Origin of the sequence: Micromonospora sp. NPDC093243 (assembly GCF_044753725.1) — a bacterium.
Classification (GTDB): Bacteria; Actinomycetota; Actinomycetes; order Mycobacteriales; family Micromonosporaceae; genus Micromonospora.
The window spans coordinates 113,105-198,293 of the sequence record NZ_JBIVNT010000011.1 but is presented as its reverse complement, the minus strand read 5'-3'; the positions used below and the strand labels follow the sequence as shown (position 1 = coordinate 198,293).

Annotated in this window: 78 protein-coding genes and 2 pseudogenes (1 of these 80 only partly in view); 40 read left to right on the top strand and 40 right to left on the bottom strand. The window is 70.2% G+C overall.

Features of this window, described 5'->3' with window-relative positions; all coding sequences use genetic code 11:
* Nucleotides 1–278 (top strand): transposase (locus ACIP9D_RS30550; RefSeq protein WP_350874233.1); only part of this gene is annotated, 278 nt, incomplete at its 5' end.
* Between the two features lie 126 nt (nt 279–404).
* Here ACIP9D_RS30550 and ACIP9D_RS30545 read toward each other — a convergent pair.
* From ACIP9D_RS30545 to ACIP9D_RS30520, 6 genes and pseudogenes are all read right to left on the bottom strand, one after another.
* On the bottom strand, nt 405–734 hold the full coding sequence (locus tag ACIP9D_RS30545) for a hypothetical protein (protein ID WP_350874234.1): 330 nt from the start codon (nt 732–734) through the stop codon (nt 405–407).
* A gap of 262 nt (nt 735–996) precedes the next feature.
* Nucleotides 997–1,629 (bottom strand): hypothetical protein, encoded by a 633-nt coding sequence (locus tag ACIP9D_RS30540; protein ID WP_350874235.1) that lies wholly within the window; start codon nt 1,627–1,629, stop codon nt 997–999.
* A gap of 157 nt (nt 1,630–1,786) precedes the next feature.
* Nucleotides 1,787–2,341 carry a CbrC family protein gene (locus ACIP9D_RS30535; protein WP_350874236.1) on the bottom strand — a complete coding sequence of 185 codons (555 nt, stop codon included), beginning with the start codon at nt 2,339–2,341 and terminating at the stop codon, nt 1,787–1,789.
* A gap of 666 nt (nt 2,342–3,007) precedes the next feature.
* The gene (locus ACIP9D_RS30530; protein ID WP_350874237.1) at nt 3,008–3,292 is read right to left on the bottom strand and encodes a DUF3027 domain-containing protein; all 285 of its coding nucleotides are present in this window, start codon (nt 3,290–3,292) and stop codon (nt 3,008–3,010) included.
* 14 nt (nt 3,293–3,306) lie between these two features.
* Nucleotides 3,307–5,146 (bottom strand): annotated as a pseudogene (locus ACIP9D_RS30525) (IS481 family transposase).
* A 661-nt stretch (nt 5,147–5,807) separates the two neighbouring features.
* Nucleotides 5,808–6,155 (bottom strand): pentapeptide repeat-containing protein, encoded by a 348-nt coding sequence (locus ACIP9D_RS30520; protein ID WP_350874238.1) that lies wholly within the window; start codon nt 6,153–6,155, stop codon nt 5,808–5,810.
* Nucleotides 6,156–6,927: 772 nt separating this feature from the next.
* Between ACIP9D_RS30520 and ACIP9D_RS30515 the strand changes: the two genes are divergently transcribed.
* Nucleotides 6,928–7,488 carry a hypothetical protein gene (locus tag ACIP9D_RS30515; RefSeq protein ID WP_350874239.1) on the top strand — a complete coding sequence of 187 codons (561 nt, stop codon included), beginning with the start codon at nt 6,928–6,930 and terminating at the stop codon, nt 7,486–7,488.
* A 209-nt stretch (nt 7,489–7,697) separates the two neighbouring features.
* Here ACIP9D_RS30515 and ACIP9D_RS30510 read toward each other — a convergent pair whose 3' ends face one another.
* The 12 genes from ACIP9D_RS30510 to ACIP9D_RS30455 form a co-directional block, all read right to left on the bottom strand.
* Nucleotides 7,698–7,958: a hypothetical protein gene (locus ACIP9D_RS30510; RefSeq protein WP_350874240.1), complete on the bottom strand. Its 261-nt coding sequence runs from the start codon at nt 7,956–7,958 to the stop codon at nt 7,698–7,700.
* 1,000 nt (nt 7,959–8,958) lie between these two features.
* Nucleotides 8,959–9,633, bottom strand: coding sequence for a hypothetical protein (locus ACIP9D_RS30505; protein ID WP_350874241.1), 675 nt, complete (start codon nt 9,631–9,633; stop codon nt 8,959–8,961).
* Between the two features lie 1,312 nt (nt 9,634–10,945).
* Entirely contained in the window at nt 10,946–11,383 is a 438-nt protein-coding gene (locus tag ACIP9D_RS30500; protein WP_350874242.1) for a transposase, read from the bottom strand.
* A 250-nt stretch (nt 11,384–11,633) separates the two neighbouring features.
* The gene (gene pobA, locus ACIP9D_RS30495; protein WP_350874243.1) at nt 11,634–12,803 is read right to left on the bottom strand and encodes a 4-hydroxybenzoate 3-monooxygenase; all 1,170 of its coding nucleotides are present in this window, start codon (nt 12,801–12,803) and stop codon (nt 11,634–11,636) included.
* A gap of 117 nt (nt 12,804–12,920) precedes the next feature.
* Nucleotides 12,921–14,063, bottom strand: coding sequence for an MFS transporter (locus ACIP9D_RS30490; RefSeq protein WP_350874244.1), 1,143 nt, complete (start codon nt 14,061–14,063; stop codon nt 12,921–12,923).
* 50 nt (nt 14,064–14,113) lie between these two features.
* Nucleotides 14,114–14,944 (bottom strand): IclR family transcriptional regulator, encoded by an 831-nt coding sequence (locus tag ACIP9D_RS30485; RefSeq protein WP_350874245.1) that lies wholly within the window; start codon nt 14,942–14,944, stop codon nt 14,114–14,116.
* A 15-nt stretch (nt 14,945–14,959) separates the two neighbouring features.
* Nucleotides 14,960–16,420: a benzaldehyde dehydrogenase gene (locus ACIP9D_RS30480; protein ID WP_350874246.1), complete on the bottom strand. Its 1,461-nt coding sequence runs from the start codon at nt 16,418–16,420 to the stop codon at nt 14,960–14,962.
* 42 nt (nt 16,421–16,462) lie between these two features.
* Entirely contained in the window at nt 16,463–18,061 is a 1,599-nt protein-coding gene (locus ACIP9D_RS30475) for a thiamine pyrophosphate-dependent enzyme (protein ID WP_350874247.1), read from the bottom strand.
* Entirely contained in the window at nt 18,058–18,897 is an 840-nt protein-coding gene (locus tag ACIP9D_RS30470) for an ABC transporter ATP-binding protein (protein WP_350874248.1), read from the bottom strand. The genes ACIP9D_RS30475 and ACIP9D_RS30470 overlap by 4 nt, the downstream gene beginning before the upstream one ends.
* Nucleotides 18,894–19,688 (bottom strand): ABC transporter permease, encoded by a 795-nt coding sequence (locus tag ACIP9D_RS30465; RefSeq protein ID WP_350874249.1) that lies wholly within the window; start codon nt 19,686–19,688, stop codon nt 18,894–18,896. The genes ACIP9D_RS30470 and ACIP9D_RS30465 overlap by 4 nt, the downstream gene beginning before the upstream one ends.
* Nucleotides 19,685–20,515 carry an ABC transporter permease subunit gene (locus ACIP9D_RS30460; RefSeq protein WP_350874250.1) on the bottom strand — a complete coding sequence of 277 codons (831 nt, stop codon included), beginning with the start codon at nt 20,513–20,515 and terminating at the stop codon, nt 19,685–19,687. Before ACIP9D_RS30460 ends, ACIP9D_RS30465 begins: the two co-directional genes overlap by 4 nt.
* The gene (locus ACIP9D_RS30455; RefSeq protein WP_350874251.1) at nt 20,512–21,477 is read right to left on the bottom strand and encodes an ABC transporter substrate-binding protein; all 966 of its coding nucleotides are present in this window, start codon (nt 21,475–21,477) and stop codon (nt 20,512–20,514) included. The genes ACIP9D_RS30460 and ACIP9D_RS30455 overlap by 4 nt, the downstream gene beginning before the upstream one ends.
* A gap of 311 nt (nt 21,478–21,788) precedes the next feature.
* Between ACIP9D_RS30455 and ACIP9D_RS30450 the strand changes: the two genes are divergently transcribed.
* The 12 genes from ACIP9D_RS30450 (at nt 21,789) to ACIP9D_RS30395 (ending at nt 32,557) form a co-directional block, all read left to right on the top strand.
* Nucleotides 21,789–22,607 carry a CoA-transferase gene (locus tag ACIP9D_RS30450; RefSeq protein ID WP_350874252.1) on the top strand — a complete coding sequence of 273 codons (819 nt, stop codon included), beginning with the start codon at nt 21,789–21,791 and terminating at the stop codon, nt 22,605–22,607.
* A complete protein-coding gene (locus ACIP9D_RS30445) occupies nt 22,604–23,368 on the top strand; it encodes a CoA-transferase (RefSeq protein WP_350874253.1) in 765 nt (254 codons plus the stop codon). Before ACIP9D_RS30450 ends, ACIP9D_RS30445 begins: the two co-directional genes overlap by 4 nt.
* The gene (locus tag ACIP9D_RS30440) at nt 23,365–24,546 is read left to right on the top strand and encodes an acetyl-CoA C-acyltransferase (protein ID WP_350874254.1); all 1,182 of its coding nucleotides are present in this window, start codon (nt 23,365–23,367) and stop codon (nt 24,544–24,546) included. The genes ACIP9D_RS30445 and ACIP9D_RS30440 overlap by 4 nt, the downstream gene beginning before the upstream one ends.
* Nucleotides 24,547–24,557: 11 nt before the next feature.
* On the top strand, nt 24,558–25,310 hold the full coding sequence (gene pcaH, locus ACIP9D_RS30435; RefSeq protein WP_350874255.1) for a protocatechuate 3,4-dioxygenase subunit beta: 753 nt from the start codon (nt 24,558–24,560) through the stop codon (nt 25,308–25,310).
* Nucleotides 25,303–25,875: a protocatechuate 3,4-dioxygenase subunit alpha gene (pcaG, locus tag ACIP9D_RS30430; protein ID WP_350874256.1), complete on the top strand. Its 573-nt coding sequence runs from the start codon at nt 25,303–25,305 to the stop codon at nt 25,873–25,875. Before pcaH ends, pcaG begins: the two co-directional genes overlap by 8 nt.
* Nucleotides 25,850–27,190, top strand: a complete 1,341-nt coding sequence (pcaB, locus tag ACIP9D_RS30425) for a 3-carboxy-cis,cis-muconate cycloisomerase (protein WP_350874257.1) — start codon at nt 25,850–25,852, stop codon at nt 27,188–27,190. The genes pcaG and pcaB overlap by 26 nt, the downstream gene beginning before the upstream one ends.
* On the top strand, nt 27,187–27,963 hold the full coding sequence (pcaD, locus tag ACIP9D_RS30420) for a 3-oxoadipate enol-lactonase (RefSeq protein ID WP_350874258.1): 777 nt from the start codon (nt 27,187–27,189) through the stop codon (nt 27,961–27,963). Before pcaB ends, pcaD begins: the two co-directional genes overlap by 4 nt.
* Entirely contained in the window at nt 27,960–28,340 is a 381-nt protein-coding gene (gene pcaC / locus ACIP9D_RS30415) for a 4-carboxymuconolactone decarboxylase (protein WP_350874259.1), read from the top strand. The genes pcaD and pcaC overlap by 4 nt, the downstream gene beginning before the upstream one ends.
* Nucleotides 28,337–29,122 (top strand): IclR family transcriptional regulator C-terminal domain-containing protein, encoded by a 786-nt coding sequence (locus ACIP9D_RS30410; protein WP_350874260.1) that lies wholly within the window; start codon nt 28,337–28,339, stop codon nt 29,120–29,122. The genes pcaC and ACIP9D_RS30410 overlap by 4 nt, the downstream gene beginning before the upstream one ends.
* Nucleotides 29,123–29,306: 184 nt before the next feature.
* Entirely contained in the window at nt 29,307–30,854 is a 1,548-nt protein-coding gene (locus tag ACIP9D_RS30405; RefSeq protein ID WP_350874261.1) for a tannase/feruloyl esterase family alpha/beta hydrolase, read from the top strand.
* 402 nt (nt 30,855–31,256) lie between these two features.
* Nucleotides 31,257–31,742, top strand: coding sequence for a DUF417 family protein (locus tag ACIP9D_RS30400; protein WP_350874262.1), 486 nt, complete (start codon nt 31,257–31,259; stop codon nt 31,740–31,742).
* A gap of 110 nt (nt 31,743–31,852) precedes the next feature.
* Nucleotides 31,853–32,557 carry a DUF4396 domain-containing protein gene (locus tag ACIP9D_RS30395; RefSeq protein WP_350874263.1) on the top strand — a complete coding sequence of 235 codons (705 nt, stop codon included), beginning with the start codon at nt 31,853–31,855 and terminating at the stop codon, nt 32,555–32,557.
* 271 nt (nt 32,558–32,828) lie between these two features.
* Here ACIP9D_RS30395 and ACIP9D_RS30390 read toward each other — a convergent pair whose 3' ends face one another.
* A complete protein-coding gene (locus ACIP9D_RS30390) occupies nt 32,829–33,257 on the bottom strand; it encodes a carboxymuconolactone decarboxylase family protein (RefSeq protein WP_350874264.1) in 429 nt (142 codons plus the stop codon).
* A gap of 130 nt (nt 33,258–33,387) precedes the next feature.
* On the opposite strand from ACIP9D_RS30390, the gene ACIP9D_RS30385 reads away from it, so the two are divergent.
* On the top strand, nt 33,388–33,645 hold the full coding sequence (locus ACIP9D_RS30385) for a hypothetical protein (protein WP_350874265.1): 258 nt from the start codon (nt 33,388–33,390) through the stop codon (nt 33,643–33,645).
* A 199-nt stretch (nt 33,646–33,844) separates the two neighbouring features.
* On the opposite strand, the gene ACIP9D_RS30380 is transcribed toward ACIP9D_RS30385, so the two are convergent.
* Nucleotides 33,845–33,958 (bottom strand): hypothetical protein, encoded by a 114-nt coding sequence (locus ACIP9D_RS30380; RefSeq protein WP_400451348.1) that lies wholly within the window; start codon nt 33,956–33,958, stop codon nt 33,845–33,847.
* A gap of 316 nt (nt 33,959–34,274) precedes the next feature.
* Nucleotides 34,275–35,456: a beta-propeller fold lactonase family protein gene (locus tag ACIP9D_RS30375; protein ID WP_350874266.1), complete on the bottom strand. Its 1,182-nt coding sequence runs from the start codon at nt 35,454–35,456 to the stop codon at nt 34,275–34,277.
* Nucleotides 35,457–35,747: 291 nt separating this feature from the next.
* Here ACIP9D_RS30375 and ACIP9D_RS30370 point away from each other — a divergent pair.
* A pseudogene (locus ACIP9D_RS30370) lies at nt 35,748–36,297 on the top strand (D-alanyl-D-alanine carboxypeptidase family protein); the annotation flags it as partial.
* 353 nt (nt 36,298–36,650) lie between these two features.
* On the opposite strand, the gene ACIP9D_RS30365 reads toward ACIP9D_RS30370, so the two are convergent.
* From ACIP9D_RS30365 to ACIP9D_RS30355, 3 genes are all read right to left on the bottom strand, one after another.
* Nucleotides 36,651–37,319, bottom strand: a complete 669-nt coding sequence (locus ACIP9D_RS30365; protein WP_350874270.1) for an ABATE domain-containing protein — start codon at nt 37,317–37,319, stop codon at nt 36,651–36,653.
* Nucleotides 37,320–37,726: 407 nt separating this feature from the next.
* On the bottom strand, nt 37,727–39,160 hold the full coding sequence (locus ACIP9D_RS30360) for an NAD(P)/FAD-dependent oxidoreductase (RefSeq protein WP_350874271.1): 1,434 nt from the start codon (nt 39,158–39,160) through the stop codon (nt 37,727–37,729).
* 543 nt (nt 39,161–39,703) lie between these two features.
* Nucleotides 39,704–40,222 (bottom strand): carboxymuconolactone decarboxylase family protein, encoded by a 519-nt coding sequence (locus ACIP9D_RS30355; RefSeq protein ID WP_350874272.1) that lies wholly within the window; start codon nt 40,220–40,222, stop codon nt 39,704–39,706.
* 352 nt (nt 40,223–40,574) lie between these two features.
* On the opposite strand from ACIP9D_RS30355, the gene ACIP9D_RS30350 reads away from it, so the two are divergent.
* A complete protein-coding gene (locus tag ACIP9D_RS30350; RefSeq protein WP_350874273.1) occupies nt 40,575–41,120 on the top strand; it encodes a GNAT family N-acetyltransferase in 546 nt (181 codons plus the stop codon).
* A gap of 294 nt (nt 41,121–41,414) precedes the next feature.
* On the opposite strand, the gene ACIP9D_RS30345 is transcribed toward ACIP9D_RS30350, so the two are convergent.
* The gene (locus ACIP9D_RS30345) at nt 41,415–42,188 is read right to left on the bottom strand and encodes a phosphotransferase (protein ID WP_350874274.1); all 774 of its coding nucleotides are present in this window, start codon (nt 42,186–42,188) and stop codon (nt 41,415–41,417) included.
* A 96-nt stretch (nt 42,189–42,284) separates the two neighbouring features.
* Here ACIP9D_RS30345 and ACIP9D_RS30340 point away from each other — a divergent pair, with 96 nt between their 5' ends.
* The 7 genes from ACIP9D_RS30340 to ACIP9D_RS30310 all read left to right on the top strand — a co-directional run bounded on the left by ACIP9D_RS30340 (nt 42,285) and on the right by ACIP9D_RS30310 (nt 54,564).
* Entirely contained in the window at nt 42,285–42,677 is a 393-nt protein-coding gene (locus ACIP9D_RS30340; RefSeq protein WP_350874275.1) for a nuclear transport factor 2 family protein, read from the top strand.
* A gap of 205 nt (nt 42,678–42,882) precedes the next feature.
* Nucleotides 42,883–44,385, top strand: a complete 1,503-nt coding sequence (locus tag ACIP9D_RS30335) for a sugar ABC transporter ATP-binding protein (protein ID WP_350874276.1) — start codon at nt 42,883–42,885, stop codon at nt 44,383–44,385.
* A complete protein-coding gene (locus ACIP9D_RS30330) occupies nt 44,382–45,407 on the top strand; it encodes an ABC transporter permease (RefSeq protein WP_350874277.1) in 1,026 nt (341 codons plus the stop codon). The genes ACIP9D_RS30335 and ACIP9D_RS30330 overlap by 4 nt, the downstream gene beginning before the upstream one ends.
* A complete protein-coding gene (locus ACIP9D_RS30325; protein WP_350874278.1) occupies nt 45,404–46,405 on the top strand; it encodes an ABC transporter permease subunit in 1,002 nt (333 codons plus the stop codon). The genes ACIP9D_RS30330 and ACIP9D_RS30325 overlap by 4 nt, the downstream gene beginning before the upstream one ends.
* Nucleotides 46,406–46,437: 32 nt before the next feature.
* Nucleotides 46,438–47,613 (top strand): substrate-binding domain-containing protein, encoded by a 1,176-nt coding sequence (locus ACIP9D_RS30320; protein WP_350874279.1) that lies wholly within the window; start codon nt 46,438–46,440, stop codon nt 47,611–47,613.
* The gene (locus ACIP9D_RS30315) at nt 47,610–48,461 is read left to right on the top strand and encodes a sugar phosphate isomerase/epimerase family protein (protein ID WP_350874280.1); all 852 of its coding nucleotides are present in this window, start codon (nt 47,610–47,612) and stop codon (nt 48,459–48,461) included. The genes ACIP9D_RS30320 and ACIP9D_RS30315 overlap by 4 nt, the downstream gene beginning before the upstream one ends.
* A gap of 136 nt (nt 48,462–48,597) precedes the next feature.
* A complete protein-coding gene (locus tag ACIP9D_RS30310) occupies nt 48,598–54,564 on the top strand; it encodes a ThuA domain-containing protein (protein ID WP_400451335.1) in 5,967 nt (1,988 codons plus the stop codon).
* A 241-nt stretch (nt 54,565–54,805) separates the two neighbouring features.
* Here ACIP9D_RS30310 and ACIP9D_RS30305 read toward each other — a convergent pair whose 3' ends face one another.
* The 4 genes from ACIP9D_RS30305 to ACIP9D_RS30290 form a co-directional block, all read right to left on the bottom strand.
* Nucleotides 54,806–55,270: a heme-degrading domain-containing protein gene (locus ACIP9D_RS30305; RefSeq protein ID WP_350874282.1), complete on the bottom strand. Its 465-nt coding sequence runs from the start codon at nt 55,268–55,270 to the stop codon at nt 54,806–54,808.
* Between the two features lie 78 nt (nt 55,271–55,348).
* On the bottom strand, nt 55,349–56,644 hold the full coding sequence (locus ACIP9D_RS30300) for a vanadium-dependent haloperoxidase (protein WP_350874283.1): 1,296 nt from the start codon (nt 56,642–56,644) through the stop codon (nt 55,349–55,351).
* Between the two features lie 107 nt (nt 56,645–56,751).
* A complete protein-coding gene (locus tag ACIP9D_RS30295; protein WP_350874284.1) occupies nt 56,752–57,120 on the bottom strand; it encodes a hypothetical protein in 369 nt (122 codons plus the stop codon).
* A 196-nt stretch (nt 57,121–57,316) separates the two neighbouring features.
* Entirely contained in the window at nt 57,317–58,837 is a 1,521-nt protein-coding gene (locus ACIP9D_RS30290; RefSeq protein WP_350874285.1) for a phosphatase PAP2 family protein, read from the bottom strand.
* Between the two features lie 666 nt (nt 58,838–59,503).
* Between ACIP9D_RS30290 and ACIP9D_RS30285 the strand changes: the two genes are divergently transcribed.
* The gene (locus ACIP9D_RS30285) at nt 59,504–60,772 is read left to right on the top strand and encodes a beta-propeller fold lactonase family protein (RefSeq protein ID WP_350874286.1); all 1,269 of its coding nucleotides are present in this window, start codon (nt 59,504–59,506) and stop codon (nt 60,770–60,772) included.
* A gap of 65 nt (nt 60,773–60,837) precedes the next feature.
* Here the strand turns inward: ACIP9D_RS30285 and ACIP9D_RS30280 are convergent, their stop codons facing one another.
* Nucleotides 60,838–61,419, bottom strand: a complete 582-nt coding sequence (locus ACIP9D_RS30280; protein ID WP_350874287.1) for a dihydrofolate reductase family protein — start codon at nt 61,417–61,419, stop codon at nt 60,838–60,840.
* Between the two features lie 66 nt (nt 61,420–61,485).
* A complete protein-coding gene (locus tag ACIP9D_RS30275; RefSeq protein WP_350874288.1) occupies nt 61,486–62,325 on the bottom strand; it encodes a helix-turn-helix domain-containing protein in 840 nt (279 codons plus the stop codon).
* 229 nt (nt 62,326–62,554) lie between these two features.
* Between ACIP9D_RS30275 and ACIP9D_RS30270 the strand changes: the two genes are divergently transcribed.
* From ACIP9D_RS30270 to ACIP9D_RS30235, 8 genes are all read left to right on the top strand, one after another.
* On the top strand, nt 62,555–62,857 hold the full coding sequence (locus ACIP9D_RS30270) for an urease subunit gamma (protein ID WP_350874289.1): 303 nt from the start codon (nt 62,555–62,557) through the stop codon (nt 62,855–62,857).
* A 41-nt stretch (nt 62,858–62,898) separates the two neighbouring features.
* Nucleotides 62,899–63,354, top strand: a complete 456-nt coding sequence (gene ureB / locus ACIP9D_RS30265) for an urease subunit beta (protein ID WP_350874290.1) — start codon at nt 62,899–62,901, stop codon at nt 63,352–63,354.
* Nucleotides 63,355–63,400: 46 nt separating this feature from the next.
* The gene (locus tag ACIP9D_RS30260; protein ID WP_350874291.1) at nt 63,401–65,119 is read left to right on the top strand and encodes an urease subunit alpha; all 1,719 of its coding nucleotides are present in this window, start codon (nt 63,401–63,403) and stop codon (nt 65,117–65,119) included.
* 105 nt (nt 65,120–65,224) lie between these two features.
* Nucleotides 65,225–65,791, top strand: a complete 567-nt coding sequence (gene ureE / locus ACIP9D_RS30255; protein ID WP_350874292.1) for an urease accessory protein UreE — start codon at nt 65,225–65,227, stop codon at nt 65,789–65,791.
* Nucleotides 65,788–66,489, top strand: coding sequence for an urease accessory UreF family protein (locus tag ACIP9D_RS30250; RefSeq protein WP_350874293.1), 702 nt, complete (start codon nt 65,788–65,790; stop codon nt 66,487–66,489). Before ureE ends, ACIP9D_RS30250 begins: the two co-directional genes overlap by 4 nt.
* 4 nt (nt 66,490–66,493) lie before the next feature.
* Nucleotides 66,494–67,189 carry an urease accessory protein UreG gene (gene ureG / locus ACIP9D_RS30245; RefSeq protein WP_400451331.1) on the top strand — a complete coding sequence of 232 codons (696 nt, stop codon included), beginning with the start codon at nt 66,494–66,496 and terminating at the stop codon, nt 67,187–67,189.
* Nucleotides 67,186–68,100: an urease accessory protein UreD gene (locus ACIP9D_RS30240; protein WP_350874294.1), complete on the top strand. Its 915-nt coding sequence runs from the start codon at nt 67,186–67,188 to the stop codon at nt 68,098–68,100. Before ureG ends, ACIP9D_RS30240 begins: the two co-directional genes overlap by 4 nt.
* Nucleotides 68,101–68,324: 224 nt before the next feature.
* The gene (locus ACIP9D_RS30235; RefSeq protein ID WP_350874295.1) at nt 68,325–69,425 is read left to right on the top strand and encodes an ionic transporter y4hA; all 1,101 of its coding nucleotides are present in this window, start codon (nt 68,325–68,327) and stop codon (nt 69,423–69,425) included.
* A gap of 82 nt (nt 69,426–69,507) precedes the next feature.
* Here the strand turns inward: ACIP9D_RS30235 and ACIP9D_RS30230 are convergent, their stop codons facing one another.
* The 3 genes from ACIP9D_RS30230 to ACIP9D_RS30220 all read right to left on the bottom strand — a co-directional run bounded on the left by ACIP9D_RS30230 (nt 69,508) and on the right by ACIP9D_RS30220 (nt 72,053).
* Nucleotides 69,508–70,752 (bottom strand): DUF6596 domain-containing protein, encoded by a 1,245-nt coding sequence (locus tag ACIP9D_RS30230; protein WP_350874296.1) that lies wholly within the window; start codon nt 70,750–70,752, stop codon nt 69,508–69,510.
* 3 nt (nt 70,753–70,755) lie between these two features.
* On the bottom strand, nt 70,756–71,148 hold the full coding sequence (locus ACIP9D_RS30225; RefSeq protein ID WP_350874505.1) for a YciI family protein: 393 nt from the start codon (nt 71,146–71,148) through the stop codon (nt 70,756–70,758).
* A gap of 95 nt (nt 71,149–71,243) precedes the next feature.
* Nucleotides 71,244–72,053 (bottom strand): class I SAM-dependent methyltransferase, encoded by an 810-nt coding sequence (locus ACIP9D_RS30220; RefSeq protein WP_350874297.1) that lies wholly within the window; start codon nt 72,051–72,053, stop codon nt 71,244–71,246.
* A gap of 49 nt (nt 72,054–72,102) precedes the next feature.
* Between ACIP9D_RS30220 and ACIP9D_RS30215 the strand changes: the two genes are divergently transcribed.
* The 3 genes from ACIP9D_RS30215 (at nt 72,103) to ACIP9D_RS30205 (ending at nt 73,983) form a co-directional block, all read left to right on the top strand.
* Entirely contained in the window at nt 72,103–72,309 is a 207-nt protein-coding gene (locus ACIP9D_RS30215) for a hypothetical protein (protein ID WP_350874298.1), read from the top strand.
* A gap of 154 nt (nt 72,310–72,463) precedes the next feature.
* Nucleotides 72,464–73,207, top strand: coding sequence for a neutral zinc metallopeptidase (locus ACIP9D_RS30210; RefSeq protein WP_350874299.1), 744 nt, complete (start codon nt 72,464–72,466; stop codon nt 73,205–73,207).
* Between the two features lie 122 nt (nt 73,208–73,329).
* Nucleotides 73,330–73,983, top strand: a complete 654-nt coding sequence (locus ACIP9D_RS30205) for an HAD family phosphatase (RefSeq protein WP_350874506.1) — start codon at nt 73,330–73,332, stop codon at nt 73,981–73,983.
* A 49-nt stretch (nt 73,984–74,032) separates the two neighbouring features.
* Here the strand turns inward: ACIP9D_RS30205 and ACIP9D_RS30200 are convergent, their stop codons facing one another.
* From ACIP9D_RS30200 to ACIP9D_RS30180, 5 genes are all read right to left on the bottom strand, one after another.
* Entirely contained in the window at nt 74,033–76,588 is a 2,556-nt protein-coding gene (locus tag ACIP9D_RS30200; RefSeq protein WP_350874300.1) for an FtsX-like permease family protein, read from the bottom strand.
* Nucleotides 76,588–77,355, bottom strand: coding sequence for an ABC transporter ATP-binding protein (locus ACIP9D_RS30195; protein WP_350874301.1), 768 nt, complete (start codon nt 77,353–77,355; stop codon nt 76,588–76,590). Before ACIP9D_RS30195 ends, ACIP9D_RS30200 begins: the two co-directional genes overlap by 1 nt.
* A 354-nt stretch (nt 77,356–77,709) precedes the next feature.
* A complete protein-coding gene (locus tag ACIP9D_RS30190) occupies nt 77,710–78,390 on the bottom strand; it encodes a response regulator transcription factor (protein ID WP_350874302.1) in 681 nt (226 codons plus the stop codon).
* Between the two features lie 25 nt (nt 78,391–78,415).
* Entirely contained in the window at nt 78,416–79,609 is a 1,194-nt protein-coding gene (locus ACIP9D_RS30185; RefSeq protein WP_350874303.1) for a sensor histidine kinase, read from the bottom strand.
* A 76-nt stretch (nt 79,610–79,685) separates the two neighbouring features.
* Complete coding sequence (locus ACIP9D_RS30180; protein ID WP_350874304.1) at nt 79,686–80,600, bottom strand: RecB family exonuclease; 915 nt, start codon at nt 80,598–80,600, stop codon at nt 79,686–79,688.
* Nucleotides 80,601–80,749: 149 nt separating this feature from the next.
* Here ACIP9D_RS30180 and ACIP9D_RS30175 point away from each other — a divergent pair, with 149 nt between their 5' ends.
* The 3 genes from ACIP9D_RS30175 to ACIP9D_RS30165 all read left to right on the top strand — a co-directional run bounded on the left by ACIP9D_RS30175 (nt 80,750) and on the right by ACIP9D_RS30165 (nt 83,508).
* Entirely contained in the window at nt 80,750–81,841 is a 1,092-nt protein-coding gene (locus ACIP9D_RS30175) for a M50 family metallopeptidase (RefSeq protein WP_400451346.1), read from the top strand.
* Nucleotides 81,838–82,851: a tRNA (adenine-N1)-methyltransferase gene (locus tag ACIP9D_RS30170; RefSeq protein ID WP_350874305.1), complete on the top strand. Its 1,014-nt coding sequence runs from the start codon at nt 81,838–81,840 to the stop codon at nt 82,849–82,851. The genes ACIP9D_RS30175 and ACIP9D_RS30170 overlap by 4 nt, the downstream gene beginning before the upstream one ends.
* Nucleotides 82,852–82,935: 84 nt before the next feature.
* Nucleotides 82,936–83,508: a hypothetical protein gene (locus tag ACIP9D_RS30165; RefSeq protein ID WP_350874306.1), complete on the top strand. Its 573-nt coding sequence runs from the start codon at nt 82,936–82,938 to the stop codon at nt 83,506–83,508.
* Between the two features lie 66 nt (nt 83,509–83,574).
* Here the strand turns inward: ACIP9D_RS30165 and ACIP9D_RS30160 are convergent, their stop codons facing one another.
* A complete protein-coding gene (locus ACIP9D_RS30160; protein ID WP_350874508.1) occupies nt 83,575–83,871 on the bottom strand; it encodes a ferredoxin in 297 nt (98 codons plus the stop codon).
* 178 nt (nt 83,872–84,049) lie between these two features.
* Between ACIP9D_RS30160 and arc the strand changes: the two genes are divergently transcribed.
* Nucleotides 84,050–85,189, top strand: the 5' portion of a protein-coding gene (gene arc / locus ACIP9D_RS30155; protein WP_350874307.1) for a proteasome ATPase. Its footprint extends 642 nt past the window's final position; only the first 1,140 of its 1,782 coding nucleotides appear in the window; its start codon is at nt 84,050–84,052; its stop codon lies beyond the right edge, outside the window.

The following is an 85,189-nucleotide window of genomic DNA, read 5'->3' as shown; positions in this document are numbered from 1 at the left end:
GACGACCCCGCAGACTTTTCGCTGACCGAGGCTACGACTACGACAAGTACCGCCGCATCCTCCGCCGCCGCGGCATCACCCCGAGGATCGCCCGCCGCGGCGTCGCCCACGGCTCCGGACTCGGCAAGACCCGCTGGGTAGTCGAGCGGGCCTTCGCCTGGCTCCACCAGTTCAAGCGGCTCCGCATCCGCTACGAGATACGCGCCGACCTCCACCATGGTCTGCTTCAACTCGCATGCAGCATCATCTGCCTGCGACGACTCAGAACCTCATTCTGAAACGATCAGTAAGACGGCGCGGGTAGAGGCCGTAAGCCACCGGCCCTGGGGCCTCTTTGTCACGTTGGCCCTGACCGCTCCGCGGCTTGCGGGTCGGCGGGATGGCAGCAGGCAGGGCTGCGACGGTCAGTCGAAGATTTGGATCCCTAGGACGAACACCGCGAATGATGTTCCGAGCAGGGCGGCCACGCCGATGACGATCAGCGCTGTCCCGACCAGATCATTGATCCGGCTGACCGGGGCGGGTAGCCGGTCCTTGAAGCAGTTGAGGATGTGATTCGGCACGGACACGAGCAGGAAGAGCGCGATGGCAACGGTCAGGCCAGCGTTGCTTTCGAACCTGCCTGCGGCGGCACCGCAGAGGTAGACCACTCCGACGATATTGGCGACGAGGCCGGCCAGGACGCCACGGGCGAGTGTTGCCCTGGTGGAGAAGTGCGGTCGCGTGTCGGTCACTGGCACAGGATGACCGATGCGAGCCAGGTCCCGCCATGCCGAGGTGGAGCGGGCGTGCGATCGGGCTACCCGCTCGGGCTCAAGGCAATCGATCGTGACACAGGACGAGACGTTTGGAAGTTCCTGATCCTGGCAGAGTTCCGGTCGGCGATTTGTCTGCCATTTATCTGCCGCCGAACCTGCGGCCCGGTCCTGATGGCGTGCGATGAGACTCGATGCTCGGTCCTGCCGGTGAGCGGCTCTCGCCGCCGCACCGGGATCGTCAGGACGGCGGCTTCGGATAGTGCGCAAGGTATCCGGCGAGGCGTGGCGGTAGCGGTCCGGCATCTGGATCGTGCAGGTGCCGCCAAATCCGGTTTTCTACCCAGAACCGGTAGGCGAACTCCTCGAACGAGGACGCGCATCGGTAGATCACTCCGAAGTCCTCGTCGTCGTCGTGGTAATCGAGGTCCAAGCCGTACGCGTGCACGACGAACGCCGGCTCCCCGCGGCGTAGGTACAGGTACCAGGTGACGCAGTCCTGTTGGTCGGACATGAAGCGGACGAGGAACGCGCCGGGCTCGACGGGGCTGAACGTTGGCAGCGGACGAAGCCTGGTCCAGCATCCGGTCACGGACACGGTGTCCAGCTCGGCTGCCCAGCCGTTCCAGGAGTAGAAGCCAAGGAAGTCGTCGGGCAGTGCCACACCGACGGCGGTGAGGCTCATCTCAAGGCGAGTCAGCAGGCCCATGTTGCCGGCGTCGCGCTGTCCTCGATCGCCCAGCCATCGGAAGCCGCCGAGAGCATCAAGCACGGACGGCACGCTGTCGAGCGGGTACCGCTCGTAGGTGTATCGACATGGGCGATATACCCCGAGATCCGTGGCGCACCACGAAGACGGCAAGTTGACCACCATGAGGGCACCCTAAAGATCATGAAGTCCCACGCCTACCCAGCCCCGGCTACCCGGTGTCGACGTCGGCATCTGCACATGCCCGGCATGCGCGGCCCGGGCCCCGGGCCGCGGTCGTTCGCTGCCTTCCTGCGGGGCCTTGACGTGGTTGGGCGTGTGGTTAGCCGATATCCCAGGAGGCGAGGTAGGCGCCGCAGTGCAAGCATCGAAATAGGTACGCCGTTGGCTCGCCGGTGCGGTCCAGTGAATGCAGGAGCAGGTCGGTGTCTTGAGGCGACCAGCCGAGCTGTCGGCAGTTCTCGCGGACCATGTCAAGGGCGTCTGCGTGGGCCTCCAGATCGCTGTAGCCGGCGGGTCCGAGGAACGCGGCGCCGTCGCCGCAGTGGTACAGCCACGATGGTTGCTGCCATCCGTGGAAGCCCGGTGTCCGCTGCGTGACCTTCTCGACTACGTCGAACGGTACGTCGTCGGGTACGTCGACGGCGTCGCTGAACTGGGCGTTCATGCCTGCGTCGAGCGCGGCGGTTGCGAGAGTCGCGGCTGCTTGACCGGAGTGGATGCATTGCAGGCACAGGCTGCCAGGCTGCTTGCCGTAGACGGGTCCCTCGTAGCGCACGTGGCGTTGATGCCCACAGACGCCGCACACGTGGTCGGTGCGCACGGCCGAGCCTGTCGCCACAGGGTCGGGGTGGTAGCGGAACACCGGCTCGGTCACGATGCCAATCATGCCAGCTCTTGATCATCGCCTCATGCCTGTCATGAGCCGCACTTCGGTGCTTGGTAATCATGAACGCCCACGAGATACCCGTTGTTTTAGCTCAGGTGGCGGCCATGCAAGTCGATCCCTGGCAACCGTGTGCCGCCACGCCGCTCGCGGCCGATCGTATGAGCCTTGAGGGTCAACCGCAGACGGTTTCCTACTGCCAATCGGCCGGCCGGGAGCAAATTGGGAACGCGTGGGCTAAGGGTCCTACGCAGCGTCCGACGGAGCCGTTGCTACTGGACCTGCCTGGCAAGCGTTGAGTTTGGCGGACGACCTGCGGGTCGAGCACGACCGCGGCCGAGGGCAGCAAGCGCCGTGTGGCGCCCGGTTCGGGGGAGCAGGTTGGGAGCAGCAGCGTGCCCTGAACGGCTCTGAACAGCCCTCAACGGCACGGAACAGCGCTCAACTGCACCCACCCCTGCCTGCAGGATGATCTACGACAACATCCGACGGAGTGTCGCAGGTCCCGATACCGATGTCTCACGCCCGTCCTGAGAGCGGACAGCGATGCGCCTAGATCGCCTCACCAGCATGTCGAGTCTCAGGACGTGCGTGACAGATCAGTCTCGACGTGGGTGACACGTCCGGCTAGACAATCTTCAGTTTGCTTGCGTTGGGTTATCCGAAGGAGCCGTCGTCGCGGTTGGCGAAGGCGGCGCATCCGTCGTGTTCGAAGCGGACCCGTCCGTCGAAGGGCGAGGCGGGGTTCGTGCAGGCACCGTAGTCGTGGCCGAGTTCGCCGTCGAGGGGGATCCAGAATCGACATCCGCCGCATTGCTCGTCGTACCAGGCTTCTGGGTAGGCCGGGTCGACGGTGTCGCGGTTGCGTTGTTTGATCCACCGCTGGTGGCAGTGGTTGTTGTGGTCCGCGTCGTTGCCGGTCCACGGTTTGCCCTGTGCCATGGGATCAGGGTGCGTCACGAGAGCCGATCGGAGGAGGGATTTTCTGGCGGGTAGGACGTCGAGGCGGCGTGCCCTTGCCGGGGCGGCTCCGGCTTGCGGACCTTGAATCGTGCGATGGGCTTGGTGGTGGTGCGGGGCACTTCGGTGAGGAGCTGGTCGCCGTTGTGGACGCGGAAGGTGGTGTCGGCGGCTTCGACGGTGAGGGTTGTTCCGGCGTGGGCGATGCCGACGTGGATGCGTTGCCCGGCGACGACCAGAGATCCTCGGCAGCTGACACGGCGTTCGACCCGGACCGGCTCGGGTGCCGGGGTGGGTGGTGGTCCGGCGGGGCGGGCGTCGCGGATACGGGCCTGTTCGGCCGGGGTGAGTGGGTTGGGCAGGCTGCGCAGCAGGACACCGTCGGCGGTGATCTGCATGAGGCCGCGGTCGAGTCGGACGGTGACACGCCTGCCGGCGAAGTGGTAGCCGACGGGGTGTTGCCGGCCGGCGAGGCCGATCAGGCCGGTGGCGTTGACGAGCCGTTCGACCTCGATCGGGGCACCGACCTGGACGGGCCCTGTGGTGATCGGTGGTGGCCCGGCGGGTTGGCCGTCGTCGTCGAGGAGCTGCCGCAGGTGGGCAGGGGTGAGCCGGGACGGCACGGTTTTGAGTCGGACACCGTCGATGAGCAGGTGGATGACGGTGGTGTCGGCCCAGAGGGTGACCGGGAGTCCGGCGCGGGTGGGGCTGAGCCAGAACTGTTGCCCGCAGACGGTGAGGTTGCCCGAGGCGGGAACGATCCGGGTGACCTCCACGGCCAGGCCGACACCTTCGCCGGTTGTCACTGGTGCGGCTGCAACGGTGGCCGACCCGGTGGGCGCCGGGGGGCATCGGCAGCGGCTTTCGGGGCGCGGGGATCGTGGTGGCCAGCGTCCGGGGCAGCCGCAGAGGCAGCTGCTCGTCGGCTGGTGGGGCGGTGAACCGGTCGGCGGGGAATGCCATGTTCAGGGACTGATGCGGCCGTTGGGGGTTGTATTCGTCCCGGAACGCGTCGATGGCGGCTTGGGCCTCTTCCGGGCTGGCCCAGACCTCGACCTCGTCGAGGAGTTCGCGTTGCAGGGTCTGGTGGAACCGTTCGACCTTGCCGGTAGTGGTCGGGGTGCGGGGTTTGGTGCTGCGGGCCACGATGCCGTTGTCGCGGCAGATGCGTTCGAACATCACCTCGGCCGGGCGGGGCTGGTTGAACCGGCCGGTGAACTGCTTACCGTTGTCCGTCAGGACCTCCTCGGGGATCCCGAACCGCTGCAAAGCCTCGGCGAAGGCCAGACACACGGCCCGGCCGGTGGCCCGGCTGACTACGGCAGCGATGACGCAGAACCGGGAGTGGTCATCCACGCCGGTGACGACCTTCGCCTCACCACCGTCAGCGAGCCGGATGCCGCCGACGACGTCCAGCTGCCACAGCTCCATCGGCCGGGTACGTTCCCACCGCTTGTAGTCCTCCCGAGGACGGCGGCGAGGCGTCGGGTTGACCAGGCCGTGTCGGATCAGCACCCGATGCACGGTGATCCGCGACGGGATCGGTCCAGGGCAGTCCCGGCGGCCGAGCTCGAAGACCAGACGACGGGCACCCCAGCGAGGATGGTTCCGGCGCAGCTCACAGATCAGCGCCTCCACCTCCGGCCGGGTCTGCCCAGGCGAGAAACGTGGCCGGCTGGACCGATCCGCCAGACCTTCCAGCCCCTCGTCGGCATACCAGGCCAACCAGCGATGCACCGCCTGACGGGAGACACCGAACCGTTCGGCGACATCGGTGACCGTGGACCCGGCCAGCACCTCTTGAACGGCGCGGTACCGCTGTTCCATCACGCACATCTCCACCAACACTCGGCGGAGTTTCACCCAGGTCCTGATACCGATGTGTCACGCAGGTCCCGAGACCGGACAATCGCCTCACCAGCATCCCCGTTCAAGTCTCTGTACGTCTTCTAGGGGCGGCCCTGAAACGGCCGCGCGCGCCGCCGCCTGGGCGCGCGCCAGTGCGGTGGCGCGAGTAGGGGCTGCCGCCGATCGAAGGGCAGTGGGAGCAAATTGGGAACACCGAGTTGGCTGTTTCGGGCCGGCGCTGGCCCGAGCCGGTCCTGGGTGCGCCTGCTGTCGGTGGCGGATGAGCTGCGGACGAGCGCGGCGTCGATTGACCGGCAGCAGCCCGGGTGTCGGCGTCGGCTCGGGGGAGCAGACTGGGAGCAACCGGGTGCCCTGAACGGGCTCCGAACGGCATCCAACCGCACCGAACAGCACTCAACTGCACCCACCGAATCGGGGCCATCGTGGACGGTAGGGAAGGCCGTGCTGGGCCGCTCAGCGGATTCGGGGAACCGGCATGCTGGCCGGTGCGATCGAGAGCCGATGGGACGTGGCCCGCATCAGCGGCAGGAAGGCCGCTCGGCATCTCCGAAGTCGAGTCCAGCTATCCGGCAGGAAGGCCGCGCTGGCGTGCTCGACGAGCGCCAGACTAGCACCGGGTGCCGACACGTCAACCCGACGTAACCCCGGAGTCTGAGAGGCCGTGCGGCCACCCAATGACGCGCTCGGCGGTGACGCCTCGAAGGTCGGCCCCGTTCCATCGAGCCCCGGTAACGTCCGTGCGTCCGTACGCCGGATCGTGCGTCATGACGTAGCTGAACCGTGCGTAGGACAGATCCGTGTCACGCAGGTCGGCATCCCGCAGATCGCAGCCAGCGAAGCTGACACCGCGGAGGGAGGCACCCCGGAGGTCGACGCCACGGAAGTCACACAACTTGAACGAGTGCCCGTCAAGGGTGCGATGTCGAAGATCGCGACCCGCGAACGATTTCCTCGTCGCGCCGGGCAGGATGCTCATCCGCGAACCGTAGCGTGGTCGCCCGTTGCCGAACCACCGGCTTTCTACGCACTCACTTGCGAGGCATTCACCGGCGCAGGACAGCCGCTCGTTAGCGTGTGTGGGAGGACTTTCTGTACGTCTATCAAGGCGGCCCGCAACGGGCCGCACGCGCCGCCGCCTGGGCGCGCGTCGGCCGCTGCCGCTGGCGCTCTGCGGCCGTCACGCCTACGCCCGTCGGCTGGCGCGGAAGGGGGGAAGCCCGGAGGGCCGCCGAAGACGAAAGGACCATTGCCGGTGGTGTGTGGGCCGGCAGCCGGCCGGGCCGCGCGGCCAAGACCCGCGCGGCGCAGGGGACCGCACGCCGGCCGCGTCGGCGAGTTGACGGCGGTCGCGGGGTTGCGGTTAGGGCGCCTCCGGCGGGGGCTCTCCGGCTCCGAGATGGCCGGGTGCTCCGCCGGCGGGTCACGGTCCGTGGGTGGTTGCGGTAGGCCATCCCGCCCGCCATCGACCCGGGCAAGCCGAGCAGACCACCGGCCGACCCGCCAGCATCCGAATCTGCGTCAAGGTCCGCTTGACGTGGCGGGCCGGGCGGCGGCCCGCTCCCCACGAGGGCGGGTCGACGGCAGACGAGATTGGGAGTGTGCTAGCTGGAGGTCAGCACCAGGAACGGGACAGCGATGAGCACAAGGACCGCGTATCGTCTCGACTCCACCCACGGAAGGAAGAGCGGCACATGCACGATCGCGGCCCAGTTATTCCAAGGTCAGTTGCGGCTCCGCTCGGCGCGGCGGTGTTCCTCACTGCACTTCTCTTGGCGGGCTGCTCACGACCAGCCGAATCGTCGGCTCAGCCCCCGGGGCAGCCGAAGCAGTCTCCTGCCCTGTCAACCCGCTTTGAGGCGCCCGAGCAGCTGGCTGGTCTTCCACGATCTCCCGATGCCTTCACCTACGAGCAAGCCAAACACGCCGCGAACCTCATCAAACAGTATGTGAGTCAACCGACCAGCACGTTCGGTGAGGTCTACACGAGTGAAACGTCCCTCACCGATTCGATCTCGATCAGCGCAGTGGCAGGAACGGTGGCCAACCCCACGGAAGCGCTGGACCGGCTTTACGCGACAACGCGTGATATTCAGGATGTACGTCCAGCAGAGCCTGGGCCGCTGGGTGGCGAGGCCCGCTGCGGCAGGAGCGACGAAGCCATGGCATATACGGTCACGATCTGCGGCTGGGCTGACAGCGGCAGTATCGGAATGCTGACCATCAAGTCTCTCGAAAAGAGGGATCGCCGGGACGAGTTCGGGATGCTCCGCGCGCAGGTGCAGCAGGCAACCACCGCCGATCCCTCATAGCGCCAGATCGCAAAAGCGGCATTGCTGTCTTCCCGCTGCCATGCCCGACCCACGTGAGCCGTCCCGCCAGGGTACCGACGGTGCAGATCAAGGAGCTTCCGGGCTCAGCGAAAGTCCACCCAGAGCCGATATGCCTGAAGCCCAGTCGATTGAGCAGCTGGGGGTCGGAACGGGGGTCGATGCAGCCCGATCCCGGACGCCGGCCGGGGCTACCGGTCCCACCGATCGTCGTAGGGCAGGGCGAGCAACCGTACGTCGTCGTGCAACTCGGCCGGCGCGTCGTGCTCCCGCACCGCGGCCGGCGCGTAACGCAGCACCCACAACGACAGCGCGAGGCACCAGGCGTCCTCGTCGTGCCAGCTGTCCCAGGGGAGCCTGTCCATCCGCAGGTCGTACATCCACTCCTCCACCGCTGCGACCAGCCGCCGCCGCGGCAACGGGACGGCCAGCAGCTCGGTCCAGGTGGACAACCAGGGGGTGAGCTTCGCGGTGACTCGACGACGAGCGCCAGGGCCTGGTGGGCGGGCACCTTCGCGTCGGGCTCGACGAGGAGGCACTTGACCCCAGCGGCATCCGAAGCGGTCACCTGTCGCCGCTCCCACACTGCGAGCGCCGTCCGACATCTCGGGCCGCCGAAATCCGCCGCGGCACCGCTGCCATGCGTTGACGAGGGTCGTTCAGGCCGACCTCCAGGGGCGGGCTGTTAACTGGGACGCTGATCCCACGGGCACGCCCCGACCACGCGCCTCTGGTTGGAGACCTCTCGGCGAACCCGGAGAGGTCCCACCGCAACTAGACTTGCGCGAGCCTTAGAGTTGCGCTGAGCGTCATCGACGGTGGGGCAATGGGTCGTGTCGTCCCGCCGAATTGAACTCCCACGCCGCTGGGGATGCCTGAATGATCACTCGCGCCTGAAGCCGGCTCGTGGTCCGGCGGGGGCCGCACCATAGTGACACTTATGGAGCCATCTCTTTGAATAACCATCATTGTGGTTATGGCGGTCTTGGTACCAGCGAGGGCTTGGACGGCGCCGGCTGAGGCGCCATCGCAGAGCTCGGGATGTACCCGCACCCGCGCCGGCTACGAATCGTCGAGGCTGCGGTGTGGTCCGTCGTTGTCCGTGCGAATCCATGACAGACCAGACGCGTCGGTGAAGCAACGGTCCCGGAGTTGCCGACGTTTCCGTCATCTGAGGTATCGATCCTACGGGCACAGCTTTGACCAGCCCCTTCGGCGCGGAGACCTCTTCGGAGCATCCGAAAGCGCGGCGGGGGTGAGGGCGAGCGTCGCGCTAGCGGCGACAGATCTCGCCGCGGAGTCGGGCGCGGCCGGTTGGCTCTGCGTGCGCTGAAGGTCAGAGTTCGCCCGGCGGCCGACGAGCAGGAGACCCCCCGCATCCGCCCGCCGTGATACGTCCCTTTGCGGCCCGTTGGCCGCGACGGTGAGGGCACTCCGGTCAGGTCGGGTGGATCAGCGCCGCGCGAAGTGGGTTGTTGGGTTGTTGTGGGGTAGGACGAGTGGACGCTGAAGGGGTGAGCGAGTGTTGCGGCTGGATCGGCCGGTCCGGGACGGCGACCGCCGCCACATTGCGTGTGTGGTGGTGTGGCTGCGAATGCGGATGGCGTCACGGTGGGTGTAGCCGTGCCGCTGGAAGAGGTCGCGGTCGGCGTCGTTGAAGACCTCCGCGTACGTGGGCAGGTTGAGCGTGTCCATCCAGCGCTGCGCTCCGGTGAGGACGGCCGCGGCGCGGTTCGAGTTCGCCGGGCCCGGCGCGGCGAGTAGTGCCAGGTGGTTGTGCGCCTCGGCGGGCCGCCGTGTGGTAAGGGCTTGGTCGAACGTGCGGAATCTGTTCCGGTGCCTGCCGCATGCGAGCGCGAGCCGGTCGGCGTACTCGGCGGGGGGCGGGATCGGTCGGTAGCGGTGGAACCAGACGGTCGCGGCCGTGCCGTCCGGGAGCAGGAACGCGTCGCCGAAGAGCAGCGCGTGTTCGGTCCAGATCCGGGCGACGGCGGCGAGGACGACCCGCCGGCGTCGCTCGTCGGGGACAAGCCAGGCGCCGAGGGCGGTGGGAGAGAGGGCTTCGGTGACGAGATCGGCGATCCGGCCGATGTCGCACCACCGGGCCCGGACGACGGGCATGCTCATGGATAACTCCTAGTCACCATCGTGATCGGGTATGTCGGGAGAGGGTGCCGGAGTCGTCGCGGGACCGCCGCGCGCCGGCGCGGGCCACCAAAGGGCCGTCAGGGATACGGGTACGCAGAGACCGCCGGTGCCGTGCGGACGGCACGCAACGGCGCGCCGGTCAGGCGGGCCGGGTGCCCGGGCGGGGCGAGTGGGACGGGAGAGCGTCGCGGCCGGTCGAGTGGCAGCGGCTCCCTGGCAGGCTGGGCGGCGTCCATATCGAAGTGGGGGCGTCGGAAGAGTCCCCGTGGACGGTGCCGGAGTGGCCGGATCCGCTGGTGCCAGGGGCTGGCATGGCTGGCCTGGATTGCGCGTCGGGCCGGGACGGGTGTGGGCCGTCGGAACGGACGAGGCGTGGAGAGGACGACAGCTGTGTCGTCGAATGCCGGGCCGTCGACGTGCTGTTGAGGGCAGGGCCCGAAACGGGTCCGGCGCGTTCGCCGACCGATCCGGTGCAGCAGCCGGGATCGGCGCCGCTCACGAGGTTGTCGACCGTGCCGGTCGGCGTCGGCGTCGGTGGTGGTAGGGCCGTCGGTGGCGGTGTTGCCTGGGGGCCGGTGGACGGGTCCAGGAGGTCCGTCACCGGGTCTAGGGCCTCGAGCACGGGACTCAGCGGATCGAGCAGCGGCTCCAGCTCTCGCCAAACGGGGGAAAGGATCGGGGCGAGCGGCTGGGTCGCCGGGTTGAGGTCGTTGGCCAGTGGGGCGAGCACACTGGCCAGCACCGGGTCGGTAACCGGCCGTAGCACCTCGCTCGTGGGGGTGAGCACCCCGGCCCGGACCGGCTCGGTGACCGGGCGGAGAACGTCCGCCACCGGTACCAGCGCCTTCCCACGGCGCGGCGGGATGGCCGGACGGCTCGCGCCGTCGGCGGGCTTCGGCGTGCCGACCTGGATAGGGCCGGCGGGCGGTGGGCTGACCTGATTCGCCGGCCGGGTCTCAGGCCGGGCTGGTGGACGGATCGGTGCCGGGTCGACTCCGCTCGGCGGGATCCCCCGGGCCGTCTCGTCGGCGGTCCCTTCCGGTGCCGGCGGTGGTGTCGCCGTGCCGAGGATCGGGCGGAGCGCGCCCGTGAGAAGGTCGACTGCGGTGCCCACCGGCGCGGCCGGTGGAGGCTCAGCGGCGTAGGCGGCTGCGGTGGTGCCGCTCTCATGAGCGCCCCAGGCCGCGACGATCCCGCCGACCAGGAGCCCGAGACGCAGCGCGAACCGTGTCACCCGCCCGGCCCGTCGAGTCATCCCGGCACCCCTCCGACCCTCGACCATCGCCGACGATCAACGTCCGCACTCTACCGAATGCAGTCGGTCGATCACAGCCTGCCGCAGCTTCGACACGCGGCGCCTGCCATGCGCTGGGGTAGTTGCCAGCCGCGTGCGGGCCAGGGCCTCGCGAGCGGCGCGTTCGGCGTCGATCGGGTCGGACTTCGCCCCGGCGCGGCGGGCCGGGCGCAGCGGGCGGCCCAGTTCGACGACCAGTTCACCGGCGTCGGCCAGGTGCCGGGCCAGCCCGGCGCCGTAGCCACCGGAGCCTTCCAGCACCCAGGCCCGCAAACCCGAATGCTGCTCGGCCAGCGCTACCAGTTGCGCGTAGCCGTCCGGGTCGGTGCTCACCCTGACCTTGGCCAGCACACCACAGGTGCGGGTATCCAGTAGCGCGGCGGAGTGGGTGTCGACGCCGATGACGACCTCCACCAGATCTGCCAGCATGGACATGCGTTCTCTCCTCACCGTGGGGGACGCAAGGGTCCGGTCCGGTGCGGAGATGGCAGGACTGTGATGAGACACGCCAGCTGCTACTGGCGGTCAAGCTCCTGATCAGGCCAACGTCTCCCGCCGGACCGGCACCGGCAGCAGCGGGCGGACAGGTCCCGGCAAAGGCACGAAGCCAGTCAGAGCAAGGGTCACGCCCGCCACCACCAGCTGTCAGCTCACTACTGCTGAACCGACCCCGCCATCCTCACAGTCAGACCAGGGGTAGACCCACGTAGTTCTCGGCCAGGCTCGTGGCGTACGCCCGGGAGCTGGCCACATACCGCAGCGTCGCGGTCTGCAGCTTCGCCTCGTACGGGTCGTCGGTGTCCAAGCGGTGCAGCATCGAGGTCATCCACCAGGAGAAGTGCTGCGCCCGCCACACCCGGCGCAGCGCGGTCGTCGAGTAGCTCTCCAGCAGGTCCGTCCGCCCGTCGCCGTACCAGGCCGCGAATGCCTCGCCGAGCAGCGCCACGTCGGCCAGGGCGAGGTTCATGCCCTTGGCGCCGGTCGGCGGCACGATGTGCACGGCGTCCCCGGCCAGGTAGAGGCGCTGCCACTGCATTGGCTCGACCACGAAGCTGCGCATCGGCGTGATCGACTTCTCCACGATCGGTCCCTCGTTGAGCGACCAGCCCGGCACCGTCTGCAGCCGGGCCCGCAACTCCGTCCAGATCCGCTCGTCGGGCCAGTCGGCGATGTCATCGTCCGGCGCGACCTGCAGGTACAGCCGGGAGATCTCCGGCGACCGCAGGCTGTAGAGCGCGAACCCGCGTTCGTGGTTGGCGTAGATCAGCTCGTCCACCGCCGGGGGAGCCGCAGCCAGCACGCCGAGCCAGGCGAACGGATACGTCCGCTCGTAGGTGCGCAGCACGCCGTCGGGCACCGCGCCCCGGCTGACCCCGTGGAAGCCGTCGCAGCCGGCCACGAAGTCACAGTGCAACTCGATGTCGCGGCCGTCCTGACGCAGGTGAATCGTCGGCGACGAGTCGAGGTTCTCCAGGCGTACCGCCTCGGTCTCGAAGAGGATCGAACCGCCGGCGGCGAGGCGGGCGGCGATGAGGTCCTTGACCACCTCCTGCTGCCCGTAGACCGTGATCGCCCGCCCGGTCAGCTCGGTCATCGGCACCCGGTACGACTCCCCGTCGTATCGCAGCTCGATGCCCTCGTGCCGCATGCCCTCGCGCTGCAGCCGCTCGCCGAGCCCGACGCGGCGCATCAGGTCCACCGAGCCCTGCTCGAGCACCCCGGCCCGGACCCGCTGCTCGACGTACGCCCGGCTGCGGCTCTCGACCACCACCGACTCGATGCCCTGCAGGTGCAGCAGGTGCGACAGCATGAGACCGGCCGGCCCCGCTCCGACGATGCCGACCTGGGTACGCATCCGTGCCTCCTCACCTCGACCGCGGCAGACGCCGCGACCCTGTTCCGGGTAGGGCACCAGACTGCCCGCAGCCGCGCCGGTTCGCCCTACCGGGTTTCCATCCAGCGGAAGATCCGGTCAGACCGATCGGTCGCGTCCGGCCCACAGGGCCGCCACGGCCATCGCCAGCGCCGCGACGCAGAGCGCGCCGAGTGGCAGGGACCAGTCCCCGGACCGGTCGCGCAGCAGGCCGAGGAGCAGCGGGCCGGTCGAGCCCACCAGGTAGCCGACCGACTGAACCGTCCCGGACAAGTCGCGGGCGCTCTGCGGGGTGCCGGCCCGCAGCACCAGAAGCGCCAGTGCCAGTCCGATCCCTGCCCCCTGCGCCAGCCCGGTCACCGTCGCCCAGAGCAGGTACAGCGACGGCGCCACCAGCAGCCCGAACAGTCCCACCACCCAGGCCGCTGCCACCAGCACACCGAACACGCGCTGGTCGCGTAGCCGCGACGCCACGACGGGTGCGGCAATCGCGGTGGCGATGCCGAGCAGGTTGAACAGCCCGAGGGCCCACCCGGCGCCTGCCGCGGACACCCCGCTGTCCCGCACCATCGTGGGCAGCCAGGCGAGCAGTGCGTAATAGGTCAATGACTGCATGCCCATGAATGCGGCCAGTGCCCAGGTGACCGGGGAGCGGAGCACCGAGGCGCCACCGACCGCCATCTTCGGGGCGACGTGCCGGCGACGCAGCTGCGGCAACCACACCACGGCAGCGACTGCGGCCAGTCCGCCCACCAGCAGCGCGGCGCCGCGCCAGCCGAGCCCGGTGTGTGACAACGGCGCCGCCACTGCGGCCGCGACGGCGGCCCCGCCGGTCAGCGCCGCCGTTGTCGACGCGGTCACCGCTCCCTGGCGGCGGCGAAAGTCCTGCTTGACCACACTTGGCACCAGCACGTTGCCGACCGTGATCCCGGCACCGATCACCACCGTGCCGGCGACCACTGCCCAGAGCCCCGGCAGCACGCGCAGCGCGCTGCCGGCGACGATGCCCAGCATCCCCAACAGCAGGGACCACTGCACGCCGATTCGCCGGCCCAGCAGCGCCGCGAAGGGGGAGAGCAGCCCGAAGCAGAGCACCGGCAGCGTGGTCAGCAGTCCGGCCGCGCCGCTGCCCAGCTGCAGGTCGGTCCGGACGTCGGGCAGCAGCGGCGCGAGCACCGCGATGGCCGCGCGCAGGTTGAGCGCCAGCAGCAGCACGCCGATCAACGTGAGCGGACCGGCCATGCTCGCCCGCTCGGTCCGCGTACCGGCTCGTGCTCGCTCGTCTGCCACCCTCATGCGCTCGCGCGACCGTTCGGCCGCCGTCGCACCGCGATGCCGTGCTGCAACGTCGGGTACGGGTCATCGGCGGTGTCGGCAAGCCGGCCAGCCACCCGCTCGGCCGCCGCCCGCAGGGCCGGCGCCAACCGCTCCGGAGCCGCGCCGAGGCTGTGCCCGACGACGCCGATCGACGCGACCGCCGTGCCGTCCACGTCGAGTACCGGAACGGCCACCGAACAGGAGCCGAGGGTCATCTCCTCACTGGTGCGTGCCCAGCCCCGGGCCCGAACGACGGCCAGCTCCCCAGCCAGCCGACCGGGCTCGGTGACCGTGTACGGCGTGCAGCGGGTCAGCGGCCGGCGCAGGTGCGCCGCGACGAAGTCGGGTGGGGCGAAGGCGAGCAACGCCTTGCCCACCCCGGTGGCGTGCAGCGGCAATCGGCCCCCGACCCGCGAGATGATCGGCACCGCGCGATGCCCGGTCACCTTCTCCACATAGAGCGCCTCGTCGCCGTCGCGGACCGCCAGGTGCACGTTCTCTCGTACTGCCGTGTGCAGGTCCTGCAGGAACGGCAGCGCGACTTCCCGTAGCCGGGTGTGCAGTGGCGAGAGCAGCCCGGCCTCCCAGAGCCGCACGCCGATCCGGTACGCGCCGTCCGGATCGCGGGTCAACGCGCGCCAGGCGACCAGCTCGCCGACCAGGCGGTGCGCTGTGGCGAGGGGCAGCCCGGCCCGGCGGGCGAGGTCGCTGAGGGTCAGCGCCGGATGGGCTACGTCGAACGCGCCGAGGATGGCGAGCACCCGGGCCGTCACCGACGTGCCCGGGGCCCGTATTCCGCCCGCCACGGTGGTCTCCCTCGGTCAGAACGGGTATCGGGCGATGTCGCCCTGCACGGTCAGCCACTGGGTCTCGGTGAACGCCTCCACGTTCGCCGCCGCACCGCCGAAGCGGGAGCCGGTGCCGGAGGCGCCCACCCCGCCGAACGGAGCGATGGCTTCGTCACCGACGGTCTGGTCGTTGATGTGCACGATGCCGCTCGGGATGCGATCGGCCAGCGCCATCGCCCTCATCACGTCGCGACCGAGGATGCCGAGGGACAGGCCGTACTCGGTGCTCCGGGCCAGTGTCACCGCTTCCTCCGGGTCAGCGAAGGTGATGACCGGGGCGACTGGTCCGAAGACCTCCTGCTCGTATGCCGGGGTGGTGGACGTGACGTCTGCGAGCACCGTCGGGCGGTAGAACAGGCCGTCGTAGCTGCCGCCGGCGGCCAGTCGCGCGCCCGCCTCGACACTGGCCGTCACCAGATTGTGGATCTTGTCGCGCTGCCGTTCGTCGATGATCGGGCCGAGCGCCACCTGTTCCTTGGCCGGATCGCCGACCGGAAGGCGGTCGGCCTTCTCGGCGAGCGCGGCGACGTACCGGTCGGCCAGGCTCTCGTGGACCAGGTGCCGGCCGGTGGTCATGCAGATCTGCCCCTGGTGCAGGAACGAGCCCCAGGCGCCGGCGGAGACGGCGAGGTCCAGGTCCGCGTCAGGGAGCACGATGAGTGCGGAATTGCCGCCGAGTTCCAGATGCGCGCGCTTGAGGTGCCGGGCGGCGGCCTCGCCGACCTTGCGCCCGGCGGCGGTCGAGCCAGTGAAGCTGACCACCCGGACATGCGGGTCGGCGACCAGCGCCTCCCCGGTCTCCACCCCACCGGGCAGGACATGCAGCAGCCCTTCGGGGAGGCCCGCCTCCGCGAAGATCCGGGCAATGGCGAGCCCGCCGGCGACCGCCGTGCGCAGGTCCGGCTTCAGCACCACCGCGTTGCCCAGGGCCAGTGCCGGCGCGACGGAGCGGATCGCCAGGATGAGTGGGAAGTTGAACGGGGCGATGACGCCGACCACGCCGACCGGGAGCCGGCGGGCGAGGCTGAGCCGGGGCTGCGCGCTGGGGATGATCTCGCCCAGCGGGCGGGAGGCGAGCGCGGCCGCCTCGTAGCACTCCTGCGCCGCGGTGTCGGTCTCGACGCCGGCCTTGGGCGGGATCGACCCGGCCTCGCGTACCAGCCAGTCGCTGACCTCGGCGGAGTGCTGCTCCCACAGTTGTCCGGCTCGGCGCAGCACCGCTGCCCGTTCCAGATAACTGCTGGCGGCCCACGCGAGTTGGGCCTCGGCCGCTCGGGCGCAGGCGCGGGCCACGTCGTGGGCGTTCGCGACGCCGACGGCACCGATCTCCTCGCCGGTGGCGGGGGAGCGCACCTTCGCCGTTCCTCCGGTGGGCTCCCGCCAGCCGTCGCTGTAGAGCGTGCCGTGCCAGATGCCGCTGTCGAGCAGGGCCATGGTGGTCTCCTCGAGGGGTGGGGACGGCGCGTGCGCCGATCGTCAGGGTTCGAACTGGGCGTCGACGTGGACCGGCACGTCGAGCAGGAGCGGGTCGGTACGCTCGGCGAGCGTCGGGACCACCTCGTCAAGAACGGTCAGGAGTTCCGCGTAGTCGCTCACTCGCCGGGCGGGGCAGCCCAGGGCCTGCGCGAGGCCGGACACCGAGACATCCTCGAAGGCGGGCCAGGGCGCCTTGCCACCGACCTTGTCTGCGAGCCGGTCCATGACGGCGTACCGGCCGTTGGCGAGGACGACGAACAGCACGCCGCAGCCGTAGCGGGCGGCGCTCCACAGCCCCTGGATGCCGTAGAGCGAGGAGCCGTCGCCGAGCACTGCGACGACCGGCCGGGTCGGGTCGCCCATCCGCAGCCCGGCTGCTGCGGGCAGCGCGAACCCGAGGCCGCCCATGGCCGCGCTGACGAAGCCGCGCGGCTGTCGGGCGGGCAGCAACCGGTGCAGGTCCGGGCGCGACGACGGCGTCTCCTCGACCAGTACGACGTCCCGGGGTAGCCGCTCGGCGAGCGCGGCGAAGACGTGCGCGGCCCGCATGGGCTCTCCCACCGCCGGCGGTGCGACCGCCTCGGTACGTGGCGTCGGCGGCGTTACCGTCCGGGCAGTCAACTGCTCGGCGACCGTGGCGCACAGTGCCGCCGGGTCGGCGAGCACGGCCAGCTCGGCCCGGCTGTGGTGCACCTCGTCGGGATCGGTGGAGACCACCGCGACGGTGAGGTCGTCCGGAACCAGCGGACCCGGCTCGTACGGGTACTGCCGGAACGCGCCGGTGCCGACGACGAGGGCCATGTCGTGCGCGGCGAGCACCGCGCGCAGCCGGGACCGGCCGGCCGGCAGGTGTCCCGCGAAGTGCGGATGATCCTGCGGAAAGCCGGCGCGGGCGCCGAATGCCTCCTGCCACACGGGCGCGCCGAGCCGCTCCACCAGTGAGATGAGCGCGTCCCAGGTGCCGCGGTCGTCGGCGCCGGCGCCGACGACCACCACCGGCTTCGCCGCTGCGTTCAGCAGTCGGGCCAGCTCCCGTGCGGCGGGGCCCGCCGCCGGTTCGGCGCGCAGCACACTCGTCGGCGCGGCCAGCCCGAGCGCCGGGTCCACCTGGGCCGACCAGTCGTCCATCGGTACGACGACGACGGCCGGGCCGCGGTGCTGCCTGGCCTCGTGCCATGCGCGCCGGATCGCAGCAGGCACGTCCTGGGCGAGCACCGGTTGGTTGACCCAGACCGGGTACGGCCCGGCCAGCCCCTCCAACCGGCCGGCGAGGAACGGCTCCAGTGCCAGGTGTCGGCGGTCCTGCTGGCCGACGACCACCACCAGGGGCGCGCGGTTGACCCGGGCGGTGGCCAGCGCGCCGACCGCGTTGCCGAGGCCCGCGGTGGTGTGCAGGTTGACGAACGCGGGCTGGCCGGTGGCAATGGCGTGTCCGGTGGCCATGCCGACCACGGACCCCTCGTGCAGGGCCAGGACGAATTCCAGGTCGTCGGGCAGGTCCGCGAGGAATGCAACCTCGGTCGAGCCGGGGTTGGCGAAGATGCGGCGCATTCCGTACCGGCGCAGTACGTCAAGGGTCGCCTCGCGTACCGTCGTCATGCGTGATCCGCTCCGGCCCGGTGCTTCTTGGCCCGCTGGATCTGCGCGAACACCTGCGCCCGCAGTTCGGCGAAGCGGGTTGAGGAACGGGTGGTGAGCTGGTCGCGTTCGTCGGGCAGGTCGACGGCGATGTCGTCGAGCACGACGGTGGGCGAGGCGGAGAGCACCAGCACCCGCTGGCCCAGGTAGACCGCCTCGTCGATGTCGTGGGTGACGAAGAGCGTGGTCACTCCGAGCCGGTGCCACAGGGACCGGACCAGGTCCTCCAGGTCCGCGCGGGTCTGCGCGTCGACGGCGGCGAACGGCTCGTCCATCAGCAGGATGTGCGGTTCGTACGCGATCGCCCGGGCGATGGCGACCCGTTGCTGCATACCGCCGGAGAGTTGCCAAGGGTAGGCGGACTGAACGTCGCTGAGGCCGACCGCCTCCAGCGCCTGGTGCACCAGCTCGGCCCGGCGCGCCTTGGGCAGTTTCTTCTGCTTCAGCGGCAGCTCCACGTTCTTCCGCACAGTCATCCAGGGAAAGAGGCTGCGGCCGTATTCCTGGAAGACCACTGCCATGCCCGGCGGGGGGCCGTCGACCGCGGCGCCCTCCAGCACCACCTCACCATCGGTCGGCGCGAGCAGGCCGGCGATGCATTTGAGCAGGGTGGTCTTGCCGGCGCCGGACGGGCCGACCACGCAGACGAGTTCTCCCCGGGCGACGGCGAACGTCAGGTCGCGGACGGCCTCGACGGACCGGCCATGGCCCTCGTACACCTTGCGTACGGCGCGGACGTCGAGCAGTACCTCGGTGCGGGTGTCGGTCTGGTTCTGGGTCTGGGTCATGATGCTCATCGACTCCCACCTCGTTGCGCCTGGCGCAGGCCGAAATACCAGTTGAGGGCGCGCCGCTCGAACAGCCGCATCAGCGTGGCGAGCAGGAAACCGAGCAGGCCGAGCAGCAGGATGCCGGTCCACATCTCAGTCACTGCGAACGTCCGCTGGAACTGGATGATGCTGAACCCGAGCCCGTTGCTGGCGGCGAACATCTCGCTGATGACCATGAGGATGATTCCGATCGAGAGGCCCTGCCGCAGCCCGGCCACGATCTGTGGGCTGGCCGAGCGAATGACCAGGTGCCAGAGCCGGGCCGGGCCCCGCAGGCCGTAGCATCGCGCGGTTTCCACCAGCACTTCGTCGACGGCGCGGACTCCTTCGACGGTGTTGAGCAGGATCGGCCAGACGCAGCCGGAGACGATCACCAGCACCTTCATCGTGTCCCCGATGCCGGCGACGAGCATCAGCACCGGCACCAGCACCGGTGGCGGGATCGCGCGGAGGAACTCGAGCACCGGTTCGCAGAACGCCCGCAGCCGGCGGGACGAGCCGATCGCGACACCGAGTGCCACGCCCATCACCACGGCCAGCAGGAAGCCGGCGAAGAGACGTAGCAGGCTCGGCAGCACGTCGACGCTCAGCCGGTCGGAGCGTAGCCACACGTCGTCGACGGCGGCGAGGATCTCCGACAGCGGCGGTAGGTAGTAGCTCTCGCTGTCGGCGGTGAGCACCCACCAGAGGATGAGCAGGATCAACGGCAATGCGAGCGCCGCCAGGATCGCGCGGGTGCCGCGGCGGGCGAACCTCATGCCGCCACCTCCCGGCGTAGCGACGGGTGCCAGGACAACAGCCACCGTTCCAGCCTTCGGGCCAGGAGGTTGACCGCTACGCCGAGCAGGCCGGTAACGATGACCAGCGCGTACATCCGGGCGACCGCGCCGCCGGACTGCGCCACGCCGATCTCGTTACCCAGGCCCGGCGCCCCGATGATGAGCTCCGCGGTGATGGCGAGGATCAGCGCCACGGCGGCGGCGAGTCGGACCCCGGTGAGGACGTACGGCAGCGCGGTCGGCCAGGTCACGTGGCGGATCCGCGCCCAACGGTTCAGTCCGAAGGTGCGCGCGGTCTCCTGCGCGACCGGGTCGACGTCCTGCACGCCGTAGAGCACCTGGACCAGCACCTGCCAGAACGCGGCGTAGACGACCAGCAGGAGCACGGAACGCAGCTCGGTGCCGAAGACCAGGACGGCGAGCGGGATGAGTGCCACGGAGGGGATGGGCCGGAGGAACTCGATCGTCGAGGCGGTGAACTCCCGCAGCACGGGGATCGTGCCGATCACGAAGCCGGCGGCGATGCCGGCGGCGACGGCGATGACGAGGCCGAGGAACCAACCCTGGACGGTGTCGGTGATCGCGGTCCAGAACCCGGCCTCGCCGGTGAGCTCCGCCAGCGCGACGCCGATGCGGCTCAGCGGTGGCAGGTAGTCCGGCGAAATGAGGCCGGTGCGCGGGATCACCTCCAGCAGCGCGAGGAAGGTGGCGAAACCCAGCACGCCCAGCAGCGTGGTGCTGCGGGCCGCCCGGCTCGCCGCGCCGGCCCGGGAGGCCCGGGCCGGCGCCGTGAGGGTGGACGTCACGGGAGCAGCTCCGCGATGTCGACCTTCTCCTTGATCAGTCCGTCGGCGAGCATCAGATCGGCCAGTGTCTGGACGGACTCCCGGTTGATCTGACCGGACCAGGCCGGCAGCGTCATCTTCGCGGCGACGGCCGGATCGATTTTCGCGTAGGTCGGCAGCACCGCCCGCGCCTCGTCCGGATGCTGCTGCGCGTACGCCAGCGACTTCTCGATGGCCGTGGTGAAGCGCTTGGTCACGTCGGCCTTCTGCTGGGCCGTCTTCTGGCTTGTGAAGTACGCGGCGATGGTCAGGTTCGGGGCGGTGTCGACGAAGTTCGAGGCGATCACCTTGGCGCCCTGGTCCTGAGCGACGGTGAAGAAGGGCTCGACGATCCATGCGGCGTCGACCCGCTTGGCGTTGACCGCGGCGGGCATGTCCGGGAAGGGCAGCTCGACGAACTTCACGGTGGACGGGTCGCCGCCGGCCTTGCGGATCGAGGCACGCACGGTGGTGTCGCCGATGTTCTTCAGGTTGTTGACGGCGACCGTCTTACCGGCGAGTTGGTCGGCGCCGGCGATCGGGCTGTCCTTGGGAACCACGATCCCGCCGAAGTCCTTACCCTGCTGGCCGGTCGACGAGTTCCCCTCGGCGATGGCCTTGAGTGGCAGGTTCTGGGATCGGGCGACGATGAGCGAGACCAGGTTGCCGAAGGCGAAGTCGAACTCTCCGCTGACCACTCCCGGTACCGCGGCCGCGCCGCCGGTCGTGTTGACGACCTCGACGTCGAGGCCCTGCTCGCTGAAGAAGCCCTTCTGAATGCCGAGATGCAGGGGAGCCACGTCGACGATGGGGATGGCACCGACCTTGATCTTGGTCGTGCCGCCCGCCTGCCCGCCGGGTTCGTCGGCGTCGGAGGAGCCACAGGCGGTGGTGACTGTGAGCAGTGCTGCGGCGGTTATGGCGCTGATGACTAGACGGCGCATGCAGGTACTCCCGCGTCCGGTGGTCCCGGGAGGGGACCGGGGGTGTGGTGGGCCTCCATGCCGGAGAAGCCCCCGGGTGTCGCAGCTTGTTCGCTTACCGAACGGCTGTTCTCATATAGAACGTTGGCACGTGGCCTGGCTCACGTCAACGGGTCGCCGCAACATTTCTGCAACGCGCCGGACGCCAGGGCGCCGCCGTCCGTTGCGCGTTGACGGATGCCATCGCCGGGCATTACGTTCGAGATAAGTACGGCAGTCCGCATAGCGAACAGCGCGCGGTCCATTGTGATTCGCGGAAGGCGGGGAGGCTCATGGCGAAGCTCGTCTCGCTGGCCGATGGCGTGGCGGACCTGGTCCGCGACGGCGATGTGGTGGCCCTGGAAGGGTTCACCCACCTCATCCCGTTCGCCGCCGGGCACGAGATCATCCGTCAGGGACGGCGGGACCTGACCCTCGTCCGCATGACACCGGACATCATCTATGACCAGCTCATCGGGGCTGGCTGCGCGCGCCGCCTGGTCTTCTCCTGGGGCGGCAACCCGGGCGTGGGTTCACTGCACCGCTTCCGTGACGCAGTGCAGAACGCCTGGCCGGGACCGCTGGAGCTGGAGGAACACAGCCACGCCGGCATGGCGAACCGGTACGTGGCCGGAGCGTCCGGGCTGCCGTTCGCCGTGCTACGCGGCTACACCGGCACCGACCTGCCCCGGCACACCACCAACATCCGCACCATCGCCTGCCCGTTCACCGGCGAGGTGCTCACCGCCGTGCCCGCCCTGCGACCCGACGTGACCGTGGTGCACGCGCAGCGCGCAGACCGGGCTGGCAACGTGCAGATGTGGGGCATCACCGGCGTGCAGAAGGAGGCCGTGCTCGCCGCGCACCGGTCACTGGTCACCGTCGAGGAGGTCGTCGACGAACTGGTCCCGGTACCCGGCCAGGTGGTCCTGCCCGGCTGGGCGGTCACGGCGGTGGCCGAAGTGCCCGGCGGCGCGCACCCCTCCTACGCCCAGGGCTACTCCGTGCGGGACAACGACTTCTACGTGGCCTGGGACGCGATCAGCCGGCACCGCGACACTTTCCAGGACTGGTTGCGGCGGCAGGTGCTGACGTCGGAGGCGATGGTATGACCGACCAGTACACCGCCGACGAGATGATGACGGTGGCCGCCGCCCGGCAGTTGCGCGACGGCGCCGCCTGCTTCGTCGGGATCGGACTACCCAGCACCGCCGCCAATCTGGCCCGGGCCACCCACGCGCCGAACCTCGTGCTCATCTACGAGTCGGGCTGTCTCGGCGCGAAGCCCGACCGTCTCCCGCTCTCGATCGGGGACGGGGTCCTCGCCGACACGGCAGACGCCGTGGTCTCCGTGCCCGAGGTGTTCAACTACTGGCTGCAACCCGGCCGGATCGACGTCGGGTTCCTCGGCGCCGCGCAACTCGACCGATACGGCAACATCAACACCACGGTCATCGGCGGCGACTACGCCGACCCGACGGTGCGGCTGCCCGGCGCGGGCGGCGCACCGGAAATCGCCGCCTCCTGCGGAGAGGTCGTGGTCATCGTCCGGCAGAACCTGCGCACGTTCACCGAACGGGTCGACTTCGTCACCTCCGTCGGCTATGGCACCGGGCCCGGCGACCGGCGGCGGCTCGGCCTGCGCGGCGGCGGCCCACGTATGGTCATCACCGACCTCGGCATCCTGGAACCGCACCCGGACACCTGCGCGCTGACCCTCACCCGCCTGCACCCCGGCGTCACGGTCGAGCAGGCCCGGGCGGCCACCGGCTGGGATCTCGCCGTCGCCGACCACCCCACCACGAACGAGCCGCCCACGACGGACGAACTCGCCGTGCTCCGCGCCCTGGAAGCGACGAAGGGAACCCGATGAACCGGGAGGTGTACATCCTCGACGCGGTTCGCACCCCGATCGGGCGCTACGGCGGTGGCCTGGCCGGCGTCCGCCCCGACGATCTCGCGGCCCACGTGGTCCGGGAGATCGTCCGGCGCAGCCCGGGGCTCGACCCGGCCGGTATCGACGACGTGCTGCTTGGCGACGCCAACGGCGCCGGGGAAGACAACCGGAACGTGGCCCGGATGGCCGTCCTGCTCGCCGGCTTGCCCCCGTCGGTGCCGGGCGCCACGGTCAATCGGCTCTGCGGTTCCGGTCTCGAGGCGGTGATCGGCGCTTCGCGCGCGATCGCCCTCGGTGACGCCTCGATCTGCCTCGCCGGCGGCGTCGAGTCGATGAGCCGCGCGCCCTGGGTGCTCGGCAAGCCCGAGCAGGGATATCCACGCGGGCACGAGACGCTGTACTCGACCACCCTGGGCTGGCGTCTGGTCAACCCCCGAATGCCGCAGGAGTGGACGGTTGCGCTCGGCGAGGGCGCCGAGATCCTCGCCGACCGCTACAAGATCACTCGGGAGGACCAGGACGCCTTCGCGCTGCGCAGCCACCAGCTGGCCGCCCGGGCCTGGGACCGCGGCGGGTACACCGACGAAGTCAGCCCGCTGCCCGACACCGAGATCGACCGGGACGAAAGCATCCGACCCACCACCAGCGCTGAGGCACTGGCCGGCCTCAAGCCGGTCTTTCGTCCTGACGGCACGGTGACCGCCGGCAACGCCTCACCGCTCAACGACGGCGCGAGCGCACTGCTGCTCGCCGACCGGGCCGGCGCCGACGCCGTCGGCCGGGAGCCGCTGGCCCGGATCGTGTCTCGGGCGGCCACCGCGGTCGAGCCGCACCTGTTCGGCATCGGCCCTGTGGCCGCCGCCGAGGAGGCGCTGCGCCGGGCCGGCCTCGGCTGGGCGGACCTCGACGTGGTCGAGCTCAACGAGGCGTATGCCGCGCAGTCCCTCGCCTGCCTGGCGGAGTGGCCCGACCTCGACCCGGCCATCGTCAACCCCCAGGGCGGCGCCATCGCCCTCGGGCACCCGCTCGGCTCGTCCGGGTCCCGGATCCTCGGCTCGCTCGCCTGGCAGTTGCACCGCCGCGGCGGCGGACGAGGACTGGCAGCCATTTGTATCGGCGTCGGCCAGGGGCTGGCCGTCGTGCTGGAAGCCTGACAGGAGAGGACATGACCCAGGAGACCGTGCGCCCCACCGATGGCGGGCTGACGCTCCCGCAGTACCGGCGCGACGACGTCGACGCGCACCCGCCGCTGCTCAGCCCGGGGTACGGCTCGACGGTGCTGCGCGCCCCACAACGGCCGTTGACCTACCTGCCCCAGCGGCTGACCGAGGTCACCGGGCCGTTGCTCGGGGAGGGGCGGGTCGGCGAGCTCGACCATGACCTCACCCGCCAGCACGGCGCGGAGCCGCAGGGGCAGCGGATCATCGTGCACGGCCGGGTGCTGGACGGCGACGGCCGGCCGGTGCCGCACACCCTGGTGGAGATCTGGCAGGCGAACGCCGCGGGCCGCTACCGCCACGTGATCGACACCTGGCCGGCTCCGCTCGACCCCCACTTCGAGGGGGTGGGGCGGGCGCTCACCGACGAGCACGGCCGCTACCGCTTCATCACCATCCAGCCCGGCGCCTACCCCTGGAAGAACCACGACAACGCGTGGCGACCGGCGCACATCCACTTCTCCCTCTTCGGTCGCGCCTTCACCCAACGGCTGGTCACGCAGATGTACTTTCCTGGCGACCCGCTCTTCTTCCAGGATCCGATCTTCAACTCGGTCCGCGACCCGAAGGCCCGCGAACGCATGGTCGCCCGGTACGACCACGCCGTCACCGCGCCGTCCTGGGCGTTGGCCTACGAGTTCGACATCGTGCTGCGGGGCCGGGAGAGCACTCCCTTCGAGGACGGGGACGACGATGAGTGAGCGACTCGGCGTGACGCCGGCCCAGACCGTCGGACCGTACCTGCACATCGGCTTGCGCTGGCCCGACGGCTCGTACGTGGTGCCCGAGGGCACGCCCGGGGCGTTCTGGATCCGAGGTCGGATCGTGGACGGGACCGGCGCCCCCGTGGTCGACGCTCTGGTGGAGAGCTGGCAGGCCGACCCGGAGGGTCGGTTCGACCACCCGGACGACCCCCGCGGCGCCCGACCCTCCAGCGTCCCCGGCTTCCGCGGCTTCGGGCGCAGTGAAACCGACGCGGCGGGGGAGTACGCGCTGCTCACCGTCCGGCCGGGGGCGCTGCCCGCCCCGAACGGCGAGACCGAGGCGCCCCACCTCACCCTTTCCGTCTTCGCGCGGGGCCTGCTGCATCGCGTCGTGACCCGCCTGTACTTCCCCGACGAACCCGCTGCGAACGCCGCGGACCCGGTGCTGTGCAGCGTTGATGCGGACCGCAGGGACACCCTGGTTGCCGGTCCGACGTCGGACGGCTTCCGCTTCGACATCCGCTTGCAGGGAGAGCATGAAACCGTCTTCTTCGCCGTCTGACCGGCTGCTCGGCGGGCTCTCCGGCGCCGCGGACGTCGACACTGAACTCGGCGACACCTCGCTGCTGCAGGCGATGCTCGACGTGGAGGCCGCGTTGGCCCGAGCCGAAGCGGAATGCGGCCTGCTACCCGCCGCGGCGGCGGAGGCTATCGCGGAGCAGTGCCGCGCCGAGCGGTACGACCCGGCGGCGCTCGGTCGGGCGGCCGACGCCGCCGGCAATCCCGTGGTGCCGTTGGTACGCGAGCTGACCGCCGCCGTCCCCGAGTCCGCCCGAGCCTGGGTGCACCACGGGGCCACCAGCCAGGACGTGCTCGACACCGCCCTGGTCCTGGTGGCGGTGCGGGCCATCACACCACTGCTGCGCCACCTCGACGGCGCGGCCGACGCCGCGGCCGGTCTGGCCGACACCCACCGGGACACCGTGCAGCTCGCCCGTACCCTCGGCCAGCAGGCCGCGCCCACCACCTTCGGGCTCGCCGCCGCGGGCTGGCTGCTCGGCCTCGCGCAGGCGCGGACCGGGCTGAAGCAGGCCAGCGACACGCTTCCCGCGCAGCTCGGCGGCGCGGTCGGCACGCTCGCCGCGCTCGGCCCGACCGGCCCGACGGTGGCCGAGCGGTTCGCGACGCACCTGGGCCTGGTGGCGCCACCACTGCCCTGGCACACCCGGCGTCAGCCGCTGCTCAACCTGGCTGCGGCGCTCGGCGGTCTGATCGCGGCCACCGGCACCATCGCCGTCGACGTCGGGCTGCTCGCCCAGACGGAGGTCGCCGAGGTCGCCGAGGGCGGCACCGGGCGTGGTGGCTCGTCGGCCATGCCACACAAGCGCAACCCGGTCGACTCGATCCTGGTCACCGCCGCTGCGCGGCGCGCCCCGGGCCTGATCGCCACCCTGTTCACCGCGGCCGTGCAGGAGCACCAGCGCGCCACCGGCGGTTGGCACGCCGAGTGGGAGCCCCTTCTCGACCTGCTGCACCTCGCCGGCGGGGCGGCCGCGCGCACCGCCCGGATGCTGGCCGGGCTGCAGGTCCACCCGGACCGGATGCGGGCCAACCTGGACGCCGCCGGAGGTCTGATCCTCGCCGAGGCCGTCGCCGCCCGGCTGGCCCCGGCCCTCGGCCGCGGCGCCGCACACGACCTGGTCACCCGCGCCACCGCTAGGCAGGATTTCCGCGCGGCGCTGCTCGCCGACCCCGCAGTGCGCGCACACCTCAGCGAGCAGGACGTGGACGAGGCGCTCGACCCGCGCGGCTGGCTCGGCTCGGCCGACCACTTCGTCGACCAGGCTTTGGCGACGCACCGCGGGTCGACGACGTGACCTCCCGGCTGCACGCCACCGTGGACGGCCCGCCACACGCCCCGGTGCTCATGCTCGGCAGCTCTCTCGGCACCACGGCGGCCATGTGGCAGCCACAGGTCGCGGCGCTCGCCGAACGGTTCCGCGTCGTCCGGTACGACCATCTCGGGCACGGCCGCTCGGCGGTGCCACCCGGGCCGTACACGATCGAGCAGCTCGGTCGGGAGCTGCTGGCGCTGATGGACGATCTCCGTGTGTCGCGTGCGCACCATGCCGGGCTATCCCTCGGCGGCATGGTCGCGATGTGGATCGCCGCCCGCGCACCCGAGCGGGTCGACCGGCTGGCGCTGCTCTGCACGTCCGCGTCGCTCGGCCCGGTCGAGGCGTGGCAGAACCGGGCGGTGACCGTACGGACGGCCGGCATGGAGGCGATCGCCGACGCTGTGGTGGCCCGCTGGTTCACCCCGGCCCTCGCTGCCGCCCGCCCCGAGGTGGTCGCCGCGCATCGGGCCACGCTGACGGCCACGCCCGCGACCGGCTACGCCGCCTGCTGCGAGGCGATCGCCGCCATGGACCTGCGCGGCGACCTGCCCACGGTCCAGGCCCCAACGCTGGTCGTCGCCGGGGCGGACGATCCCGCGACGCCGGTCCGGCACGCCCGCGGAATCGTCGAGCGGATCCCCGGCTCGCGGCTCGCGGTACTGAACCAGGCCGCGCACCTGGCCAACGTCGAGCAGCCCGCGCAGGTGTCTCGGCTGCTGTCGGAACACTTCGAGCAGGTGGTGAGCGGATGAACGACCACGAGCGCCGGGACGCCGGCATGACGGTCCGGCGGGAGGTGCTCGGCGACGAGCACGTCGACCGGGCGGTCGCCGGCACCGACGGTTTCACCTCAGACTTCCAGGACCTCATCACCCGCTACGCCTGGGGGGAGATCTGGACCCGGCCCGGCCTGGACCGGCGGACCCGCAGCTGCATCACCCTCGCCATCCTCGCCACCCTGCACCACGACGAGGAATTGGCGATGCACGTCCGGGCGGCACTGCGTAACGGTCTGACTCCGGAGGAGGTCGGTGAGGTCCTGCTCCAGGTCGGCATCTACGCTGGCGTACCGGCGGCAAACCGGGCATTCAAGGTGGCCCAACAGACCCTGCGGCAGGAGGCCCAGTGACCGAGGAGGCGACGCGGACCCCTGAGTTCGTCCAGTCGCTCGAACGCGGGCTCGCCGTCATCCGCGCCTTCGACGTCGAGCACCCGCAACTCACACTCAGCGAGGTGGCCCGACTGACTGGTCTGACCAGGGCCGCCGCACGTCGGTTCCTGCTCACCCTGGTGGAGTTGGGCTATGTGCACACCGACGGCCGGCTCTTCTCGCTGCGGCCGCGGATCCTCGAACTCGGCTATGCGTACCTGTCCAGCCTGAGCCTGCCGGAGGTCGCCCAGCCGCACATGGAGGCGCTGGTCGCGCAGGTTCACGAGTCCTGTTCGGTGTCGGTGCTCGATGGCGACGAGGTCGTCTACGTCGCCCGCGTCCCGACCAAGCGGATCATGACGGTGGGGATCAGCGTCGGCACCAGGTTCCCCGCGTACGCCACGTCGATGGGACGGGTGCTGCTCGCTGCCCAACCGGCACACTGGCTGGACGACTACCTCGCCACCGCGGAACTGCGACCACTGACGCGGCGTACCGTCACCGACCCGACGAAACTGCGCGCCCTGCTGGTGAAGATCGCCGCCCAGGGGTACGCGATCGTCGACCAGGAGCTGGAAGAAGGGCTGCGGTCGCTGGCCGCGCCGATTCGTGGCGAGCACGGGGCGGTGGTCGCGGCGGTGAACGTCTCCGCCCACGCCAGCCGTGGGTCGTCCGAGGTGATCCGCCGAGAGCTGCTGCCGCCGCTACTGGCGGCCGCGCAGCGCATCGAGGAGGACCTGCGAGCCGGCCTCACCCGTTGACGGGCGCGCCCGGCTCGATGTCAGCCGGTCTCAGCGGCATCGAGTCTCCGTCCGCTTGATGGGACCGCCCGATCCGCCGACGTCGCGGTGCGGGATCCAGGCTCTTCCATCTGCCGGAAGCACTTCATTGCCCTGGTCTCCGGTGGGGGCGACGGTATCCCCACCTCCACCGGAAGGACGGATGATGAGACCCAGACGCAGTTACCTCAGCGGATTGGCCCTGCTCACCAGCGCCGCGCTGGTCCTGTCGGTCGGCCCCGGCGCCAGCGCTGCGGGCCCGAACCGCCCGGCTCGCAGCTGCGCGAGTCTGGCATCGGTGAACCTTCCCCACACCACGGTCCTCACTGCCACCTCGGTCCCGGCGACCGCGTCGATCCCGGCGCACTGCGCAGTGCAGCTGACCGTCACCAACCCACCGGCCAACGACCAGGTCAGGATCGGGGTGTGGCTGCCGACCGAGAACTGGAACGGCCGGTTCCAGGGCACCGGTGGCGGCGGCTTCTCCGGCGGCTCGCCGACCGCGACCCCCGCTGCCGCGCTGCGGGACGGCTACGCCGCTGCGGCGACGGACGCCGGGCACACCGGCGGCAGCGGCAGCTTCGCGCTCAACCCCGACGGCACGCTCAACTGGCAGCTCATCGCCGACTTCGGCTACCTCGGCATCCACGAGATGACCGTGACGGGCAAGGCCCTGGTCAAGGCCTTCTATGGCGGCTCCTCGTTCTACAGCTACTTCAATGGCTGCTCCACCGGCGGTCGCCAGGCGTTGATGGAGGCTCAGCGGTACCCGAGCGACTACGACGGGATCGCCGCCGCCTCCCCAGCGGTCAACTGGACCAAGTTCCACCCCGCGCAGTTCTGGGGACAGCTGCAGATGATGCTCTCCGGCAACGTCGTCGCACCCTGCAAGCTGGCGCGGGCAACTGAAGCCGCGATCACTGCCTGCGACCCGGGCGACGGGGTCACCGACGGGATCATCGGCGACTGGGAGGGCTGTCGGTTCGACGCCCGCAAACTGGTCGGCACCACGACCGACTGCGGCACCTTCACCGCCGCCGACGCCGACCTGGTCAACAAGATCTGGGAAGGGCCACGCGACGCAGACGGCAAGTTCCTCTGGTACGGCCTGGAGCGCGGCGCCAACCTGCAGAGCTTGAACAACAGCGCGAACGGGACCCAGCTTCCCTTCGGCGTCGGCTTGGAGTGGTTCCGGTATTTCCTGCTGCAGAATCCGGGCTGGGACTGGCGGACCATGACGTACGACCAGTACCTGCTGCTTTTCCAGCAGTCGGTGCTCCAGTACCAGGCCGTGATCGCCACCGACGACCCGGACCTGTCCGCATTCCGCGACGCCGGCGGCAAGGTGGCTTTCTGGCACGGCACCGCCGATCCGCTGATCTTCTTCCGCGGCACGGTCGACTACTACCAGCGGCTAGAGGCGGCGATGGGCGGCGCCAAGCAGACGCAGAAGTTCGCCCGCTTCTTCGTGGCACCCGGCGTCGGGCACTGCGGCGGTGGCCAGGGTGCGGCGCCCACCAACCTCCTGGACGCGGTCGTGAACTGGGTCGAGCGGGGCAAGGCTCCGAATCAGCTGACCGGGCAGCGGAACGACTCGGCCGGCAACCCGGCGCTGAGCCGCCCCGTCTGCCAGTACCCGCTGGTGGCCAGATACAAGGGCCACGGCAGCACCAGCGAGGCGAAGAACTTCACCTGCGCCAGCGACTACCGCTGACCAGCCGTGCGGTGGCTCCGGCAGACGGATAGCGGAGCCACCGCACGGTGCGGGGTGCGCTCGCCGAACCTGAGCGGCCCGCAAACGAATGGCCTCAAGATGGCGGGCTCGCCATGGGCACGCCGGGACTGGTCACGCCTGATGTAGACGGCCCGGCATTGGGAGGAATCATCCGACAATGCCCGGAAAGGGCTGAACGTCGGCAGAGTCGGCGACGGATCATCGCCGAGATGGCAGGCGGGCACGGACCGGCAGGGACGAAGCGCCCTGAGCTTGTCAACGAGGAGTCGCCAGCGGCGACCCAGGTCGATCACAACTTCGCGCCCTCGGTGCGTGTGGCTGGTCCTAGCGGGTAATGGTCCCCAGCACGCCGACCGTCGGCACAGCGCCTAGGAGTGAGCGATGGGCACACGGCACGCCTCCGCCGATGACCTCGCCTCCGTAGGCTTCTCGGTCCTGCGCTGCGCGCTGGCGACGAACATCTTGTGGATCGGTGCGCTCAAGTTCAAGCAGTACGAGGTCGAGAACGACGAGCCGCTGGTCACCTCGAGTCCGCTGCTCTCGCGGCTCCGCGCGAAGCTGGGCGCACGAATGCTCAACCGACTCATCGGGGTCACGGAGATCACCCTGGGCTCCCTGATTGCCGCGAAGCCGCTTACGCCCAGAGCATCGGCGATCGGTAGCTTCGGCGCGATCGGGATGTTCCTCACCACGTTCAGCTTCCTGGCAACGACGCCCGAGGCTCGGCAGGAAGGGCAGGGGATATTGAGCCTTTCTCAGCTAGGACAATTCCTGTTGAAAGACACAGTGCTTCTCGGTGCCGCTCTCCTGACTGCTGTCGAGTCGCTGCGCGCGGCCCGCCCTGCTGACCGCCCGCGGACGTTGTGACTCAGGAGGCCCGGGCCCTGCTCGACTGGGCTTCGCGCTTTCTGCCGACGCGAAGGTAGGCCCTTGGGCTGACCCGAAGCAGGGAGTCTTCGTCATTCTCTGTAAAGGAGATGGTTCTGCAACCAACATGGCTCGTGGTGCTCTCGTGGGCTGTGCTCTTTGTGGGCTTCGCCAGCACCGTCGTCATCGTTGTCGATCACTTTGTTTTTCGATATCGCCAGCCGGTCAAGGTCATGGAGATTGTCTGGCCCGCAACCGCCCTCTACTTTGGCCCGGCAGCCGTTTTGGCCTACCGGCGGTGGGGTAGACCCCAGTCTCCCCGGTGGCTGAAGCGGCACCGCATCCCGCCCAGACGGCCGCGACATGCTGCCACGATAATCGAAACCTTACATTGTGCGACGCACTGCGTTCTGGGTGCCATCATTGCTACTCTTCTCGTCTTCGGCTTTGGCCTCGAAATATCTGCCAAGAGATTGTGGCCGGAATTAATAGGCGACTATGTGGCCGCGGTGGTGATCGGCATCGCATTCCGCTACTTCACCGAGGCTGACACGGGTGTTCGAAGAGCGTGGACTGCAACGCGGAGATTCCTAAGGGGGGACCTGCTGAGCGTATCCGTCTTCGAGTTCGCCCTGTTAGGTTGGCTGGCGCTAATGGAGTTTATGGTTTTCCACGAGACCCTGCAGCCTAGTAGTCCGGTGTTCTGGCTTATTGTCCAGGTCGGGTTGATCATCGGCTTCTTTGCCGCCTGGCCGCCAACCCTGTGGCTGATCCGCCGCGGCGCCAAAGCGGAACTGCTGGGCACGCCGCAGTAGGTGGTGTTGCTCCGACGCCCGTGGCGTGGGCAGGGTTAGCAGCGAGTGAGGCTGGGGACTGTACAGCGCTCATCCGCTGCGCCGCGATCGCCGGCATGACCCGCCGTCTCACCCGCGGCAATCGGGACGCCGTCAAGCCGCCGCACCCCGCCCGGACCTGATCAAACCCATCTGAAACACGTTCTGAGCGCCTGAACGACGAGTTCGAGGTTGCCAGCAGGCAGACCGGACGGCTGCCAGCCTGCTCCGGTGACAGGGGCCGGGTATCAACTCACACGGGAGGCGCCGTCGTGGGCATGGCACCCTCGGCGAGCTTGAGTCGCGTCCAGATGTTCATGTTGATCACAACGGCGACGATCTCCAGGATCTCATCCTCCGTGAAGTGCATGGCCATCCTGTCGTGTGCCTCTTGGACCCGGTTGTTGACGGTGGCGTCGGCGGCTCGGGTCAACGCCTCGGCGTAGGCCAGCGCGGCTCGCTCCTGCTCGGTGAACAAATGCGTCTCCCACCACGCGGTGAGGGTCTCGACCTTGGACGGCGGGATGTCGGCGGTGCGGGCAGCGGCGTGGTGCACCAGAAGGCAGTAGCTGCAGTTGTTGATTTGTGCGACGCGTAACCGCAGAAGCTGGGCCAGGGCCTGTTCCACCTGGAGCGTGGCGGTATGGCCGAAAGCTGCGGCCCCGGCGTTTGCCAGAGCCATGAGTTGCTCGTTTGACGTCGCGTTCAGTCGGACGTTCTGGATCCTGGTATCCAAGAGATGACCTCCTGTAGGTCACAACGACAACACCAGTGGTGGGGACGTCCATCGGTGGACAGGCAGGGTCCGGGCCGTGCTCAAGAAACCGTTCGATGCGCTGCTCGACCCATTCGACGAACATCCCTCGCGCGACGGGACTGAGGTCAGGACGGATGATCGCGTTGACGACGGCCCTGCCGGAGTCGTCGGAATGCATGAGCAGGAGTCCCTGCATGTCAGGTTCGTCGTAGCGATTCAAGCCTGTCGCGTCGTCGAGGAACAGTCCGCGGGCGTTCAGCCGTTGCTCGGCCTCGTGGGCCATGGGCTAATTCTGTACGACCTTCGTGTCTGAGGGCGAGTCGCCACGGCGGTGCGCCGCCAAGCAACTTGTACCGAGCTGGAGCGCGAGACCGTGCAACCGGACACCGGCCGCCACGTCCGGGTCTACGCGATGGACCTGTAGACAGATCCCCGCAGCCAGGACCGACGCCGCCGACGCGAAGGGCTCGGACGAGGTCCTGCTGCGCCTGAGGCGCGTCGACCAGCGTGCGCTACTCGTCCTCGGTGGCCGGCTGGCCGTGGGCGGCGAGCCAGCTCCGGCCCGCCTTGACATCGGTCAGCTCGTCGCGGGATGTCCCCCCGACGACGGATGTGGTGTTGAGCAGATCGAGCAGCGAGCCCTCGTCCGCGACGCTCCCGCGCCCGCTGGGGACGAACCCTCATGGCCCGCTTTTCGCTCGACCCGAGGGTCGCCTCAACCACGAGACCCTGACGTGGGTGACCTACCGGCCCGAATCGCTGGAGACACCAACGCCTGGCATTGCACTTGTCTGCTGTGCGAGGAACGGAACTGATCATCAACTTCTGACGGGCGCCCATCGCGAAGTGAGTGGTCCTTCAAGCCGACACCAATCTCGCGTGATTTGCAGGCACTGCTGGCCCCGGTCGCGTCAGCGACCGGGGCCAGCGGTGGAGTTGGGGTCAGGAGGCAGCGATGCCTTCCATCCCGATGCCGTTTTCGAATTTCGGCAGTCCCTTCACTTCGGTGACAAGGTGCAGGGAGCCGTCCTTGCCGACTTCGTAGCCCTGCACGTTGCCGGCGGCGGCGTTCTGGACGTAGAGGAAGCCATCGCTGGTCGTCATGTCGATCGAGCCGCCGCCGGTGTCGGCGGCGACGGCCTTGACGAGGACGAGCTTGCCGTCGTGGTCGACCTTGTAGGAGCTGACGGTGGAGCTACCGGCGTTGGCGACGAAGAAGAAGTCGCCGACGCGCTGGATCCAGCACGGTGCCTGCTGACCGTTGGGCACCGACGGTCCGATCTGGTCGAGTTCGCCGTCGGACTCCAGTGCGAACCGGCTGAGCTCGTTGCTGCCGGACTCGGTGACCAGCAGCGTGTCCTCGGTGTCGAAGGTGAACCCGAACGGGGTGTTGCCCGCGTCGCTGATCACCGGGTGCCGGGACAGCTCACCGCCGCGGCCGATCTCGTAGCTGAACATCACGTTGGCGGCCTTGGTGCTCACCAGCACGAAGTCGCCCTCCGGGTCGATCTCGACCTGGGCGGGGGCCGTCCCGAAGGCGGGCGGGTTGCCGTTGTGCAGCCCGAGGGACCGGTGGGCGCCCTCGATCGGCGACAACCGGTCCTTGTGCAGGCGGAAGCCCTGCACGGAGCCTTCGCCGCCGGCGTTGAGCACGTAGACCAGGTTGCCCCGGACCGCGACGCTGACCGGCAGCAGGCCGTGCGACCAGACGACCTGGAGCCGGTGGAGCTTGGTGCCGTCGGCCCGGAACAACGTCAGGGTGTTGCTGCCGGCGTTGACCGCGAACAGTAGCCCGTCGTGGAAGATCAGCGATCCTTGCGACGCCAGCGCGTCGACCGGTGCGCCGATGGTGAATCCGCCGAGGCCTCCCGTCTCAAATTCGCCTGCGGGGGAGAGGCGGCCGTCGTCGTCGCGGTCGTAGACCTTGATCGTGTTGCCCTCCGCCTTGTTCGTCTGGACGAACACCGCACCGTCGTCGCCGTCCTCGTGGTGCTCTCCGTGACCACCACGGTCGTCGTGCCGGTACTCCGGTCCTCCGCCGTCGGCGAGAGCGAGCCCCGGGAGCGCCCCGACTCCGGTCAGTCCGGCGAGGAGCACAGCAGTGGCGAGCGTTTTGCGCTTCATGATCTACCTTTCGGTCGCCGCAGACGCGAACGGGAAGAACTTTCCCGTTTGCAGGCTATGGTCACCGACGGTCATATTCGGCCCGCTTACCCGAAAGGAGGATATTGCGAAGGTTTGCATTGTTTCCTCCCACACACGCTCGACATGTGCGTCTCGCCCACCGGTCGAAGTCGCCTGGGTGGGGCGGGACTCGGTCCGCCGCCGCCGTTGGCGCCGGCCTTCGCAATCGGCGCACTGGGCTCACCCATGCAGCCCTGATCGGCCCGGCCTCCTCGACTCCGCCCGTCTGGCCTGTGGCTGGGCCTTTCTCCTGAAAACGGGCAACGACGCGGCCAACGTGCTGGCCTGCGTCGGTGGCGGTAAGAAGGCCCGGCACGGCGGCGTCGACGCGATGAACGACGAGGCGCGTCGGCTGCAGGCAAACCAGACCCACGCCGCGACGCCCTCTGGTCTGGACGGCCCGGCTCAATACGCCAGCGTGTACGACCTCGCGCTGATCGCACGCACCACCTTCGCCCGAGAAGACTTCCGGCGATATGCAGACGAGGGTGGCTGAGGTGCCGGCGCAGGCGGAGAGACCGGCCATCGAGCTCATCAACGACAACATGATGCTGGACCGCACCCAGGCATGCTGGGCGGAAAGACCGGCTTCACCAATCTGCCTCGCCAAACGTTCGTCGGAGTGGCCGAGCGCGACGGCCGCCGGCTCGCGGTGACGCTGCTCGGAGCGGAGACAGCCCCTTTGGGCAGCCTGGGCGAGGCGATCGCCCCGCTCGACTGGGGCATCGCTCTTCCGCGCGACACATCCGTGGGCCGCCTGGTTGAGCCAGGAGGCGCGAAGTCTTCGTTGGCGCTGATGGCCGGCATAGGGGAGGACGCGATCATCCTGCTGATGGCCCTGATTGTGGCAAGTCCCAGACGGCGGGCGTGTAGGTATGTCCCGCAAGACAGTCAGACGAAGGTAACGGGCGGTTTTGGAAAGGGGAGACCTGCGTTGACCACCCTTGGCGCGTCACGCCGCTCGGGTCAGCCGCCCGTCTCGACCGCGAGCCGACGGGCGTGGGGATGATGCTGAACGGGCGCCGTTCATGAAGCCAGCCGGCATCGCGCCGCGATCACCGCGCAGCCCAGGAGATCGTGAGGGTCTCACCAGGGCGCACAGCGACCTGCGGGGTGGAGACGAGATTTTCGCCGTTATCTGTCGGGTTGGTTCTGGTGGTGGCGTAGGTAGTGGCGTGCCGCCCGCACCCGGTTGCCGCAAACGGGGGAGCACCACTCGCGGCGCGGCTGGTCCTGAAGGAAGAACAGCACGCAGTTGGGCGCATAGCAAGCTCGCAGTTTGTCGCGATCGGGGCCGGTGAGCAGCGCGATGGCCTCGTGCGCGATCGACGCGAGCAGGCGCTGCGTGACGCGCGCTGATCCGACCGGAGCGAGTTCCAGGTTACCGTCGCGTCGGGCGAGCTGGGACCAGTTCGGCGCCTGAGCGGCGGCTTGGTTGACAATTGTTACCGCGTCGTTGAGTTCGGCGTCGGTCGATTCGGCATATGGCCGGGTGTCACCGGTGAGGTCGGCCGCGAGCCGCCGCAGCGCGTCGCGCAACGCCCGGAACCGTTCTAGGTCCGCGGCGTCGGGTGCGATCGCTTCCTCCGGCTGCTCGACGGCGGTGAGCCAGGTGGCCAGCTCGCCGGGCGTGGTCAGCCCGTCGTGGCGGCGGGTACGCACGGCCCAGACGGTGTTCATGAGCCGGATCGGCACTGGCTCGCGCGGCAGCAGCAGATTAGGGACGGCCTGCGGCCCTGGGTTGGGCGCGGCGGGGAGCGACTGTGCCGTCGCGGAGTCCATCGCAGTTGATCGACTTGCCATGCATCTAACGATAGCTCGGTGGTGAAGCGTTAGAAACTTCCGGCACACGCCTCTCTTGGTGACCGAAGATCGCCGCACTGCGCAGGGTACGCCGGATTTGCTCAGCTTAAGCAGGATTGATCGCGGCCATCTCAAGTCTCTCGAGCTACTGACACCGGTTCATGCCATTATCTAGTGGCTGCACCGACTTGCCGTCATTGGATAATCGCCCACCGGGTGCCCGTCCGCGGTCGGTCGTGACAATGTGGACGTGACGGCTTCAGCGAGGCGGCCCGGCTGCGCCGATGCGCAGCCGGGCCTACACGCCATGCGTGTGGTGGAGAAATGCCTCCCCGCGCGGCCTCGCCGCGCGATCGATCTGCCCGAAGACCTAGCCTAGGTTGACGTTGCCGTCGGCGCGGTTCGCCTCAGCCCCGATACGCTTCGAGTAGCCGTAGCCACACCTCACTGATCGTGGGGAACGTCGGGACCGCGTGCCACAACCGGTCGATCGTCACCTGGCCGGCGACCGCGATCGTCGCCGAGTGCAGCAGTTCGGCGATGCCCGGTCCGACGAACGTTGCCCCGAGCAGGTACTCGCCGTCCAGGTCGACGATGATCCGGGCCCGACCCTCGTATCCGTCTGCCCAGAACAACGCTCCCGGCACCCGGGCCATATCGACGTCCACTACCCGGATCCGGCGGCCGCTGCGTTCGGCCTGCTCCGCCGTCATTCCGACAGTGCCCACCTCCGGATCTGTGAAGATGACCTGCGGAATGGCGTGCTGGTCGGCGGTGGTTCGATGCGGGCCCCACGCGGTGCCGTCCAGAGGGCGGCCGGCGGCGCGGGAGGCGATCACGTTGCCGACGATGCGCGCCTGGTACTTGCCCTGATGAGTGAGTAGAGCCCGGTGGTTGACGTCGCCGACCGCGTACAGCCATTCACCCTCGACACCACGTACCGTGCAGGAATCGTCCACGTCCAGCCACATTCCCGGCAGTAGGCCGACCGTCTGCAGTCCGATGTCATCGGTCAGTGGCTGCCGGCCGATCGCGAACAGGATCTCGTCGGTAATCAGCTCGGAGTCACCGTCCATGTGTACGGTCACGGGGCCATCCGCGTCCGGTCGGCGCAGCTCCGTCACCGACACGCCGGTACGCACAGTGATCCCGGCTTCCCTGAGTCCCTTCTCCACCCTCGACCCGACGAACGGCTCCAACCGGGGCAGGAGCGACGGGGTCCGGCTGAGCAATGTGACTTCGGCGCCCAATCCCTGCCAGGCTGCGGCCATCTCCACTCCGACCGCGCCCCCGCCGGCCACAGTGAGGCGACGCGGCACGCTGTGGCTGTCGGTAGCCCGTCGGTTCGTCCACGGCCGCGCCTCGGCGATGCCGGGAATATCCGGCAATGCCGCGCGGCTGCCGGTGCCCAGCACGACAGCCTGCCGCGCGGTTACCATCACGACCCGGTTGTCCGGCGTCTCCACCGCCACCCTACGCGGACCGTCGAGCCGTCCCTGCCCGCGAATCAGGTCAGCACCAATGCTGGCGACCCACTCTGCCTGAGAGCTGTCGTTCCAACCAGTCGTGTACTTCTCCCGCCGCGCGAACACGCCGGCCGGGTCCAGTTGCCCGGTCACCGCCTGCTTGGCACCGTCCACCCGTCGGGCGTCGGCGAGTGCGGCGACCGGCCGCAGCATCGCCTTGCTGGGAATGCATCCCCAGTACGAGCATTCACCCCCGACCAGTTCTCGTTCCACCACGGCGACCGTGAGGCCCGCCGCCCGGGTTCGGTCGGCGACTGTCTGGCCGACCGGCCCCGCGCCCAGCACCACCACGTCGTACTCATTCTGTTCCGGCATTGTCTGCCCTTTCCCTGACCTTTATTCGCTACTGGGAGCTACGGCTCCCTCCCGAGCGCGGAATTTCGAAATCCGGTCGGGATGATTGGAGGATCCGCAGGCTCCGTGATTGCGCTGGCCTCTAGGCGCGGGAATGTTTTCGCGGTCGAGGCTGGGGAAGTTCCGTACCAATCGGCCGGTCAATGTGATGACCGGACTGGACCGCTCCAACACTCTTGAGCAGTGCTTCGATTGCGTCGGGCCGTGTCGCTGCGGGATGCGGCCCGTGGCGGGCGGGTGGGGAGTCGACCAGCCTAGAACTCCAGGAAGGACGGCGTGTAGTTCGCTCCAACCAGCTCCCGAAGCTAGCTGCCTGGGGCCCCTGGTGGTCGGTAGGTCGTGGTCGCCCGTCACTCGCCCAGGCGTTTGCTCGCAGGACCGCGAGAGAATTTGTTCGCGCCGCCCTGTGGCCACACTCCGGCAAGCCGCGCTCGTTAGTGACCGGCCTGCAGTTGGAACCGGCGCGTCACATAGCGCAGAGCGGAGCCAGGCTGGCGGTCGGGGTCACGGCGTGACGAGCGGGAAGTCGACGTCCGTGTCGTTGGTGTTGTTGAAGAAGTTGGTGTAGACGCTGAGCGCGACGTTGGCGACGACCTCGGCGATCTCCTTGTCGGTGAGGCCGGCCGCACGGGCGGCCGAGACGTCCTCCTCCGTGGCGCCCCGCTTCTCGTTGACCGCCAGGGCGAACGTGACGGCGGCGTTGGTCCTGGCGTCGGACGAGCTGCCCTTGCGGGCCTGCGCGATCTCGTCGGCGCTCAGGTGCAGGCGGTGCTCCGCGCCGTAGCTGTGCGCCGAGAGGCAGTACTCACACCTGTTGGACTGGGCGATCGCCAGCGCGATGACCTCGCGGGTCTTCGCGTTCAGCGTGGAGCGCAGCGTACGGGACAGGTCGAGGTAGCCCCGGAGGACGGCGGGGCTGCTCGCCATCGCCTTGGTCATGTTCGGCTTGCCGCCCATCTGCTTCTGGACGTCGGCGAACAGTTCGGGGTTGGTGTCGGGGTCAACGAGCGGCAGACGGCTCATGGCAGGTTCCCTCCGGCTTCGCAACGGGTTCTTGTTGCTGACGCAGGCAACTTTAGGGTGCAATCCTAACGTATGCAACCCCGATGTTGCGTTAGAAAGCCGGGCAATCAGCCCGATTCCACTCAGTAAATAGACATGTCCGTTCGTGTTCGGGCTTTCCCTTGCCGTCTGGTTGGACATGTTTTGAAAGTGTCCGAGGGCGTAACCGCGGCCTCCGGTTGGCAGCGTTCGCCGCCGACGCAACGGACGCCTCAACCGTCTATCCCATGGGTGGGTCCACGTTGAGCGGGAAGGTCAGGTGCCAGGGTTGTAGGTTCTGCGCTGCCTGGGCGCACCGGTACCGTGACCGTTCATGCGTATTCGATTCGGCGATCAGCAGGACATGGTTGCGATCGCTCGCGTCCACTTGGCGACGCGGCAAGCTACCTACCGAGGGTTGCTACCCGACGAGGTGTTGGACGCCATGACACCAGAATCGTTGACGGCCCGGTGGCATGAGTACCTGCCCCAGGCACCCGAGCCGAACACTCTGCTGGTGGCCGACGTCGACGGCGCTCCACAAGGATTTGCCTTTCTGCAGAAGGCTGGCCAGCGGGGCGAGGTCTTCGCCATCCACGTGCACCCGCAGGCGCAGGGCCATGGCGTCGGGCGGTGCCTGATGGAGCAAGGCCTCGCTGTGCTGCGTTCCTGGGGATGCGATCGGGCCCTGCTGTGGGTACTCGCCGACAACCATGGCGCACAGCGCTTCTACCGGAAGCTTGGGTGGACGCCCATCCCCGAGGGCTCCCGTGTCGAGGACATCGACGGTGCCCTGGTCGCGGAAGTCTCCTACGAGTTGCCGCTCACGCAGGCGATGCCTGACGGTCGCTTGGCCAGCCTGCCTCAGCCGCCTTCCTAAACCGTGTGCGCCCGGTGCCGCCTGGGGCACGTCTCAGGTGCGGCACCGACTGACCAAGATCATGCCCACTTCCGGGCTGCCTGAGGGAAACCCGCAATGCCAACCACTGACCATCAATACCGGGCGTAAGAGCAGCTTACGAAACAAACAGTCCGCCTTGATCGACTACGCCTCGGCGCTGATCAATATCACGCCAAGTGTTCATCGCGGGTGCTCTGACCTGCATCGGGTCGTCCTGGATGTCCCGCTCAGTGCGGCAGGACGGGCACTCGTGGCCGTCGGGCTCGTGCGGGCTCACAGCCGAGCTTTCAGCACATCGACCTCGCAGCCCGGCGCGGACGGGTCGAAGCCGTGCTCGACCAGCCAGCGGATCGCCAGCAGGCTTCGCAACGACCACCACGCGCGGATCACGTCGAGGTCGACGTCGGTGCCGTAGCCGGCGACCACGTCGTCAAGGTGCTCCTCGTGTCCGAGCGTCAAGCTGGCGAGGTCGTACAGGGCATCGCCCTGGGCGGCCTCGGACCAGTCGATCACGCCGGTGATCTTGTCGTCGTCGACGAACACGTGAGTGATCTGCAGGTCGCCGTGCATGAACACCGGTTTCCATGGCCGCAGCGCAGCCTCGGCAACCTGGCGGTTGCGGGTGACCAGGTCGGAGGGAAGGACGCCGTTCGTGACGAGCAATTCGCATTCGCCGTCGAGGCGCGTTGCCAACTCGTCGAGGCTCCGGCCGGGCCAGGGCGGCAGGGGCGCGTCGTGCAGCCTCCGTGCGGCGGCACCCGCCGCGGCCCACGCCGCCGGCGACGCGCTCGACGGCTCGCCGAGACGGCCCAGTGCCGTCCCTGGGAGGGCGGCGAGCGCGAGCACGGGTGGCTTTCGCCACAGGACCTCCGGAGTCGGGATCGGTGCCATGGCCATCGCCTCGACCTCGACGTCGGTGCGCGTCTGATCAGCGTCGATCTTGAGGAACACGTCGCCGACGCGCAGGGTCGCACGTTCGTTATGGGCGACGACGACCTCGACTTCTTCCACGCCGGCCATTTTCGCGAGGATGACGACCGACGTCACGCGCTTATCGCGTGCGGCGGCAGGTCGACGAGTGTGCGACTCGGGGCCGCCGATTCCGGCCGCCGGGCCGCCCGCCGAATGGCAGGGTGGATGTCCATGGACAGGAAGCAGGTCGCCGGTTGGATCGCCACCTACGAGCAGGCGTGGCGGACGCCGGGCACGAGCGGGCTGGTCACGCTCTTCACCGAGGATGCGAGCTACCAACAGGGGCCGTACTGGACGCCCGCGGTCGGCCTGCCGGCCATCGCCCGGATGTGGGAAGCGCAGCGCAAGGGCCCCGACGAGGTGTTCGAGATGACCCGGGAGATCGTCGCGGTCGACGGCGACACCGCGGTGGCGCGCCTGGAGGTCCGCTACGGCGACCCGGTCGACCAGGAGTACCGCGACCTGTGGGTCATGCGGTTCGCCGAGGACGGACGTTGCCGCTCGTTCGAGGAGTGGCCGTTCTGGCCGGGACAGCAGCCGGCCAACCCGCCGGACGGATCGTGACCCGTCGAACTGGTCACGGTCGCGGAGTCGGCGGTCATTCCCTCATTCGGCCGCGAATCGGGATGATACGTCGGCCGACGCGAGGACTTTCGGCGCCGGCCGTCTAACTATCCGCGATAGCGCCCTGACTTTTCGTTGACCCGGGCATAAGTCGTCGTTACGGTCGACGCATGTCTATGGCCGATCCGGTAACGGCGTCGCCGACATGACGTCCGACGTGACGACCAGCGTCCGGCTGACCGGGATCAGCAAGTCCTTCCTCGGGGTGCCGGTGCTGCACGGGGTGGACCTGGAACTGCGCGGCGGCGAGGTGCACGCCGTGATGGGTGAGAACGGCGCGGGCAAGTCCACTCTGCTCAAGGTGCTGGCCGGGGTGCACCGGCCGGACGGCGGCAGCATCGAGGTCGACGGCGCCGAGGTGTCCTTCGCCGGCCCCAGCGACGCGCAGCGGGCCGGCATCGCGATCATCCACCAGGAGTTCACCCTGCTGCCGCACCGCAGCGTCGCCGAGAACGTCTACCTCGGTCGCGAGCCCGTACGCCGGATGCAGGTCGATCGGCGGCGCATGGTGGCCGACACCCGCGAGCTGCTGGACTGGCTCGGCGAGGACGGGATCGACCCGACCGACGCGGTGTCGTCGCTGTCGGTCGCCCAGCGTCAGGTCGTCGAGATCGTCAAGGCGCTGTCGACCAACGCGCGGGTGCTGGGCATGGACGAGCCGACCGCCGCGCTCGCCGACCACGAGGTCGAGCTGCTTTACGACCTGGTGCGCCGGCTGCGCGAGCGGGGCATCGCGATCCTCTACGTCTCACACCGCATGCGCGAGGTGTTCGACCTCGCCGACCGGATCACCGTGCTCAAGGACGGGCGCCTCGTCACCTGCGCCCCGACCCGGGAGCTGACCCCGGCCGACCTCGTCCGCCACATGGTGGGTCGCGACCTGGGCGAGTACTACCCGGACCGAGGGGACCCCGACGACCTCGGGCCCGTGCGTCTCGCGCTGCGCGGCGCCGGCAACGACCGCGTCCGCAATCTCGACCTCGAGGTACGCGCCGGAGAGATCGTCGGGCTGGCCGGGCTGCAGGGGTCGGGCCGCTCGGCGCTCGCGCGCGCCGTGTTCGGTGTCGAGCCGTTCACCAGAGGCGGGTTGGAGGTGGACGGGAAGGCGCAGCGGGTGACCCGGCCCCGCGCCGCCGTACGCCTCGGGATCGCGCTGGTCACCGAGGACCGCAAGGGCGACGGATTGGCGCTTCGCCAGTCCGTACGCGACAACACGTTGCTGGTGCGCCGCGCCGCGCTGCGCGGCGCGCGTTCCCGCGCCCGCTCCGACGTGCCCGCGCTGCTCGACCTGGTGACCGTGGTGGCCCGCGGCGAACACCAGGAGGTGCGCTTCCTCTCCGGCGGCAACCAGCAGAAGGTCGTCCTCGCCAAGTGGCTGGCGGTCGAGCCGAGGGTGCTGATCGTCGACGAGCCGACGCGCGGCATCGACGTCGGCGCGAAGCGGGCCGTGCACGAGCTGCTCCGTGACCTCGCGAAGCGCGGCGTGGCGGTGCTGATGATCTCCTCGGAGCTTCCCGAGTTGATCGGGATGAGCGACCGGATCCTCGTCATGCACAACGGCGCGCTCGCCGGTGAGCTGCCCGCCGGCGCGAGCGAGGGGGCCGTGATGGCGCTCGCCACCGGGCACCGGGCCGGTGAGGCGGCATGAGCGTCCTTCAGCGGGACACCTCCCCAGCCGGGCAACTGGTCACCCGGCCCGTGCTGCGCCAGCGGCTCACCCCGGTCGTCGTCGTCTACCTCGCGCTCGTCGCCCTGCTCGTCGTCGGCAGCGTCCTCGTCGGGCTGCGCGGCGAGGTCCTGCTCGACCAGGCCGGCATCCTCAACATCCTCACCCGGTCCACCGCGCTCGGGCTGGTCGCGATCGGCCAGACGATGGTGATCCTCACCGGGTCGCTCGACCTTTCCGTCGCGTACCTGATCGGCCTGACGTCGCTGCTCGCGGCGGAGACCATGGCCGGGCAGAACGGCATGGTCCTACCCGGCGTGCTGCTCGCGCTCGCGGTGGCCGCCGGCGTCGGGCTGGTCAACGGGCTGGTCATCACCGTCCTCAAGGCCAACGCGTTCATCACGACGCTCGGCGTGGCGCTGATCCTGCGCGGCTATCTCGAGAACAACTACACCGGCCCGGCCGGCGACGTACCGCGCGGCTTCCAGCACCTCGGCTACGACCGGATCGGCCCGGTGCCGGTCGCGGCGCTGCTCATGCTGGCCGTCGCCGCGCTCGCCTGGTGGTACCTGTCGCGGACCCGCCCCGGCTACCACATCTACGCCGCCGGCGGCGACCTCGAGGTGGCCCGGCTCTCCGGGGTGCCGACCCGTCGGGTCGTCGTCACCGCGCACGTGCTGTGCTCGCTCGCCGCCGGCCTCACCGGCATCTACCTCGCCAGCCGGCTCGGCTCGGGAGCCCCGTACGTCGGCACCGACGCCGGGTACGACCTGGAGTCGATCGCCGCCGTCGTGCTCGGCGGGACGTTGCTCGCCGGCGGCCGGGGCGGCGTCGTCGGCACCATCGGTGGTGTCCTCATCCTCGCCACCCTGGACACGATCTTCGACGACCTCGCGGTCGACCCGTTCTTCAAGGACGTGGTGCGCGGTGTCGTCTTGGTGGCCGCGGTCGCGCTCTACGCCCGCCGGATGATGGCCGACCGCGCCCGGGGGAGGCTGACGTGAGCTGGCGTCCCCGCCTGGCCGAGGGCACCGCGCCCGTGCTCGTCGTCCTGCTCCTGCTGCTCATCGGCCTCGCGATCGCCGGCCCGGCCTACGACGAGCCGTCCGGCTACCTGGCGCTGCTCAAGCGCGCGGCGCCGCTGATGATCCTCGCCATCGGGCAGTACTTCGTCATCGTCTCCGGCGGGTTCGACCTGTCCGTCGGCGCCCTGGTCACCGCCGGGGTGGTCATCGCGGCCCGGCTGATCGACGGCAACGACTCCGCGACCACCTGGGTGATCCTGCTCGTACTCGGGTTCGGCCTGCTGGTCGGCCTGGTCAACGGGCTGATCACGACGAAGCTCCTGGTGCCCTCGTTCATCGTCACGCTCGGCATGCTGCTGGTGCTCGACGGCGCGACCTTCCTGTGGACCGACGGCGCGCCGCGCGGCGCGCTGTCGGCCGGGTTCCGGCGGTTCGGGCGCGGCGACCTGGACGTCCCCGTGCTCGGCGAGGTCCCGTGGTCGGTGCTCATCCTGCTGGCGATCCTGGTCGCCGCGGCCCTGTTCATGCGCAGCGGCACCGGCCGGGCGCTCGTCGCGGTCGGCGACAACGAGGCCACCGTGCGGCTCTCCGGCGGCCAGGTAAACGGGCTCCGGCTGCTCGCGTTCGTCCTCTCCGGGCTGCTCGCCGCGGTCGCCGCGATCCTGCTCGGCGGGTTCGCCGGCGTCTCGGCGCAGGTCGGCAACGGCCTGGAGTTCCGGGCGATCACCGCCGTCGTGCTGGGCGGCGTGCTCCTCGGCGGCGGGCGCGGGTCGGTGGTCGCGGCCGCCGCCGGCGCACTGTCCCTGGAGGCGCTGTTCACGCTGCTGAACCTGCTCGGCGTGAGCGGCGCCCTCGAGTCGGCCGTGCAGGGCCTGATCATCATCGCCGCCGTCGCCTACGCCTCGCTCGGCGGTGGTCTGCGGCAACGGCTGCGGTGGCGGCCGAAGCGCAACACCGTGCACCCCGCTCCCTCCTGACGTCCCCACGGCTGGCAAAGGAGATCGGAAATATGACCAAGAGATGGCCCCTGGTGGCCGTGGCGGCTGCCCTCGCACTCGCCGGATGCTCGAGCGACCTGCCCGACGACACGGCCCCCGGCGGCGGGTCGTCCGGCTCTGACACCCGTAAGTCGGAGTTCTTCGACCAGGCCGAGTACGACCGCCAGCTCGCGTTCCGCAACGCCACGCCCCAGGGCCCGGACGGCAAACCGTGGGAGCAGATGCTCGAACCGGAGATGGTCGACACCGCGAAGTTCGCCAAGCCCGGCGGGAAGTACACCCTGTGCTTCTCCAATGCGGCGGTGGACAACCCGTGGCGGCAGGTGGGATTCAAGACCATGCAGCAGGAGGTGAAGCTGCACCCGGAGATCACCGACTTCGTCGTGCTGGACGCGGAAGCCAAGGACGACAAGCAGATCAGCGACCTCCAGTCGCTGACCGGCCGGAACTGCTCCGCGATCATCATCTCGCCGAACACCACCGCCACGCTGACGCCGGCCGTCGAGCAGGCGTGCGCGAGCGGCGTACCGGTGATCGTGTTCGACCGGGGCGTCAACACCAGCTGCCCGGTCACCTTCATCCACCCCATCGGCGGCTTCGCCTTCGGCGCGAACGGCGCGGAGTTCCTCAAGGAGAAGGTCAAGCCGGGCGGCAAGGTCCTCGCCCTGCGCATCCTGCCCGGCGTGGACGTGCTCGAGCAGCGGTGGGCGGCCGCCAACGAGATCTTCGCCGGCAGCGAGCTGGACGTGGTCGGCGTGGAGTTCACCGACGGCGACGCGGCCAAGACCAAGAGCATCGTGGCCGACTACATCCAGCGCGAGGGTGAGATCAACGGCGTGTGGATGGATGCCGGCGCGACCGCCGTCGCCGCGGTCGAGGCGTTCCAGGACGCCGGTGTCGACGTGCCCGCCGTCGTCGGCGAGGACCAGCAGGACTTCCTGCGGCTGTGGGTCGACGAGGGTCTGACCGCCGTCGCGCCGACCTATCCCACCTACCAGTGGCGTACTCCCGTCATCGCCGCGCTGAAGATCCTCAAGGGCGAGCAGGTGCCGAAGGAGTGGGTGCTGCCGCAGCCGCGGATCACCAGCGACAACGTCCGGGAGTACGTCAAGCAGGACATGCCGCCACTGCACTACGCGATGTGTGGCTGCGAGGGCATGCCGGGCTACCCGGGGCCGTGGAAGTGAGCGGACATCCGCTCGGGGTCAACACGTGGGTGTGGACCTCACCGCTTACCGACGCGACCCTGGCCGCGCTCGCGGCCAGGGTCGTGGGGTGGGGCTTCGACGTGCTCGAACTCCCGGTGGAGAACCCGGGCGACTGGGACCCGAAGCGGGCCGCGGGGGTGCTCGCCGACCATGGCCTCGGCGCCACCGTGTGCCTCGTGATGCCACCCGGCCGGGAACTCGTCGGGGCGGACGAGGCCACGATCCGGTCCACGCGGGACTACCTGTTCCAGGTGGTGGACGCCGCCGCGACGGTCGGCTCGGCGGTGATCGCCGGGCCGGCGTACGCCTCGGTCGGCCGCACCTGGCGGCTGTCACCGGGCGAGCGGACCGCGGCGTACGCGCAGCTGCAGGAGAGCCTCGCCCCCGTCGTGGACCACGCGGGCGCGGCCGGGGTCACCGTGGCCGTCGAGCCGCTCAACCGCTACGAGACGAGCCTGCTCAACACCGTCGGGCAGACCCTCGAGGCGATCGGCGACCTGCCGCACTGCGGGGTCGCGCTCGACCTCTACCACCAGAACATCGAGGAGACCGACGTCCCGGCGGCGATCCGCGCGGCCGCCGGCCGGGTGGCCCACGTCCAGGTCTGCGGCAACGACCGCGGCACGCCCGGCGTCGACCACCTGGACTGGCCGGCCATCCTCGCCGCGATCGACGAGGCGGGCTACACCGGCCCGCTGTGCATCGAGTCGTTCACCGCGGAGAACGCCACGATCGCCACCGCCGCCTCCATTTGGCGGCCGCTGGCCGAGAGCCAGGACGCGATCGCCGTCGACGGCCTGAAGTTCCTGCGGGCGGTGATGCCGTAGGCCCACCGCCAGCTGCACCCGGTCCGGCGGCGCCGGCACGCCGCACGGTCACGACAGCATCAGTTCCTCGCGTCCCAGGGAGGTACACCACCCCATGAACGTGACCTGGCGTCCCCGGTGGGGACGGTTACTCGCGATGCCGGTCGCCGTCGCCGTCGCACTCGCACTGTCCATGATCGGCACGCCGCCGGCGGCCGCGCACCCGGGCGCGCACGGCGACGCCCACGTGCTGATCTTCACCAAGACCACCCAATTCCGGCACGCCGAGGCGATCACTCAGGGCGTCCCGGTGCTGCAGGCCGCCTTCACCGAAGCCGGGATCACCTCCGAGCACACCGAGGACTCGGCGATCTTCAACGACGAGGACCTCGCGCACTTCGACGCCCTGGTGATGTTCCAGGCCTCCGGCGACCCGTGGACCGCCCAGGAGAAGGCGGCGATGGAGCGCTACATGCAGGCCGGCCACGGCATCGTCGCCATCCACAACGCGACCGACATGCGCGGGAACTACGCGTGGTGGGACAGCATGATCGGCACGCTGATGCCCGGTCACGCCGCCACCGGCAGCAGCCCCGGCCTTCCGGGCACCGTGCGGGTCGAGGATCAGACCCACCCGTCGACCAGCCACCTGCCGCAACGGTGGGATCGGGCCGACGAGTGGTACAACTACGCGCTCAACGTCCGCGGTGACGCGCACGTGCTCGCCACGATGGACGAGACGACGTACGACCCGGGCGGCAACGCCATGGGCTACGACCACCCGATCTCGTGGTGCAAGCCGTACGACGGCGGGCGTGCCTGGATGACCGGCATGGGCCACTTCGGCGCGCACTACACCGGTGAGACGCGGCTGGTGCAGCACATCGTCGGCGGCGTGAAGTGGGCGGCCGGGATAGCCGAGGGCGACTGCGGCGCGACCACATGGGACAAGTTCGAGCGCGTGCCGCTGGATCAGAACACCAGCGCGCCGTACGCGATGGACGTCGCGCCGGACGGCCGGGTGTTCTACACCGAGCTGGTCCGCGGCGAGATCCGGGTGTACGACCCGCGCAACCAGACCACGTCGACCGCGATCACCATCCCGGTCTACTCCGGCGGTGAGGACGGCCTGCTGGGCATCGCGCTCGACCCGCACTTCGCGGACAACGGCCATCTCTACCTCTACTACTCGCCGGCGAGCAGCGACGACACGAACCCGGACAACTTCGTCAACCGGCTGTCCCGGCTGACCGTCGGCGCCGGTTCGCAGATCGACCGGGCCAGCGAGAAGGTGCTGCTGGAGGTGCCCGCGCGGCGGCTGCCCGACGAGCCGGGGCACACCGGCGGCGGGCTGGACTTCGGCCTGGACGGCAACCTCTACCTCGGCGTGGGCGACGACGTGAACCCGCACTCCGAGCCGTCCGGCGGCTACGCGCCACTGTCGGAACGCGACAACACCTTCCACGACGCGCGGGCGACCTCGGCCAACACCAACGACCTGCGCGGCAAGGTCCTGCGGATCCACCCGGAGGCGGACGGCACCTACTCCGTTCCCGAGGGCAACCTGTTCCCGGCGGGCACCGCGAAGACCCGCCCGGAGATCTACGCGATGGGCTTCCGCAACCCGTTCCGCTTCGCCATCGACCCGCGCTCGGGTGCGCTGGCCGTGGCCGACTACTCGCCGGACAACGGCAACGACAACCCCGACCGCGGCCCGGCGGGCATCGCCGAGTGGAACCTCATCACCGAGCCCGGCTTCTACGGCTGGCCGCTGTGCATGGGCGACAACGAGCCGTTCCGGGACGTCGACTACCGGACCAACCCGGTGACCGTCGGCGGGTACTTCGACTGCGCCAACCCGGTCAACGACTCGATCCGCAACACCGGCCTCACCCAGCTGCCGCCGGCCAAACCGGCGAAGATGTGGTACGGCTACAAGCGCTCCTCGGTGCCGTCGGTCATCCCGCAGGGCGGCGGGCTCGCGCCGATGGGCGGGCCGTTCTACCAGTACGACCCGGACCTGAAGTCGGACACGAAGTTCCCGGCGTACTACGACGGCAAGCCGTTCTTCTACGAGTGGTCGCGCAACAAGATGTACTCGATCATCACCGACGGCGACGGGGGCGTGGAGAAGGTCAACCCGTTCCTGCCGGAGGAGCAGTTCCTCGCGCCGATCGACTCGAAGTTCGGCCCGGAGGGCTCCCTGTACGTGCTCGACTGGGGTGGCGGCTTCGGCCGGGACAACCCGAACTCGGGCCTGTACCGCATCGACTACATCTCCGGCTCCCGCTCCCCGGAGGCGAAGGCCACCGCCACCCCGGACTCCGGGCCCGCGCCGCTCGAGGTGCGGTTCGACGGCGCGCCGTCGTCGGACCCGGAGGGGGAGCAGCTGACCTACGCGTGGGACTTCGACGGCAACGGCACGGTCGACTCGACCGACCGGGCGCCGACCCACACGTACGCCGACAACGGCGTCTACGACGCCCGGCTCACGGTGGCCGACCCGCACGGCAGGACCGGAACCACGACCGTGCCCATCACCGTCGGCAACACCCGGCCGGAGGTACGTTTCGAGCTGCCGCCCAACGGCGGGTTCTTCGACTTCGGTGACGAGATCAGCTGGAACCTGTCGGTCACCGACGCCGAGGACACCCAGATCGACGACGCCGACGTGGTGATCCAACCGGCGCTCGGCCACGACGAGCACGCCCACCCGGCCGATCCGCTGCACGGGCGCACCGGCACGGTGGCCACCTCGCTGGGCGGCGGGCACAGCGACGACATGAACGTCTTCTACGCCCTCGACGGCCGCTACACCGACTCCGGCGGCGCCGGCGGGATCCCCCCGCTCACCGGGTCGGACACCACCCTGCTGTTCCCGAAGCAGCGGGAGGCGGAGTTCTTCGACGCCTCGCAGGGTGTCACCGTGGCGCCGTCGCGCGACGTGGAGGGCCACGCCGACGCCATCACCGGCCAGAACGGCGCCTGGGCGTCGTACGACCCGGTGAACCTGCGCGGCGTGGACAAGCTGGTCCTGCGGGTCAGCGCGGCCGGTGCGGGCAGCGTCGAGCTACGCCGCGGCGCGCCCGACGGCGCGCTGCTGGGCACCGCGCAGGTGCCGGCGACGCCCGCCGGCCGCTACGTGGACGTACCGGTCGACGTCACCGACCCGGGGGAGACGTTCACCCTGTACGCGGTCTTCCCCGGCGCGGGGGAGCGGCGGCTGAACTTCATCGAGGCCGACGGCAAGGGCGTCTCGCCGACGAGCAAGCCGAAGGTCGCGGTGACCGCCCCGAGGCCGGACGACGACCTGGAGCCCGGCGCGATCCAGGTCACCGCCGACGCGAGCGACGCCGAGAACACGGTCACCAAGGTCGAGTTCTTCGTCGACGACACCTCGATCGGCACCGACACCACGGCGCCGTACGAGGTGACGTGGAACGCCACGACCCAGAAGCGCTACCAGCTGACCGCGGTCGCCACCAACGACAAGGGCGCCAGCACCACCTCCCGCATCGTCGAGGTGGAGGTCGGCGACCTGTACGGCGACTGGCAGACCTTCAGCAACACCGACGCCACGTTCGAGCGGCCGGACACCGACACCTGGGTGATCAACTCCGGCGGCGCGAACATGTGGCAGGGCACCGACCAGTACGGCTCGGTCTACCTGCCGGCCGCCGCGGGCAACGAGTGGACGGCCACCGTCAAGATCGAGCGGCAGGGCAACTCCAACCCCTCTGCCAAGGCCGGGCTGATCGTCCGCAACGACGTCACCCAACCGGCCAGCTCGCCCGGCTACGCGGCGATGACGATCCGGGCCGGCCTCGGATTCGAGTGGTTGCGCGACACCGACGGCAACGGGCAGCTCGATGCCAGCACCGGCGCCAGCACGACGAGCTACCCGGCGTGGGCGCGGATCGTGCGCGACGGCAACCAGTACCACGGCTACTGGAGCAAGGACGGGGTGACCTTCACCCGGGTCGGTGATCCGGTCACGCTGACCGGCGCGGCGAGCCCGCAGGACATCGGACTCGCGGTGACCGCGCACAGCACCTCGGCCACCAGCGAGGTGGAGTTCTCCGGGTTCAGTCTGGTGGACGAGGCCATCCACCCCGAGCCGGAACCCGAGCCCGAGCCCGCACCGGGCTGCGTGGTGAAGGGCTCGGACACCTTCGACGGCACCGCGCTCAACACCACCCGCTGGACGGTGGCGCGCAACGCGCCGGACCGGCCGGTGCGGGTGGCGGACGGCGTGCTGGCGCTGCCTGTCACCAACGGTGACATCAACGAGGCCGCGTCCGGCCCGATCAGCTACGTCGGCCAGCCGGTGCGGACCGGGGCGTGGACAGTCGAGACGAAGGTGTCGATCCCGCACAGCCGAGAGTGGCAGCATGCCGGCCTGCTGATGCACGGCACGGACAACGACTACGTGAAGCTGGCGTTCACCCGCAGCTCGTCCGGCGGGCGGCTGCTCGAGTTCCAGACGGAGGCGGCGGGCACCAGGACCTGGCACGCCAACCTGGCGGTACCCGCCGACTTCCCGTCGGCCGTCCACCTACGGCTGGTGAGCGACGGAACGAAGTTGACCGCCGCGTACTCGACCGACGGCCAGACCTGGACGGCGTTGGCCGGTGAGGCGACGGTGATCCCGCGCGCCACCATCGGCCCGATGGCCGCCGGCGACACGGCGGCCGGCGAGGTCGACGCGGTGTTCGACCACTTCACCGTCACCCCGGACTCGACCGACGACGGGGTACGCGCGCCGAGCGACGAGTTCGGCGGCGACGCGCTCGACGGCTGCCGGTGGGACCAGGTGGTGCGCTACGACTCGACGAAGGTCGCGGTGGCCGACGGTCAGCTGCGGATCGAGACGCAGCCGGGCGACATCAACGGCGACAACTCCGCCTCGCCGCGCAACTTCTTGCTCCAGGACCTGCCGGACGGGGACTGGACGATCCAGACCCGGCTGACGCCGTCGATGCTGCACCGCTGGCAGCTCGCCGGGTTCCTGGTGTACGCCGACGACGACAACTACGTGAAGTTCGACGTGCTGGCGACGAATACCAGCGGCTCACCTGTCGACCTGCGCGCCGAGCTGGTCTCCGAGCGCGACGGGCAGTTCGGCAACGGCGGCAACCGGTCGATCGACGTCGCGGAGGCGACCGAGAGCGGCTGGTACGACCTGCGGCTGAAGCGGACCGGGAACACCTACTCGGCCGAGATCAGCGACGGCGGGGTCAACTGGACCTCGCTCGGTGACCCGGTGACCAACGACGCCGCGATGACGTCGTTCGGTCTGATGGCGCTGGGCCCGGAGCAGGTGTCGCCGGTGACGGTGGCGTTCGACTACTTCCGGCTGGTCGACACGACGCCGCCGTCGGTGTCGGTGGCGGTCGACCCGGCGGCGCCCAACGGCGCGAACGGCTGGTACGTCTCGCCGGTCACCGTGTCGGCGAGCGCGACGGACGACAGCAGCGGACCGCTCCGGATCTCCTACGCGGTCGGTGACGGCGAGTGGGTGGACTACCGGCAGCCGGTGGCGGTGACCGAGAACGGCAAGCGCGAGCTGCGGTTCCGGGCGGTCGACGAGGCGGGCAACGTCTCGCCGCTGTCGGTCGTGTCGGTGCAGGTCGACTCGGCGGCGCCGGTGGTGTCGTTCGGCGGTGTGAAGGACGGCGGCACCTACCAGTTGGGCGCGCAGTTGCCGGTCACGGCGTCGGCGCAGGACGCGGCGTCGGGCGTCGCGTCCGTGCAGGTGCGCCTGGACGGCGAGCCAGTCACGGGGGCGGTCGCGCCGACCGCGGGCACCCACCGGGTGACCGCGGTGGCGACCGACAAGGCCGGCAACGTGGTGGAGGCGACGGCGTCGTTCGAGGTGGTGGCGACGTTCGCGCACACCGGGGCGCTCCTCGAACGCTACCGCGCGCAGGGGCTGGTCCTGCCGCACCGCGCGGCAGCGCTCAAGGGCCAGCTTCAGGTGGCCGAGCGAATGGCGAAGGCCGGGCGCAAGGCACAGGCCGAGGCAGCGCTCGACCGGTTCGCGTCGTTCGCCGCGACCGTCGCCGACGAGCGGGCGCGCACCCAGTTGCTGGCGGCCGGCGCTTACCTGAAGGCCCACCTGTGAGGTGATGACGTCGAGCCGGTGCCGGCCGGCTCGCGACCGGTGCCGGAGCACGCCTTGCGCGCTCCGGCACCGTGTCGTGGACGACCCCACGGGTGGCGGGCAGCCCGGCTTGATCCACTCGAGGTCACTGAAGTCGCGGTGTCCGCCGCCGGCGACACCCCGACTTTATGGAAGCCGAGTCGATCGCGGCTGGTGCGGGCGCGTCTGATCGTCCTTCGCGTACGCGCTCAGACGGAGCTCTCTACTCGGGGTTCTTGGAATTCAGGAGGAGCCCGAGCGCCTCGACGACGAGGCGGTGGTCGTCGAGTTGGGGCAGGCCCGAGACGGTGACGGTGCCGACCGGGCCGGTGCCCCGGAGGATGATCGGGAAGCAGCCGCCGTGCGCGGCGTACAGGGCCGGCTCGAGGTGGGACTGCTCCTCGAAGGTGGTGCCGCGGTCACGGTAGGACTGGCCGACGAGGTAGGAGCTGTGTCCGAACCGGCGGACGACGCGGATCTTGCGTTCGATCCAGTCGTCGTTGTCGGCGGTGGTGCCGGGCAGCGCGTAGTGGAAGACCTGCTGGTCGCCGAGGCGGATGTCGACGGTGACGGAATGGCCCCGCTCCCTGGCCAGCCTGACCAGACGATCTCCCAGGTCCCAGGCGTCGTTGTGGTCGAAGCGGTCGAACTGGAGGCGTTCTTCCTGCTCCTGAAGTTCTGGCGTCACGGTGTACCGCTCCCTTGCTCGATCGTCGCAACGATCTAAGCAGAGCAGAGAACCCGGCGCGGCCGCACGGTGTACGGACTACCTCAGCGGGCGGAAATGGTGCCGCACCGCATAGCGGAAGACCGCCTCACCGAGCTCCGCGCCGTCGACGTCGGCGCTGCGGAAGTGGACACCGCCCCAGACACGCGCGCCGATGAGCTCGTCGAGCGCCTCGGAGAAGCTGTCGAAGTGCCGGGTCGTCCCAGAGTCCGCGCTGGATCCGCTGAAGGACACGTCGTCCCTGCCGAAGAAGTGCCGGTAGAGCGACATTCGCGCGCCGGTCCCGCACGCGTGGCCGGACGGGTACTCGGGGAAGGGTGGCGTGACGAGCAACGGTGTCCAGTCCGGGTCCGCCGCCGTCCGGGGGTTGCCGTCCGTGTCGGCCTGCTGGATGGCGGTGACCGGACGCCAGTAGCGCCACTGCTCCTTCTGGCTGAAGCAGGCAACCCCCGAGTCGGCCACGATGAGGTCGGTCATCGCGAAGAAGCGCGCGGTCTGCAGCGCGTCCAATCGCTGGGTGGTGGCGAGCTGACGCTTGATCTCCCAGGAGGCTGACTGCCGGTCGTGCCACCAGAGCGCGGCCTCGGTCTGGTCCTGGGTGCGCACCGTGCTGGACGCCGAGCCGACCTCCTTGGCCTCGGCAACCTCCCGGGCGTACTCCTTGCTGGTCAGCGGCGGCGGGCCGGGCGCGCGGAACAGTGACGCGCGGGGGAGCAGGAACGGACGCATGTGCCCCGTCCAGGCCCCCTGGGACAGGAACAGCGGCGGTGTGGGACGCCACTGGCCGGGCTCGGTGCCGACCGTCCACTGCTGGTCGCCGAACGCGCCGTCGTCCTGTCGCGCGGCCACCATCGCGGTCGCTGCCCGGGCACCGACCCGGACGCCGCCCTGCTTCGGCGGACCGTCGGGGATCGCGCCGAGCGCCTCGTCGTACTCCGCCCGGAGCCGTTCCTGCTGGTTGGGAAAGAGGGCGGCGAGCACACCGTGGGCGGCGGTGGCGACGGCCGCGTCCACCGATTCTGTGCCCCGGGCCGCCGGCGCGACCAGGTACGGCTGGTAAGGCTTACCCGCGATCGCGTTCACCGCGTCGTAGACCGCGCCGTTCACCATCGCGAAGCTACGCACCTGCTCGTTCGGCTGCTGCGCCGCGACGTCCCAGATCGCCGTCTGCGCGTTGAGGTCCCAGCTCACCACCGGATTGGTGGCGCCGGGGGCGGAAGACCCGGCCGAGGCGGTCGCCGCCGGAGCGGTGGCCGCGAGCAGCGCGCCGAGCGCGACGGACGTGGGGAGGGCGCGGGACCAGAATCTCCGGCGCGCCGGACGGCGGCTCGACATGGGTTCCCCCGGTGTTGATCTGCGGTCGGTGTGGCCGGCAACAGGCAACCGTCGACGGCGGACTGCACAGCAAAATCAATCGACGATGATGAACCTAGCACGAAGCTCTACTGTGGGCTGTCCCGCTCGCCAGGCTGCGGGCCCATCGCCCACGATCCGCGCCGGACGAGGCGATCAAGGTGGTCGAGCAGCTTCACCTCGCTGCGGGCCAGCCGCTCCCGATCCCGGACCGGCAGATCGGCAAGCAGATCCGGGAGCGGTTCGTTCCGCGGCACGAAGACCATGGCCCCGCAGTACTCGCGGCAGTTCGAGCACCAGGTCAAGCCGACGCAGCGCTCGTAGGAACTTTCGGAGTGCGGGTAGAGGCGGTACCTGTAGGAGTAGATCTCACCGGCACACACGGCGGCGTCCGTGTCACCGACCGAGTGAATCGTGCTGACTTTCGACCACGCCCACCCGGCAGATCTGCGCCCCATGACCCTGATCCTCCATGGCCGCCAGCCACGCTCTTCGCCTGGACTCCGGGGAGACGTTCGCCGTTCTCCCGCCTGGAGGCGGTTTTTTGCCAGGGCTGGAAAGGCTAGCCGCCCGACGAGCGGCGCGTACCCCGGCGGGTCGTACGACACGCCGGGGTACGCGTTCAGCGCGAACTGCTAGGAGCCTCGGCGGCCGTCACGGCCACGGGTACACCACGAGCGTCCACGACGACGCGGAGTCCTGCCGGCAGGAGTAGGCGCTGTAGATCCGCTGGGCGTAGACCCAGTCGTCGCCGACCTCGTCGCAGCCGGTCGCGGAGGGGTAGCTGCCGCCGTTGAGGACCTTCTGCAGCATCTTGCTGGTCACGTAGTCGGCGACCTTGTTGCCGGTGGATACGCCGTAGTCGGCGTCCCACTGATAGTGCACGCCGAGGTAGATGCGGCTGCGGGCGTTCTCGATCGCGGCCGCGCTGAAGCTGGTGAAGGTGCGGGTGACGCCGACGGCGTGCGGGTCTTCGGTGGTGGCGGTGAACGAGATGTTGTCGGTGCCGAAGTAGCGTTCCATCGTCCTGGCCCAGGCGGCGCCGAAGGTGGCGTGACCGGAGACGTACGCGGGGAACGGTGGGCTGAAATTGACGCCGTTGCGGTCCGCGGAGAGCGGCCGCCACGCGGTGTCGGCGGTGGTCTGGGCGTTGCCGTCGGTGCCGGCGAGTTGGATGGCGGACTCCGGGCGCCACAGGTCGATGTTGGTCAGGTACTTGGCGTCCCAGGAGGCGATACCGGCGTCGGCCATGGCGCCGGCGACGAGGGCGAACAGGCGCAGGTTGGCCATCTGGTCCAGGCCGCGCTGGGCTGACACGATCCGGGTGTGGGCGTACAACTGGCCCGGCGGCTTGTAGGTGCCGTCGAGGTCGTTGGCCCAGAACCAGGCGATCTGGGTCTGGGTGGCGGTGCGGGTGGAGCCGGTGGCCCGGCCGAGGCTCTTGACCTCGTTGACCTGGCTCGCGTAGGCGGAACTGCTCAGCAGCGCCGGCATCGTCGAGTAGCCGCCGGGCAGCCGTGGGCGGAGGCTGTTGAGTTTGTACGCCTCGGAGGCGCGGGAGAACATGGTCACGTTGCCCCAGTTCGGCGTGGCGGCGTTGCCGGAACCGGTCGGACGCCAGTAACCGGGGCTGGTGCTGGGCGTGTACGCCGCGTTGTTCGCCGAACCGTCACTCTGCCGGTAGCTGAGCATGTTGGTGCCGGCCTTGACGCCGATGCTGCGTCCCTGCTGTTGGGCGGCGTCGGCCGGGATGCCGTCCTGGGCGGCGGCAAGATCCGCCGTGAAGCTGATCGACGGATAGAGTCCAGCCAGAACGGTATGTGCGGCGTAGTCGATGGCCGTCTCGACATCGGGATTGGCCCAACCGCCACTGATGCTGTTGTCGCCCGTGTAGTCGATCGCCAAACAGTCGAACGCGTTGTAGCTGCCCGACTTGTAGCAGTTGATGGTATTGACGGCGTTGTACATCGCGAGATGCATCATCGCGCCGGAGCGGGCCAGCGGGCCGGGCGCGCCGCCGGCCGACCGGTAGGTCTTGAGGAGCACGTCGTTCCAGTGCAGGACGTGATCGCCGATCGGCGCTGCCTGGGCCGGGTTGGCGGTGGTCGCCACGCCGATCGGCGTGAGCAGCAGGACGAGCGCCGTGATTAGCGCGCGTTTCAGGGATTTTCGCACGACTTTCCCGCTCCCTCGTTTTTCTGATGGATGCCGTACCGGACGCGAGTCTTTAAGCCGGAAGCGACGGGCAGGCGACGGGGAGATCACGGAAGAGCATCGAAAAATAGGAAAGCGTCAATGTGTATTGAGGTCGGATTTCCTGCAGTTTTACACGACTGTCGTCGATTGGCGCCGGCAGTGGGCACATGATCCATTCACCTGGCGGGGTTGGTGCCAGGCCGCGCTGCTCCGCGCCCGACTGACCGACACTCCCCGACAGACTCTGAGACCAGGAAGCTCTCCATGCACTTCGCCGCAGTGCCCTGCCAGCTCAACCCGCGGCCACAGGCGTTGTCACCAACCCCGCAGGCCGCTCGTCGGGAATCGTGGTAACGGCCACAAGGCGTAGCCCCGTTATGTAGTTTCGGCTTGGGCCGGTCGTGGCAGCGCTGGGACTTGGGCCCAACAGATGTGCCGGCGCTTCCAGCAGCAGAGGGTGGCCAGCGAGGAACGAGCCTCAGGCGTCGGACAGACGCGCGCGTCAAGCCGGCTCGGACGTCGCACGGCAGGTTTGCTGCCGGCACAGTGGCGCTGTATCGATATGCCGCCATTCCGGGAGGCCGCGGCTAGCCGAGCATCGGCGGAGCGCTGATTGTCAACGGAGCGGGATGCGGAGGCGTCGACATGGGGAGCAAGAACGAGGTGGTGGCCGAGGCGGCGCAGGGCGTCCGGCATGGCGGGCACCTCTACCTGCAGACGAACGAGACGCGCAACGCCATCATCCACTACCGGCGCTCCGCGGACGGCATGATCACCGAGGTGGAGCGCGTCCCCACCGGCGGCGCAGGTTCCGGGACCTTCAAGCCGATCAGCGGACAGGAGAGCGCACCGAACGCGTTCGAGGGCGCCGGCAGTGTCATCCTCACGCCGAATCGGCGATTCCTGTTCGCCACGAACGGCGGCGACAACACCGTGTCCAGCTTCAGTGTGGGTGGCGACGGCCGGCTCACGCTGGTGGACGTCATCTCGACCGGAAACCCGGTCACCGGTAGGAGCGGCACGGCCAAGTCCCTGGCGTACGCGCCGTCGATCGGCACACTCTTCGTGCTGCACTCGTTCGGGCCGGACCACGTCCGCCTGGTGTCGATCGACAGTGCCGGGAAACTCAGCCTGCGGCTGGACCGCTACACGGCGAACACGCCGGACAAGCCGAACCGGGTCGCCACCATGGCCACGCTCTCGCCGGACCAGCGGTTCCTCTTCGTCGGCACCACGTTCGACCAGCCACCCACCGCGAACCCGGACGGGTCGGCGATCCTCTGGGTCCCCGGGCCGGACGGCCAGCTGAAGTCGATCGCGTCGAACGAACCCGATCCCGACGGCCTGATCGTCTTCCCTGTCCTTCCGAATGGTGAGCTCGGCGAGCCCTCGTTGTACGACGCGAACGGCGGATCCCCCTTCTACATCGCCTTCCTGCACCACCGGCCGGACACCTTCGTCATCGGGCAGGCCGTGGGCGACGGCATCGTGATGGGCACCATCGCCGGCGACGGCCGGGTCGACATCGGCCGGCTCGTGCAGATCGACACGAGCGCCGGCAAGCCCTCCGAACTCTGCTGGCTGTCCGTCTCGCCCGACGACCGGTGGGTGTTCGCGACGAACTTCGGCTACAGCGGCATTAGCAGCTTCCGCGTCGACGGGCCCGAGCCGGTGCTGGCCCAGGATCCCGCCTGCCCGCGGGTCCCGGGCGACGGCACCTTCCGAGCCCTCAACGGCACCGTCAGCAGCGGTCCGAGCGACAACTGGCTGACCCCGGACGGGGCCTACCTGTACCAGATCTACGGCAACGCCTCGAAGCTCGTGGGATATGCCGTCCAGCCGGACGGTTCGCTCCACGAGGTGACCAGCGCACCGATCCCGTACAACAGCCCGCAGGGCCTGGCCGGCGTTTGATGGCTCTTCACAGTTGAGGTTGACACCGTTCGCAGTGGACCTTTTCGCGTACCCGCTCAGATCGGTCAACGGCGCACCCGATAGCGCAGGTGAAGCACCCGGTTGCCCTGAATCACCACCTCAGGATCCTCCAACAGGTGCTGGGCGTGGACCGACCCGAAGTAGCGCTTGCCGGACCCGAACACCACGGGTACGACGTCCATGCGCACCTCGTCGACCAGGCCCGCGGCAAGCACCTGGCCACCGACGTCGCCAGCGGCGACCTCGACCACGCGGTCACCCGCAAGCTCCTGCGCCTTGGCCACGGCTGCTTCGACGCCGTCGACGAAGTGAAACGGCGCCGCGGGGTCCCAGCCCTCGGGCTCCGGCCGGTGCGTCACGACGACCACGTGGTCGATCCCGCCCGGAGGCTTCCCGTCCCAGCCGTCCGTCAGGTCGAAGACGTGGCGGCCGACGACTGTCACCCCGATCTGGTCCCAGTACGGCCGGGTGTAGTCGTAGGACGTCTGCGACACCTTCAGCTCGCCGCTCTCGTCCAACGGGACGTCACCGCTGGACAACCATTCGAACAGCGGTCCGGGCTGGTCATTCTCGTCCGCGACGAAGCCGTCCACCGACACCGAGCTGTACATGACCACCTTGCCCACGGGGCTCTCCTCTGCTGCGGGGTGCCCCCAAATTAGCGTGCCGTGAGCTGTCGCTCTTGTACGAAATCAATCGGCCGGCAGCGGCCAGCCGTCCAGCGCGTGGCCGGGATGTTCGCGCAGGAACCGCCGCCGGACTTCGACGTACCGGGTCGGCGTGAGCCCGGTGAACGCCCGGAACTCGTGGCTGAAATGGGCCTGGTCGAAATAGCCTGCGCCACCGGCGAGGTCGCTCCAGTCGATCGGCCCGGCGGGGTCGATCGCGAACACGGTGGCGGCGAAGCGGTAGGTGCGGGCCAGCCGCTTCGGCGTGACGCCGATGAGCTCCTTGAACCGCTGTGCCAGATGAGTGCTGCTGACACCGGCTGCCACCCTCAGGTCGCCGATCACCACCGCCCCGCTGGTCGCCGCGATGACGCTGCTCGCATGGCGGACCAGCCCCAGGCCGGTGGTCTCGCACAGCCGTCGCATCAGCTCCTCCTCGAGCAGCGTCAGCATCTCGTGCGGTCCATCCGCCGTGGCCAGCCGGTCCCGCAGCTCAGCAATGCCGGGCCGGCCCCAAACCTGCTCTACCGTCACCGGCCGGTCACACAGCTCGGCCGCGGGCATCGGCAGGAACGGCGCCAGCCCCCACGGCTTGAAGTGCACGCCGACTGACCGGGTCTCCGGCGGATAGCCGAACTCGAAGGCGCGGGTGGGCATGGTGACCACGCAGCCGTCGGCGTACTCGGCCGTCTCGATGTCGGTGCCGGCGCGGATGCGGAACGGCGCCCCGAGGTTGACGATGAGCAGCGCCGCCGGACTTGCCGGCAGCGTCAGCAGGGCGTACGGCGGCGCACCCTGCAGGTAGTAGAGGTCGTCGATCAGCCCGTCCAGCGGCGGTCGCGGCAATCTGGACACGTACTCCACGCCCACAGCATCGCAGACGCCATCAGCGTCACCGAAGACACTTTGCATTGTGAAGGGACCGTTTGATCCGCACTGCGGCGGCTCACGCGGTTGGCCGGGCGGCCGTCGCGACCAAAGTCGTTTATCCCATTCATCCCTTCAGAGTCGATTAGAACGCCTATGGTGGTCTCGGACGCCCCGGCGCGTCTGTTCTTCTCGCGGAGCATGGGTCGACACAGGGGACGAGACATTGCATCTCACGCCGAAGGAGCTGGAGAAGCTGACCATCCTCTCCCTGGCCCAGATCGCCACGGCACGCAGGGACCGCGGAATCAAGCTCAACTACCCCGAGGCGGTCGCCGTGGTAGCTGCGGCGGCACTCGAAGGGGCACGGGAGGGCAAGGCGCTGGAAGAGGTGATGCATGACGCCAGTCATGCCCTCACTCGCGCCGATGTGATGGACGGCGTGGCCGACATGGTGCCGATGGTTCAGGTCGAGGCCGTGTTCACCGACGGCAGCCGACTGGTGACGGTGCACGCCCCGATCCAGTAGCCACAGCCCAGTGGGGCGGCGAGAGAGATGCGAGGCAGTGAATGGGTAAGGACTACAGCCGACACCCCGGGCCCACCGCCAAGCACCGGTGGCCCATCGGCGGGTACGTCCTGCGCGAGGAGCCGCTGGAGCTGAACGTGGGCCGGCCGACCATTCGGATCCAGGTGGTCAACACCGGGGATCGTCCGATCCAGGTCGGCTCGCATTTTCATTTCTTCGAGACGAACCGGAGCCTGGAGTTCGACCGGGAGGCGACCTTCGGTTGGCGGTTGGACATCCCGGCGGCCACCTCCGTTCGGTTCGAGCCGGGCGACCGCAAGACGGTCCAGCTCGTGCCTTATGCGGGCCGGCAGCGGGTGCACGGGTTCAACGGCCTGGTCAACGGGTGGACCGGCACCGGCCCTACCCCGGGCTATCAGCCGGACCGATCGGAGGCCTTCCAACGGGCGCGGAGCCGGGGATTTCGGTCCACCTCCCGCGAAGACACCGCGACCTAGACAGAGCCGGACCAGGGGCCGCGGACCGTGGCCTGGGAGCAGAGTGATGAGTCAGATATCTCGGCAGGAGTACGCCGGACTGTACGGGCCGACCACCGGCGACAAGATTCGGCTGGGTGACACGGAGCTCTACGTCGAGATCGAGCGCGATCTTCGGACGCTCGGCGACGAGGCGCTGTACGGGGGCGGGAAGACGCTGCGCGACGGCATGGGTTCCAGCGCCGAGTTCACCAGCTCAAACGGCGTCGTCGACCTGGTCATCACCAACGTGACCGTCCTGGACGCGCGGCTCGGCGTGGTGAAGGCCGACGTGGGGATCAAGGACGGTCGAATCGCTGGCGTCGGCAAGGCCGGCAACCCGGACACGATGGAAGGGGTCACGCCGGAGCTGGTGGTCGGGCCGGGCAGCGACGCGATCTCGGGCGAGCATCTCATCCTGACCGCCGGTGGCATCGACTCGCACGTGCACCTGGTCGCGCCGCAGCAGGCCTACGCGGCGTTGAGCAACGGCATCACCACCATCTGGGGCGGCGGGACCGGTCCGAGTGACAGTTCGAACGGAGTGAACTGCACACCGGGGCCGTGGAACCTGCATGCGATGATGCGCGCCTTCGAGGGCATCCCCATCAACATCGGGCTGATCGCCAAGGGCAACAGTTCTGGTCTCGGGCCGTTGGAGGAGCAGGCGGTAGCCGGAGCGGCCGGGTTCAAGCTGCACGAGGACTGGGGTGCGACGCCACAGGCGATCCGGTCGGTGCTGACCGCGGCGGAGCGGTTCGACGTCCAGGTGGCCGTGCACACCGACACGCTCAACGAAAGCGGGTACATCGAGGACAGCGTCGCCGCGTTCGAGGGTCGGACGATCCACACGTACCACACCGAGGGCTCCGGTGGCGGCCACGCACCGGACATCATCAAGGTGGCCGGCGAGATCAACTGCCTGCCGAGCTCCACCACGCCGACTAATCCGTCTGGTGTCAACAGCCAGGCGGAGCTGTTCGACATGATCATGGTCGCCCACAACCTGAGCCCCAAGGTCCCCTCGGACGTGGCGTTCGTGGAAAGTCGAGTCCGGGCGGAAACGATCGCGGCTGAGGATGTCCTACACGATCTTGGCGTCATCTCGATGATGTCCAGCGACTCCCAGGCGATGGGTCGCATCGGCGAGAACTGGCTGCGGATCATGCAGTTGGCCAGCGTGATGAAGGTCGCGCGGGGCAAGCTACCCGAGGACGCGCCGGACAACGACAACTTCCGGGTGCTGCGGTACATCGCGAAGATCACCATCAATCCCGCGATCACCCAGGGAATTTCCCACGTGCTTGGCTCGGTGGAACCGGGCAAGATCGCCGACCTGGTGCTGTGGGAGCCGGCCTTCTTCGGCGCGAAACCCAAGATGGTGATCAAGAACGGGATGATCCTCTGGTCGATCATGGGTGACCCGAACGCGTCCGTGCCCACGCCGCAACCGGTGCTCTATCGGCCGATGTTCGGCGCCTACGGCGCGGCCCTGAGCCAGAGCTGCGTGACCTTCATGTCGCAGGCCGGCTACGAGTCCGGTGTCGCGGAGAAACTGGGCCTGCGCCGGCGAGTTCTCCCGGTACGCGGGACGCGGGGTTTGACCAAGCGCCACATGGTGCGCAACGACGTTCTGCCGCACATCGAGGTCAATCCGGAGACCTTCGCGGTGACCGTCGACGGCGTGCATGCCACCGTGCCGCCGGCGCGGAACCTGCCCCTGACCCAGTTGTACTTCTTCAGCTGACGGGCGCTCACCCCCTGCGTCCGTCCCCGGACCGCGTCCGCTGCTCGACCCCGCGTCGGCACCACCATCCGCTACACCATCTAGTTCGGAGCGAAGGACGACGAGATGCTTGTCGAATCGGTACTGGGTAACGCGAACGAGCCCGCGTGGGAGAGTCGGCTCGGCGCCGCACGGGTGGACCGCCTGCTGCTCGATCAGTGGGAGGCGCAGAAGAACCGGCTGCGCAAGCACACTGCGGACGGGATCGAGGTAGCGCTGTCGCTAGGTCGGGGAAACCGGCTGCGTGACGGCGACATCCTGTTCTGGGACGAGAGCACGCCGGCCGCCATCGTGGCGCACGTTCAGTTGGGCGAGGTAATGGTCATCGACCTGAGCCGGCTGGAGAAGGAGCCCGCGGAGCTGGGCCTGCGCTCGGCCGTCGAGCTGGGCCACGCCATCGGCAACCAGCACTGGCCGGCGGTGGTGAAGGGAACCCGGATGTACGTCCCGCTCACCGTGGACCGCAAGGTGATGGACTCGGTGATGCGCACCCATGACCTCAGCGGGATTTCGCACAGCTTCGTTCCCGGCACCGAGGTGATCGCGTACCTCGCTCCGCATGAGTCCCGCCGCCTGTTCGGCGGCGCCGACTCGACGCCGCACTCACATCTGCCCGAACCCATCGACAGATGACTGCGCCCGAACCGGCGATCCCGGCGACCCTGCGGATTCTCCAGTTCGGCGACTTGACGTTTCCGGTAGGTGCCTTCGCCTTCTCCGGCGGGCTGGAGATGGCAGTGCAGACAGGTGTCGTGCGGAACGCGGCCGAGCTGGCCGAGTTCGTCCAGACCGTTACCCATCTGGCGGCCACCGGGGACGGCGTAGCGCTACTGCAGGGGCACCGGGGTGCTCTGGCCGGGGATCTGGACCTTGTCCGCCGCGCGGACGAGGCCGTCCACCTCCGCAAGCTTCCCGAGGAAGCCCGGACGATGAGCCTGCGCATGGGGCGCAAGCTGGCCGAGGCGGCCGCGCAGATCGTCGGTGACACGGTGCTCGACAAGCGGTTCCGCGACGCCGAGGCCGACGGAGTCCCGGTCACCTACCCGGTCGCAGTCGGCGCGCTTTTCGCCAGCCTCGGGCTCAGCGAGCAGGATGCCTTCGCCGTTCACCAATACGGCGTCGCGGCCACGGTGCTGAGTGCCGCCCTGCGGCTGATGCGGGTCGACCATCTGGAAACCCAGGCGATCCTCTACCAGGTCAACGCGACGGCGGCCGAGGAGTACCAGGCAGTGGCGGGCGCACGTCTCGACGACATGGCGGCCTTCGCGCCGGTGATGGACGTGTTGGCCGCGGCTCACGTCGACGCGCACATCCGCATGTTCATGAATTGACAACTTGGTTCTGGGAGTGGCTATGAAGACAGTCAGTCGGATCGGCGTCGGAGGTCCAGTCGGCAGCGGCAAGACGGCGATCATCGAGGCGGTCGTGCCCCGTCTGGTGGAGAGCGGCCTGCGGGTGCTCGTGGTCACCAACGACGTGGTGACCACGGAGGATGCCGCGCACGTACGGAGAGCGCTGACCGGCGTGCTCGTGGCGGAACGGATCATCGGGGTGGAGACCGGTGCCTGCCCGCACACGGCGGTGCGGGAGGACCCCAGCATGAACCTCGCCGCAGTGGAGGACATGGAGACTCGGTTTCCCGACAGCGACCTTGTGCTCATCGAGAGTGGCGGAGACAACCTGACCCTCACCTTCAGCCCGGCGCTGGTGGACTATTTCATCTACGTGATCGACGTGGCCGCCGGCGACAAGATCCCCCGCAAGAACGGCCCGGGCATCTCGCAGTCGGATATCCTGGTGATCAACAAAATCGACCTGGCGCCGTACGTCGAAGCGGACCTCGACGTGATGGCCGCGGACGCAACCCGGATGCGTGGCGACAAGCCCTTCGTCTTCACCAACTGCAAGACAGGCGAGGGTATCGACGAACTCATCTCGCTTATCCGCTACCACGCGCTGTTCGACCTACCGGCCGAAGCGGGTCAGCCGCCCGCCGGCCGACAGTCGCGGACACGACCGGTGCCGGCATGATCTCCCTGGACGACGCACCGGAGCTAGCGCCGTACCTCGACGAGCCGGCTCAGCTCCCCGGCGGTGCGCCGGGGAAGGTCGGCCTGCTGCGGCTGAGGTTCGAGCAGCGCGGCGAGCGGACGGTGCTAGCCGATCTGTTCCGCCAGGCACCGCTCCTGGTGCAGCGGGCACTTCACTGGGATCCTGCGATGCCCGAGATGGCCTGCGTGTTCATCATCTCCACCTCGGGCGGGATGCTCCAGGGTGACCGGTACCGGATCGACGTTTCGCTCGGCGAGGGCGCGCGGGCCCACCTCACCACGCAGGCGGCGAACAAGATCCAGGAGATGGACGCGAACCATGCCAGCCAGCTCCAGCGGATCACCCTCGCGGACGATGCCTACCTGGAGTACCTTCCGGAGCCGACCATTCCCTACCGGCACAGCCGGTTCGTCACCCACACCTCCATCACGCTGCCGGAGTCCGGAACGGTGCTGTACTCCGAGATCCTGCTGCCGGGACGCAAGCACCACCGCGACGGAGAGCTCTTCCAGTACGACCTTTTCTCCTGCGCCGTCCGGGCCGCCCGTCCCGCTGGGCCCGACCTGTTCGTGGAGAAGTACGTCGTCGACCCCGCGCGGTTCGGCGTGGACCGGCGGGGCGTGCTCGGCGATTTCCACGTCTTCGGCAACGCCCTGCTGCTCACCGCTCCTGAGCCGACCTGTCGAGTCGCCGATCGGATGCCGCCCATCTGGGACGACGAGCTTCCGCTCGTCGCCGGGGTCAGCCGGCTGCCGAACAACGCGGGACTGTCCTACAAGGTGCTTGGGCGTGAAACGGAGCCGGTCCGCGCGCGGATCCAGGAGTTCTGTGCTGTCGCCCGCGCGGAAACCGTCGGCCGGGCCACTCCTTCGGCCTTCACGTGGCGATGATGCCAAAGGGCGGCCTGCCCGCCGGCCCGGCATCCGCCCTCAGGCTCAGGAACGCGACGAGACCCGCCCCGCCCACGATGTTGCCGAAGGCCGACCAGGCCAGCGCGCCGAGCCAGTCCCGACAGCCGAAGGGCGCGCTCCGCCGGCCCGACCGTCACGATCGGTACTGAATTGATTGCCGCCGGCAGTGGGCACATGATCCATTCGCCTGGCAGGGTTGGTGCATGGCCGCGCTGCTCCGCTCCCGACTGACCGACTGGACTGTCTCCGTACCCGTGCTCGCCGTGCTGGTGCTGCTCGGAACCTGGGGCCGGGATCTGGCCGGGCCTCTCGTCGTGTTGGTCGCGGTGCTGCTGGGTGGCGCGGTGCTGGCGGCCGTGCACCACGCCGAGGTGGTCGCCCACCGGGTGGGGGAGCCGTACGGCTCGCTGGTGCTCGCCGTCGCGGTCACCGTCATCGAGGTCGCGCTGATCGTCACGCTCATGATCAGCGGGCCGGAGAAGACCCAGTCGCTGGCCCGGGACACCGTCTTCGCCGCCATCATGATCACCTGCAACGGCATCCTCGGCCTGTCCCTGCTGCTCGGGGCGTTGCGCCGGCGGGTCGCGCTGTTCAACCCGGAGGGCACCGGCGGGGCGCTGGCCACCGTGGTCACCCTGGCCACCCTCAGCCTGGTCATCCCGACCTTCACCACCAGCCGGCCTGGCCCGGAGTTCAGCCCGGCCCAGCTGACCTTCGCCGCCATCGCGTCGCTGGCCCTCTACGGGCTCTTCGTGCTGGTGCAGACCGGCCGGCACCGCGACTACTTCCTGCCGGTCGACAGCGCGGGTCAGGTGGTCGACGAGGAGGCGCATGCCAAACCGCCGTCGACCCGCGACGCGCTGATCAGCCTCGGACTGCTGCTCGTGGCGTTGGTCGCGGTGGTCGGCGATGCCAAGACCGTCTCCCCGACCATCGAGGCGGGGGTGGCCGCGGCGAACCTGCCCCACGCCTTCGTGGGCGTGATCATCGCCCTGCTGGTACTGCTGCCGGAGACCCTGGCCGCCGCTCGCGCCGCCCGCCGCGACCGGGTGCAGATCAGCCTGAACCTCGCACTCGGCTCGGCGATGGCCAGCATCGGCCTGACCATTCCGGCTATCGCGATCGCTTCGATCTGGTTGGAGGGGCCGCTGCTGCTCGGCCTCGGCGGCACCCAGCTCGCGCTGCTCACGCTCACCGCGGTGACCGGCGTGCTGACCGTGGTGCCCGGCCGGGCGACCCTGTTGCAGGGCGGCGTGCACCTGGTCCTGCTGGCCGCCTTCGTCTTCCTGGCCGCCAGCCCCTGACATCCACCCGGCAGGAGCGCCGACCTGCGCCAGGTCGGGCCGGCGAGCAGGCGACCTACCAGGCCTCCTCCCGGCCCGGCGCTCAGTCGGCGTCGCTCAGCCGGTCGGCGCGGGCGCGCAGGTAGCGCTGCTGCGCCAGATTCGTCGACCTGGCGGCCGCCGCGCGGTAGGCGTCCCGGGCGCCGGACCGGTCGCCGACCAGCTCCAACAGGTGCGCCCGGGCGGCGGGCAGCCGTGGGTCATCGGCGAGTCGACCGTCGGCGCGGAGCCGGTCGAGCAGCTCCAGTCCGGCCGGCGCGCCGCGGCTCATGGCCACCGCGACGGCATGGTTGAGCGCCACCACCGGGTTGTCGGAGAACCCGAGCAGCACCTCGTAGAGGGCGGTGATCTGCGCCCAGTCGGTCGCCTCGGCGCTCCGCGCCTCGTCGTGCACGGCGGCGATGGCCGCCTGCACCTGGTACGGCCCGACCGGCCCGCGGGGCAGCGCGGCGCTGACCAGCGCCACGCCCTCGGCGATCTGGTCGGCCTTCCATCGGCGGCGGTCCTGCTCGGCCATCGGAACCAGTTCGCCGTGTGGCCCGATCCGGGCCGGCGCGCGGGCGTCGGTGAGCAGCATGAGCGCCAGCAGCCCGGCGACCTCCGGATCGTCCGGCAGCAGCCGGTGCAGCAGCCGGGCCAGCCGGATCGCCTCGGCCGAGAGATCCGCGCGGAGCAGACCGGGCCCGGACGTGCGGGCGTACCCCTCATTGAAGATCAGGTAGAGCACGTGCAGCACGGCGGCGAGGCGGGCCGGCCGCTCCGCCCCGGTGGGCATCCGGAACGGCAGGCCGCTGTCCCGGATCCGCTGCTTGCCACGGGTGATCCGCCGGGTCATCGTCGCCTCCGGCACCAGGAACGCCCGGGCCACCTCGGCGGTGCTCAACCCGCCCACCGCACGCAGGGTGAGCGCGATCTGGGAGGCCGGGGAGAGCGCCGGATGGCAGCACAGGAAGAGCAGGATGAGGCTGTCGTCGCCGTCGGTCGGCGGTTCGTCGGCGGGCGACGCCACCCGGTCCCCGGGCAGCACCCACCGGTGGACGGTATCCTCCCGGCGGGCCCGCGCCTGCTCACGGCGGAGCAGGTCGGTCAGCCGGCGCGCGGCGACGGCGATCAACCAGGCCCGGGGATTCTCCGGTACGCCGTCGCGCGGCCAGCCGGTCGCCGCGGCGATCAACGCCTCCTGGGTGGCGTCCTCGGCGGTGTCGAAGTGCCCGTAGCGGCGGACCAGCGCGCCGAGGACCTGCGGCGCCAGCCGGCGCAGCAGCTCCTCGACGCGTTCGCCGGTCACCGGTCAGCCAGCCAGGTCCTCGAATCCGTCGAGCACCGGACGCACGTCGACGTACCCGCCGGCCGCGTCCGGGTCGACGAACCCAGCGGCGATCTCGGTGGCCCGGTCGAAGCTGGCGCACTCGACGATCGTGTAGCCGGCGAGCACCTCGTGCGTCTCCGGGTACGGCCCGTCGGTGACCACCGGCACGCCGCCGGTGAGCTGCACCCGCCGGGCGTGCGCGGGGGCGCTCAGCCCACGCGCGTCGACAAGCTCGCCGGACTCGGCCAGCGCCTGGTGCACCTTCTCCATGTGCGCGTGCATCGCCGCGACCTGCTCGGCGGTCATCGGCGGCTTGTCGGTGGGCAGCCCGGACAGCACGTCGTAGTCCTGCTGCGAGCCGTACAGCATGATCATGTACTTCACGTTGCGCTCCTTCCGTCGGCGTCGGCGCGGCGCCGCTCACCGGGGACGTCGAGGCTGGCCCCCGGTTCCGGACATCCGACCGTGCGTCAACCCACCCGTCCCGTGCCGAGCAGCGCGGCCGTGGGCAGCCCGAGCAGCCCGTCCCGGCCCAGGTGGGCGGCGGTGAGCCGGTCGTACTGTTCGCGGACCCGCCGGCGCAGCGGCGCCGGCGCGTCGCTGAGCAGCAGCCCGAGCTGGCCGATGCCGTTCGCCGGCCCGGCCCACCAGTCCTCCCGGTCCGCGCGGTGTACCCAGGACAGCGTCTCGCAGCGCACGTCCGTCAGCCCCGCGCCACGCAGCAACCCGGTCACTCCCGCCGGGGTCCGGTCGAAGTTCCGCTCGGCGGCCACGCGGGGCAGGTCGGGGCGCGGTGGACCGCCGGCCGCGTCGTAGACCTGCCCCCAGAGCCGTTGCAGCGGCGGCTGCGGATGCGGCCAGACGGTGAACGCCACGAGCCCGCCCGGGCGTACCACCCGGCGCAGCTGCCGCACGGCGGCGGCCGGGTCGCCGACGTGGTTGAGCACGAAGTTCGCCACGGCTGCGTCGAAGGTGTTCGCGGGGAAGGGCAGGTGCGGCAGCGCGGCCCGGACGAAGCGGGCACCGGAGGCGGAGCGCCGTGCCGAGGCGATCATGCTCTCCTCGGCGTCGACCGCGGTCACCGCCGCGCCCCGTCCGGCGGCGAGCCCCGCGACGGTGCCCGGCCCGGTGCCGACATCCAGCAGCCGGGTGCCGGCCCGCGCCCCGGCCGCGTCCAGCAGCGCGTCCGCCGGGTGGGCGCAGAGCCGCCCGAAACTGCGGGCGTACGCCTCGGCGCGGCCGACCCAGCGGTGGCGCTCGTGATCATCGAAGCTGGTCATGGACGGCGAGCGTAGCGGCCGACGTGCTCGGCCCGGTTACCGTCGAGGCATGACACCGTGGGTGGTATTCGGCACCATCGCACTGATCGCACTGATCATGGCCGGTTGTTTCGGCTACGTCGCCTGGCGGGATCGTCGCCGGCTCAGCTCTCCGGACGACGACGCGGCAGCCCGGGACGCCCAGCACCGGCACGAGGCCGGCGAGCACGCGTCCCGGGAGGGGACCTGGCTGCGTAACATCCGCGACCACTACTGAGACCCGAGCCGCGGTGCGACCCCGCCCGTCGGGTGGGTCGACCATGTCGTCGCCCTGTTGAACCGGCCGGGTTCCCCGGCCGTAGAGCACTCCGCATGCTGGACTGAGCGTCGGGGTACTGGCTGCGGCAGACACGGACGCCGGGGAGGCCACTGTGGGGACACGCCCAACACGTTATTCGCGCGGCCTGCTGGCCGGCTTCCTGGTCGCGCTGGTCGCCTCGGCCGGCTGCTTCGTCGGCGGTGTGTCCGACCCGCAGGGCCAGGAGCCGGGCGCTGAGCCCCCGGCGGCGTCGTCGGACCCGTCGGCCACCCGGGCCGACGGCACCACCAGCGTCGAGGAGTTCACCCAGGACGTCGCCGACGCGCAGGCGGTCGCCGAACGCTACTGGACGGCCCAGTTCCGGGCCTCGGGGGAGCGGTTCCAGCCGATCCGGCGGATCACCGCCTACCAGCGGGAGGGGCAGGTTTCCTGCGGCGGGCAACCGCTGCCGCGCAACAACGCCGTCTACTGCTCGCAGGGCGACTTCATCGCCTACGACGTGAACTGGTCGGTCGCCGCGTTCCGGCAGATCGGTGACGCGTTCGTCTTCTACCTGCTCGGCCACGAGTACGCGCACGGCGTCCAGGTGCGCCTGGGTATCCGCTACGACTTCACCATCCAGCAGGAGTTGCAGGCCGACTGCATGGCCGGCGCCTACCTCGGCGACTCGGTGCGCGCGAAGGCCCTCACCCTGGCCGAGGGCGACCTGGAGGAGTTCCGGGAGGGGCTGGCCGCGGTCGGCGACGACCCCGACCAGCCGTGGTTCGCCGAGGGTTCGCACGGCACGGCCGAGCAGCGGACGGACTCCTTCTTCCGCGGCTACGAGCAGTCCCTGAAGGCCTGCGGCCTGAGCTGAGCGGGTTGGTGTTCGTCACCTCGGCCGATGCCGGCCGGACCTGCTGAACCGGGCCCTGAGAGGATCCGGGCATGTCGGTCACCACGCTTGAGGAAACGCTGAGCAGCCCGCGCCCCGCCGCCGTGCTCTTCGACATGGACGGCACCCTGGTCGACAGCGAGAAGCTGTGGGACGTCGCGCTGCAGGAGCTGGCCGAGGTGTACGGCGGAACGCTCTCCGAGGCCGCGCGCCGGGCGATCATCGGCACCAGCATGGCCGCGTCGATGCGGATCGTGCACGACGACCTCGGTCAGCCCGAGCGGGATCCGGAGGCCAGCGCCGCGTGGATCAACGCGCGGATCCTGGAGCTGTTCCGCACCGGGCTGCGGTGGCGTCCCGGCGCGCTGGCGCTGCTGACGGCGGTCCGCGCGGCCGGCATCCCGACCGCCCTGGTCACCTCCAGCGGCCGGCCGCTGGTCGAGGTGGCCCTGGACACCCTCGGCCGGGACAGCTTCGACGCGGTGGTCTGCGGCGACGAGGTCGACGCGGCCAAGCCGCATCCCGAGCCTTACCTGACCGCCGCCCGGTTGCTGGACGTGCCGATCGAGCGGTGCGTGGCGATCGAGGACTCGGCCACCGGTGTGGCGAGCGCGCTGGCCGCCGGCGCGGCCGTGCTGGCCGTACCCGCCGAGGTGCCGCTGCCGGCCACCGAGGGCGTACACCAGTTGGCGAGCCTGACCGGCGTGGACCTGGAGCTGCTCGCCGCGCTGCTGGGCCAGCGACCCGCCCGGCGCTGACGCGACGAGGGGCCCCCGCCGACCGGCGGGGGCCCCTCGTCGTGGTGGGTCAGTCGTGGGCGATGGCGCCCAGGACGTTGATCCGGGCGGCCCGGATCGCGGGGAGGACCGCCGCGACCACGCCGACGATCGCGGCGAGGCCGAGGAAGATCCCCATCTGCGACCAGGGCAGGATCAGGTCGGTGATCCCCTCGTCCTTGAGCGCCTCGACCACCGCGGCGCCGAGACCGGTGCCCACGGCGACGCCGAGCAGCGCGCCGAACACCGAGATCACCACCGCCTCGACGGTGATCATGCGCATGGTCTGCGCCCGGCGCAGCCCGATCGCCCGCAGCAGGCCCAGCTCCCGGGTGCGCTCCAGCACCGACAGCGCCAGGGTGTTCACGATGCCCAGCACCGCGATCACGATGGCCAGCGCCAGCAGGATCTGGATCATCGTCAGCAGCCCGTCGAGCTGACCGGCCTGCTGCTCGATGAACGCGTCCCGGTCGGCCACCGACACCTCGGGGGAGTCCGCGAGCAGCGACTCCACCTGCGGCTGCACGGTCGAGACCGAGGTGCCCGGGGCCAACTGCACGAAGCCCTGGATCGGCTGCGGAACGGTGAACTCCCGGGCCGCGTCGGCCGGCAGCGTCACCGGGTTCAGCAGCTGGGAGCTTTCGTAGATGCCGGTGACGGTGTACGTGCGCGGCTCACCCCGCTGCGCCTGCACGGTCACCGTGGAGCCGACCGACAGGTTGCGCGACGTCGCGGTGTCGGAGCTGACCAGCAGCTGCCCCGGCGCCAGGCGGCTGATGTCTCCCGCGCTGGCCTTCGCGGCGAAGATCTGCTGCAGCGCGGCCGGGTCGCTGCTCGCGCCCGCCCAGGTGCTCTCACCGTTGATCTTCACCATGTCGCCGTACTCGCCGTCGACCAGCTGGACCCCGGGGATCGCCGCCGCCTTCTCCAGCACCGACGGGTCGAAGCTCGGCGGACGCGGCCCGCCCTGCACCCCGGCGATGACCAGCTCGGCCTTGATGTTGTCCTGCGCCAGCGCGCTGATGCTGCCCTTCGCCGAATCCAGGATCACCGTCACGCCGGTGACCAGCGCGATGCCGACCATCAGCGCCGCGGCGGTGATCGCGGTGCGGCGCGGGTTGCGCCCGGAGTTGAGCCGGCCCAGCTTGCCCGGCACCGACCAGGCGAAGATCGCGCCGAGCAGGCTCACCACCGGCCGGCTGATCAGCGGAGTCAGCAGCGCCACCCCGATGAAGGCGAAGAGCACCCCACCGAGGATGGTGGGCAGGGTCTGCCCGCCGGCGTTGCCGCTGAGCCCGAGGAAGAGCAGCACCGCGCCGATCGCGGTGACCAGCCCGCCGGCGACCGTGACCTTCGTCAGCGGCCGGTCCGGGGTGGCCACGTCCTGCATCGCCGCGATCGGCGGGATCCGGGACGCCCGCAGCGCGGGCAGCAGCGCCGCCACCACGGTGATCACCGTGCCGACGCTGAACGCGCCGATCACCGCGGCGGCCGGCACGCCGAGCCCGGCCAGGGTGAGCCCGCCGGCCAGGTTGCCGAAGACCCACGCCAACAGCGCGCCGATGCCGATGCCGGCGGCCAGGCCGAGCACCGAGGCGATGAGGCCGACGGCGATCGCCTCCAGCACCACCGAGCCGATGACCTGGCGCCGGCTCGCGCCGATGGCCCGCATCAGCGCCAGCTCCCGGGTGCGCTGCGCCACGATGATCGAGAAGGTGTTGAGGATCAGGAACGTCCCCACCAGCAGCGCGACCGCGGCGAAGCCGAGCAGGATCCGGTTGAAGAACTGCAGGCCCTCCTTCAGGCCGGCGGCCTGGTCGGCGGCGACCTGCTCACCGGTCTTGACGTCGAAATCCGCGCCGAGGGCGCCGGCCACGTCGTCGCGCAACGCCTCCGGCGTCACTCCGCCGGCGGCGGTGACGGTGATGCTGCTGAACGTGTCCGGTGTGCCGAGCATCAGCTTCTGCGCCACCGGGGTGGTGAACATGACCTCGTTCACCCCGCCGATCGAGTCCCGGTCACCGCTGTAGCCGAAGAGGCCGACCAGCGTGAAGTCCCGCCGCTTCGACTCGAACGCGGTGAGCACCCCGACCCGCTCGCCGACCGTGACCTTGGCCGCCTGGGCCAACCCCGCGTTGATGACGATCTCGTCGTCGGCCTGCGGAGCGCGACCCTCGCGCAGCCGGAGCAGCTCACTCTCGCCGGTCCAGTTCTCGCCCAACTGCGGCGGGCCGAACGAGGTGACCACCTTGCCGTTGCTGCCGATCAGCCGCGCGCCGTCGGCGTTGACGACGCCGACCGCGTCGGCCACCCCGGGCACCTGCTTCACCCGCTCGACGGTGGCGGCGGGCAGCGGCGCCGCCACCTGCTCGCCCTCCATCTCGTTGACCGCCACCTTCGGCTTCCCCGCCACGTTCACGTCGATCTCGGAGAAGCCGTCGGCGAAGACCGCGTCGAACGACCGGCCGAGGGTGTCGGTGAGCACGAACGCGCCGGAGACGAACATCACCCCGAGCACCACCGCCAGCCCGGAGAGGATCAGCCGCAGCTTGCGGGCCAGCAGGCTCTTCAGTGTCGCCCGGAACATCAGCCGCTCACCTCGGCCGGCGCGTCCAGCTTCTTCATGGTGTCCAGCACGGTGTCGGCGGTCGGCTCGATCAGCTCCGAGACGATCTGCCCGTCGGCGAGGAAGACCACCCGGTCGGCGTACGCGGCGGCGGTCGGGTCGTGGGTGACCATGACGATGGTCTGGTTGTGCTCGCGTACCGAGTTGCGCAGGAAGTTGAGCACCTCCGCGCCGGAGCGCGAGTCCAGGTTGCCGGTCGGCTCGTCGGCGAAGATCACCTCGGGTCGGGAGACCAGCGCGCGGGCACAGGCGACCCGCTGCTGCTGGCCGCCGGAGAGCTGCGCCGGGCGGTGGTCCAGCCGGTCCCGCAGGCCGACCGTGTCGATCACCGTGTCGTACCAGGCCGGGTCGGGCTTGCGACCGGCGATCGACATCGGCAGCAGGATGTTCTCCTTGGCGGTCAGGGTGGGCAGCAGGTTGAACTGCTGGAAGATGAAGCCCACCTTGTCCCGGCGCAGCTTGGTCAGCCCGGCGTCACCGAGGCCGGTGACCGTGGTGTCGCCGATCGACACCGCCCCCCGGGTCACCGTGTCCAAGCCGGCCAGGCAGTGCATCAGCGTCGACTTGCCGGAGCCCGACGGGCCCATGATCGCGGTGAACCGACCCCGCTCGAACTCCGCGCTGACCCCCCGCAGCGCGATCACCTGGGCCTCGCCGCTGCCGTACACCTTCCACACGTCGTTCGCCCGGGCCGCGGCCTGCGCCTGGTGGCCTACCGTCGCGGTCACGTCATCTACCTCTTCCGTCTGCTCGGAATCCACGCCACCCCCGCTGGTCCGGCGTGGCCGTCCCCATCATCTGTGCCGCCCGGCCCGGTTCCGTCCGACTCCGGGCGGAGCCGGTGCGGATTTCCGCGCTGCGGGTGCCCCCCATCCCGGCTCAGGGTTGACCCTGATCCGCGCCGGGCGCGCCGCCCGCCCGTACGGGCGGGACGGCACCGGGCCCGACGCTAGGAGCTGACGCCACGTGAGGGTCAACCGCGTCTGGCCGTCTCCGGTCACGGTAGGTGACCGCGACAACCGGGCCATCGCACCGACGGGGGATCTTCGGGTACGCCGCAGGAGGTAGTCGGGGCTGGGCGGCTACGCCCCGGGACGGACCAGCCCCGTCTCGTACGCCAGCACCACCGCCTGGACCCGGTCGCGCAGGCCCAGCTTGGTCAGCACATGCCCGACGTGGGTCTTGATCGTGGTCTCGCTCACCGACAGCGCGGCGGCGATCTCGGCGTTGGAGAGCCCTCGGGCCACCTGGACCAGCACCTCCCGCTCCCGTTCGGTGAGCGCGCTCAGTGACCGCGGCGGCGCCGCGGCCGGATCGGGCAGCACGTCGGCGAAGCGGACCAGCAGCCGCTTCAGGATGCGCGGGGCCACCACCGCCTCGCCGGCGGCCACGGTACGGATCGCGGTGACCAGGTCCTCGGCCGGCACGTCCTTGGCCAGGAAGCCGCTGGCGCCGGCGCGCAACGCGCCCACCACGTACTCGTCGAGGTCGAAGGTGGTCAGGATCAGCACCCGCACCGGCAGCCGGGCGTCGACGATGGCCCGGGTGGCGGCCACCCCGTCCATCCGGGGCATCCGGATGTCCATCAGCACCACGTCGGGCAGCAGCCGGCGGGACAGGTCCACCGCCTCCACCCCGTCACCGGCCTCGGCGACGATGTCCAGGTCGTCCTCCGCCCCCAGCACCATCCGGAACCCGGTGCGCAGCAGCGGCTGGTCGTCGGCGAGCAGGACGCGCACCGGCCGTGCCGCCTGATCGGTCATCTCGTCTCCCCGTCCTGCCGTCCGGTCACGCCGCGACCGGCCCGGGCTGCTCCACCGGGATCCTCGCGTACACCCGGAAGCCGCCGCCGGCGCGCGCGCCGGTCCGCAGAACACCACCGTAGAGGCCGACCCGCTCCCGCATGCCCACCAGGCCGTGCCCGATCCGGTCCGGCTCCGGTCGCGGGCCGCGCCCGGTGTCGGTCACCTCCACCTCCAGCGCGTCCGTGCCGTAGCTGAGGCGCACCTGGGCGCTCGCCGCCCCGGCGTGCTTCAACGCGTTGGTCAACGCCTCCTGCACGATCCGGTAGACAGCCAGCGCCACCCCCTCCTCCAGCGGCCCGGGGGTGCCCTCGACGCGCAGCGTCACCGGCAGGCCGGCCTCGCGCACCTGCTCGGTAAGCGCGTCGATGCCGGCCAGCCCCGGCTGCGGGGCGAGTTCGGCGACCGGCTCGGCGTCGGTACGCAGCACGTCCAGCAGCCGGCGCAGCTCCCGCAGGGCGGCCCGGCCGGTCTCCTCGATGGTGCCGATCACCTCGTCGGCGGCGTCCGGGTCGCGGCGCAGCACCCGGCGGGCCCCGGTGGCCAGCACCCCCATCACGCTCACGTGGTGCGCCACCACGTCGTGCAGCTCCCGGGCGATGCGGCGGCGCTCGTCGGCGACCGCCTGCTCGGCCAGCGACCGCTGCCGTTCCTCGGCCACCCGCGCCCGCTCCCGCAGCGCTCGGGTGGCCGCCCGGCGGGCGTTCACCACCCGACCCACCGCGTACGACAGCAGCCCCAGCAGCACGTTGTTCAGCACCAGGTAGGCCGGGCCGACGGCGAGCGCGACGCTCGGCGGGGCGAGCACGTTGGCCACCATCGCCGGCACCCAGAGCAGCGCAGCGGCCAGCGCCGCCGCGCGGGCCGGCCGCCGCGCCGCCATCGTGTACGTCAGCACGGACAGAGTCACGCCCTGGGCGGTCGTGCCGTCACCGGTCACCGCCGGCAGCGCCAGGGTGGCCACCGCCGCCCCGACCGCCGGCCACGGTGCCACCCGGCGCAGCGCCACCGGGGCCGCGCAGAGCACGCTCCAGCCGAGCGTGGCCGGCAGCGGGCGCGGCCAGTATTCGCGCGGGGTGAGCAGGGTGAACAGCAGCTCCAACGCCACCAGGCCGACGGCGAGCAGCGCGTCGGCGGCCAGCGGATGCCGGCGCAGCAGCGCCCTCGGACCCTCGGTCATACCGCGACGCTAGTCGCCGCCCGGCGAGGATGATCGTCGCCGATGGTGAGCCCGTCCTCCTCCCTGGGAAGGAGGCTCAGTCGTCGGCGCCGGGAGTGGCCGGCCGGGCGCGGGCGTCGCGCAGCGGGTCGGCGCCGCCCACCCCGGCCGGGAACGGTGGCGGGGTGCCGCCGAAGCTCGGGCAGTGCGCCTGGTGGCTGCACCAGTCGCAGAGCCGGCTCGGCCGGGGCCGGAAATCCTGCCGTTCGGTGGCCTGCTCGATCGCCCGCCACAGCGCGACCACCGTGCGCTCGAAGCGCAGTAGCTCGTCGGCGTCGGGGGTGTAGTCGAGGACCTCGGCGTCGCGCAGGTAGAGCAGCCGCAGCACCCGCGGCACCACCCCGCGGGTGCGCCAGAGCACCAGGGCGTAGAACTTCAGCTGGAACAGCGCGCGCGCCTCGAACGCCTCACGCGGCGCGCCGCCGGTCTTGTAGTCGACCACCCGCAGCGCGCCGTCCGGCGCGACGTCGAGCCGGTCGAGGTAGCCCCGGATGAGCAACTCGTCGTCGACCACCGCGGAGATCAGTGCCTCCCGCTCGGCCGGCTCCAGCCGGCTCGGATCCTCCACCGCGAAGTAGCCCTCGAGCAGCGCCGCGGCGGAGCGGAGGAACTCGGCCGCCGCGGCCGGGTCGCCGTCGGCGAAGATTCCGGCCAGCTCCGGCTGCTCGGTGACCAACCGGTCCCACTGGGGCGCGACCAGGTCACCGGCGGCGGCCGGGGTGCGCCCGCCGGCCGGCAGGTCGAACAGCCGCTCCAGCACGGCGTGCACCAGCGTGCCCCGGGCCTGCTCGACGGTGGGCCGCTCGGGCAGCCGGTCGATGCTGCGAAACCGGTAGAGCAGCGGGCAGGTCTTGAAATCCGCCGCCCGGGACGGCGACAGCGACGCCCGCACCGTCGCCGGCACCTGCGCCGGGGTCGCGGGCTGCTGGGTTGTCACCGGTTCCGCCGTCATGTCCGGAAGGTTAGGGCACCGGTGTGACACCGCCCGCGCCCTGCCGCCCGCGCGCCGTCCGATCGGTGGTCCGTAGCATCGACCCGATGGAGCAGACCTCCCGGCCGCGACGCCGGCCCGGCCGCAGCCCCGGCGTGACCGTGGGACGGCTGTTCGGGGTGCCGGTGCACCTGAACGGCTCGATGCTCCTGCTGGCCGGGCTGGTGGCCGTGCTCTACGCCGAATTCGCCCGCCACCAGCTCGCCCTGTCCCAGCTCAGCGGCTACCTGATCGGCATCGGGTTCGTCGTGTCGCTGCTCGGCTCGGTGCTGCTGCACGAGCTGGGCCACGCCCTGACCGCCCGCCGCTACGGCATCGGTGTGCGCGGGATCACCCTCGAACTGCTCGGCGGCTACACCGAGATGGACCGCGACGCCCCGTCGCCCCGGGTCGACCTGCTGGTCTCACTGGCCGGGCCGGCGGTCTCCGCGGTGCTCGGCGCGGTGGCGGTCGCCGCCACCCTGGCCCTGCCCGACCGTACGGTCGCCAACCAGCTCGCCTTCCAGCTCGCGGTGAGCAACGTCATCGTCGCGATCTTCAACATCCTGCCCGGGTTGCCGCTCGACGGCGGCCGGGCGCTGCGCGCGGCGGTCTGGGCGATGACCCGGGACCGGCACCGGGGTACCGAGGTGGCCGGCTGGGTGGGCCGTGCGGTCGCCGTCGGCACCGCGGCGCTGGTCGCCCTGCTCACCCTCAACCGGCAGCTCGCCCCGCTGGCGCTGCCGCTGATGCTGCTGGTCGCGTTCACCCTGTGGCGCGGCGCCGGCCAGTCGATCCGGTACGCCCGGGTCAGCCGCCGGTTCCCACTGATCGACCTGTCCCGGCTGGCCCGGCCGGTCTGCCCGGTGCCGACCGGCACCCCGCTGGCCGAGGCGCAGCGCCGCCACGCCGAGTCCGGCCCGCCCGGCGCCGCGCTGCTGGTCACCGACGGTGTCGGCCGTCCGGTCGCGCTGGTCGACCCGGCCGCCGCCGCCGCGGTGCCCGTCGAACGCCGGCCCTGGCTGGCGGTGGACGCGGTGTCCCGGTCGCTGGCCACCCTGCCGACCCTGCCGGTCGGGCTGGACGGGGAACGGGTGATGGAGAGCGTGCAGACCCACCCGGGCGCGCAGTACGTGGTGACCGCAGGCGAAGATGTCGTCGGCGTTCTGCACATCGCGGATCTCGCCCAGCTCCTCGAACCCGACCGGAAGATGAACAAGTGACCGCAACTCCCTCCGCCGTGCCGGCCGACGCGGGCGCACCCGCCCCCACCGACCGACCGGGTCTGACACCCGTGCACCGGGGCCCGTTCCGGGTCGGCGACCGGGTGCAGCTGACCGACCCGAAGGGGCGGATGCACACGGTCACCCTGGAGCCCGGCAAGGCGTTCCACACCCACCGCGGCATCCTCGAGCACGACACCCTGATCGGGCTGCCCGACGGCAGCGTGGTCACCACCACCGGTGGGGGCACGGCGTTCCTCGCCCTGCGTCCGCTGCTGTCGGACTACGTGCTCTCCATGCCGCGCGGCGCGCAGGTCATCTACCCGAAGGACTCGGCGCAGATCGTCGCGATGGGCGACATCTTCCCCGGTGCGAAGGTGCTCGAGGCCGGCGCCGGCTCCGGCGCGCTCAGCTGCTCGTTGCTGCGCGCGGTCGGCACCGAGGGGGAGCTGCACTCGTACGAGCTGCGCGAGGACTTCGCCCAGATCGCCCGGCGCAACGTGGAGTCCTTCTTCGCCGGGCCGCACCCGGCCTGGCACCTGCACGTCGGCGACGTGGCCCAGTGCCGGGAGACCGGCTTCGACCGGATCATCCTCGACATGCTCACCCCCTGGGAGACCCTCGACATGGTCGAGCGGGCGCTGGTGCCCGGTGGGGTGTTCATCGGCTACGTGGCCACCACCCCGCAGCTCTCCGAGCTGGTCGAGGCGCTGCGCGAGCGGGGCGGCTGGACCGAGCCGCGGGCCTGGGAGTCGCTGGTGCGCGACTGGCACGCCGAGGGCCTCGCCGTGCGTCCGGACCACCGGATGATCGCGCACACCGCGTTCCTGGTCTCCGCCCGCAAGCTCGCCCCCGGGGTCACCGCGCCGCCGCGGCGGCGCAAGCCGAGCAAGGGCACCGAGGCGTACGTGCAGCGCCGTCAGGTGCTGCGCGAGGCGGAGGCCCGGCAGGCGGCGGCCGCGCAGGCGGCCGGGGCGCCGGCGGAGCCGACGGAGGTGGACACGCCGTGACGTGCACGGGCGCCGGGGCATGAGCGGACGGGTCATCCGCGCGGATCGGATCCACGGCAGCGTCGACCGGAGGGAAGCGACGGCATGAGCAGCCCGGGCTACGGCGGTGGCGACCTGCCCGCGGTCTTCCCGGACTGGTCGCCGTACCAGGATCTCGAGTCGGCCGCGCGGGCCTACCTGCGGGACCCGGACATCGCCCTGGAGGCGCTCGGCGGGGTGCTGCGCGGCGCCTCGGTGCTCGGCTTCACCCTGGAGCGCTTCGTCAACGAGGTCAACGGGGTCTGGCAGGAGGTCGTGGTCTGCGACGGCAGCCGGCTGGTGCTCTGGCACGGCGAGGACGTGCCGCCGGGGGAGGGGCCGCCCGGGTCGATGACCTCGTCGCTGCGGGTGGTGCCGGTCTCCACGGTCACCGAGGTGGGCTGCCGGCGCCGGCTCACCCGCGCCGAGAGCGGCGCGGTCCGGGTCGACAGCATCGACGTCTACCTGCTGCTCACCTCGCTGGACGAGGCGCCGCCGGCGGAGGAGATGGCCGGCGCGCCGCGGCACGACGCGCTGCGCTTCGGCAAGACCCTGGACGACGGCGGCGCCGGGCAGATCGCCCGGTTGGAGGAGTTCGCCCGGCTGGTCGCCTCGGTGGTGGGCCGCCCGCTGCTCTGAGCGGTCGGCCGCCGTACGCCCGTGGGCGCCGGCCCGGCGGCGTCGCGCGCCGACCGGCTGGGGAGCTCAGTCCTGCTCGGCGTCCGGGCCGGCGACCGCGGCGCCGTCGCTGGCGCGCACCACGTGGATGCACTCGCCCGGGCACTCCTTGGCGGAGTCGATGACTTCCAGACGCAGGTGCTCGGGCACGTCGACCCGGCTGCCCGGGGTCAGGCGCAGCTCGCCGTCGGGGCCCTTGACGTAGGCCAGGCCGTCGACGTCGAACTCGAAGACCTCCGGCGCGTACTGCACGCAGAGCCCGTCGCCGGTGCAGAGATCCTGGTCCACCCAGACCTGAAGCTGGTCCGTCGCGACCTCCGCCACCGGAGCACCCCCCATGTTCTCGCGTCCCACGCCCCGACGGTACCCGAATGCCCGGACCGGCCCCGTCGGCCACCCTTGGCGATCAAGGTTCGGTGACGAGGGCGTTGCGTGGGACCGAATCGCGCTCATAGCGGCTAGTGTTAGGGCAGAACGTTCAAGCCCCCCGGGGAGGTGGGACGTGGCACGCAGCGACGACGCGGACTCGCGCGCCGCACGGTGGGAGAAGGAGGCCCACGATCTCTCCACGCAGGTCGCGTTCCTGCAAGAGGAACTCGCTCTGGTGCGGCGCAAGTTGACCGAAAGCCCCCGACACGTACGGCAGCTCGAAGAGCGGCTGGCGGCCACCCAGGCACAGTTGGCGCGGCTGACCGAGAACAACGACCGGCTCGTGAGCACCCTCAAGGAGGCTCGCGCGCAGATCGTGACGCTCAAGGAGGAGATCGACCGCCTCGCACAGCCACCGAGTGGCTACGGCGTCTTCCTCGCGCGGCACGACGACGGCACGGTGGACGTCTTCACCGGTGGGCGCAAGCTCCGGGTGGCCGTCTCGCCCTCGCTGGACGTCGCCGAGCTGCAGCGCGGGCAGGAGGTGCTACTCAACGACGCGCTCAACATCGTCGACGCGTTCGGCTACGAGCGGGTCGGCGAGGTGGTGATGCTCAAGGAGATCCTCGCGGGTCCCGACGGCAGCCCGGGCGACCGGGCGCTGGTCGTCTCGCACTCCGACGAGGAGCGGATCGTGCACCTGGCCGAGACCCTGATCGGCTCGCCGATCCGGGCCGGCGACTCGCTCATGATCGAGCCGCGCTCGGCCTACGCCTACGAGCGGATCCCGAAGAGCGAGGTCGAGGAGCTGGTCCTCGAGGAGGTGCCCGACGTCGACTACGGCGACATCGGTGGCCTGCACTCGCAGATCGAGCAGATCCGCGACGCCGTGGAACTGCCGTTCCTGCACGCCGACCTGTTCCGGGAGCACCAGCTCCGTCCGCCCAAGGGCATCCTGCTCTACGGCCCGCCCGGCTGCGGCAAGACGCTGATCGCCAAGGCGGTGGCCAACTCGCTGGCCAAGAAGATCGCCGAACGGCGGGGCGAGGAGAAGCACACCAGCTTCTTCCTCAACATCAAGGGCCCCGAGCTGCTCAACAAGTACGTCGGCGAGACCGAGCGGCACATCCGGTTGATCTTCCAGCGTGCCCGGGAGAAGGCCGGCGAGGGCACCCCCGTGATCGTCTTCTTCGACGAGATGGACTCGGTCTTCCGCACCCGCGGCTCCGGCGTCTCCTCGGACGTGGAGAACACCATCGTCCCGCAGCTGCTC

Excerpts from the sequence above, each read along its gene's own strand:
- ACIP9D_RS30540 (WP_350874235.1), bottom strand. The coding sequence starts at position 1,629 with ATGGTGGTCAACTTGCCGTCTTCGTGGTGCGCCACGGATCTCGGGGTA.
- ACIP9D_RS30530 (WP_350874237.1), bottom strand. The coding sequence starts at position 3,292 with ATGGCACAGGGCAAACCGTGGACCGGCAACGACGCGGACCACAACAAC.
- ACIP9D_RS30520 (WP_350874238.1), bottom strand. The coding sequence starts at position 6,155 with ATGAGCATCCTGCCCGGCGCGACGAGGAAATCGTTCGCGGGTCGCGAT.
- ACIP9D_RS30505 (WP_350874241.1), bottom strand. The coding sequence starts at position 9,633 with ATGAGCATGCCCGTCGTCCGGGCCCGGTGGTGCGACATCGGCCGGATC.
- ACIP9D_RS30500 (WP_350874242.1), bottom strand. The coding sequence starts at position 11,383 with ATGTCCATGCTGGCAGATCTGGTGGAGGTCGTCATCGGCGTCGACACC.
- pobA (WP_350874243.1), bottom strand. The coding sequence starts at position 12,803 with ATGCGTACCCAGGTCGGCATCGTCGGAGCGGGGCCGGCCGGTCTCATG.
- ACIP9D_RS30490 (WP_350874244.1), bottom strand. The coding sequence starts at position 14,063 with ATGGCCGGTCCGCTCACGTTGATCGGCGTGCTGCTGCTGGCGCTCAAC.
- ACIP9D_RS30480 (WP_350874246.1), bottom strand. The coding sequence starts at position 16,420 with ATGGCCCTGCTCGACAGCGGCATCTGGCACGGCACGCTCTACAGCGAC.
- ACIP9D_RS30475 (WP_350874247.1), bottom strand. The coding sequence starts at position 18,061 with ATGACGACGGTACGCGAGGCGACCCTTGACGTACTGCGCCGGTACGGA.
- ACIP9D_RS30470 (WP_350874248.1), bottom strand. The coding sequence starts at position 18,897 with ATGAGCATCATGACCCAGACCCAGAACCAGACCGACACCCGCACCGAG.
- ACIP9D_RS30465 (WP_350874249.1), bottom strand. The coding sequence starts at position 19,688 with ATGAGGTTCGCCCGCCGCGGCACCCGCGCGATCCTGGCGGCGCTCGCA.
- ACIP9D_RS30455 (WP_350874251.1), bottom strand. The coding sequence starts at position 21,477 with ATGCGCCGTCTAGTCATCAGCGCCATAACCGCCGCAGCACTGCTCACA.
- ACIP9D_RS30450 (WP_350874252.1), top strand. The coding sequence starts at position 21,789 with ATGGCGAAGCTCGTCTCGCTGGCCGATGGCGTGGCGGACCTGGTCCGC.
- ACIP9D_RS30445 (WP_350874253.1), top strand. The coding sequence starts at position 22,604 with ATGACCGACCAGTACACCGCCGACGAGATGATGACGGTGGCCGCCGCC.
- ACIP9D_RS30440 (WP_350874254.1), top strand. The coding sequence starts at position 23,365 with ATGAACCGGGAGGTGTACATCCTCGACGCGGTTCGCACCCCGATCGGG.
- pcaH (WP_350874255.1), top strand. The coding sequence starts at position 24,558 with ATGACCCAGGAGACCGTGCGCCCCACCGATGGCGGGCTGACGCTCCCG.
- pcaG (WP_350874256.1), top strand. The coding sequence starts at position 25,303 with ATGAGTGAGCGACTCGGCGTGACGCCGGCCCAGACCGTCGGACCGTAC.
- pcaB (WP_350874257.1), top strand. The coding sequence starts at position 25,850 with ATGAAACCGTCTTCTTCGCCGTCTGACCGGCTGCTCGGCGGGCTCTCC.
- pcaC (WP_350874259.1), top strand. The coding sequence starts at position 27,960 with ATGAACGACCACGAGCGCCGGGACGCCGGCATGACGGTCCGGCGGGAG.
- ACIP9D_RS30405 (WP_350874261.1), top strand. The coding sequence starts at position 29,307 with ATGAGACCCAGACGCAGTTACCTCAGCGGATTGGCCCTGCTCACCAGC.
- ACIP9D_RS30400 (WP_350874262.1), top strand. The coding sequence starts at position 31,257 with ATGGGCACACGGCACGCCTCCGCCGATGACCTCGCCTCCGTAGGCTTC.
- ACIP9D_RS30395 (WP_350874263.1), top strand. The coding sequence starts at position 31,853 with ATGGTTCTGCAACCAACATGGCTCGTGGTGCTCTCGTGGGCTGTGCTC.
- ACIP9D_RS30390 (WP_350874264.1), bottom strand. The coding sequence starts at position 33,257 with ATGGCTCTGGCAAACGCCGGGGCCGCAGCTTTCGGCCATACCGCCACG.
- ACIP9D_RS30375 (WP_350874266.1), bottom strand. The coding sequence starts at position 35,456 with ATGAAGCGCAAAACGCTCGCCACTGCTGTGCTCCTCGCCGGACTGACC.
- ACIP9D_RS30365 (WP_350874270.1), bottom strand. The coding sequence starts at position 37,319 with ATGGCAAGTCGATCAACTGCGATGGACTCCGCGACGGCACAGTCGCTC.
- ACIP9D_RS30360 (WP_350874271.1), bottom strand. The coding sequence starts at position 39,160 with ATGCCGGAACAGAATGAGTACGACGTGGTGGTGCTGGGCGCGGGGCCG.
- ACIP9D_RS30355 (WP_350874272.1), bottom strand. The coding sequence starts at position 40,222 with ATGAGCCGTCTGCCGCTCGTTGACCCCGACACCAACCCCGAACTGTTC.
- ACIP9D_RS30350 (WP_350874273.1), top strand. The coding sequence starts at position 40,575 with ATGCGTATTCGATTCGGCGATCAGCAGGACATGGTTGCGATCGCTCGC.
- ACIP9D_RS30340 (WP_350874275.1), top strand. The coding sequence starts at position 42,285 with ATGGACAGGAAGCAGGTCGCCGGTTGGATCGCCACCTACGAGCAGGCG.
- ACIP9D_RS30335 (WP_350874276.1), top strand. The coding sequence starts at position 42,883 with ATGACGTCCGACGTGACGACCAGCGTCCGGCTGACCGGGATCAGCAAG.
- ACIP9D_RS30330 (WP_350874277.1), top strand. The coding sequence starts at position 44,382 with ATGAGCGTCCTTCAGCGGGACACCTCCCCAGCCGGGCAACTGGTCACC.
- ACIP9D_RS30320 (WP_350874279.1), top strand. The coding sequence starts at position 46,438 with ATGACCAAGAGATGGCCCCTGGTGGCCGTGGCGGCTGCCCTCGCACTC.
- ACIP9D_RS30310 (WP_400451335.1), top strand. The coding sequence starts at position 48,598 with ATGCCGGTCGCCGTCGCCGTCGCACTCGCACTGTCCATGATCGGCACG.
- ACIP9D_RS30300 (WP_350874283.1), bottom strand. The coding sequence starts at position 56,644 with ATGTCGAGCCGCCGTCCGGCGCGCCGGAGATTCTGGTCCCGCGCCCTC.
- ACIP9D_RS30295 (WP_350874284.1), bottom strand. The coding sequence starts at position 57,120 with ATGGGGCGCAGATCTGCCGGGTGGGCGTGGTCGAAAGTCAGCACGATT.
- ACIP9D_RS30285 (WP_350874286.1), top strand. The coding sequence starts at position 59,504 with ATGGGGAGCAAGAACGAGGTGGTGGCCGAGGCGGCGCAGGGCGTCCGG.
- ureB (WP_350874290.1), top strand. The coding sequence starts at position 62,899 with ATGGGTAAGGACTACAGCCGACACCCCGGGCCCACCGCCAAGCACCGG.
- ACIP9D_RS30260 (WP_350874291.1), top strand. The coding sequence starts at position 63,401 with ATGAGTCAGATATCTCGGCAGGAGTACGCCGGACTGTACGGGCCGACC.
- ureE (WP_350874292.1), top strand. The coding sequence starts at position 65,225 with ATGCTTGTCGAATCGGTACTGGGTAACGCGAACGAGCCCGCGTGGGAG.
- ACIP9D_RS30250 (WP_350874293.1), top strand. The coding sequence starts at position 65,788 with ATGACTGCGCCCGAACCGGCGATCCCGGCGACCCTGCGGATTCTCCAG.
- ACIP9D_RS30240 (WP_350874294.1), top strand. The coding sequence starts at position 67,186 with ATGATCTCCCTGGACGACGCACCGGAGCTAGCGCCGTACCTCGACGAG.
- ACIP9D_RS30235 (WP_350874295.1), top strand. The coding sequence starts at position 68,325 with ATGGCCGCGCTGCTCCGCTCCCGACTGACCGACTGGACTGTCTCCGTA.
- ACIP9D_RS30225 (WP_350874505.1), bottom strand. The coding sequence starts at position 71,148 with ATGATCATGCTGTACGGCTCGCAGCAGGACTACGACGTGCTGTCCGGG.
- ACIP9D_RS30220 (WP_350874297.1), bottom strand. The coding sequence starts at position 72,053 with ATGACCAGCTTCGATGATCACGAGCGCCACCGCTGGGTCGGCCGCGCC.
- ACIP9D_RS30215 (WP_350874298.1), top strand. The coding sequence starts at position 72,103 with ATGACACCGTGGGTGGTATTCGGCACCATCGCACTGATCGCACTGATC.
- ACIP9D_RS30200 (WP_350874300.1), bottom strand. The coding sequence starts at position 76,588 with ATGTTCCGGGCGACACTGAAGAGCCTGCTGGCCCGCAAGCTGCGGCTG.
- ACIP9D_RS30190 (WP_350874302.1), bottom strand. The coding sequence starts at position 78,390 with ATGACCGATCAGGCGGCACGGCCGGTGCGCGTCCTGCTCGCCGACGAC.
- ACIP9D_RS30185 (WP_350874303.1), bottom strand. The coding sequence starts at position 79,609 with ATGACCGAGGGTCCGAGGGCGCTGCTGCGCCGGCATCCGCTGGCCGCC.
- ACIP9D_RS30180 (WP_350874304.1), bottom strand. The coding sequence starts at position 80,600 with ATGACGGCGGAACCGGTGACAACCCAGCAGCCCGCGACCCCGGCGCAG.
- ACIP9D_RS30165 (WP_350874306.1), top strand. The coding sequence starts at position 82,936 with ATGAGCAGCCCGGGCTACGGCGGTGGCGACCTGCCCGCGGTCTTCCCG.